Origin of the sequence: Rhodococcus sp. 077-4 (assembly GCF_047782425.1) — a bacterium.
Lineage (GTDB): Bacteria > Actinomycetota > Actinomycetes > Mycobacteriales > Mycobacteriaceae > Rhodococcoides.
On sequence record NZ_JAJPWC010000001.1, the window covers coordinates 1,805,445 to 1,914,443 of the forward strand.

Genomic DNA, 108,999 nt, shown 5'->3' on the forward strand with positions numbered 1-108,999 from the left:
TTCCTGGGCGATCGGCTGAGGAGTCTCGGCCACCGAGTTCGATTCCTGTGCCGCCGGAGTTGTCTTGGCGCTGACGAACGGGATGTATTCCGTGGCTCCCGCGCTGGTGGCGGCGGTGACGAGTCCTGCGGGGACGAGACCTGCCAGAGCAATCACCGAATTCCGTCGGACTCTGGAAGTCGATGCTTTTCTGTGACGACCCACGCGTGCTGTACCTCCTGCAATTCCCCGGAGAAGCCCGGGGCCCGACCTGATGACCGGGATCGAGGGTACCTGATTCGAGACTGTTCTGTTATCGGCCCGTTATCAGCACGGCTCGCTACTGCACATCGGGGTCGGGCGCAGCCGCTTCGTCCGGCACGCGTGCCGCCGCCTTCTTTCGCGCCTTCTTCGGCGACGTGACCGGCTGACCGGTCGCCTGCTCGAGAAGCGCCTTGATCTCGTCGAGTTCGCGGCGCAGGTAATCGCGGGTGGCGACCTCGCCGACAGCGATACGCAACGCCGCCAACTCCCGGGCGAGGAATTCGGTGTCGGCCTTGGTCTGTTGCGCGCGGGACCGGTCCTCTTCGAGGGAGACGCGGTCGCGGTCGTCCTGGCGATTCTGGGCGAGCAGGATCAACGGCGCGGCGTACGCGGCCTGGGTCGAGAAGGCGAGGTTGAGCAGAATGAAGGGGTAGGGGTCCCACTGCAGGTTGACCGCGGCGACGTTGAGAAAGATCCAGACGATCACGATGCCGGTCTGGATGGCCAGGTAGCGGCCGGTGCCGAGGAAGCGGGCGGCGCGCTCGCCGGACTTTCCGAGGTCCACGTCGAACGAGAAATTGAACAGCCGCGATCCGCGCGGAGTGTCCATCCTTTGGCGTGCTGTTTCTTTCACTGTCCGGCCACTTCCTGATCTCGCCAGTCCTCGGGCAGCAGGTGATCGAGGACGTCGTCCACGGTCACGGCCCCGACCAGGTGGTCCTCGTCGTCGACCACCGGGCCGCAGACGAGGTTGTACGTCGCGAAGTATCGCGTCACAGCGGTGAGGCTGTCGTCCGGCGACAATCGCGGGAGCGCACTGTCGACGAACCCGCCGACCAGACTCGCCGGAGGTTCTCGCAGAAGTTGCTGCAGATGCACGCAGCCCAGATAGGGGCCGGTGGGCGTTGCGGTCGGCGGCCGCACCACGAACACCAGGGAAGCCAGCGCAGGCGTCAGATCGGGGTTGCGCACCCGGGCCAGCGCCTCGGCCACCGTCGTCGACGCGGTGAGTACGACGGGCTCGGGGGTCATCAGACCACCGGCGGTGTCGGGGGAGTGCTCGAGCAGACGGCGGACTGGCGCGGAGTCCTCCGGATCCATCAGTCGCAGAAGCGATTCCGCTTCGGTTTCGGGCAGCTCGCCGAGGAGGTCGGCGGCGTCGTCGGGGTCCATGGCCTCGAGCAGGTCTGCTCCGCGGTCGACGCCGAGGTAGTGCATCAGCTCCACCTGGTCGTCGTCGGGGAGCTCCTGGACGACGTCGGCGAGCCGCTCGTCGTCCAGGGCCCTTGCCACTTCCATGCGGCGCTTGACGGGGAGTTCGCGCATCGCGTTCGCGACATCGGCGGCGCGCAGATCCTCGAACTGCATGAGCAGCTGTGCCACACCCTGATCGGGCATCGAGAGCTCGTTCTGGGTGAGCCCCTGTACGTGCTGCCAGTCGACGACGTGGATCGCGCCGCGGCGCGCGAGGCGTTGGCGTTGCTTGCGTACCGCTACGCGAGCGACAACCCAGTCCCTGGTTCGGGTGATCTCGATGCCGAGGTCGACCACGATGGATTCGGCGTCGTGCAGTTCGTCGAGTTCGGGGTCGTCGACGCGGACCTTGGAGTCGAGGATCTGCGCGAAGACGAGGATCTCGTTCGCGCGCTGGGTGAATCGACGCAGACTCACGTTGCCGGTCGTGAGCTGAACCGAGTTGGGCTCGATGCTGGTGACGCGCAGCATCGGCACGAAAATTCTTCGGCGAGTTGCCAATTCGACAACGAGACCGAGAACTCTCGGCTGCGCTCGGCCGACGCGCATCGAGATCACCACATCACGGACCCGCCCGATCGATTCGCCGTCGGGGCCCAGGACGCCCAGGCCGGCCAGCCTGGCCGCGAATACCTTGCTCAGTGCTGCCATGATGGCAAGGTTAGAGGCTCGGTAGTACAGAGGGTGAATCAGACAGGGGTTGTGCTTTCGTGAGTGCATCGGGCATGCGGCGGTCGGTGCTGGCCGTTCCGGGCAGTTCGGACAAGATGATCGCCAAGGCCAAGGGGCTTGCTGCCGACGCGGTCTTTCTCGATCTCGAGGACGCCGTTGCGCCCATCGCCAAAGTCGAAGCCCGAGAGCGCATAGTCGATGCTCTCAACTCCGACGGCTGGGGCGAGCAGCTCAAGGTCGTGCGCGTCAACGACTGGACGACGCAGTGGACGTACGGCGACGTCATCGACGTCGTGTCCGGTGCCGGCCGCCATCTCGACGCCATCCTGCTGCCGAAGGTGGAGTGCGCTGCGCACGTGCAGGCGTTGGATCTGCTGCTCACTCAGCTCGAAAAGGAACACGGTCTCGACGTCGGTGCCATCGGCATCGAGCCGCAGATCGAGAGTGCCCGCAGTCTGCGCAACATCGACGAGATCGCGACCGCGAGCCCGCGGGTACAGACACTAGTGTTCGGTCCCGCCGATCTTATGGCCAGCGTCAACATGCGCACTTTGGTCGTCGGCGAGCAGCCGGTCGGGTACGACACCGGCGACGCCTACCACCACATTCTGATGACCATTCTGCTCGCTGCCCGTACTCACGGTCTGCAGGCGATCGATGGGCCGTACCTTCAGATTCGCGATGTCGACGCCTTTCGTCGCGCGGCCGGCCGCACGGCGGCCCTGGGGTTCGACGGGAAATGGGTGCTGCATCCGACGCAGATCGAGGCAGCCAACGAGATCTTCGCGCCGCGTCAGGCCGATTACGACAAGGCCGAGATGATTCTCGACGCCTACGAGTTCCATACCTCCGCGGCGGGCGGTGGTCGCGGCGCGGTGATGCTGGGCGACGAGATGATCGACGAGGCGAGCCGCAAGATGGCACTCGTGGTCTCTGCCAAGGGGCGAGCGTCGGGAATGGCGCGCACGACGGCCTTCGTACCGCCCACCTCCTGACCGACGCCACCGTGCTGTGAACCGGCACAACGGGTGTGCCGGGTGTCCGTTTCGGGGCACAATGGAGTCATGACCAATCCCATGTCGCAGTCCGGCCGCCCAGGGCAGGGGCTGCCGACGCCGCCCTCCGGCTGGCCCATCGGTTCGTACCCCACCTACGCCGAGGCGCAGCGCGCCGTCGACTACCTCTCCGACGAGGAGTTCTCGGTGCAGGACGTCACGATCGTCGGCGTCGACCTCATGCAGGTAGAGCGTGTTCTCGGCCGGCTCACCTGGCCGAAAGTCATTGGTGGAGGCATTGTTTCGGGTGCGTGGCTCGGTGTGTTCCTCGGCCTGGTCCTCGGTATCTTCAGCGAGAACATCTTCGGAGCACTGCTCATCGGCGTCGGCGGCGGCATCATCTTCGGGTTGATCTCGGCGTCCATTCCGTACGCGGCCACCAAGGGGCAGCGAGATTTCGCGTCGAGCATGCAGTTGGTCGCCGGTCGGTACGACGTTCTGTGTGAGCCCCGAACTGCCGAGAAAGCGCGCGACCTGCTCGCGAAACTGTCGATTTGATCACATCGATTGGACGACCAGGCAACCGACAGGTAACGGAATAGCCCCAATCTCCCCTCAATGCCAGTGAGTTCGGTTACGTTTCTTTCGTGCACGGCAGTACCCATACGAGCGCTGCGCGAGTAACTGAACGTACGGAGGCGGAGAGTGCCGAGACATCGTGGTCGTAGGCCTGGAAAAGCAACGAGGATAGGGGTGTTGGCGGCAGCGGCTCTGGTGACGAGCCCGTTGCTCGCAGCGTGTGGTTCGTCCGACAGTTCGGTTCCGGTTCTGAGTTTCTACACTGCCGCAGACGGCGCAGAGCAGTACGCCGCTGCGGCACAGGTGTGTTCGGACGCGTCGAACGGCCGATACCGCGTGGAGCAGCGGACATTGCCCAAGAGCGCCAACGATCAGCGTCTCCAGCTCGCGCGGCGTCTCGCCGGTAACGACAAGACGCTGGACCTGATGACACTCGACGTGGTGTGGACGGCCGAATTCGCCGAAGCCGGATGGGCATTGCCCGTTCCCGAGGATCTGTCGGCGAAGCTGCGCGACGGCTCCACCCTCGAGGGTCCGCTCGCCACCGCGGAATGGCAGGACCAGCTGTATGCGGTTCCGCTCAACTCGAACACCCAGCTGCTCTGGTACCGGCCGGACGAGGTGCCCGGCGGCGTCCCGCCGCAGACGTGGGATCAGTTGATCGATGTGGCCGAGGCCAATGCGGCGGCGGGCAAGCCCGCGGAGATCGGCGTCCAGGCCAAGCAGTACGAGGGCTTCATGGTCTGGTTCAATTCGCTGCTCGAGAGCGCGGGTGGATCGGTCGTCGGCGAGGACGGAACGACGGTGACACTGAACGACACTCCCGAGCATCGCGCCGCAACCGAGAAAGCCCTCGAGATCATCAAGCGGGTCGCCACTGCCGAAGGGCACGATCCGTCGGTCTCGCAGAGCGACGAGGGAACCTCCCGGCTGGGCATGGAAGCGGGACGGATGGCCTTCCAGGTCAACTACCCGTTCGTGCTTCCCGGCCTGAAGGAGAACGCCGTCGCCGGTGCCGTCTCGTTCCTGGATCTGGCGAATGTGCCTGCCGATCAGCAGGACGCGAAGATCGCCGAGGTCTTCCGCAGCGCTCCGTATCCGGAGGTGAATCCGGGTGAGCCCGCGAAGGTCACCATCGGCGGGTTCAACATCGGTGTCGCGAAGACCACCCAGCACGAGGACCTCGCGTGGGAGGCCGTCGAATGCCTCACCAACCAGGAGAATCAGCGCAACAACGCCGTCAACGGTGGTGTGCCGCCGGTGCTGAAGTCCTTGTACTCCGATCCTGAGTTCCAAGCCGTCTATCCCGCTTGGGAAGGCGTTCTCGGTTCCATCGAATCGGCGGCGGTGCGACCCGTTTCGCCTGCCTACCAGAGCATCTCGATTCTGCTGACCGACGCGCTCAACCCGCCGCAGGACATCGATCCGGTGGCCGACGTGGACAAGCTCGCAGATCTGGTCACCAAGGCCGTCAATTCCGAAGGGTTGATTCCATGAGCGAAACTCCGGACAGGCAGGGAGCCCTGAAAAACGTCTCCGACGGCAAGAAGGCCGAGCGTCGTTTGGGGCTGCTGCTCATCGCACCTGCCGCCATCCTGATGATCGCGGTCACCGGGTATCCGATCATCTACGCGTTCTGGCTCAGCCTGCAGAAGTACAACCTCGCGTTTCCCGAGGATCGTGAATTCGTCGGCCTTGCCAACTACGTGACCGTGCTCTCCGACGGCTACTGGTGGACGGCGTTCAGCGTGACGGCGGGCATCACGATCATCTCGGTGATCATCGAGTTCATCCTCGGTCTCGCGGTGGCTCTGGTCATGCACCGCACCATCTTCGGTCGCGGACTGGTGCGCACCGTGGTGCTCATTCCGTACGGCATCGTGACCGTCGCCGCCGCGTACAGCTGGTACTACGCGTGGACCCCCGGCACTGGCTATCTCGCCAATCTGTTGCCCGACGGTAGTGCTCCACTGACCGAGCAGTTCCCGTCACTGGCGATCGTCGTGTTGGCGGAGGTGTGGAAGACGACGCCGTTCATGGCGCTGCTGTTGCTGGCAGGTCTGGCGTTGGTTCCCGATGATCTGCTCAAGGCCGCCGAGGTCGACGGAGCGGGTGGTTGGACGCGGTTGATGCGGATCACCATTCCGTTGATGAAGCCGGCGATCCTCGTCGCGGTGCTGTTCCGCACACTCGACGCGTTCCGCATCTTCGACAACATCTACGTCCTCACCCGAGGCAGCAACGAAACCGGATCGGTCTCGATCCTGGGTTACAACAACCTGTTCGGTGCATTCAACCTCGGACTCGGGTCGGCGATCAGCATCCTGATCTTCTTCTGCGTCGCGATCATCGCGTTCGTGTTCATCAAGTTGTTCGGTGCCTCGGCACCGGGATCCGACGACGGAGGCCGCAAGTAATGACCACTGTTACGCCTCGCAAGAAGGCCGGTTGGACGGTTGTCAACGTCCTCGTCCTTCTCTACGCACTCGTTCCGCTGCTGTGGATCATCAGCCTCTCGTTCAAGTCGACGGCAACCATCGCCGACGGGAAGTTCATCCCGCAGTCGTTCACGCTGGAGAACTACAAGGGCATCTTCTCCACCAATCAATTCACCTCGGCGCTGGTGAACTCCATCGGCATCGGACTGATCACCACGGTGATCGCCGTGGTGATCGGCACGATGGCCGCGTACGCCGTTGCCCGCCTGGACTTTCCGGGCAAGAAGCTCCTCGTCGGCGCGGCTCTGCTCATCGCGATGTTCCCCCAGATCTCGCTGGTGACACCGCTGTTCGACATCTCCCGCTCACTGGGATTGTTCGACACCTGGCCGGGGCTGATCATTCCGTACATCACCTTCGCGTTGCCGTTGGCGATCTACACCCTCTCGGCGTTCTTCCGCGAGATTCCATGGGAGCTCGAAAAGGCAGCGAAGATGGACGGCGCGACGCCCGCACAGGCTTTCCGGAAAGTCATCGCACCGTTGGCCGCTCCTGGCATCGTCACCGCCGCCATCCTGGTGTTCATCTTCGCCTGGAACGACCTGCTGCTCGCCATCTCGTTGACGGCGACGGAACGTTCGGTCACCGTCCCGGCGGCCATCTCGCAGTTCACCGGTAGCTCTCAGTTCGAGGAGCCCACAGGATCGATCGCAGCGGCAGCAGTCGTCATCACGATCCCGATCATCATTTTCGTGCTCTTCTTCCAACGACGTATCGTGGCGGGCTTGACGTCCGGCGCAGTGAAGGGATAACCGTCATGGCCGAAATCGTTCTCGACAAAGTCACCAAGCTCTACCCCGACGGCGCGGCTGCGGTCAGCGACGTCGACATCACCATCGCCGACGGCGAGTTCATCATCCTCGTCGGGCCGTCCGGTTGCGGAAAGTCCACGACGCTCAACATGATTGCCGGTCTGGAAGACATCTCGTCCGGCGAGCTGCGGATCGCGGGGGAGCGCGTCAACGAGAAGGCACCGAAGGATCGCGACATCGCGATGGTGTTCCAGTCCTACGCGCTGTACCCGCACATGACGGTGCGGCAGAACATCGCATTCCCACTGACGCTGGCCAAGCTCTCGAAGTCCGAGATCAACACCAAGGTCGAGGAGGCAGCGAAGATCCTCGACCTGAGCCAGCACCTCGACCGCAAGCCGGCGAACCTCTCCGGTGGTCAGCGTCAGCGAGTTGCCATGGGCCGCGCCATCGTTCGCACGCCCAAGGCGTTCCTGATGGACGAGCCGCTCTCCAACCTCGACGCGAAGCTGCGCGTGCAGACTCGCGCCGAGATCTCACGCCTGCAGAAGCGGCTCGGCACCACCACCGTGTACGTCACACACGATCAGACCGAGGCAATGACCCTCGGCGATCGCGTCGTGGTGCTCCGCGGCGGGCTGGTGCAGCAGATCGGCTCCCCGCAGGAGCTCTACGACAAGCCGCGAAACCTGTTCGTGGGCGGCTTCATCGGATCGCCCTCGATGAACTTCGTGCCCGGACAGCTCACCTCGAACGGCGTGTCCACCGCACTGGGTGAGATCGACATTCCGCTCGAGCGGATGGATGCGATCAAGGCCAAGAACCCGGGCCGTGAGGTGGTCGTCGGTATCCGCCCCGAGCACTTCGAGGACGCGGCGCTGATCGACGGCTATCAGAAGATGAGCGGAGCGACCTTCACCGCGACCGTGGACGTGCTCGAGTCGATGGGCAGCGACAAGTACGTCTACTTCACCCTGAAGGGGGCCAAGGTCGAGTCGAGCGAACTGCAGGAACTCGCGGCCGATGCCGGTATCGCCGATCTCGGTGGCGCACAAGTGGTTGCGCGTCTGGCCGCCGAGTCCAAGGCCACCGAGGGTGGTCAGGTGGAGCTGTGGTTCGACCCGGCGAAGATCTCGGTGTTCGACCAGGCCTCGGGTTCCAATCTGACGCTGTAAGTGCCTACGGCAGTGGTGTGGTTAGGTGCCTTCACGGGCACATAACCGCGCCACTGCGCAGCACTCAGAACGCCGAACCCGTGGTCGGCAGTGCGAAGCCCTGGAAGAAGTCGAACGGAACCACATTCGGTGCCGGGTTCTGCAGCTGCGGTGCCGGTGCCTGCGGGAAGAGTTCGGGCAGACGGAACTCGTCGGGCTGCTGGTGCTCTTGCGCCTGCTGATCGCCGTGTCCGCGATCGTTGCCGTCCGATCGCAGCGGATCGGCCGACGCAGTACCGGTTGCTGCCACCAGTGGAACCGCCACGAGGGCTCCGGTCACTGCGGCGCGGGTGAGAATCATCCTGGTGTTCATTCGGTGTGCCTCTCGTCGGTGTTCGTACCTTCACGACAGTAGGTATGCGTGAGGTCGCCGGAAAGGCAGATTCGTTGACTCCCAGTAGATTACGAGTTTTCTGTCAGGCGCCGTCACCAGCGATCGGGCGGTCTCCGGCCTGGTCGGAGGCGGGCTCCAGCTGTCAGCCTGCTGTGAACTGGCCGGCAGTGCCTCTGAGCGCGGTGGTCGGTTCGGACTCGGCAACCCGCACCGATTCCCGAGTGGCCGGGGTACTCCTGATGGCCAGGGCCGCGAGTACGACGACGAGGCAGGCGACCGCGCCTGCGACGAAGGCTGCGGTGTACACGCTTTCGCGGGCAACGGCTGTCCCGTCGATGGTGAACATGGCCAGGACGGTGGACAGCGTGGCGCTGGCTATCGAGGTACCGACGGTTCGCACGATCGAATTGACGCTGTTCGCTACACCGGTGTCCGCTGCACTGACCTCGGCCATGAGCAGGTTCGGCAGGGCCGCGAACGCGAGACTGACGAACATGTTGATGACGATGCCTGCGGTGATCAGCTGCCAGGTGTGATCGTGGGCCAGTGCGACGAAGACGAATCCGACCAGCCCGATCACGGCTCCGGCGATCAGCACTCGGCGCGGCCCGAAGGACCGGATGAGGCGGCCACTGATCACCGCGGCCACTACCCCGACTGCCGCGCCGGGCAGCAGATAGACGACGCTCGCCTCGAGCACATTCGCAGTGAAGCCGTAGCCGGCCACGGCTCGTGGTGTCTGCACGAAGTACGAGCAGGCGAGGAAATTGACGAACATTCCGATACCGACGAACAGGGTGGCGACGTTGGTGGCGAGCAACGGGCCGTGGGTGAGCATGCGGGGTGCGACGAGCGGCTCGTCGGCGCGCTTCTCGAAGGTCCACCAGATGGCCCCCGCCAGTACCCCGGCGAGCGCGCAGCCGATGGTGGCGATCGAACCCCACCCCCAGGTACGGCCCTGGGTCAGGGCGAGGAACAGCAGAAGCAGAGTCACCGCGAGCAGTGCAGCGCCCCACCAGTCGACGGTGCCGCCGCTGGTTCTCGCCCGCGCCGGTACGCCGAACCAGGCGATCGCGAGGGCGAGCACCACGAACGCAACAGTGAGCCAGAACACGCGGTGGTAGTCGGCACCGTTGGCCGTCAGCAGTCCGGTCAACACCAGTCCGAATCCACCGCCGACGCCGAGTGTGCCGGACAGTACGGACATCGAGCCCACGAGCTTACGAGGAGGCATCTCGTCGCGAAGGACGGCGAGCGCGATGGGGAACAATGCGTAGGACACGCCCTGCAGGACTCGGCCGACGATCAGCCACAGCAACGAGTGGGTCAGCGCCGCGAGCAGAGATCCGGCGAGGACGACGGTGAGCACACCGATCAGCACCGGACGCTTACCGTGCAGGTCGGCGAGCCTACCGATGACCGGGGTAGCGATCACTGCCGCGAGGAGATTGGCCGTCAGTACCCACCCGGCGGCGGTGGTGCTGACCCCGAGTTGGGTGCCGATGGTCAGCACGATGGGGACCACCATCGTTTGTAGAACGGCGAGGGTCATGACGATGAAACAGAGTCCGGGCAGCAGGATGCGGCGGGTGGACATGAAAGGAACTACCTCGTTACGTATTCGACTGTGCGGTGGAACCGAGAAAACAAAATGATGAACGCATCTAAGTAATTATCAGAGATCGGTGTACCAGGGAAATGAGCCGGGCCCGACGGCCGGGCCGCGACGCAGTCCTATTGCGGCCGGGTGGGTTTGCCCAGCGCTTTCTGCCGGAGTTCGCTGACGATCTCGTCGTTCCAGACGTGTTCGCGCACCAGGCGATAGCGCTCTCGGCTCATCCACAGGTAGGCCTCCGCGTCGGTTCGATCCTCGAGGATCTGCGCCGCGCGCACCATTCGCACCACCGGCAGGTACTCCTCACCGAACCAACGCCGCGCGACGGTACCGCGGTCGACGAATTCGCCGACCTCCTGCATCAGCCGAAAACCCCACGCCTCCACGGACTCGCTGAGTTGGGCGTAGTCGAAGGGGTCGGTGACCTCGACGGCCTCGCGGGCCCGGCCCACCAACGGTACCCGGCTCAAGAAGATACGACGGTGATCCTTGATCAGCAGGTCGCCGCGGCGGGTGATGCCCTCGGGGGAAATGCGCGTGATGATCTCGGTGACGACGGCGTCGATCGTGGTTCGGTGCATCGCGAATGCGATGGACACTCGATGATGACCGTCGACCACGAAGTGCATACCGCCGATGCGGTACACCTGGATCGGCGGCATCGCCTCACCGCGACGCTGAGCGGCCGCCAACCGCTGCCAGCGTTCGCGGATGCGCGCCGATGTGGGCCGGAAGAATCGGTCGAAATCACGAGTGCGGTCGACGCTTCCGACGATGGTCTCGACGCGAATGACCTGCAGACCGAGGTGACGCTCGCCCACCTTGCCCAGAGCCGCGACCACCTCGTCGAACGGCAGGATCGTGTTGACGTCGTCGGGCTGACGCCGTAGCCACCCGACCAGACGTGCCACGTCGGCGCGTCGGCGCTGGCGGGTGAAGTCGTTCTCCGCATCGGCGGCCGGAAATCCGGTGTCACGTGCCATGTCTGCGCCTCACGATCTTCGGTGCCTCGAATTCCGGTCTCGGGCCGCCGGGTTCGATCTCGAGAAGGGTGTATCCGACGGTGTTGATCACCGCCGCGCCGTGCAGGGTCAGATCGTCGGGAGTGTGGCCGTGTGGATGAATGTGGCCGTGCAGCAACAGTTGTGGGGACAATCGGCGCGTCACCTCGTCGAGGCAGTCGAAGCCGACGTGCGCGGGGTCGGTGTCGTCTCCGACTCCCAGTGGTGGACTGTGGGTGAGCAGAATATCGACGGGCCGAAGGTCCTTGCGCACGTTGCGATGCCAGGCGAACGTCCGGGTGAGGGTGCGTGATCGCCGTCGTTGTTGCCGCTGGGTCCACTGATTGGGCCCACCGTTGTAGCGGATGGACCCGCCGAGACCGGCGATGCGCAGGCCTGCCGCGGAGACGATTCGGCGATCGACGTTGACGGCACCGACCGGTCCGGGCCAGGTGGCGGGCAGCCCGGCGCGCATCCACCCCGCGCGCCCGGCCGAGTATCCGGTGAGATCCGCATCGTGATTGCCCGGCACGAACACACACGGAGCGTTCAACGCATCGGTGAGGTACTCGAGATAATCGAACGGGAGGTCGCCCGCGCCGAGAATCAGATCGACTCCGAGCGACCTGACCTGCGGACTCCACAGGGATTCGATCGTTTCGTCGGCGACTGCGAGAACGGAGACCACGGATACGACGGTACCCACCTACGGTGCGGTGGTACCTCCGAACGGACTTCTCCGGCATCGGTGGTGTTTGATTGGTCCGGTGAGCGACAGTGTTGGATGGGTCACGTGAGCGACAGTGTCATTGCAGCGGTACGCGCACATCTGGTGTCCGCGATCGGCGACGAGAATCCGTCGTCGGCGTCGGTGACGTTCCTCGGCCTCGAGTCCCTGGACGTCCTGAGATTCGGCGCGGACGCCGACGTGGTCCGGTACGTCAGTCTCGGCTGCTCTCGGCACCCCATGGCCGACCCGAACGAATTGGTCGCCGATCCCTCGCGCGGTCCCCGCGCCGAACTGGTGCTGACTCTGCGCGGTGGGGCAGGCGTGGCGTCGGGTGTGCACAAATCTCTGGCCGTGCTCGCTGCTTCTCCGGCAGTCGAGGGCGTCGTGCTCGTCGAGGATGCCTTGCTCGATCTGGGCGAACCGCTGTGGACCAACGCGCCGTTCACCGCAGTTCTGCTCGGAGCGAGCGACATCGGTGATCTGACACTGCCCGAGCCCTACGATCCGGTGCGGTTCCTCGCGGCCGTGCCGTTGACCGGGACCGAGGCCGCCTGGGTGCGGCTACGCGGTGCCGACGCCTTGCGTGAGGCCTGGACCGAAGCCGGAATCGACGTGCGCGATCCGAATCGGTCCGCTGCCAGCCTCTGAGCCACTCACAACCAGTTGTTCTTGTGGAACGTGCGCCACAACCCGATGCACACGCAGGCGACGACCCCGACCATCAGGTGGTAGCCGTACGTCCAGTGCAACTCGGGCATGTTGTCGAAGTTCATCCCGTAGATGCCCGCGACCATCGTCGGCACAGCGGCGATCGCAACCCACGACGAGATCTTGCGCATGTCCAGGTTCTGCTGCATCGTCACCCGCGCCAGCGCGGCGTCGACCAGTGAACTGAGCACCTCGTCGTACTCCGAGATGCGTTCGGCGACCGTCGTGTGATGGTCCTGCACGTCGCGCAGGTAGCGTCGCACGGCTTTGGGGACGCTCGGCTCCTGCACCAGACGCGCCAACGGCGTCGACAGGGGCGTCACCGACCGGCGCAGCTCGACGACCTCGCGCTTGAGCAGATAGATGTTCTCGATGGGCACGTGGTGGTGCGGTGAGAACACCTCTTCTTCCATGACGTCGACGTCTCGCTCGATCGAGTCGGTCACCCCGAGGTATTCGTCGACCACGTGGTCGGCCACTGCGTGCAGTACTGCCGATGGGCCGAGAGTGAGTTGTTCCGGGTTCGCCTCGAGGTTCTGCCGCACTCCGGCCAGACCCGAGTGCTCACCGTGCCGGACGGTGATGACGAAATCGCTGCCGACCATCACCATGATCTCGCCGCTCTCGACGATCTCGTTGGCGGTGGTCACCGACTCGTGCTCGACGTACTTCACCGTGCGCAACACCAGGAACGCGACGTCGTCGTAGCGCTCGAGTTTCGGCCGCTGATGAGCGCTGACGGTGTCCTCGACCATCAGCTCGTGCAGGCCGTAGCACTGCGCGACCGCATCCATCTGATGCTCGTCGGGGGCGTGCAGACCGATCCAGACGAACCCTTCGCCGCGGTTGCGAACTTCGGCGATGGCCGAGGAATGGGTGAATCTGCCGGGCAACCGGACGCCCTCGACGTACACCGCGCAGTCGACGATCGCGCGGGCCGTGGGCACCGGAATTCGCGGTGTCGGCTCGGGATCGGCTTTGGCGGATCGTCGATGCAGTGACGGCAGCGACGGGCGTGGAGGAAGGGACGGCACAGCGGGCAATCGTACGCCAGCAAAACGACGAGAGGTCGGGCCTGGAACACTGTGCTGGTGCTCATCGATCTCCACACCCACTCGACGGCGTCCGACGGCACCGACAGCCCGGCCGAGCTGGTCCGCGCGGCAGCCGAAGCAGGACTGTCCGTGGTGGCTCTGACCGACCACGACACCACCTCGGGGTGGGACGAGGCGGCCGCAGCTCTGCCGTCCGGTCTCACGCTCGTTCGCGGCATGGAACTCTCGTGCACCGGTCGAGGAGAGGACGGCAAACCCGTTCCGGTGCATCTGCTTGCCTACCTGTTCGATCCCGCCGACGAGGCGTTCGCTCAGGAACGTGCACGCTTGCGCGGCGAGCGGGTGACGCGATTGCGTGCCATAGCCGAGAACATGGCGGCGGACGGTCTGCCCATCGACCCCGACGCGGTGCTGGCCTCGGCCGGGGAGGCCGCCGGGCGACCTCATCTGGGCCGAGCGCTCATCGAGGCGGGATACGTTCCCGACATGAATGCCGCATTCGCCGGTCCGTTGGCGACGGGCGGGAAGTACTACGTGGAGAAGGTCGACACCCCGCTCGAGGTCGCGGTGGACATGATCGCAGCGGCCGGCGGTGTCAGTGTGCTCGCGCACGCGAGAGCCCGTACGCGCGGCCGCATCCTCGACCTGAATCACATTCGCGAACTCGCAGCTCTCGGCCTCGGCGGGGTGGAAGTACACCACATGGATCACTCGCCGCAGGACACCGAAGTCATGGCCGATCTCGCCGCCGAACTGGATCTGATCGTCACCGGGTCCTCGGATTACCACGGCACCAACAAGACGGTGAAACTGGGCGAATACACCACTGCGCCAGAGCAATACGACCGGATCGTTGCGGCGGCCCGCCCATGACGTTCGACGTGACGCTCTACCTGACGGTGCTGATCACCCTGTTCGTCATCATGGACCCACCGGGCGCGATACCGGTGTTCCTGTCCTTGGTCGGCCGCAAGAGCAAGGAAGCGCGCAACAAGGCCGCGTGGCAGGCTCCCGCGGTCTCGCTCACCGTCATCTCGGTGTTCGCGATCGGCGGCCAGGCGATCCTGAGCTATCTGCACATCGGCATCCCGGCACTTCAGGGTGCGGGCGGGCTGCTACTGCTGCTCATCGCCCTGTCTCTGCTCACCGGAAAGGGTGCAGGCGGAGACGCGGCCGCGGAGGACGTCAACGTGGCACTCGTGCCACTCGGCACTCCGCTGATGGCCGGTCCGGGTGCCATCGCCGCGGTGATCGTGTACGTCAGCCAGGCCGACGGTCACGTCGGCTCGTTACTGGCAATTGCGTTGGGCATCATCACCATTCACGTACTGTTCTTCCTGGTGCTGCGCTTCTCGACGGTACTCATCCGGCTTCTCGGTGAAGGTGGAATCTCGTTGCTGGCACGCATTGCCGGTCTGCTGCTCGCCGCCATCGCGGTGCAGTTGATTGCGGATTCGGTTCGCGGATTCGTGGCGGGCGGATGACCGGGGCAGGGGCGGGGCTCCGATTCCTGCGCGGACTCAGCGGAGTCGTCACCGCAGGACTGGTGGTGCTCGCGATCGGCGTCGCGGTCGCTCAATATCTGGGTCACTCTCGCGGCTTCCCCGGACCGGGCGGAATCTCCGTTGCCGCCCACATCGTCGCGGCCGTCGTTGCCGTCGTCGCACAGCGCGTCACCGATCACCGTCGCGGACTGTCCGCGTTCCTCGGCGCGATCGTGGTCATTTTCGCCACCGGCCTGGTCCTGTGGACGCAGTGGTGGCAGTAGCAGGCCGGTGGCGGTCGGATCGTCCTGACTCTGTGGTCAGGTGGGGCGGCGATGTGGCACACTGAGGAACCGACAGGGCTACAGCCCATCGCTGATCGTGCAGGCCACCCGCCTCACCCGCGAGACACGCTTTCGGCAGTTTGCAGCCAGCACTGGCGCACTCCGAGCGCCCTCATTCCCCAGCACCACCCACTTCGTTGACATGCGTCGCCTTGCTGGTCGAGGTCGACAGTGCGAGGAGCATTCACCGTGACGGCAGTCGAAGACACCGGAGAAACACACACCGCGCCGGCAGTGCAGGCCGCGATCACCGACGAGGAGATCTTCGCCGGGCACCTGGGCGGCAAGCTGTCGGTCGAGTTGGCCGCACCGCTCGACACCCAGCGCGATCTGTCGATCGCCTACACCCCCGGAGTGGCCCAGGTGAGCCGCGCCATCGCTGCCGATCCGACGCTGGCCAAGCGGTACACCTGGACCGACCGCCTCGTCGCCGTCATCTCCGACGGCTCCGCGGTGCTCGGCCTGGGCGATATCGGTCCTCGCGCGTCGTTGCCGGTGATGGAAGGCAAGGCCGCACTGTTCAAGAAGTTCGCAGGCCTCGATTCCATCCCGATCGTGCTCGACACCAACGACGTCGACGAGATCGTCGAGACGATCGTGCGGATGCGGCACAGTTTCGGTGCCGTCAACCTCGAAGACATTTCGGCACCACGCTGTTTCGAGATCGAACGCCGCGTCGTCGACGCGCTCGAATGCCCGGTGATGCACGACGACCAACACGGCACCGCCATCGTCGTCCTCGCCGCGCTCAACGGGGCCGCGAAGGTTCAGGGGCGCGACACGTCCGCACTGAAGGTCGTCATATCCGGAGCCGGTGCAGCAGGCGTCGCGTGTGCCAACATGCTTCTCCTGGCAGGCATTCCCGACGTGGTGGTACTGGACTCGAAGGGGATCGTCTCCTCCGACCGCCTGGACCTCACCAGCGTCAAGACCGATCTCGCTCGGCGCACCAACCCGCGTGCGCTCAGCGGAACAGCGGGCGACGCCTTGGCCGGAGCGGACGTGTTCCTCGGTCTGTCCGCGGGCAAGATCGACGAGAGCTACATCGCCTCGATGGCCCCCGAGTCCATCGTGTTCGCGTTGTCCAACCCGGATCCGGAGATCCACCCGGAGGTGGCGAGGAAGTACGCCGCCATCGTGGCGACCGGACGCAGCGACTTCCCGAACCAGATCAACAACGTTCTCGCCTTCCCCGGTGTGTTCAAGGGCGCGCTCGACGCGGGTGCCCGCCGCATCACCGAAGGCATGAAGCTCGCCGCTGCCGAGGCAATCCTCTCGGTTCTCGGCGACGAGTTGGCTGCGGACAAGATCGTGCCCAGCCCACTCGATCCTCGTGTCGCCCCGGCCGTTGCGGACGCAGTTGCGGCAGCAGCGCGAGCCGAGGGCGTCGCGTAGGAAAACGGAAGAAACACCGGCGAACCCGGCCCCCACCCGGGCCTGCGGTTCGCCGGTGTCTTTCGTCGGGGCGTCTTTCGCGCGGGTCCGGTCAGACCTTCGGCGTCACGGTCGGCATCCGCCGCAGGCGTCCGGTTCCCGGAACCGATGTCCACACCGCAAGGGCGAGAAGGCCGTCGACGATGAGGGTCAGCAGCGCCACGAGGATCGCACCGACGAGAACGCGGCCGTAGTCGTAGAGTGCGAGGCCGTCGAAGATGTAGCGGCCGAGCCCACCGAGATTGACGTAGGCCGCCACTGTCGCCGTGGCGATGATCTGCAGTGTGGTGTTGCGCAACCCGCCGAGTATCAAAGGCAGAGCGTTGGGGATCTCGACCCGAAACAGCACCTGTGTCTCGGTCATTCCCATTGCGCGGGCCGCGTCCACCACGTTCGCGTCGACGTTGGCGATGCCGGAGTACGTTCCGGCCAACAGCGGCGGGATGCCCAGCAGGACCAGCGCGATGATCGGTGGGATCAGCCCCAACCCGATCACCAGAACCAGGAACACCAGGATGCCGAGGGTGGGCAACGACCGCAGTGCGTTGACGAGCCCGACGATCACGGCCTCACCGCGACGCAGGTGGCCGATGAGCAGGCCGATGGGCACTGCGACAGCCGCGGAGAGCATCACCGCCAACAGGCTGTACCACATGTGCTCGATCAGTCGTGCGCCGATTCCCGTTGCACCGGACCAGTTTCCGCTGTCGAGAATGTACGAGAACGCCTCGGAGAAGAGATTCATGCGCGCGCCTTCTTCGTCGACGAGCCCGTACTCAGCCGCGTCCACGGGGTGAGCCGACGCCCCAGCACGTACAGGGCCGCGTCGAACACCAACGCCAGGAACACGATCGAGATGATGCCCGCGAATATCTGGTCCGGGTAGTCACGCTGGTAGCCCTGCGTGAACAGCTGACCGAGGCCGCCGATACCGATCACCGAGCCCACCGACACCAGGGAGATGTTCGTGACCGCAACGACTCTGATGTTGGCGATGAGTACCGGAAGTGCAAGCGGCAGTTCGACGGTCACTGCTCGGCGCAGGGTCGAGTACCCCATTGCCTCGGCGGAATCGACGACGGCGAACGGTACCGAGTCGAGAGCCTCGGGCACAGCGCGCACCAGCAGTGCCGTCGAGTACACGGCCAGAGCGATCACCACGTTCAAGGGATCGAGAACGGGGAGGCCGACCACTGCCGGGATGGTGACGAACAGCGCCAGCGACGGAAGGGTGAACGCAATACTGGCCACCGTCAACGTTATTCGACGAACCCAGCGGGTGTTGCGAATGACGGTGCCCAGTGGGATGGCGATGAGCAGGCCGACAAACAGCGGGACGAGCGAGAGGTACAGATGTGTCTTCGTGTAGCCCACGACGACCCCGAAGTTCTCGAACAGCCAGGTCACTGTTCGTTGTCCCCGGTCGCGAGGAAGTGGTGCCGGTTGCGCTCTTCGTCCTCGGATTTGCGTTGTGCAGCAAGGTTTTCGAGGATTTCGGCACCATCGACGCTGCCCACGGCCGCCCCGGATGCATCGACTGCGACACCGATGCCCGATGGCGAGGAGATCGCCGAGTCGAGTGCCTGACGCAGATCGCCGCCCTCGAGAAACAGAGAGCCACCGGCCGCTGTGCTCTCGTCGATGCTTCGGCCGTCGCGCACCTTCTCGACTCCGGTCGCGTCGATCCACCCGAGTGGACGGCGCTGCGAGTCGACGACCAGAACCCACTGTCCCTGGTCGAGTCGAAGGCCGTGGATCTCGTCCTGCATCGCCGTGTCGATCGGGTGCATGGTCACCGACTGTGCCGACCGGAACGACAGGCCTCGGTAGCCGCGATCGCGGCCGACGAAACCGGCTACGAACGGAGTAGCAGGTGCAGCGAGTACCGTCTCGGGCTTGTCGTACTGCTGTAGCCGGCCCTGTGGTCCGAAGACCGCGATGTGATCACCGAGCCGGACGGCCTCGTCGATGTCGTGGGTGACGAAGACGATCGTCTTCTTCAGATCGGCCTGTAGGCGCAGCATCTCGGTCTGCAGTTCCTCGCGAACCACCGGGTCCACGGCGCTGAACGGCTCGTCCATCAACAGGATCGGGGGGTCGGCGGCCAGGGCTCGGGCCACTCCCACTCGCTGCTGCTGCCCGCCGGACAGCTGCGCCGGATAGCGCAAGGCGAACGCCGGGTTCAGCCCGACTCGCTCGAGAACATCCAGCGCGGCCTTGCGCGCAGCGCGACGGGTTTCACCGTTGAGTACCGGCACGGTGGCGACGTTGTCGACGACGGTGCGGTGCGGCAGGAGCCCGGCACTCTGAATGACGTAGCCGATTCCGCGTCGCAGCTTCACGGCGTCGGTGTCCGCGATGTTGCGACCGTCGACCGTGATCACGCCCGAGGTGGGCGTGATCATGCGATTGATCATGCGCATCGACGTGGTCTTGCCGCAGCCGGACGGCCCCACGAACACGGTGAACGAGTGTGGCTCGATCACCAGGTCCAGGGAGTCGACCGCGGTGGTGCCGTCCGGATAGGTCTTGTTGATCTGCTCGAAGGTGATCATCAGCTGACCGGCTGGTCCAGACCCTTGTCCTTGACCCACGCCGCCGCTGCCGCCGCCGGCTCGACCTTCTCGTCACCGGAGACCGAGGTGTTCAGAGCAATCAGCTCCTCGGTGGTGATCTGCGCCGACACGGCGTCGAGCACCTGGGTGAGCTTGTCCGACTGCTTGGCCGTGCGCAGCACCGGGATGACGTTCTGCGCGGCGAAGTTGTTCTCCGGATCCTCGAGCACCACGAGGTCGTTCTGCGCGATGGCAGGCGAGGTGGTGAAGATGTCCGCTGCGACAACCTGTCCGGAGACGAGCGCCTCGACCGTGGCCGGGCCTCCGCCGTCGGAGATCGGGATGTAGTTGCCCGCCGAGATGTCCAGGTTGTACTTGGCCTTCAGGCCGGGGAGGCCGCCGACGCGTTCCTGGAACTCCGGAGTACCGGCAAAAGTCACCTCGGACGAGAACGGGGCGAGGTCGCCGATGGTGGTGAGGTTGCGCTCGGTGGCGGTCTGGCGAGTGACGACGACGGCGTCCTTGTCCTCGCCGGGTGCCTGCGCCGTCACGGTGAGGTCGTCGCCCAGCGCCGCGGGCAGTGCCGCGAGAACGTCCGCGGAGGACGAGGCGGTCGCAGATTCGTCCAAGTACTGCAGCAAGTTGCCGGTGTAGTCCGGGATCAGGTCGATCGACCCGTCCCGCACCGCGGGAATGTAGGCCTCACGGCTGCCGATGTTGAGCTTGGTGCTGACCTCGAAACCGTTGGCGCGCAGAGCCTCGGCGTAGATGTTTGCCACGGTCTCGGACTCGGGGAAGTTTGCCGATCCGATGATGATGGAGTTCGTGTCGCTGTTGCTCTCGCCGCCACCACTGGACAGTGGATCCGAATTTCCGCCACAGGCGGTCAGGGCAGTGACCGAGAGAGCGAGTGCGGCAACGGCCGCCACTGCCCTCGGTGCAGAGAACGCGCGCGTGATTCGGGAGGTGCTCATGGTGTCCTTCCATCGGTTCGGGCACAGTCGACGCCCATCTCCCTTCGACTCCACCCGCGCTGCGGGGGCATCGAAGGAGCCAGGACTCGGGCTGCTCGGGATGGTAGTCGAAGCCGGCCTGCACATAAGGTTGGTTCCGCTACCGTCTCGTTCGCACTAGTGCCCCGCGGCCCGGATCGGTAAACCACATGAGCAGTGAACAGGAGAAATTGACAATGCGTTCGTCGGTTCTGGCATCGATCCTGACGATATCGATCGCCGGTCTCCTCGGCGGTTGCAGCGCGGGCGCGTCGACCGACCCTGCTCCCACACCCGTTGTCGTCGGAGCAGGCAGCTCGGACATCTCCCGCGTGCTCTCACAGATCTACGCCGGGGGACTGCGATCGACCGGAGTCACCGTCGAGGTGAAGGACGGACTGGGAGATCGGCCCGATTACCTCGCAGCGCTCGACCGGGGAGAGGTGACGATGGTCCCTGATCTGACCGGAGACCTGCTGCGCACCTTCGACACTCTGTCATCGGCAACCGAGGCCGAGAACGTGTTCACCGAACTGAACCGATCACTGCCGGCCGGACTGTCGGTGGGGGACTACGCGACGGCCGAGGACCGGCTGGCAATCGCAGTTGCTCCTGATGCGTCGGCAGCCGACGGAGAGACGGTGACCGACTTTCTCCTCCGGGGCGAGAGCACAGTGGGCTTTGTCGACGGCCAAGTCGATCCGATGGACGTGATTACGGAAGGCACGAGGAGTCCCACGTTCACGGGGGCGTCGTTCACCGATTTCGCTCCGTACTTCGACGGGCAGGCGGCCGTCGACGGGTTGAACGCGGGAGAGGTGGCTGCTCTCGCGATTCGGACCGCGTCGTTCGGTCCACTCGCGAAAGATCTGACGACTCTGCCCGACGACGACAGTGTGTATCCGGCGCAGAACGTGGTCCCGCTGTATCGCAACGGTCTGCTGAGCGAGAGTGCGCTGAAGTCCTTCTCGGTGGTGGCGGGGGAGCTGACGACAGCGGACCTCGCCGACATGATCGGCGAGGTCCGCGGTGGTGCTGCGTCAGGCGAGGTCGCCGGTCGCTGGCTCGGTGAGCACAACCTCTGAGGTTGCATCCGTGCGAGTGGTTCTGACCTTGCGGCCGAGGTACGAGCCCATGTGGTGGACGGCCTGAGCCGCCTCCCGCAATATCGACGCCTGCAGGTGGGCCACGTGCCAGAGCTTCTTGTACTCCACGTGTTCGAGTTCGACTCCGGACAGGCGGAGCTTGTCGGCAAACGCGGTGATCTGCGCGTACAGCACCTCGTCGGTGCCCACGTGCATGACGATCGGGGGCAGTCCGTCCAGGTTCCCCAACAGTGGGGCGAAGCCCTGGTCCAGTGGATCGCCCGCGCCCAGATATGCGTCGGCCGAGCTGTACGACCACCCGGTGTTGACGACCAGATCGCGATCCTTGGCGGCGTCGCGCGCGCCGGGATCGACCCAGGGTGAGATCAGGCCGAGGGCAGCCGGGCTGGTGCCGTCGTCCACCAGACGCCGGGCAGTGGCAACCGTCAGCCCGCCGCCGGCCGAATCACCTGCGATGGCGATGCGATCCGGGGTGAATCCGTGCAGTCGAACCAACTCACGGAACGCCGCCACGGCGTCGTCCAGAGCGGCCGGGTACGGGTTCTCCGGTGCCAACCGGTAATCGAGAACGTAGACGGCGCTGGCCGATTCGCGAGCGAGATGCGCGGCCAGTGACCGGTGCGTGTTGATCGACCCGATCGTGTACGCACCGCCATGCAGGTACAGAATCGCGGTGTCGCGTTCGGTTGCTCCGACGGTGATGCGCTCGACGCGTCGGCCCGCAAGCGTCAGTTTCTGCGCGACGGTTCCATGCGGAAGCGTCTGCAGCGGAGCCCCGGCTTCGAGGATCAGCCGCTGCGTCCGAAACGACAGCTTCGCATTGAGCGCGACGCGGTAGAACGGCTTCAGTGCGGCCGCGACGATCGGCAGGGGAACGTAGAAGGACTTCACCGGGTACCCCTACTTCTTCGCGCGCGGCAGCGCGCGCTTGGACACCGCAGCGATCAGACCCTGGTACCGCGAACCGGTGATCCGCTGCAGCAGATCGAGGGCGATGGCGTCGGATCCGATGAGTACTCGGCCCTTGCCCTTCTCGACGCCCTTGAGGATGGTCTTGGCCGCGTCGATCGGGGTGGTCTTGGCGAGCTTCTTGTCGAAGAACTTGGCCACGTCCGCCTGGTCGAAGTTCTCGGCGACGGTGGCGTTGCGGGCAATGGCGGTCTTGATGCCACCGGGATGCACCACGGTCACCTTCACCGGTGCCTTCGAGATCAGCATCTCCATTCGCAGTGATTCGCTGAACCCGCGGACGGCGAACTTCGCTGCGTTGTACGCGGACTGAGACGGCATCGCCAGTAGACCGAAGAGGCTGGAGATGTTGATGATGTGGCCGTCGCCGGAGGCCTGGATGTGCGGCAGAAAAGCCTTGGTGCCGTTGACGACTCCCCAGAAATCGACGTCGACGATGCGCTCGATGTCCTTGAAGGAGGACTTGTCGACGTCACCGTGGTACGCAATGCCTGCGTTGTTGTAGATCTGGTTGACCTTGCCGAAATGCGCGACGACGGCTTCGGCGTAATCCAGCACGGTCTCACGCTGGGAAACATCGAGGAAATCCGACTTGACCTCGGCGCCCAATGCCTCGACCCGGCGGACGGTCTCGTCGAGTCCGTTGGTGTCGACGTCGGACAGTGCCAGCTTCGCTCCGCGTCCGGCCAGTTCGAGGGCCAGTGCGCGGCCGATTCCCGAGCCGGCACCGGTGACGACGGCTACCTTGCCTGTGAATGTGCTCATCGAGCAACCACCTTGTCTGTGTTGTTGCCGGCGTTCGCCGAGGTTCCGGAGGTGAGATCTGCACTGGCGACGCTACGGTACGCATCCAGATCGAACTGCTTGGTGATTCTGCGGAACTCGAATGTGAAGCCCGGCCAGAGGGTCGTGTTGTTGCCGTGCTTGTCGAGGTACCAGCTGGCACAACCGCCGTTCATCCACACACTCTTCGAGAGCTGATCCTGCAGCGTCACGTTGTACTCGTCCTGCACGTCCTTGCGCACCTCGATCACGCCGATGTCGTGCTTGTCGATCGTGTTCAGCGCGTCGACCAGGTAGTTGATCTGCGATTCGATCATGAACACCATCGAGGTGTGGCCCAGGCCGGTGTTGGGGCCCACCAGGAAGAACATGTTGGGGAAGTTCGCGACCGCCGCGCCCTTGTAGCCCTGCTGGCCGCCGTCCTCGAACGTTTGGGCCAGCGTGCGGCCGTCCTTGCCGGTGATGCCGTGGTAAGCGGGGGAGTCGGTGACGTGGAAGCCCGTTGCGACGACGAGTGCATCGATGGGGCGCTCGGTGCCGTCCTTGGAGACGATGGATCCTTCGCGGATCTCCTCGATGCCGTCGGTGACGAGATCGACGTTGCTCTGAGCGAGCGCGGGGTAGTACGCATTCGAGATCAGCATGCGCTTGCAGCCGATACGGAAGTTCGGGGTTACCTTGGCGCGCAACGCCTTGTCCTTGATCTGGGTGCGCAGGTGGTTTTCCGACGCCCACTGCAGCGGCTTCATGAATGCCGGAGCCTTGGCCAGTCCGACGACCTGCGTCTCACGCATCGCGTAGATGCCGGCGCGCGAGAGGCGCTGGAATCCGGGAACATGCTTGAAGGCGAACCGCTCGAGCTTGGTGTACGGGCGGTCGGCGCGGGGGAGGATCCATGGTGCGGTGCGCTGGTACACGTCGAGGTGCTCCACCTGGCCTGCGATGGCGGGCACGATCTGAATGGCCGACGCTCCGGTGCCGATCACGGCGACGCGCTTGCCTGCGAGCGAGACGTCGTGGTTCCACTGGGCCGAGTGGAAGACGTCGCCCTTGAAGTCGTGAATACCCTTGATGTCGGGCAGGTTCGGTTCACACAACGCGCCGACGGCCGAGACGACGATCTTCGCGGTGTAGTTGCCGGAGGTGGTCTCGACATCCCAGCGGCTGGTCTCTGCGTTCCATCGAGCGGAGGTCACATCCGTGCCGAAGACGTGCTTGTCCATCACGCCGTACTTGCGCGCCACCCCGGCGATGTACTTCTGGATCTCGGGCTGGGTGGAGAACGAGCGCGTCCAGTCGGGGTTCAGGGCGAACGAGTAGGAGTACAGGTGCGACGGCACGTCGCAGGCAGCACCGGGGTAGGTGTTGTCGCGCCAGGTGCCGCCGACGTCATGGCCGCGTTCGATGACGACGAAGTCCTTCTTGCCTGCCTTCGTCAGCTTGATCGCGGCACCGAGGCCGGCGAATCCGCTGCCGATGATCAGCGTATCGACGTGACGCGGCGTCGTTGCGCGGTCCGAAGTATCTGTTACGGGAAGACTCATGTAAGGCAGCGTAGAAGCTTATTGAGTGTGAGTCAATAGTTATTGACTAACATTCAGTAGAGTGGTTGCATGGCGTTCGTGAACAGCCCCGGCACATCGACCACGAAGAGGACCAGACTCAGTCCGCAGCAACGCCGAGCCCAACTGATCGAGCTCGGCACCGAGATGCTCGCCGACCGCCCCCTCGAACAGATCTCCGTCGAGGACATCGCAGACCAAGCCGGCGTCTCCCGAGGTCTACTGTTCCACTATTTCGCCTCCAAGCAGGAGTTTCACTTGGAAATAGTTCGCGAGGCCTCCCGGTCGATGATCGAACGCACCAGCCCCGATCCCGATCTCGACCCCCTCGAAGTATTGCGTGACTCCATCGCCAACTACGTCGACTACGTCAGCGAGAAGCGCGACACCTTCATCTCCCTGCTCCGAGGCACCGCGAGCGGAGATCCCCTCATGCGCGAGGTATTCGAGCAGACTCGCACCACCATGGCCGAGCGCACCCTCGTCCAACTCGCCGGACTGAACATGGATGTCACGCCCACCATCGACTTGGCCGTCCGGGGCTGGATCGCTTTCGTGGAGGAAGCCACCATCACCTGGCTCCGAGATCCCCACATCAGCCGCGACGAATTGATCGACCTCAATGTCAACGCGCTGCCCGCCGTCGCCCTGGCACCGGGAATGATCACCGCACTGCTCGGAGTCGACGCCGACACCTGAGCGCGCGCCCGCCCCCGCCCCTCCACCCTCGCCCGCCCCCTACCGCGTCAATGGACCCTTGCACCGCCCAGACGTATGCAAAGGTCCATTCACGCAGCTGCTGACTCTGCGTGAATGGACCCTTGCACCGGTCAGACGTATGCAGTGGTCCATTGACGCGGAACGGGGGAGCCCAGGAACGACGACAGCGGCCCACCCCCGGAAGGAGTGGGCCGCTGTCGCTACCGAACTACTTGACTAGCCTTCGCCGACTGCGTTGAAGGCCTCGTCGATGATTTCGAGTTGCTCGACGGCGTGTACCTTGCTCGATCCCGAGGACGGGGCGGACATGGCGCGACGGGAGATGCGCTTGATGCCGACCAGCTTCTCGGGGACGAGCTCGGGTAGTGCGAGACCGAAGAACGGCCAGGCACCCTGATTGGCAGGCTCTTCCTGAACCCAGCGGAATTCCGTTGCGTTCGGGTAGCTTTCGAGTGCTTCCCGAATGCGGCGGACCGGAACCGGGTAGAGCTGCTCGATGCGGACGATGGCGACGTCGTCGCGGTTGTCCTTCTGCTTGCGAGCGAGGAGCTCGTAGTAGAGCTTGCCGCTGACCATCAGTACGCGCTTGACCGCACTGCGGTCGCCGGTGCCGGTGTCGTAGGTGGGCTCGTCGAACACCGAGTGGAACTTGCCGTCGGTGAAGTCCTCGATGTTGCTCACCGCTGCCTTGTTGCGCAGCATCGACTTCGGGGTGAAGACGATGAGCGGGCGACGGATGCCGTCACGCGCATGCCTGCGCAGCAGGTGGAAGTAGTTCGCGGGGGTCGAGGGGAGTGCGACGGTCATCGAACCCTCGGCGCACAACGTCAGGAAGCGTTCGATGCGTCCGGACGTGTGGTCGGGGCCCTGACCCTCGTGGCCGTGCGGCAGCAGCAGCACGACGTCGGAGAGCTGACCCCACTTGGCTTCACCGGAGGAGATGAACTCGTCGATGATGGACTGCGCGCCGTTGACGAAGTCGCCGAACTGCGCTTCCCACATCACGAGTGCGTCCGGGTTACCCACCGAGTAGCCGTACTCGAAGCCGACGGCCGCGAATTCGCTCAGCGCGGAGTCGTAGACCATGAACTTGCCGGGGTTGTCGCTGCCGATGTTCTGCAGCGGCGTGTACTCGCCACCGGTCTTCCGGTCGATGATCACCGAGTGCCGCTGGGTGAAGGTGCCGCGTCGCGTGTCCTGGCCGGAGAAGCGAATATTGCGTCCCTCGTCCACGAGCGATCCGAGTGCGAGCAATTCGCCGAAGGCCCAGTCGACCTTGCCCTCGTACGACATCTCACGACGCTTCTCGAGCACCGGCTTGACGCGCGGGTGCACGTTGAAGCCGTCGGGGACGTTCAGGTGCGCGTCACCGATGCGATGCAGAACCGACTTGTCGACGGCCGTGGTGAGCTTGGCCGGCAACTGCTGGTCGAGTTCGACGGACTCGCTGGGCTCCGGGGTGTACTTCTCGAGTTCGCGCACCTCGTTGAAGACGCGTTCGAGTTGGCCCTGGTAGTCGCGGAGTGCGTCCTCGGCTTCCTTGAGCGAGATGTCGCCGCGGCCGATCAGCGATTCGGTGTAGCTCTTGCGGACGCTGCGCTTGGTGTCGATCACGTCGTACATCGCCGGCTGGGTCATCGAGGGGTCGTCGCCCTCGTTGTGACCACGACGGCGGTAGCAGATCATGTCGATGACGACGTCCTTGTGGAACTTCTGACGGAAGTCCACCGCGAGCTGAGCAACCCAGGCGCATGCCTCGGGGTCGTCGCCGTTGACGTGGAAGATCGGCGCGGCGATCATCTTCGCCACATCGGTGCAGTACTCGGACGAACGCGAGAACTCCGGTGAGGTGGTGAATCCGACCTGGTTGTTGACGACGATGTGCACGGTGCCGCCGGTGCGGTAGCCCCGCAGATCGGACAGGTTCAGTGTCTCGGCTACGACGCCCTGGCCTGCGAATGCGGCGTCTCCGTGCAGCATCAGCGGCAGGACGGAGTAGCCGCCCTGGCCGGTGCCCTTGTCCAGCAGGTCCTGCTTGGCGCGGACGAGGCCCTCGAGAACCGGGTCGACCGCTTCGAGGTGCGACGGGTTCGCGGTGAGCGAGACCTTGATGTCGTTGTCACCGAACATCTGGATGTAGGTGCCCTCGGCACCGAGGTGGTACTTCACGTCGCCGGAGCCGTGCGCGGCTGCCGGGTTCATGTTGCCCTCGAACTCGGTGAAGATCTTCGAGTAGGGCTTGCCGACGATGTTGGCGAGCACGTTCAGTCGGCCGCGGTGCGGCATACCGATGACGACCTCGTCGAGGGCGTATTCGGCGCTCTGGTCGATGACGGAGTCCATCATCGGGATGACGGACTCGGCACCTTCGAGCGAGAAGCGCTTCTGCCCGACGTACTTGGTCTGCAGGAACGTCTCGAACGCCTCGGCGGCATTGAGCTTGCTCAGAATGTACTTCTGTTGCGCCACAGTCGGTTTGACATGCTTGGCCTCGACGCGTTCCTGCAGCCACGAGACCTGCTCGGTCTCGAGGATGTGGGTGTACTCGACGCCCACGTGGCGGCAGTACGAGTCGCGCAGAACGCTCAGCACGTCCCGCAGCTTCATCTTGTCCTTGCCGTGGAATCCGCCGACCTTGAATTCACGGTCGAGGTCCCACAGCGTGAGGTCGTGGCTGATCACGTCGAGGTCCGGGTGCATCCGGAACTTGTCCTTGGTGAACTGCAACGGATCGGTGTCGGCCATCAGGTGTCCGCGGTTGCGGTACGCCGCGATGAGCTCGAGCACGCGAGTGTTCTTGTCGACCGTGCCCTCGGGCAGATCCTTGCGCCAGCGAATGGGCTCGTACGGGATCTTGAGCGAATGGAACAGCTCGTCGTAGAACTCGTCGCTGATCAGCAGATTGTGGATCGTCTTCAGGAAGTCGCCCGACTCCGCACCCTGAATGATGCGGTGGTCGTACGTCGAGGTCAGCGTCATGAGCTTGCCGACGCCGAACTCGGCGAGACGCTCGTCGCTGGCACCCTGGAATTCGGCTGGGTACTCCATCGCTCCGGCACCGATGATGGCGCCCTGCCCCTGCATCAGACGCGGCACCGAATGCACGGTTCCGATTCCGCCGGGGTTGGTCAGAGAGATGGTGACGCCCTGGAAGTCCTCACCGGTGAGCTTGCCGTCGCGGGCACGACGCACGATGTCCTCGTACGCGTTGTAGAACTGCGTGAACGTGAAGTCCTGCGTGTTCTTGATGGCAGCGACGACGAGGGAACGAGTGCCGTCCTTGCCGGGCAGGTCGATGGCGAGTCCGAGGTTGATCGCCGCCGGAGTGACGGCGTTTGGCTTGCCGTCGACCTCTGCGAAGTGGCGATTCATGTTCGGAAACGCCTTGACGGCCTGCACGATGGCGTAACCGAGCAGGTGCGTGAACGAGATCTTGCCGCCACGGGTACGAGCGAGATGGTTGTTGATGACGAGACGGTTGTCGACCATCAGCTTGGCTGGGATCGCACGCACGCTGGTCGCGGTCGGGATCTGCAACGAGGCGGACATGTTCCTCGCCACCGCCGCAGCAGCGCCGCGCAGGATCTTCGAGGACTCTTCACCGAACTCGGCTGCGGCGGGCTTCGCGGGAGCCGATTTGGCCGGAGCTGCCTTCTCGGCGGGCTTCGCTGCAGCGGCAGGCTTCGATGCCTCGGCCTTGGGGGCAGCGGCCTTGGGAGCGGCGGCTGCCGGAGCCGACTTGGGCGCTGCGGCCTTTGCGGCGGGCTTGGCAGCAGCAGACTTGGCTGGAGGAGCGGGCGCTGCGGGAGGAGCGGACTTGGTCGAGCTACCGTTCGTGGCTGCACCGTTGCCGGCAGCGCCGTTCGAGGCCGGGGTCTCGTCGGCCGCTGCGTCGGGATCGTAGTCGGTGAGGAACTCGTGCCAGCTCGCGTCGACGGAGGAAGGGTCCTGCTTGAATCGCTGGTACATCTCGTCGACCAGCCATTGATTCTGTCCGAATTGGGTAGTAGAGCTGCTGCTCACGGCAGTAGTTCGCCTCGTTTCTGTCTTCGTTCCCGTTCAGCGCGCGTACGTGTCCAGGCTAGACCTTTGGTCCAGCTCACGTGCGTCCGGGACGTAGCTGTGATATGTACTCACCGGTAACCATCGGCCTCGTTGCCGACGACACCGTGGACTATCGAAGTATTCCCCCGGTTCGTTTCCGCTGCAGCCCACAGCTGCGCGTAGAAGCCGCCTCGAGTGCGGAGCTCCGAATGTCGTCCGGTTTCCACGATACGGCCGTCGTCGACCACCACGATCAGATCTGCTCGCGCGGCGGTCGCCAATCGGTGAGCCACGACCACGGCGGTCCTGGTGCGCGCGACGGCATTGCCGGCCGCAAGTACCGTCCGCTCGGTCGCCGGATCGAGTGTGGCGGTGGCCTCGTCGAGCAGGAGCAGGTCGGGGTCGACCAGCTCGGCTCGCGCCAGCGCGATCAGCTGTCGTTGACCCGCGGACAACCCTTGCCCACGCTCGCCGACGGGTTGATGCATACCGCCGCGAAGTGCAGCGATGGTGCCCAGAGCCCCCACCGATCGAGCCGCGTTCTCGATGTCGGCGCGGCTGGCGTCGGGCCTGCCGTAGGCGATGTTCGACGCGACAGTTCCGGTGAACAGGTGCGCTTCCTGCGGTACTACGCCGAGTCGGTGCCGGTAGTCCGAGAGGCGATAGTCACGCAGATCGTGGCCGCCTACTCGCACCGATCCTGAGGTCGGATCGTAGAAGCGGGCCAGCAGTTTCACCACTGTGGATTTGCCTGCGCCGGTGCGTCCGACCAGCGCGACGGTGGTGCCGGCCGGGATGGTGAGATTTACCTCACGAAGGGCGTCGGACTGCGCTCCGGCGTATCGGAACCCGACGTCGACGAGGTCGATATCGGCGTGCAGGCGTCCGCCCGGAAGTGCGGTGCTGTCCGCGGCGGTCGTGGTTTCTATGGAACTGGTGGTGCGGAGAAGATCCCCGATACGGCCGACACCGACTCGTGCCTGTTGGTAGCCGTCGAACACCTGCGAGAGCTGCTGGATCGGTCCGAAGAGCAGCCCGAGGTAGAGCACGAACGCCACGAGGGTGCCCGCGGTGGTGGTGCCCGTGGCGATCTGATGGGCACCGACGAACACCACGACGGCCAGTGCGATGTCGGAGAGCAATGTGATGAGAGGGAAGAACACCGAGATCGCGGTCTGCGATCGCATCCGGCTCACCCGATAGCGGTCGGAACGTTCGGCGAACCGGGATGCGGCGTATTCCTCGCGGCGGTACGCCTGCGCGGCGCGCAAGCCCGTGACGTTCTCCTGAAAGTCGGCGTTGACGATCGAGATGCGCTCGCGGGATGTCGAGTACGCCGCCGAGGACACGCGCCGAAAGATCACGGTGGCCACGGCGAGAGGCGGCACGACCGCAAGTGCGACCAGTCCGAGCACCGGATCGGTGACGAGCAGTGCAGCCGCAATGCCGACGACCGTCAGCACACTCACCACGGCCGTCGATGCGCCGGTTTGGATGAACGACGACAGAGCGTCGACGTCGGTAGTCATCCGGGTCATGATGCGGCCCGACAGCTCGCGTTCGTAGTAGTCGAGGCCGAGCCGCTGTATGTGGGCGTAGCTGCGAACGCGCAGACCGAAGAGCACTCGTTCACCTGCCCGCGCGGTGATGACCGTCGTCCAGCAGACGACGAACCAACTCGCCGCCGCCAGCACCACGCCGATCGAGGTGGCTACCCACAAGGTGTTCGAGTCTCCGCGCGCCACTCCGCTGTCCACCGCGTATCGAACGAGTGAGGGGAAGGCGATGGAGGCCAGCGAATCCAGTGCCAGGAGTACCACCACGGCTGCCAGCAGCAGTCGCACCGGGCTGAGCAGCCTCGACAACCGGAACTCCGGGTCGGGCCGACGCAGCTCGGATCCCGATGCGCCCGGATCCTCGGTCGCCGGAGGCAGGGCCGCGACCGCTGCGGAGATGGCGGGGGTCGGTGCAAGCGAGCCGAACGCCCCTGCCATCGCAGCTCCGTGCCCACCTCCGCCTCCGGCCGATGGTGCTGCCGCTGCGCCGGGCTCGACTGTCGATTCCGGCGCGGTGTCGGGCCAGAGCGCATCGGAGGACGGGTTCGCGATGGGCTCGGGATCGGCGTCGTCGTCGTTCGGTTCGCCGTCCCCGCCGGCCAACAGGGCCCGGAACAACGGGCAACGCCGATCGAGTTCGTCGACCGTGCCGGTGTCGATGATGCGGCCGTTGTCCAGCACCGCGACGCGGTCTGCCAAGGTCAAGGTCGAGCGGCGATGAGCGAGAACGAGAGTCGCGCGCGTCCGGACGCCACGCAGTGCGTCGAAGATCGCGGCTTCGGTCTCGGCGTCCACCGCAGAGGTGGCGTCGTCCAGGATCAGAATCCGCGGTTCGACCAGGAGCGCTCGGGCCAATGCGATGCGTTGGCGCTGACCTCCGGACAAGGTGAGCCCACGTTCACCGACGAGGCTGTCGTAGCCCTCCGGCAGTGCGTCGATGAACGTCGACGCCTGCGCCAGCCGCGCTGCGTGCTCGATCTCGTCCGCCGTGGCATCGGGCTTGCCGAGAGCGATGTTGGCGGCGATGGTGTCCGAGAACAGGAACGGCTCGTCGAACACCAGCGAGACCGCCTCGCGCAGCGACGTGGAGTCCAGGTCGTCGATGTCGACGAGGGTGTCGTCGGAGGTCAACGCGATCTGACCTGCGGCGGGGCGGTAGAAGCGGGGGAGCAGTAGAGCGAGCGCCGTCTTTCCCGATCCGGCGTGCCCCACGACGGCGACCGTCTCCCCGGGCGAGATCGTCAGATTCAGACCGGTGAGGACGTCTCGCTCGGGCTCGAACCCGAACCTCACCTCGGAGAGACGGACTCCGAGTGGGCCGTCGGGCAATGCAACGGGCCGCGCTGGTTCCGGATCGGACGGCTCGGTGTCGACCACCTCGTAGACGCGCTCGACGGCAGCGCGGGAGAGCTGGGCCATGATCACCACGGACGAAACAGTGCGGGTGACTGCGGACAATGTTGCGACATAGGTGGCGAAGGCCAGGAACGTGCCGATGGTGATGTGGCCCTGCAAGGCGAGATAGCCGCCGAGGGCGATGACTCCGACGAGCCCGAGTTGGGGGATGGTGGCCATCGACGGGGCGAAGCGCGAGTTGATCTTTGCCGACCGCATGCGCTCGGCGAACAGCGTGCGGCCCAGTGCTTCGATGCGATCGACCGCGCGGGCTTCCTGTCCGAAGCCCTTGACGACTCGGACGCCGGTGACGGTTTCCTCGACGTGCTGAGCCAGATCGGCAGCGCGTTGCTGCGCGGACCAGGTGGCAGCGAAGAGGGTAGGCCGTATCCGATAGACGACGATGCTCACTGCCGGAACGATGAGCACCGCGACAACGGTGAGCAGCGGCGACAGATATGCCATCACCCCAAGGGCCAGCACGAACTGCAGGACGGCTCCGGCCGACAGCGGCACCATCGCCAGCAGTCCCTGCACCAGTTGCAGATCGGTGATCGATCTCGACACGACCTGGCCGGTGCGGATCTCGTCCTGCTTGCGCCCGTCGAGTCGCTGTAGCGAGGCGAGCAGATCGAGGCGCAGATCGTGTTGGACGTCGATCGAGAGCCGACCGGCGAGCATGCGTCGACCGAATTGGCAGGCGAAGCGCACCAGACCCAACAGCGCGATGGCGGCGGCCACTTTCGCGATCGTCTCGCCCTTACCTGCGGTGGCGTCGTCGATCGCCAACCTGGTGAGCAGCGGGAACGAGATGTCGATGACGGCGGCGATCATCGTCACGCCCAGCGCGCCGAGTGCCGTACGTCGATGCAGCATGCACTGCGCGACCAGACGCCTGATCCACCCACGCGGGGTGCCCGACGCAGGTTCTGCGCTGCCCCGCCCTGCCGAGTTCCGTTCGGGTGCCGCCGCGCGGTCTTTCACCGAATTACTGTGTGCCATCGGTTCACCACGGTAGACCCGACCACCGACAGGTTCGCCGTCGAACGCGTGAACGGCAAGTCATGGTCGTTCCGCAGGCTCCACTCCCGCCGCCGACCTCAGTCGATGTCACGGGTGCGGGCCAGGAACCAGCCGCCGCCGGTGAGGATCGCGGCCCACAGTGCGAGTCCGAGCGGTGCCCACGGCCAAGACGCCAGGTCTCCCGCGTCGTCGAGTTGAGTCGCCGCCATGGTCGGCAGAGTCAGGTTCGACGGCAGTGCCACTGCAACCGACCCGAGCCCGAGTCCGAACAGGATCAGGGAGAGCAGACCCTCTCCGAACGGCAGCCATGCGACCAGCACGATGGCGGCCCACGTCGGAGATTTGAGCAGCAGGCCAAGCCCTGCACCGATCATCGACCACAGCACGACGGCCAGCAGGCACGACGCGACCACACCGATGAACGGGCCGTCGAGCATCACGGTTCGGTCGTTGAAGATGAGCAGGCAGATCAGGCTGGCCAGCAGTACCACCAGGCCGTATCCGAGCCCGAACAGCGCGGTGACGATGAGCTTGGCCGCGATCACTCCGTCGCGGCCGCGGGCCGTCAAGAAGCTGGTGGTGATGGTCTTGTGACGGAATTCGGTCCCGGCGTTGACGGCTCCGAAGATGCCCGCGAACAGAATTGCGGCTCCGGCGGCGACGTACAGGCCGATCGAGGCAACCCCGCCCGAGATATCGAGGTCCTCCTCGAATTCGCCCAACTGGTTCGCGATCACCGAGGTGATGACGGATGCGAACACTCCGACGACGATCGGAGCGATCGCCAGTGCCCACCAGAACTTCAACGTCGTGACCTTGCGGATCTCCGACGTCAGCAGCGCGTTCATCGCGGACCCCCGTTCCAGTTCTGTGGCGGACCGTAATTGTGGGGCGGCGGACCGTACCCCTGCTGGTAGCCCTGTTGATAACCCGGCGGTGGCCCGTATCCCGGTGGCGGCCCGCCGTACGGGTTCTGTTGGACGGGTGGGGCGTTGTACTGCCCTGCCGTCATCGACAGGAACACCTGCTCGAGGTCGACGTGTTCGCTGGTGGTGCCGAACACCGTCACCGCGGCATCGGCCGCTGTGCGGGCGATGGTGGCCGCGTCGGTGCCTGCGACGCCGATGCGACCGTCGGGCAGCAACTGGGTGTCGTTGAAACCGTTCGACGCCAACGCGATGGCCAGCTTCGCCGGGTCCGAGGCAGCGACGAGCACGCGGCTCGGACGCGTAGATCGCAGTTGCGCAATGGAACCCTGGTAAATCAGCGACCCGGCGCTGACGATCACCAGATTGTCCACGGTCTGCTCGATCTCGCGCAGGATGTGACTCGACACCAGGACGGTTCGTCCCGAGGCGGCGAACGCCTTGAGGAAGTCGCGCAGCCAAGCGATCCCTTCGGGATCGAGACCGTTCGCGGGTTCGTCGAGAACGAGGATTTCCGGATCTCCCAGCAGTGCTGTCGCCAACGTCAGGCGCTGACGCATACCGAGGGAGAAGCCGCCTGCGGCGCGTTCGGCGGCATCACCGAGTCCGACGAGGTGGAGCACGTCGAGGGCGCGGCTGTCCGGCACTCCGATGGCGGCGGTGTAGATCTTCAGGTGGTGTGCGGCGCTGCGCTTGGGGTGCAGGCTCAGCGAGTCGAGAACAGCTCCGACGGTGCGGGCCGGATGGGTCGCCGACCGAAACGGAGCGCCGTTGACGAGGCCGACGCCCGAGGTGGGTTCCACGAGTCCGAGCAGCATGCGCAGCGTCGTCGATTTGCCTGATCCGTTGGGGCCGAGGAATCCGGTGACGGTTCCGCGGGGAACGGCGAAGCTCAGGTCCGAGACTGCGCGAACAGTGCCGAATTGCTTGGTCAGTGCGTGGGCTTCGAGCGCTGCTCCCGAGTAGCTGGTCATCTGTGCGCAATCCCCCTGGCCGTCGAACACGTCGTGTACCGGTTGCGCGCGGCAACCGGTACACGAGGCTACGGGGTGCGACCGACATCTGGCGCGACCACCGAGGTCGCGCCGAGCTGTCTCAGCGATGCAGTGCGGCTGCGATCTCTCGGTAGGTCTCGAGCGGATCGGCCGCGTCGGGTAGCGCGTGCAGCGTCACGTGCGACGCGCCCGCGGCGAGATGCTCGTTCAATCGGGCCGCGATCGCGTCGGCGGTACCGTGCGCCACCAGGGCGTCGATCAGTCGGTCGCTGCCGCCGTCGCCGATTTCCTCGTCGGAGTACCCGAGTCGGTTCAGATTGTTGGTGTAGTTACGCAGGTGCAGGTACGGGTTGTTGACCGGTGGCCGGCCGATCGAGCGCGCCTTCTCGGGATCCGATTCGAGCACCACTTTGTGCTCGGGTGCCAGAATTTTGTTCGGTCCCAATGCTTCTCGTGCTTCGCGGGTGTGTTCGGGGGTGGTCAGGTACGGATGCGCACCTGCGGTGCGGTCGGCCGCCAAGGCCAGCACCTTCGGGCCGAGAGCGGCGAGGACGCGTCGCTCCACCGGTACCCCGGCCTCGTCGAGATCGTCGAGATACGCCACCAAGGCGTCGTACGGTTTGGTGTACTCCTGCGTCGCCTCGGGGTGGCCCGCGCCGATTCCGAGGACGAATCGCCCCGGATGCTTCTTCTCCAACCGGTGATACGACGCGGCGACGTCGGCGGCTGCGTCCGACCAGATGTTGACGATGCCGGTGGCGACGACGACCGTGTCGGTGGCGTCGAGAATGTCCTCGGTGGTGGTCAGATCTGCAGGTGGCGAGCCGCCGAGCCAGATCGTGCCGTACCCGAAGGATTCGATAGCCCGCGAGAGTTCTGGAGTAAATGCCGAGTGCAGTCGCCAGACGCCGTACTTGCCGAGATCAGGTGTTGGGGTCATGTCGAGTGTCAACGCTGAGTACGCCCGATGATTCCGTGAAGCCGTCATTCGTCCGGTTCGATGATGCGATTCTCCGGGAACCGGGCAGGCGGCGGACCGAACGCCTCGCGGGCGTTCTTGATGACGCCCTTGCCGACGACGCGATTGCCCGCGCCACCGATCGCCGCGCCGATTCCGGCGGGGAGCATCTTGCCGACCAGCAGCGCGCTGCGCTTGGCGAGGTACTTGGTGATGAACTTCTTCACCAGCGACTTGTTCATGCTGGCCATCGAGCCGCCGGGAATGCGGGAGGTGATCAGCGGTCCCCAGTTCTTCGCTGTCTTGCCCACCGTCCGTTGGACGATCTGCATGCCCGACTCGCCGAGCGCGACCGACAGCACCAGGGCGCGTCGTTGCTGATGGTTTTCGACGGGAATGCCGTGCACGGACGCGACCGAGAGTGTCAGCAACGCCGAGGACTCGATGAAGAATGCCGTTTCGGCACCGACCGCGGCGAGCGAGACGACTGTCCCGATCCCAGGGACTGCCGCTGCGCCGCCCACGGCCGAACCGCTGCCCGTCACCGCCAGCAGGAATCGCTTCTCGAGGCGTTCGATGATTTGGGCCGGTGTGTCGTACGGGTGTGCTCGACGCACGTGCGCGACGTACTTGTCGACTGCAGGTCCCTGTAGGCGGCTGGCGTTGTCGAGGATGTTGACCAGTGCGCGTTCGAGCTTGCCTCCGTTCGAGACCTCGACCTGTGCGTTGTCCTTCTTGCCCGCCATGGGTCCTCTTTCCTGTCGAGAGTTCGTCGGTCAGTGCACCCAGTGAGCGGCTGGAACGAGCTCGTCGGGCCTCGGCGGCGGAGGAGCGGTGCCGTCGCCGAAGGGGGAGCCTCCCAGGGTTTCGCGGCCGTGGGGTTCGAGCCAGCCTGCCAGGTCCGGGCCCGTGGGCACGATGCCCGACGGGTTGATGTCGCGGTGCACCTCGTAGTAGTGCCGCTTGATGTGGTCGAAGTCGACGGTGTCGCCGAATCCGGGGGTCTGGAACAGATCGCGTGCGTAGTTCCAGAGCACCGGCATCTCGCTGAGCTTGCTTCGATTGCATTTGAAGTGGCCGTGATAAACGGGGTCGAACCGGACCAGGGTGGTGAACAGGCGAACGTCGGCCTCGGTGATGTGGTCTCCGACCAGGTAGCGCTGCGTGGACAGGCGTTCGACGAGCCAGTCGAGGCGGGCGAACAGTCGGTCGTAGGCCTTGTCGTACGCCTCCTGTGAACCGGCGAAGCCGCAGCGGTAGACGCCGTTGTTGACGTCCCGGAACACCAGGTCCGCCACCTCGTCTATCTCGCCGCGCAAGGCCTCGGGATACAGATCCGGGGCTCCGTCGCGGTGGTATTGCGTCCACTCGGTGGAGAAGTCGAGGGTCATCTGCGGGTAGTCGTTGGTGACCACCTGGCCGGTGGGGACGTCCACGATCGCGGGGACGGTGATTCCACGTTCGTAGTCGGGGAATCGCGCGAAGTAGGCGTCCTGCAGCCGAGGGATCTGCAGTACGGAGTCGACGCCGCCCGGCTCTTCCTGGAAGTTCCAACTGCGCGGGTCGTGGGTGGGTCCGGGAATGCCAAGGGACAGAACATCTTCGAGGCCGAGGAGCCGGCGAACGATGATGGACCGATGAGCCCACGGGCAGGCACGCGCGGCGATCAGTCGATACCGCCCCGGTTCCACCGGGTAGCCGTCTCGGCCGTCCTCGGTGATTCGTGTCGGAATGTAGTTCGTGTCGCGCGTGAATTCCTTGCCCGGTTCCACGTAGGCGGCATCGTCGGCCATGCTGTCACTCCTCGTTTCGATCTGTTCTCTCGACGCTACCCAGTCGGCGCCGTCCTCAACCTCGATCGGCGCGGAGCACAGCGGTGTGACACGCACCGATCTCCACATAACCCAACCGCGCGGCGAGGCGTCGAGCAACGGCGTTCTCCGGTCGAGATCGCCACTGTGGGATCAGGCCGTCGTCGATCGCGTCGTTGGTCGCCAGCCGGCCGACCACCTGGGCGTGGCCCCGTCGGCGATGGTCCGGGTCCGTCAGCACACGCATGTCGGCCAGGATCAATTGTTGTTCGGAGTAGCCCGCCGATGCGAGGGAGTGCGCCGAATCTGCGGGTCGGTCGTCGCCGAGCAGCGTGAACCAGTTGCGCGAGACCGGTTCGCCGAATGCCTCGGCAACGTCGGCGTCGCTGCAGTGCGCCGCGAGGTTGCGTGCGTGCACTGCATCGTGGGAGATCAGGGGGTCGTGTACGTCGATGGTGTGCCCGATCTCGGCCCCGTAGGCCAGCGTGTGAGTGCCGATCTCGTAGTGCTCCGCGCGTTCTCCCAGCAGCGACGAGATCCACGTTCGGTCGGCGCTCGCCTGGCCGGTGGTCGTACGCGAGGCGTCGATGGCCCAGGACGGGCCGACAACCAGGGTGGTCGCGGCAAGCCGCAGCACGGTGATGTCTTCGGTGGTGCCGAGATGTTCGACGCGTTCGGCGTCGGTGTCGAGGGCGCGATCGTCCATCTGCAACCGTCGACACCAGGCCAGGCGCACGATATCGAGTCGGTGGGGGTCGAACGAGCCGGCATCGATAAGGGGGAGATCCACGTCTGAAACCCTAGCTACAGAGACGCTGGGCGACTTCCTGGTTTCACCGTCCAGAAGCAATCTTTCGAACTTTTTCGCCCCCGGTGTTTCGCTCAGCGCCAATAGATGGCAGACTCGCATTTGAGATTAGAGCTTCGACGTGAAGATCTAGCTCGCTTACAGAAGGTTTACAGAATGACGCAGGGCAGTGTGAAGTGGTTCAACGGCGAAAAGGGCTTCGGCTTCATCGAGCAGGATGGTGGCGGACCGGACGTTTTCGTTCATTACTCGGAGATTCAGGGTAGCGGCTTCAAGTCGCTCGACGAGGGCCAGCGCGTGGAGTTCGAGGTGGGCCAGGGTCAGAAGGGCCCCCAGGCTACCGGCGTCCGCGCCATCTGATTCAAGCTTCGTAACCCGATTTCTCCTGGTGGAGTGACCTTCTCGAAGTAAATTCCACCAGAAACTCGGTGACAAGGCCGGATACACGGAAGAAATTCCGAGTATCCGGTCTTCGTCTGTTTTACCAGGGATATCGACCTGAGGTCGGTGTCCCTTCGGCGTTCGTGCAGAGAAGTCAACCTCGATCGAGGTCCATCTGCGGCATCGCTACTGCGATTTCTGTCCACTATTGGGTTCCGCGGGCGGTTTCCCGCCGCAGCGAACCAATTGTGGACACCCACGGCACCTGCCGACGATTGTTCGAGACGCTGTGCGCTGTTTGTCCGATTGATCCCCTGGTGAGAGCTATGTCCCGGTTGCTCTTCGCCTGACCGTGGGCATATATTCCAGCTGGAATAATTCGATCGGAATATGTGGGTTCGGGGTGAGCTTCGATGCGTTCTGGCACGGTCAACCCACTGGGGGTCTCGGTTCTGGCCCTGTTGTCGGAGGGGCCGATGCATCCCTACGAGATGTATCAACTCCTGCTGGCACGCAAGGAAGATCGCATCGTCAAGATTCGGCCCGGCTCGCTCTATCACGCTGTGGGCAGGCTCCACGAGCAAGAACTCGTCACCGAGGTGGGCACAGATCGCGGTGGCAACCGTCCGGAGCGCACGACGTACGACATCACTCCCGCCGGTCGACGGGTTCTCACCGATCGACTTGCCGAAATCCTCCGCACCCCGGTGCGTGAATATCCGCAGTTCACGCTCGGCCTGTCGGAGATGCACAACCTGGCAGCATCGCAGGCGATCGCATTGTTGCGCGCACGGATCGAGGATCTGACGCGGGAGATCGACGAGTTGGCCGGCTATCAGCAGCTGGCGGCCGATCGTGAAGTCTCCGAAATCTACTGGGCCGGAATCGACTACACCCATCACATGCTGTCGGCCGAAGTGAGTTGGCTGACGAGCTATCTGGAGCGGATCGACAGCGGGGAGCTCCCGTGGCCGCACCATATTTCCGCACACCACTAGACGCTGCAGAACGCAGCGGACCAACGCAACCCCGAGGTTTCGGGGAAGGAGAGTCAGACATGAGCGCCGTCGATACTGTTGCGCAGCAACGAGAGATCAGGCCGTGGCCCGCTTTGTGGGCGTTGTGCCTCGGCTTCTTCATGATTCTGGTGGACACCACCATCGTGGCCGTCGCTCAGCCGGCCATCCTTGCCGGCTTGAACACCGACATCAACAACGTCATTTGGGTCACCAGTGCATATTTGCTGGCCTACGCGGTGCCGCTGCTCGTGACCGGGCGTCTGGGTGACAAGTTCGGTCCCAGGAATCTGTACATCGCCGGGCTGGTGCTCTTCACTCTCGCGTCGGCATGGTGTGGGCTCTCCGGGTCCATCGAGATGCTGATCGCGGCACGCGCTGTGCAGGGCCTCGGCGCTGCGATGATCACCCCGCAGACCATGGCTGTGATCACCCGGGTGTTCCCCGCCGAGAAGCGCGGAACGGCCATGGGTGCATGGGGAGCCGTCGCGGGAGTGGCAACACTCGTCGGCCCCATTCTCGGTGGCGTTCTCGTCGACTCGCTCGGGTGGGAGTGGATCTTCTTCATCAACCTGCCGGTGGGTGTTCTCGCAATTGCGTTGGCGCTGAGGTTCGTTCCTGTTCTGCCCACACACGATCACAAGTTCGATCTGCTCGGTGTCGCGCTCAGCGCCATCGGATTGTTCTGCATCGTGTTCGGTATTCAGGAGGGGCAGAAGTACGACTGGGGGACGGGCATCTGGATTCTCATCGGCTCCGGAGTGCTCGTCTTCGCCGGGTTCGTCTACTGGCAGGCCGTGAACAAGAGCGAACCGCTGGTGCCGTTGGCTCTGTTCCGCGACCGTAACTTCTCGCTGTCCAACGTCGGTATCGCAGCAATGGGTTTCGCGATGTCCGGCATGATGCTGCCGATCATGTTCTACGCGCAGAGCGTCACCGGGCTCACTCCCACCCGTTCGGCGTTGCTGTTCGTGCCGATGGCCCTGCTGACCGGACTGCTCGCACCGAACATCGGCAAACTCGTCGACAAGACCCATCCGCGCTACATCGCCGGTTCGGGTCTGTTCATCCTGGCCGCCGCGTTGCTGTGGTTCGCCTACGAAATGACGCCCACCACCGCGATGTGGAAGCTGTTGCTCCCGGTCGCGGCAATGGGAGTGGCGAATGCGTTGATCTGGTCTCCGCTCGCGGCCACGGCGACGCGCAATCTGCCGATGAGCCAGGCAGGCGCAGGCTCGGGGATCTACAACACCACCCGCATGATCGGGTCGGTACTCGGTAGTGCGGGCATCGGCGCGCTCATCCAGTCTCGTCTGGCCGCCGAATTGCCTACCGGCGGATCGGCTTCGGGCGCAAACGAATTCGCCGGTCGAGTGCCCGAGATGCTACGTGACGGCTTCACCACGGCAATGGCGCAGTCGCTGATCCTACCCGCCGTCGTGCTGATCGTCGGAATGATCGCAGTCTGCTTCTACGCCAGGCCTGCGTTCGAATAAGTGCCTGCGGCAGTGGTGCGGCTCCGGACTTTGGTCGCTCCGCAGGCTCCGCTTCTGTGTGCCCTCCAGGGCACCTGAACACACCACTGCCGCAGGCACTCACAGTCCCAGATCGCGGCCGATGAGTTCCTTCATGATTTCGTTCGATCCGGCCCAGATCTTGGTCACCCGAGCGTCTTTCCAGGCCCGCGCGGCGCGGTATTCGTTCATGAATCCGTAGCCGCCGTGCAGCTGCACGCAGTGATCGAGGATTTCGTTCTGCACCTGCGAGCTCCACCACTTGGCCTTGGCGGCGTCGATGGCCGTCAATTCGCCGACGCCGTGCGCGGCGATGCAGTTGTCGATGTACGCCTGTGCCACATCGAGTTTGGTGACGAGCTCGGCGAGCAGGAACTTGTTCCACTGCAGCGAGCCGATCTGCTGGCCGAATGCCTTGCGGTCCTTGGCGTACTGCAGCGTCTCTTCGAGGATGGGGCGGACGTGTCCGAGGTTGGCCACCGAGCAGCTGATGCGCTCCTGGGGGAGTAGCTGCATCATGTGAATGAAGCCGCCGTCGAATTCGCCGATCATGTTGGAGCTCGGCACGCGCACGTTCTCGAAGAACAGCTCGGCGGTGTCGGATTCGGGCTGACCGACCTTGTCGAGCTTGCGTCCGCGGGAGAATCCTTCGGTGCCGTTCTCGACGGCGAAGAGCGTGATGCCCTTGGCCTTCTTCTCCGGCGTGGTGCGGGTGGCGACGATGACGAGATCGGCGGAGTTGCCGTTGGTGATGAACGTCTTGGAGCCGTTGATGATGAAGTCGTCGCCATCCTTGACGGCAGTGGTCTTCAGCGCGGCCAGGTCGGAGCCGCCGGACGGTTCGGTCATCGCGATGGCGGTGAGGATCTCGCCGCTGCAGAAGCCGGGCAGCCAGCGCTTCTTCTGTTCCTCAGTCGTGAGCTTGACCAAGTAGGGCGCGACGATGTCGACGTGGATACCGAAGCACGACGCCACCGCGGCACTCGAGCGGGAGAGTTCCTCCCCGAGGACGGCGTTGAATCGATAGTCCTCGGCTCCGCTGCCGCCGTACTCCTCCGGTACCTCGAGTCCGAGGAACCCGTTGCGTCCTGCTTCGAGCCAGATCTCGCGGTCGATGTACCGCTGTTCGACGAGCTTTTCCTCGACCGGTGCGATGGTTCGGGTGACGAACTCGCGAACCGATGCGCGGAAGTCTTCGTGATCGGACTCGAACAGGCTGCGCTTCACTTACTTGTTCCTCTCGGTAACGGCTAGTTGTCTGCAAACAATACTCGTTGGTAACAACCGTCCCGGACGGGTGTGGCACTATGCGAAGCATGGCTGACGCACCCACTTCGCTCGTTCGATCGACCACTGCGGCCGGCGCCGAGGTCGCTGTCCTGACGTTCGATCACGGCCCTCTCAATCTCTTCGATCAGGCCATGTTCGACGCGGTGGCCGCTGATGTTGCCGATCTCGTTGCGAACCCGCCGCGTGCGGTGCTGCTGCGCGCCGAGGGCAAGGTGAACTCGGCGGGGGTCGACGTGCACGTGTTCGAGGGACTGTCCGCTGCGCAGGGCGCCGATCTGTGGCGGGGATTGTTCGCAGACATCGCTCATCCACTCGAGGCGCTGCCCTGCCCGGTGATCTACGCCGCGCACGGTTTGACGCTCACCGCGGCATTCGAGATCTCATTGGCCTGCGACATCATTCTCGCCGGACCCAAGGCCAAGTTCGGTCTGGTCGAAACCGTCGTCGGGTTGACGCCCTCGATGGGCGGGCCGCAGCGCCTGGCCGAGCGGGCCGGCTCGGGTCGTGCTCGCGAGCTCGTGATGACCGGAGACCTCTACGACGCGCAGACGCTGAAGGAGTGGGGCGTTGTCAATCAGATCCACGACGATGTCGACGCCGCGGCGCTCGCGCTGACGCATCGACTGGCCGACGGCCCCACCGTCGCGCATGCAGCGACGAAAAAGATTGTGGCAGCGTGGCGTTCGGGTGGTGTGGCTCATGCGGACGAGATCACCTCGGAGGTCTCCGGAGCTCTGTTCGAGACCGAGGATCTGCGCGGAGCGGTACAGAGCTTCCTCGCGGTCGGTCCGGGGAAGGCGACGTACACGGGCAAGTAGCATCGGGTGAGTGAGTAACGATCAACTGGCCGAATTGCATCTGCACATCGAAGGGTCGCTGGAACCCCAGCTGATCTTCGATCTTGCCGAGCGCAACGCAATCGCCCTGCCGTACAACGACATCGACGAGCTGCGTGCGAAATACGAGTTCACCGACCTGCAGTCCTTCCTGGACCTGTACTACGCGAACATGGCCGTGCTGCAGACCGCCGAGGATTTCGTCGATCTCGCCCGGGCCTACTTCCGCCGCACGGCGCAGGCGGGGGTGACGCATGCGGAGATCTTCTTCGATCCGCAGGCGCACACCGAGCGCGGTGTACCGCTTCAGGCCGTCGTCGAGGGATTGGCCGACGCCTGCGCGTCCAGTGAGCGCGAATTCGGCGTCACCAGTGGTTTGATCGCGTCGATCCTGCGCGACAAGCCGGTGCTGCACGCCAATCAACTGCTCGACGACCTGTTGGCCATGAAGGCTCCGATCATCGGGCTGGGTCTCGATTCCGCCGAGGTGGGCTATCCACCGTCGCTGTTCGTCGACGTGTTCGCCAAGGCGCGTGCCGAGGGGCTGCACGTGGTCGCGCACGCCGGTGAGGAGGGCCCGCCCGACTACATCTGGCAGGCACTGGATTTGCTGAAGGTCGAGCGTATCGACCACGGGGTGCGGTGCCTGGAGGACGAGGCGCTGGTGAATCGGCTTGTCGAGGAACAGATTCCGCTCACCGTGTGTCCGCTGTCCAACGTCCGGCTCAAGGTGATCGACACCGTGGAACAGCTACCGCTGCGGCAGATGCTCGAGCGGGGACTTCTCGTGTCGATCAATTCCGACGACCCTGCCTACTTCGGCGGCTACGTCGACGACAATTTCACCGCGCTGGAAAAGGGTATGGGTCTGACTGCGGACGAGCGACAGCAGTTGGCGGAGAATTCGGTTCGCGCCAGCTTCGCGACTACCTGAATCAGTTCGCCGTCACCGAGATCTTCGGGTAGCCGGTGGCTCCGTCGGGGACGGTGTCGGCGGTCTTGTTGGTCTGCAGCTCGCCGGCGGAGTTGGTGGCGCGGGCTCGGATCGAGTGTTGACCGGCGGGCAGGTCGAGCTCGACGGTCCATTGCCGCCAGGTGTCCTCGGAGTACTCCTCGGACAGTGTGGCCTGCACCCAGTTGCCCTCGTCCACTTGCACTTCCACGGCGTCGATACCGGTGTGCTGGTCCCAGGCAACGCCCGCGATCACCGTCCGCCCGGCGGGCACGGAACTGCCCGAACGTGGCGTGTCGATTCTCGAAGCCGTCTTGATCGGACCGAGTGCGCCCCAGCCGCGGTCGGTCCAATAAGCGGTAACTCGGTCGAATCGGGTGATCTCGATGTCGGTGACCCATTTGGTCGCCGAGACGTACCCGTACAGGCCGGGGACGACGAGCCGCGCCGGGTAGCCGTGCTCGACGGGCAGCGGTGCGCCGTTCATGCCGACGGCCAGCAGGGCGTCGCGGCCGTCGAGCAGAACCTCGAGCGGGGTGCCTGCGGTGAACGCATCTTTGCTCGACGACAGCGCCATGTCGGCGTCGGGTGAGATGCCGGCTTCTTCGAGAATGTCTTTGAGCGGGTAGCCGATCCAGGTGGCGTTACCCACGAGGTCGCCGCCGACGATGTTGGATACGCATGTCAGAGTGACGGTTTTCTCCACGGCCTGACGCTGGGCCAGGTCGGCGAACGTCAACTCGATCTCGCGGTCCACCATGCCGTGAATCCGCAACGACCAGTCCTCCGAGGACACCCGCGGCACAACCAGTGCGGTGTCGATGCGGTAGAAGTCCTCGTTCGGCGTGATGTACGACGCGAGGCCGTCGATCTTCAGGTCCGCACCGTCCGGTATCGGGGGTTGCGGGGTCGGCGTGGGCAGCATGAAGCCGAGTCGATCCGCGGTGACTGCGCGGGCCGAGGTCAGCATCCGTCCTGCTGTTCCGGCAACGACGCCCAGTACCGCGGCACCGGCGGCGAGGGTGAGGAAGCTGCGTCGGTTCATGCCCTCGGTCGCAGGCGCGGCGGCGCCGATGAGTGCGTGCAGCACGACTATCCCGACGATGACGCCGCAGATGGTCGGGACTGCGTAGAAGGCCGTTGCGTCGGGTCGGGTGACTGCCGCGAGTACGCCGAGCACACCCAGGGCGGCGAACACCACCGCGCCGATCGGCTTGCGGGCGATTCCTGCTGCCGCGGCGATCGCTCCGATCACCACGGCCATGCCGACGAACAGGGCGAGCTTGTCGGAGGTGCCGAACGTGTCGATGGCCCACTCGCGGATCGGGGCCGGACTGTGGTCGACGGCCGAGGACCCGACGGCGGTCAGCGGTGAAGAGTTGGGTCCGATGGGGACGGCGATCAGTTCACCGACACCGAGGACCACTCCGGCGGCGATGATGCCGGACAGCGCGCGTTTTCCTGTGCTCACTCGCTCCAATGTAAGCGAGCGAAAGCACTTCGGTTGCGCGCGGCGCTACGTGACCACGCACGGACAAGTTCGTCGAGTCCGGGCGACGGTCACTCGGCACTCATTGTGGTGCATTCGAGCAGCATGAACAGCGGGCGGGTGAAGTTGGTTGCCCAGAATGTGTCGGATCGTCTCTGCTCGGCAGAGGGCCGGGGTTCCCGCAGGCTCGTGATCGCGAATCCCGCCGCGGTGATCATTCCGATGTGTTCTTCCAACGAGTAGAACTGCTGGAAAGACGCGGCGGGGGAAGTCAGACCCGCGACGTCGAAACGCTGTTGGACCGTTCTGACACCGAAGTAGTCGTCGATCGTGGACGCGAAGCCGATCCCCTCCCGGTCGCCGCGGGCGGCGTAGAAGCAGGGATGCATGGACAACACGATCAACCGCCCCGCAGGCCGGAGGACTCGCTGAAACTCTTCGAAACGTTTCGCCGGATCCGCGATGCCGTGGGGGAGTCGGTTCGCCACCACGACGTCGACACTTGCGTCACCCAAGGGCATGTCAGCCACATCGGCGTGATGATAGTCCGCGCGGTGGCCGCCGCTCTCGGGGTGCTCGCGGGCCGCGATGATCAACTCGGCGCAGGTGTCGACACCGGCCACGTGCGCGGCCCCGCGCGCGATGAGATCACGTGCGAAATAGCCCTCGCCACAACCCGCATCGAGCACACTCGCGCCGGTGCAGTCGCCGATCAGATCCAGCAAGGCCACGTCGGTGACCTCCGTCTGAAATTTATCGAGTCGTTGTCGAACGACGCGCTCCCAGTACGCCGCGTTCTGCTGATACCCGCGCGATACTTCGAGGTCACCCAGCATCTCGTCTCCCTGAATCAACTGTTCACGTGATGGCAGTGAGTAGCGCAGTGCACGCGGCACGCACCCCCGAATCTTCGAGACCGCCGTCGATTCTGTATTCGAGAGTATCGGCCAACCGTCGCTTTGCGGTCCCGAATCCGTTGTCGTGAGCCAGCACCGCCACGATTGCCGTTGTCACCAGATAGTGCACGTACGCCTCGTTCCTGTTCTCGAGGTCGTGCAGGATGAGGTCTGCGGTATCACTGAACGTCGTTGTCGAGGGAATCGAAAAGTCCATCGACTGCGCGAGGTCGGAACTGTAGGAGGCAAGGGACCATATTTCGTTGCGCTGCAACAGTGGCTTTGCCCTCAGGTTCTCCGTATAGCGCCTCGAGATGTCGACGTCGCCACCAGCCAGAATCGCGCCGACGGTCGCGCTTCGGTACAGGAATGCGGAGCTGCGCTGCGCTGCATCGAAGGTCGCAATCGGTGACGCCCCAAACACTTTGGTGAGTTTGTGTACCAATATTCCTGAACCGACCGTGCTGTAGAGAGAGTTGTCGGAAGTGGTGGTCGCGGCCTCCACCATTCGAGTTGCCTGTGAGAGGAAGTGGTCCTGGTCGGTCAGTAGCGCGCCCGGTCCGGTCGTGAACAGGGCATCGAGTGCGATGTCGGAAGCGGATCCCCACGCGCGCGTCAACCACGCATTTGCCGAGCGTCGATCTTGGCACGTTACGCTGGCCGCCGCGGTCAGCGCCGTCGCCACGTGCCGACCCGAATCTGATTGTCTCACAATGCTATCGAGCACATCTGCCGACACGTCCAAGCCCGCATCGGCGCACTGCCGGAGCGCCGATTCGATCAAGCGCGCTCCGCTGCGCCGGGTTACGTACCCGGCGAGGTCCGGAATGACGGCAAGCAAGTTCTGCAACGTCGCGCCCGCGACCTTGTCCAGCCAGAAGTCGTCGGGCCACAGCCTCGACACGGTACTGGTCGACAGGCCCGACAGGAGGACCACATCGGCCATGGTGAGTGATGTCTCGCCGGCAATCGAGTCGAGAGACCGCGGGCGTTGCAGTCCAGTACCTCGGGGCCGCGGTGCTCGAGGCCGAGACGCCGCTGACTCACCCTCCCAGTGCGGAACGCGTCTTACCAATTCGACACCCCCTTGTCAATGATCATCCCGTCCGCGTGACAACTGTAGCGGACAGTCGTTACTTTGCCTCATGATTCATGAGTGCACCCGATCGGCTCGATATCGCCCGGATGTACCGAAAGATCGGACGGCTCGCCGTGTGGTCAGTTTTCCTGCACGTCGAGCAACCGACGGTCGTCGGACTGTCGATACCTCTGAGAAAGGACAATACGTTGTCTCGCAACACTGTTCGTCGCTCGACCGTCATCGCTGCGATGGGTTTTGCCGCTCTCGCATTGTCGTCGGGAATGGCGCAGGCCCAGGACATTTCCAGTGCACCCACGCCGATCACCTCCCCGGCCGACCAGAGCGCCGGAACACTGACTCAGGTCTCGCAAGCCGAATTCGTGTTCCATCCCGGCGACGGCGTGTCTGTCGCGGTCACCGATACCGGTGTGTCGCTCACCGACGGCAACTCTTCCGAGACGCTGCCGACATCGGCGACGGACAGAACCGGCGCGCCGGTGAACCTTCGATACGTGCAGGGCTCGGACGGGCTTCACATCCAGGTGATCGACCCCGCCAAGTCATCCCCCGAGCCTGCTCCGGGAACCGAGACCCAGGAAGGCTTCTTCCAGTGCGCGCTGGGCACTGCCGGCGGCGCAGGCCTCGGTGGGCTCACCGGAGCGGGGGTCGGCTCCACCGTCCCAGTGCTCGGCACAGGCATCGGTGGCATCATCGGTGGCGTGTCGGGTGCTGCCACCGGCGCCGCTGCATCGTGCTTCTGACAAAGGAGGATTCGTGAGTTCTGTTCTCTGGGCACCACGTTTCGCTGCCGTGTACTTTCTTGCGGCTCTCGCGGCTTTCGTACTGTTCACTGCCATCGGTTCGAACATGGCGATAGTTGCACCGCTGATCCTGGCCTCGGCCGGGATGGGAGTTGCTGTGCTGATTCGTAACCGCACGGTTCGCCGATGACTCGGTGCTGAAATCGTTCTGACGAAACATCGAAAAGCCTGTCGGCACAACAATTCTGCGCCGGCAGGTTTTTCGTTTCTCAACACCGTCGCACGTCCGCCGAGGGAGACGAAAGATGAAGAAAACGATCCGACTGCGGTCGTCGACCACGGCGATCGCAACGCTGGCCCTGATGATCCCGGCACTGGCAGGCGTCGGCGGTGCGGCGGACGCTGCACCCACCACGGGACTGTCGATCGACCCGGTCGGCTACAGAGTCGTCGACGGCAACGCGGACCTGAGCAACCCCCTTCCTCACGACGGTCTGACCACAGACGTCGGATATTCGTCGACCGACTCGTCGAACGGGCCCGTTCTACCCAGCCCCCGTTCGGTTATCGGCCCCGACGATCGCGCTCAGGTCTACGACACACAGCTGACCCCCTACCGTCGCTCGGGTCAGATCACGTTCCTCGACAGCACCCGGACCAGGGCCGGCAGTTGCACCGGTTGGCTGATCTCACCGACCGCCGTCGTCACCGCGGGACACTGCCTCACCGACGGCACCGCCCCCACGGTCGACATGGAGTTCGCGCCCGCACGCAGCGGTGTCGGCAACGACCCCTACGGCACATTCCGGGCAACCGAAGTGTGGTTCGATGCCCAGTACGGTGCACCGGGTAGGGATTGGGGGTTGATCGAACTCGATGCCCCGGCCGGTGACAGTGTCGGCTGGTACGGCATCGAATCGGTCGACGACCTGGACTTGGTCGGCCGCCGGACGCGAATCATCGGATACCCCGGTGACAAACCCGCCGGAACCATGTGGCAGGCCGTCGATTCCATAGACAGTCGAACCGACCGCACGTTGTCGTACGCGACCGACACCTTCGGCGGTCAGAGCGGAGCAGCTGTGACTACCGACGACTACGACATCGCGGACGCTATCCACACCGATGGTGGCAGCATCAACAGTGGAACCGCTCTCACTGCCGAATTGTTCAACACCCTCGCTCGATTGCGGTAGACGGCATCGATTCCTGATGTGGATCGGACAGCAGACGCTCGAGGTACTCGCTGCCGAACAACTTTCCCGGGTCCATCGAATTCCGAACACGCAGGAAGTCGTCGAAGTGTTCGTAGGTATCGCGCAGCTCGTCGCTGCCGAGGGAATGCAGTTTGCCCCAGTGCGGTCGCCCGTCGACGCTGCGGCAGATGGTCTCGACGGCGTCGAAGTACTCACGGTGATCACGTCGGTGGTATTGATGCACTGCGATGTAGGCCGTCGGGCGTCCGTACGCGGTCGAGAGCCAGATGTCGTCGGCTGCAGCACATCGCACTTCCACTGGGAAGGCAATGGAGAGATCGGACCGCTCGAGCCAGCGGTCGACCTCGCGCAGAACCCAGCCGATCTCGGCGATCGGCACCGCGTATTCCATCTCGACGAAACGGACGGTGCGTGAGGACGCGAACACCCGGTACGAGCGGTCGGTGTACTCGCGCGCCGACAACGCCCTGGCCGAGACCGCGTTCACCCGGGGAATCAGGGCCGGGATGCGCGTCACCACGCGGTTGAGGCCTTCGAATGCGGTGTTGGACAACAGTTCGTCGTCGATGTACGAGCGCACCTTGCCCAGCGGCCGCAGCGCGGCGTCGCCGGGAAGGCGGGTGTTGCGTTTGGTCAGCACTCGGTCGGTGTGCGGAAACCAGTAGAACTCGAAGTGGTCGACGCCCGCGACGATCGATTCGAGTTCGGCGAGCGTTCCCCGCAGCGTCGACGGCTCCTCGACGGCGTGCAGGGCGAAGGCGGGAACACAGTCGAGAACGACTCGGGTGATGACGCCGAGCGCACCGAGACCGACGCGGGCCGCGTCGAACAGTTCCGAGTTCTCCTCGCGCGAGCATCGCACGAGCGCGCCGTCGGCGGTCATGAGTTCGAGCGCGTGCACCTGGGTGGCGATGCCGCCGAAGGATGCGCCGGTTCCGTGCGTACCCGTGGAGATGGCTCCCGCGACGGACTGCTCGTCGATGTCGCCGAGGTTCGCCATGGCCAGACCGAGATCCCACAACCGCGCGGTCAGCTCACGCAGCCGAGTGCCGGCGAGCACCGTGACCTCGGCGGAGCCGTCCGCGGCGCGGACGACGGATTCGATCCCGCGCAGCGAGTCCAGGCCGATCTGTACTCCGTCGGTGACGGCGATCGGTGTGAACGAGTGGCCGGCCCCGACGCACCGCACCGACAACGATCGTCCGACGGCATCCGCCAGCACGGCGCGCAGCTCGTCCACCGACGTTGGCTCGACGCGGCTCGCCGGACATGCGTGTTGATTACCTGCCCAGTTCGTCCACGGCCGCGCGCTCATCCGATCACTATCGCACTCCTGATACCGAAGGACCGTTCCGCAGGCTCCACTCCTCTATCCGAATGGGTCGTTCCGCAGGCTCCACTCCCCGCACCCTTCCGCTGGGTCAATTCGAGGCACAGACCCCGCCCGCGACCTAGTATCGGGTCATGCAATCGAGGCTGCCCGCAGATGTGCGACGCGCACAACTGGTGCGGTCGGCCATCGATGTCGCCGAGCGGGTGGGTATCGAGTCTTTGACGGTGCGGGCCCTCTCCGAGCACGCCGACGTCACCAAAGGCATCGTGCAGTATCACTTCGAGACCAAGCAGGATCTGGTGATCGCGATGGGGGAGCACCTCATCGTCGACGTCACCGAGATCTTGCACGCCGCCCTCGACAGTGCCGTGTGCACGCGCGAGTTGCCGGGTGTGCGGGGTCTGCGCGAGCTGGTGCACGGCGGGTTGAGCGCGGTGTGGTTGCTGATCGAGAAGTCCGCGGATCGGCAGTTGCTCGCGTACGAGATCAAGACCTATCTCCTGCGCCATCGTGCGCTCGGGTCGGCCACTGCCGCCGAGATCGCCAGCGGGCAGTATCGGATCCGAGATTCCGAGGCGCGGTTGTTCTTCGAGAAGTGCTCCGCCCACACCGGCACGCGATGGCTCGAGCCGGTCGCATCGATCGCGCGTTTCGGGATGGCGACGCTCGACGGTCTGGTGCTGCGGTGGTTGGTCGACGGTGACGATCTCGAGGTATTGGCCCAGATAGACGACCTGTCGGGGCTGATCGCGGGCAAGGCCCTCGACTGCTGAGAGCCCCGTGTGGCAGATACTCGCTGAGACTTCTCGGCTGCGGAGTGTTTGACTGTGCAGGCCTGGCAACGACGACGAAGGATACGCCGCATGAGTTCGATCGCCGGTGTCGCGACCACCGACACGACACCACTGTCCCGTATCGCCGCTGCCACCGAGGGGCTCGAATCTCCCTTGGCGGCAGTCGATCTGGCAGCTCTCGATGCAAACGCGGCGGCGCTGCGAGCGCGAGCAGACGGTGTGCCGATCAGGGTTGCGAGCAAGTCCGTCCGGTGTCGAGCCGTACTGGACCGCGTGCTGGCGGCCGACGGCGTGAGCGGAGTCATGGCGTACTCCCTGCGCGAGGCGGTGTGGTTGGCACGCCACGGCGTCGACGACATCCTGATGGGCTACCCCACGGTCGATCGCACCGCCCTTGCCGAGGTCGTCAACGATCGCGTTCTGTCGGGACGCATCACGCTGATGGTCGACGACGTCGCGCAGCTGGACATCGTGCGCGACGCCGCAGGCAGCGACCTTCTCAAGCCACGTATCTGTATCGATGTCGACGCCTCGTTGCGGATCGGGCCGCTGCACATCGGGGTCAGGCGCTCCCCGCTGCGTGAACCCGAGCAGGTCGCCGCCTTCGCTCGGAGGGCGCAGGCACGTGGGTTCCGGGTGGTCGGGCTGATGTTCTACGAGGCGCAGATCGCCGGTGTGCCCGATTCCAATGTCGCGGTGGAATTGATGAAGTCGCTCTCCTCTCGTGAGATCTCCACGCGTAGAACGGCAGTGGTCGACGCCGTGACCGCGGCGGTGGGTCGCATCGAGATCGTCAACAGCGGCGGCACCGGATCGATCGACTTCTCGGCGGCCGATCCGGTCGTCACGGAGGTCACCGCAGGATCGGGTCTGTTCGCGCCGACGCTGTTCGATCGGTATCGCGCGTTCTCGGCCGAGCCGTCCCTGTTCTTCGCACTTCCCGCGGTGCGCAAGCCGACTCCGCAGATCGCCACACTGTTCGGCGGTGGCTACATCGCGTCGGGTCCGGCGTCGACGTCGCGGTCCCCGCGGCCGGTCGCGTGGTCGAGGAAGGCCAGGGGAGTGGTGGCGTCGGGCCTGAAGTTGCTCCGTAACGAGGGCGCGGGCGAAGTGCAGACTCCGGTCAGCGGTGCAGGCGAGGTGCAGATCGGTGATCGCGTCTGGTTCCGGCATGCCAAGGCAGGCGAGCTGTGCGAGCGCTTCGACACCGTGCACCTGGTGCACGCCGACGGATCCGTCGAGGCGGTTCCCACCTACCGCGGCGAGGGTATGGCTTTCGGCTGAATGCCGTTCTCGCACAGGCTCATGAAGGTGCCGAGGGTGACCAGTCCGGCCGGGGTCGACGGCAGATACTGTGTCAGTGCTCGCGATCGGATCAGTATCGCGGCCCATTGACCACGCGAGACCGCGACGTTGAGTCTGTTGCGAGACAACAGGAATCCCATACCTCGCGGAACGTCCTCGATGGCCGAGGCAGCCATCGAGATCAGCACCACCGGTGCCTGTCGGCCCTGGAATTTGTCGACGGTGCCCACCGAGACTTCGTCGAGTCCGGCAGTCGACAGTCGCTCGACGATGACGGCGACCTGAGCGTTGTAGGCCGCGACCACCAGGAAGTCGCTCTGCTCCATCGGGCGTACGCCCTCGAACGACTGCGGGTTGCTCCAGGGGCGGCCGAGAAGATTCTGCACGCGGGTGACGATCTCGTCGGCTTCCTCCACCGAGTCCGTGGAGTTGCCGTGATGGTCGAGGTAGACGATGTGCAGGCCGGGCTCGAGCCCCGTGAGTGAACGAGCCTGTGTCACAGCGCTGTTGGATTGAAGCTTGCCCTCGTACGACAGCGTCGAGACCGGGGCGCAGAGATCGGGATGCATCCGCCACGTCGTTGCCAGGAAGTACCCGCGGTCGGCGGGCAGCGTCGGGTGACCGTTCGCGATCGCGCCCAATGCCGATTCGTCGACGGGTTCGGGGTGGGTGCCCTGGCTGACCTGCGGCAACTGTGCCGGGTCGCCGAGCAGCAGCAGGTTGCGTGCAGACACCGAGACGGCGATGGTGTTGGCCAGCGAGAACTGCCCGGCCTCGTCGACGACGAGCAGGTCGAGGGACCCGGGCGGAATTCGGCCGGGGTTCGAGAAGTCCCAGGCGGTGCCGCCGATGACGCAGCCGTCCTCGGCGTCGGTGACGAAGCGGGAGTACTCGGTGGGCTCGACGACGGTGTGGGCGGTGGGGGCCTTCTTGCCCACGCGTGCCGGGTCCACTCCGGCGGCCACGACGGTGTCGAGCAGGTTGTTGACCACGTGATGGGACTGGCCGACCACGCCGACGCGCCAGTGGTGGACATCGACCAACTCGGCGATCACCCGCGCGGCGGTATACGTCTTTCCGGTCCCGGGCGGACCCTGCACGGCAAGGTAGGAATCATCGAGATCGAGCAGCGCCGACGCAACGGCCTTCGCGTAGTCGCCGCCGCGAACGGCGGGAAGGCCGGTGCCGGAACGGGTTCGGGGAGCGGACAAGGTCAACAGGTCGGCGACCGCTGTGCGCGGCAGGCGCGGCAGGGCAGCGCTCACCTCGGTTGCGACCGTCACGATCGCTTCCTCGAGATATTTGGTCGCCGGAGGGGGCTCGGGGGCGGTCGCAACGGGAAAGTCGGTGTACTCGTCCACTCCCTTGCGCAGGTTCTCCTGCACCACGACCATGTCGAGGGTGCCCTCGTACCCACTCTGCACGATCTCGACCGAGGTGGTGGCGCGATGGGTCGGCTGCTGCTTCGGCAGCCCGTCCGGGGCCGGATCGTCGTAGAGCAGTTTGACCTTCGAACCCGACAGCACGCCGTTGCTCAGGTGTCCGAGCAGTTTGATCTGCCGTCGCAGAACCCGTTGTTTCGGTGCGGTTTTCATCCAGTCGTGCACCAGCTCGGCACGTTCGACCTTCAATACGTCGGCTGCGTCTGCCCACTCGTCCAACGGGTGGGTCAGGCGATCGAAGTGCGCCCACCAGAACGGCTTTCGTTCGCGCCGGTGGTAGCCGATCGAGCCCGAGAACAGCGCGACGGCCTGCTGCGTCGGAGTGCGGTCCCACGGCAGTCCGGCGTACTCGGCGAGTTCGAGTTCCAACGGGCTCGCAGTGTCGGCTGCACTCTCGTCGAGCTCGAGGTGCTGCATCACCCGCGGGTGCACACCGGCGTCCGACGCCCGGTCGAGTAGCCAATCGCGCAGTCGCAGAGTCGATTCGCAGTCGGTGCGGTTGTATTCGGCGATGTCGGCGAGGAGGGCAGCTGCCTCGGCGTCCTTGCCTCGATCTCGCAGATCGCACCAGTTCGCGTATTCGACGATCGACGCGGCCGCGTCGATCACGTCTCCGTCGCGGGCCGCGGGCATGTACAGGGGTTCGAGCTTCTTGATGCTGTAGGACCGAGCTCCGATGCGCACCGCGGATCGGACGACGGGATAGAGGTCGACCAGAACGTCGTCGCGCAACAGGTTGTCGACGGCATCCTCGCCCACTCCGTAGCGCCCGGCCAGGCGCAGCAGCGCGGTCTTCTCGTAGGGCGCGTAGTGGTAGACGTGCATGTTCGGGTGAGCGGCGCGGCGTGTGGAGACGTAGTCGAGGAAGTCCATCAGCGCGCGGCGTTCCTGCGCGCGATCGTGTGCCCAGAACGGCAGGAATTCGCCGTCGGCGGTGTAGACGCCGAACAGGTATTCCAGCCCCCATTCCGTGCTGCCTGCTTCGGCCCACAATGGGTCACCCTCGAAATCGAAGAAGATGTCGCCCGGATCGGGCTCGGGAATCACGCCGAGCGCCTCGGCATCGAAGATCTCGAATTCGGCTCCACCGCTGCGTTCCTGACGCACCTGCAGCGCCGCCTGAGCCTGCAGATTCCCCACGGTGCGAGACGACATACCGTCCACGCTCCCGGTCGATTCGGCGAGTTCGTCGATCGTCGAGATGCCTGCATCGAGTAGCTTGTCTCGCGTACTCGCGCGCATACCGGCAACGAGAACCAGGTCGCGATGCCGTTCGACCTCCACCGTGCAGGCCTCGCACTGCCCGCAGCCGGAGTACCGCGAGTCGAACCAGTCGACGACGGTGCCCTCGGCATGATGCTCGTCGAGAATGTGTTGCAGGTGTTCTCGGGACTGCCGGTAGACCGGAAGAATCTCGGCGAGCGAGTGCGCGGAGTCGCTGCCGTCGCCGAGCATCAGGTGCACCTCGTCGCTCGGAGTGATGCCCCCGGCGCGCATGGCATCGGCGTAGGCCGCCAATTGGAGTAGTGCCGGGACCTTCGCGTGTCGCGAGAGCTTGGTGTCGTACACGGCGTATCTCGAGCCCTCGGCCACCAAGAAGTCGCAGAAACCCAGGAATCGGCCGTCGAAGAAGGTCGCCTGATAGACAACCGGTGTGCGAGAGGTGAGAGCGGTGAAGGTCGCCCAGGCCGCGTCCGCCAGTTCCTGTTCGGTACGTGCCGGTCGATCCATCGTGGTGACCCCGCCGGGGAATCGCTGCCGAAACGTTTCCAGCTGACGGCGCTCGTGCTCGAATCCGAGGGCGGACGTGCGGTCGAGCATCGGATCGGGCACCACAGCGGCCCGCGGGATCAGACCGGTGAGGCCGTCGAGTCGGCGCAGCAGTCCGAATTCGCAGGACGCTGCCGCTGCGAGGTCACTGGCGCTGTAGATGATCCGATCGCCCAAGAGGAACACGCGCCAACCCTAGCGATGGTGTCGGACACCCGCGGGGAGGATGCGCGCGGATGGGGCCCTGACAGGGCAAGATGATTCAATGCCATTTTTCGACGGAGCCACCGGTGCTGTCCATTATCGAACCTGGACTGTTCCGGACGCTCGATTCGGTCTCGTTTTCCTGCACGGTCTGGGACAGAACAGTGCTCACTATCACCGGTTCGCGCGTCTGCTGAACGAGCGGGGCGTCGATGTCTGGGCAGTCGATCATGTGGGTCACGGTCTCACCGAGGGCGAGCTCACCGATGCCGCCCAGATTGCCGGTCTCGCGCAGAATGCGTTGCAGTTGATCGATATCGCAGAGGCCGAGCACCCCGAGTTGTCGTTCGCTCTGATGGGACATTCGCTGGGCGCGGCCACCGCTATCGCGGCTCTCGGCGCGCATCCGGAGGCGGTGCGGTGCGCCGTTCTGTGCGGCACGCCGAAGTCGGTGACCGGCTCGGCCAACGACCTCGCCGACAACGTGATTCCGCTTCTCGCCGTGCACGGGGTGGACGACCGCCTGGCTCCGATCGACGCGGTGCGCGAATGGATCGTCGGCGTGCCGGACGCGTCCCTGCGCGAGTTCGAGGACGGCGGCCACGACCTACTGCACGAGAAGATTCACCAGCAGGTGACGTCGGTGGTGGCGGAGTTCCTCGACGATCACATGTCCTGACACCGACAAAGGAAGGGCCCGGCGCGTCGATCGCGCCGGGCCCTTCCTTTGTGGTCGATCTACGAGTAGATGGCCTCGATGTCGCTGCCGCGCTCGGCGTGAATGATGTTGCGCTTGAGCTTCATCGTCGGGGTGAGCTCACCGGTCTCGACGGTGAAGTCGTTCTCGAGGATCGTGTACTTCTTGATCTGTTCCGGGCTCGAGACCTTCTTGTTGGCCTCGGCGACGGCCTTGTCGATCTCGGCGACCAGGTCGGCGTTCTTGGACAGTTCCGCGAACGGGATGTCCGCGGCGAGGTTGTGTCGCTCGAGCCAGCCCGGCAGAGCCTCGGGATCGAGGGTGATGAGCGCACCGATGAACGGCTTCGCGTCGCCGACGACGAGGCACTGGCTGATGATCGCGTTCGCGCGCAGGGCGTCCTCGAGCACTGCGGGGGCGACGTTCTTACCGCCGGCGGTGACGATGATTTCCTTCTTGCGGCCGGTGATCGAGACGTAACCTTCCTGGTCGATCGCGCCGAGGTCGCCGGTGTGGAACCAGCCGTCGACGATCGCCTCGGCCGTGGCCTTCTCGTTGTGCCAGTAGCCGCTGAACACGACGGGTCCCTTGAGCAGGAGCTCGCCGTCCTCGGCGACCTTCACCGAGTGGCCGTCGATGGGCTTGCCGACGGTGCCGACGCGCTGTTCCTTGGTGGTGTTGACGGTGATGGCCGCGCTGGTCTCGGTCAGTCCGTAGCCCTCGTAGACCGGGACGCCTGCGCCGCGGAAGAAGTGGCCGAGGCGGGCACCGAGCGGTCCGCCGCCGGATACCGCGCGGGTGCAGTTGCCGCCGAGTGCTGCGCGCAGCTTGGAGTAGACCAGCTTGTCGAAGACGGTGTGCTTGAGGTTCAGCACCAGTCCGGCTCCGCCCTTCTCCTGGGCCTCGCTCCACTCGATGGCCGTCGCGGCGGCCTTGTCGAAGATGCTGCCCTTGCCGCCGTCGTGCGCTTTCTGCTTGGCAGAGTTGTAGACCTTCTCGAACACGCGCGGCACCGAGAGGATGAAGTTCGGCTTGAAGACGGCGAATTGATCGACGAGCGTCGTCACGTCAGAGGTGTGGCCGACGGTGACCTTGGACTCGAACGAGCCGAAGGAGACGGCACGGGCGAACACGTGCGCCATCGGGAGGAACATCAATGTGCGATTGCCCTCCTTCATGGAGTCGTGCAGCGCGATCTGCGTGGCCTGAACCTCGGCGTAGAAGTTCGCGTGCGTGAGCTGCACACCCTTGGGGCGACCGGTGGTGCCCGAGGTGTAGATCAGGGTCGCGGGAGATGCTGCGCTGACCTGGTGGCGTCGCGTGTGCAGATCCTCGTCGCTGACCCCTGCGCCGCGGGTGGTCAGTTCGTCGATGGCTCCGGCGTCGATCTGCAGAACCTCGCGCAGATCCTTGGCACCTTCGGTGACCTCTTTCAGATTCGAGGCGTGGGCTGCGGTCTCGACGACGAGCAGTGTGGTGGCGGAGTCTTCGAGGATCCACTGCGCCTGATCGGCGGAGGAGGTCTCGTAGATCGCGACCGTGCACCCGCCTGCGGACCAGATGGCGTAGTCGAGCACGACCCACTCGTAGCGCGTCGCGCTGAGGATCGCGACGCGATCGCCGAGCTCGACACCGGAGGCCATCAACCCCTTGGCAACTGCCGCAACCTCTTTGGCGAACCGATCTGCCGTGACATCGGTCCACGTGCCGTTCACCAGACGTTGGAACGGTACGAAGTGCGGCGATTCCTTCTCGTACCTGTAGACGGTGTCGGCCATGGATGCATCGTCAGGAATGGTGAACGACGCCGGCACAGAATATTCGCGCACTGCTGGACCCCTTACGGAAAAATAGCGTGGTAGTTGTGCATTTCATCACATTCGAGGCCGTGGCGCACCATCCGGGGTGTCCGGTTTGTCGACTTTGCCGCGGGTCCGGGGGAGTTGAGTGTGACTCGGGGTACAACTTAACCGCCTGCAGCGGAGTCTCGCGGTCGGGTAGCCACTGTGAGGGCGCGCGCACGGGGCGCCGTCGAGGCCGTTCTCGTCACCTGATCAGCGCAGAAGGGTTCGCAGGGGCCGAGCAGGTACTAAACTCTCTCGACATATGAGCACTTCAGAAACTGATCAGGATGCCGCCGTGACGTCTGACGAGACGAGTACCACCCCTACGGACCCGTCGTCGACAAGCAGCGACGACATCACCTTCGCCGATCTCGGGATCGACGAGCGGGTCCTGAAGGCCCTGCACGACGTCGGATACGAGAGCCCGTCGCCCATCCAGGCGGCCACCATCCCGCCGTTGATGGCAGGTAACGACGTCGTCGGTCTGGCGCAGACCGGAACCGGTAAGACCGCCGCGTTCGCGGTGCCCATCCTGTCTCGACTCGACGTCTCGCGCCGGGTACCGCAGGCGCTGGTACTCGCACCGACGCGTGAGCTGGCACTGCAGGTCGCCGAGGCGTTCGGTAAGTACGCCACCCACATTCCGGGTCTGCACATTCTGCCGATCTACGGCGGCCAGGCGTACGGCATTCAGCTGTCGGGTCTGCGCAAGGGTGCGCAGATCATCGTCGGTACCCCCGGTCGCGTCATCGACCATCTCGAGAAGGGCACCCTCGATCTGTCCGGGCTCGAGTACCTCGTGCTCGACGAGGCCGACGAGATGCTCAAGATGGGTTTCCAGGAAGACGTCGAGCGCATCCTCTCCGACACCCCGGAGTACAAGCAGGTCGCGTTGTTCTCGGCCACGATGCCTGCCGCGATCCGCAAGATCTCCAAGCAGTACCTGCACGACCCGGTGGAGATCACCGTCAAGACCAAGACGTCGACGGCACCGAACATCACCCAGCGCTACGTTCAGGTGGCCCATCAGCGCAAGCTCGAGGCGCTCACTCGAATCTTCGAGGTCGAAGAGTTCGAGGCCATGATCATGTTCGTGCGCACCAAGCAGGCCACCGAAGAACTCGCCGAAAAGCTACGCGCACGGGGCTTTTCGGCCGCTGCGATCAACGGCGACATCGTCCAGGCCCAGCGTGAGCGCACCATCGGTCAGCTCAAGAACGGTCAGATCGATATCCTGGTGGCCACCGACGTCGCGGCCCGCGGTCTCGACGTCGACCGCATCTCGCACGTCATCAACTACGACATCCCGCACGACACCGAGTCCTACGTGCACCGCATCGGTCGTACTGGCCGCGCCGGTCGCGCCGGGCAGGCTCTGCTGTTCGTCGCGCCGCGCGAGCGCCACCTGCTCAAGGCCATCGAGCGCGCGACGCGTCAGCCGATCACCGAAATGCAGCTCCCCAGCGTGGACGACGTCAACGCGCAGCGTGTGACGAAGTTCGGTGACTCCATCACCGAGAGCCTCGGCAACGAGAACCTGGCACTCTTCCGTCGCCTCATCGAGGACTACGAACGCGAACACGACGTGCCGTTGGTCGACATCGCGGCAGCGCTGGCCATCCAGTCGCGCGACGGCGAGGCATTCTTGCTCAAGCCCGAGCCGCCCGCCCCGCCGCGGGCACCGCGCGAGCCACGCGAACCGCGACCGCCGCGCACGTTCGACGAGGATGCGGCCAGTTCGCATCACCGCAAGACGGGCCAGGAGATGGCGACGTACCGCATCAGCGTCGGCAAGCGGCATCACGTCGCGCCGGGAGCGATCGTCGGTGCCATCGCCAACGAGGGCGGTCTGCGTCGAAGCGACTTCGGCCACATCAGCATTCGACCCGATCACTCGTTGGTCGAACTGCCCGCCGACCTCGCCGACGAGACGGTCGAGGCATTGCGCCGCACCCGCATCAGCGGCGTGTTGATTCAACTGCAACCCGATTCCGGTCCTCCCGGACGCAGCGGCGGCGGAAAGTTCAAAGGCAGGCGCTAGCGCGCACGTGCACGGCGGAGCCTGCGGTCGTTCCGCAGGCTCCACTCCGGTCTCGTAGCCCACTACGAATTTCCGTGCACGACCCTGTGTCACCTCGAACCCCGCTGTACCTGGGCGTTTGCCGGCCGCCCGCACGGGTATGCAACTCGGCATGACCAACGTCACCCTTCGTGTCAACGGCACGGTCCACGAACTCGATTGCGATGTCCGAACCACCCTGCTCGACGCGTTGCGGGAGGACCTCGACCTGATCGGTGCCAAGAAGGGGTGCGACCACGGGCAGTGCGGAGCGTGCACGGTACTGGTCGACGGGCGGCGGATCAACAGCTGCCTGACGTTCGCGGTCGCGCAACAGGATTGCGACATCGCCACGGTCGAGGGCTTGGCCGACGGGGACACACTGCATCCCGTGCAACAGGCCTTCGTCGATCGCGACGCATTTCAGTGCGGGTACTGCACATCCGGGCAGATCTGTTCGGCGGTTGCAGTCATCGACGAGGCCAAGCAAGGTTGGCCCAGCGCGATCACCGAAGACCTCGACGCCACCGACGTCGAACTCGACGCCGCCGAGGTGCGAGAACGCATGAGCGGCAATCTCTGTCGGTGCGGTGCGTACGCCAACATCGTTCCGGCCGTCCAGGACGCATCGTGAAGACGTTCGAGTACGACGCGGCAACCACCGTCGACGACGCCGTGGCTCGCCTCGCCGAAAACGAGAACGCGATGCTCCTCGGGGGTGGTACCAACCTCGTCGACCTGATGAAGCTCGGCGTCGTGGGGCCGACAACTCTGATCGACGTGACGCGACTTCCGTTGCGCGACATCGACATATCCGACGACGGTTCGCTGCGCATCGGTGCAGGCGTGAGCAACAGTGATCTTGCGGTTCATCCAGTGGTACGACAGCGCTATCCGGTGCTCTCGCGGGCGCTGCTCTCCGGTGCCTCCGGACAACTGCGCAACATGGCCACCACCGGCGGAAACCTGTTCCAGCGCACCCGTTGCGTGTACTTCATGGATTCCTCGAAACCGTGCAACAAGCGCGAACCCGGCTCGGGCTGTCCGGCGCGGGCGGGTGAGCACCGCAATCTCGCAATTCTCGGTGCCTCGCAGGCCTGTGTGGCGACGCATCCCTCCGACATGGCGGTCGCGCTGTCAGCCCTCGATGCGCGCGTGGTCGTGCGCGGAGTCGACGCAGAGCGCACCCTCGCGATCGATGACTTCTATCGTCTTCCCGGTGATGCGCCCGAGCGCGACAACACAGTTGCCCGCGGGGAAATCGTCACCGCCATCGAGATCCCGTTGCCTGCGGAGGGCACCGTCTCCACGTACCGCAAGGTGCGGGACCGGCAGTCGTACGCATTTGCAGTAGCTTCGATCGCAGCCACACTCGATGTCGAGGACGGAATCGTGCGAGGGGTGTCGATCGCTCTGGGTGGGGTCGCGCACAAGCCGTGGCGAGCGCGCACCGCCGAGCACGCGCTGCTCGGTGCTGCCGCCGACGATGCGTCGTTCCGGCGGGCCATCGCGCTCGAGCTGGAGGCCGCAGAGCCGTTGCGTGACAACGCGTTCAAAGTTCCGCTGGTCACCAACCTCGTCACTCGTACCTTGCTCGAACTCACGAAATCGGGAGACCGGTCATGACCGCATCGATCGGCCGGTCGATTCAGCGCACCGAGTCGATCGCGAAGGTCACCGGCCGGGCCCGGTACGCCGCCGAGCAGCCGCCGGCCGTCGGGCAGTTGTATGCCTGGTACGTGCCCGCGACCGTTCCCGTCGGTACGGTCCAACAAATCGAATTGGACGCCGACCCTTCGGTGCATACCGTTCTGTGGCATGGAAACGCGGAAAAACTGGGCAGCGTCGAGGATGCCGAACTGCATGTGCTGCAGTCGAACACCGTCGCGTACCGCGGTCAGATCGTGGCCGTTGTCGTCGCCGATACCCTGCAGGACGCCCGCGCCGCCGCAGCGCGAGTGCACGTGCAGTACGCCGACGTTCGCTCACCCGACAACACTCTGACGGCCGAGCACAGCACGCTGTATGCGCCGGAGTCGGTCAACGCAGGATTTCCCACCGACGTCACGATCGGCGATCCCGATGCGGCGCTGGAGTCGGCCGAGCACCTCGTCGACCATTGGTACTCGACGGCGCCGATGCACAACAGTCCGATGGAGCCGCACGCCACCACGGCGCAGTGGTCCGACGGCGTTCTGACGGTATGGGATTCGACGCAGGCACCGTCGGGTGTCCAGGGTGATCTCGCCACGGCATTCGACCTGGACCCCGAGCACGTGCGCGTCATCGCCGAGAACGTCGGCGGCGGCTTCGGTGCGAAAGGAAGCACTCGGCCCAACGTGATCCTCGCCGCGATGGCCGCTCGTGCCACCGGCCGGACCGTCAAAATGGTGTTACCGAGGCAGGCACTTTTCGACGTCGTCGGCTACCGCACCCCGACGCTCAATCACGTTCGCCTGGGCGCTGATTCGATGGGGACGCTACAGGCGATCGCGCACGATTCGTTCCAGCAGACCAGCACGATCTTCGAGTTCTGTGAGCAGACCTCGGAATCCACCCGCCACATCTACGCCGCCCCGAATCGCCGTACTACCCACCGACTCGCACAACTGGACGTCGGAACGCCGCGGTGGATGCGGGCACCCGGCGAAGCGCCCGGCATGTTCGCCGTCGAGACAGCCATCGACGAACTGGCCGAGGCCACCGGTATCGATCCGATCGAACTGCGTATTCGCAACGAGCCGGACGTCGATCCCGCCAGCGGCAACGCATTCAGCTCACGCGGTGTGGTGCAGTGCCTGCGCGAGGGTGCCGAGAAGTTCGGGTGGGACCGACGCAATTCCGCGCCCGGTCAGCGTCGAGAAGGCAACACCCTGGTCGGCATGGGAGTCGCGACGGCCAGCTACCCGGTGCTGATCTCGCCGAGTACCGCGTCGGCGCGAGTAGAGGAAGACGGCACCATCACGGTGTCCGTCGCCGCGTCGGACATCGGAACGGGGGCGCGGACCATCTTGCGTCAGATCGCGGCCGATGCCCTCGAGGTCGATGCGGACACCGTCGTTCTGGCACTGGGAGACAGTGCGCTCCCCACCGCTCCCGGAGCCGGCGGGTCCTCGGGTACCTCGTCGTGGGGCTGGGCGGTCACCAAGGTCTGCCAGGCGCTGAAGAATCAGGGATCGTACGAGCCGGGCAACTCGGCCGAGGCCGACACCACCGACGACGTCGAGGGGCAGAAGGAGCTGGCGCGCATGGCGTTCGGTGCTCAGTTCGCCGAGGTCGCCGTCGACATCGATACCGGTGAAGTCCGGGTGCGGCGCATGCTCGGGGTGTTCGGCATCGGCGCGGTGATGAATCCGCGACTGGCCAGGTCTCAGCTCATCGGCGGCATGACGTTCGGGCTCGGCATGGCGCTCATGGAGAACGGCGTCACCGACCACGAGTTCGGCGGGTTCGCCAACCATGATCTCGCCGAGTACCACATCCCGGCGTGTGCGGACGTCACCGATCTCGAGGCCGTGTGGATCGACGAGGTGGATACCGAACTCTCGCCGATGGGCGGCAAGGGAATCGGTGAGATCGGCGCAGTCGGATCCTCGGCAGCCATCGGAAACGCGGTCTACAACGCCACCGGTGTTCGAGTCCGCGACCTGCCGATCACCTTGGACAAAGTGCTCGCGCAGTGGCGTGATTGAGTGCCCCAGGCGGCACTTGACCACGCCACTGGCCGCTAGGCCAGAATTCGCTGCAGGAACTGGCGTGTTCGAGGCTCGGTCGGGTCCACCAGAACCTGCTCCGGCGTGCCACGTTCGAGTACGACGCCGTTCTCGATGAACAGCACCTGATCGGCGACTTGCTGGGCGAAGCGAATCTCGTGGGTGACGATCACCATCGTCCAGCCCTCGGCGGCAAGGCCTTTGATGACGGCCAGAACTTCTCCGACCAGTTCGGGGTCGAGCGCAGAGGTGGGCTCGTCGAACAACATCAGTTTGGGGTGCAGGGCGAGGGCTCGGGCAATTCCGACGCGCTGCTGCTGTCCGCCCGAGAGTTGGAACGGGTACTGGTCGGACTTGGCGTCGAGGCCCACCTGGTCGAGCAGAGCATGGGCGTCGCGCACTGCGTCGTCCTTGGCTCGCTTCTGCACGATCACCGGTCCCTCGATGATGTTCTGCAGCACCGTCTTGTGTGGGAACAGGTTGTGGCTCTGAAACACCATGCCGCTCTGGGCGCGGAAGTGCCGTAGTTGCGCCGCGTCGACGGGTTCGGCGAAATCCACCGACACCTCGCCGATTCGGATGACGCCTGCATCGGCTTGATCCAGTGCGTTCAGCGAGCGCAACACCGTGGTCTTGCCGGATCCGGACGGCCCGATGATGACGGTGACGGTGCCCGCGGGGACGGTGAACGAGACGTCCTTCAGTACCTCGATCGGACCGAAGGACTTCTTCAGTGCGGTTACTTCCAGCAGGTCTGTCATTTCGCCACGTACCTGTCGAGTCGGACTTCGAGTTTGCCTTGGAAGAACGAGAGAATGATGCAGATAACCCAGTAGTACAGGGCGGCAACGGAATACAGGGTGAAGAAGTCGAACGTCGGGGCCGCTGCGAGCTGTGCGACTCGAAGCAGCTCGGTCACCAGAATGGTCGATGCGAGCGAGGTGTCCTTCACCAGTGAAATCAACGTGTTGGACAACGGGGGCACCGCAGTGCGTAGAGCCTGCGGAAGCACGATGCGTTGCAACGTGGTTCGGTACCCCATGCCGATTGTCTGCGCGGCCTCCCACTGGCCCTTGGGGACGCTGAGAATCGCCGCGCGAATGACCTCGGCCGCGTAGCCACCCACGTTGAGAGAGAACGCAACCACTGCGGCCGGGAACGGCGAGATCACGATCCCGAACTGCGGCAGACCGTAGAAGATGATGAACAGCTGCAGCAGCAGGGGAGTTCCGCGAATGATCGAGACGTAGAACCTGGCCACCGCGGCGAGAGGTTTCATCGAAGAGATGCGGGCGAGTGCCACGGCGAGGGCGATGACCAGTCCGACGACGAAGCTGATGGCGGTCAGCGGAATGGTCATCGTCACCGTTGCTTTCAGCATCGGCCACAGGTTGTCGAGCACCAGCTGGGTCTTCGACGGCGCCGTCGATGCTGCATCCTCGCTCACCGGTGCCGCGGTGTCGGCGGTCGGGGCGGCGACGTCGCTGCCGAAGTACTTCTTCGAGATCTCGGCGATGGTTCCGTTGTCACGGAGTGTGTCGATGGCGGCGTCGACCTCGTCCATCAAGCCGCTGTTCTTGCGGGCGACGAAGGACTGCAGCGTCGTGTCTCCGGTCTCGCCGGAGACCTTCACTCCCGTGTCGCCGGTCTGCTGCAGGTATTCGGCAATGGCAAGGGAGTCGTTGACGGTCGCGTCGACCCGGCCGTCCTTGACGAGAGTGACGGCTTGGACGAATCCTTCGACGGCCTCGACCCTGGCACCCGCGTCCGTGGCGACCTCGGCCCAGTTGCTGGTCGAGGATTGTGCGGTGGTCTTGCCTGCCAGATCGGCCGTCGAGGTGATCGTGGTGTTGTTCGCGGCGGTGAGGATCTGTCCTTCGGACACCGTGTACGGCTTGGACAGGTCGTAGGCCGACTGTCGGGCCGGGGTGATCGAGACCTGGTTGGCGATGAGGTCGAATCGTTGCGATTGCAGTCCGGCGAAGATCGAATCGAACGGGGTCTGCACGAAGTCGACGCGTACGCCCAGTTCGTCTCCGACCGCGTTGATGACGTCGATGTCGTATCCGGTGAGTTGTCCGTCCCCGCCCTGGTAGCTGAACGGACTGTAGGTGCCCTCGGTGCCGACGACGAGGACGCCGTCGTCGCGTACCCGGTCCAGTAGGGACTGTGAAGAAGAACTGCACCCGGACAATCCGAGTATTCCGATCAGAATTGCGACCAGAGCAAGAATGGATCTGCGCGCCATCTGCGCCCGCTTTCGCCGTATGTACGAGTGGAGCAAAACCTACCCGTCGATCTCCAGTTCCGCTGACACCACGACGGTGTTGTTCATCGGCAAGGCGGACGCCCCGAGTGCGGTCCGCGCGTGCGCACCGATCTCGGGTCCGAAGATGGCGAGCACCAGATCGGAGAATCCGTTGACGACGGTGGTGGTCTGGGTGAATCCGTGGTCGGCGTTGACCGAGCCGGTCACGGTCAGCCATGCGCTGATTCGATCGAGGTCGCCGATCGTGCGGGCGACGCTACCGAGAAGCGCCAGTGCGGTATCGCGCGCGGCATCGGTGGCGGCGTCGAGACTCACCTCGGACGGCACCGCGCCGAACGGGCCTGCCAGAGTTCCGTCCGGTGCCAGAGGCGAATGCCCCGAGGCGAACACCCCGTTGCCGCGCACGCGCACCCACTCGAACGAGAACTCGAAACCGGGTGGGGCGGTCGGTTCACCGGGCAGTGTGAAACCCAGTTCGGTGATGCGACGTTCGATCTCCATGAGAGAAAACTCTGTCAGACCGGGACTCCGTTGATGGTGCGAACGGTCCAGCGAGAACCGTCGTGTTCGAGGGTGGAGACGCCCGCGTTGAGGATTCGCGGGGAGTGGCGTCGCCGGATCGCGTCGAAGATCGCCCGGATGACACCGCCGTGTGCCACGGCGATCACCGCGGAGTCGGGGTAGCGCGCTGCGATGTCGTCGACGCCGCGCACACCCCGCACGATCAGATTCGAGCGCGGTTCCAAGCCCGGGTATCGGCCGTCCGGCCAATGCGAGTACGCGTCCCAGTCGGTGAATCCTTCGGCGTCTCCGAAGTGTCGTTCGGCCAGGTCCGGGAATTCGGCGGTACGGGTCAGGCCGAGATGTGCACCGATGATGTCTGCGGTTTCTGCCGCTCGGATCAACGGTGAACTGACGAGGTGATCCCAGGTGCGGAACTCGAGTTCGTACCCCGCTTCACGGGCCTGAGCGCGTCCGGTGTCGTTGAGCGGTATGTCCGAGGAGCCCTGGAGACGGCCGTGCAGATTCCAGTTCGTTTCACCGTGCCGAACCAGTGCCAAGAAAGTCATAGTGAGCGGAGAATATCTCAGAGCTACCAGGGAGTACGGTCGATACGAAGACAAGCGAAGGAAGTTGGAGGATTGTCGATGAATCTTGCCCTGACAGAAGAAGAGGCCGCGTTCCGCGAGGAGATGCGGACGTTCTTCACCACGAAGATCCCCGCCGAGATTCGTGAGAAGAGCGAGACGGGTCAGGAGTTGACCAAGGACGAGGTGGTTACGACCATGCGAATCCTCAACGAGCACGGCTTGGCGGTGCCGCATTGGCCTGTCGAGTTCGGTGGCCGCGACTGGACCGCAGTCCAGCGTCACATCTGGCTCGACGAAATGCAGTTGGCGTCGGTGCCGGAGCCGCTGGCCTTCAACGCCTCGATGGTCGGCCCGGTCATCGCGACGTTCGGTTCCCAGGAGCTCAAGGAAAAGTTCCTCCCCAAGACGGCGAACCTCGACATCTGGTGGTGTCAGGGCTTCTCCGAGCCCGAGGCCGGATCGGATCTCGCGTCGTTGCGCACCACCGCCATCCGCGACGGTGACGACTACATCGTCAACGGACAGAAGACGTGGACCACGCTCGGCCAGTACGCCGACTGGATCTTCGCGCTGGTGCGCACCAATCCCGATGCGCCGAAGAAGCAGGCCGGAATCTCCTTCCTGCTCATCGATCTGAACACTCCCGGCATCGAGATGCGCCCCATCAAGCTGATCGACGGCAGCGTCGAGGTCAACGAGGTCTTCTTCGAGAACGTTCGCGTTCCGGCGGAGAACCTCGTCGGCGAGGAGAACCAGGGCTGGAGCTACGCCAAGTTCCTGCTCGGTAACGAGCGCACCGGCGTCGCCCGCGCCGGACACACCAAAGTGCATCTCGGACAAGCGAAGAAGCACGCAGCGAAGACGAAGGTCGGCAGCGGCACGCTGCTCGAGGACCCACTGTTCGCGGCCAAGTTGGCCGAGGTCGAGAACGAACTGCTCGCCTTGGAGCTGACGCAGCTGCGCCTGGTGTCCAGCTCGGACGACGGCAAGCCCAACCCGGCGTCGTCCATTCTCAAGCTGCGGGGATCGGAATTGCAGCAGGCAACGACCGAATTGTTGATGGACGTCGCCGGACCGGACTCACTGCCGTACGAGGCGGGCGAGGACATCGAGAGCGAAGGCTGGGCACAACGGTCGGTACCGGGGTATCTCAACTACCGCAAGGTGTCGATCTACGGCGGCTCGAACGAGGTTCAGCGCACCATCATCGCCTCTGCGATTCTCGGACTGTAAGGGAGCATCTGAAGACATGGATTTCGAACTCAACGAAGAGCAGAAGCTGCTGCGCGACACCACTCGTGAGGTACTTTCGCGAGCGTACGACACCGAGAAGCGCAACAAGATCGTTGCCGGTGAGCTGGGGTGGAGCACCGACGTCTGGAAGCAGTTGGCCGAGGTCGGCCTGCTGGGGCTGACGTTCAGCGAGGAAGACGGCGGTATGGACGCCGGTCCCGTGGAGATCATGGCCGTGATGACCGAGGTCGGTCGACGGCTCGCTCCCGAGCCGATTCTCGACGCCGTGCTCGTTCCCGGCGGATTGATCTCCGAACTCGGCAGCGCCGATCAGCGCGCGCGGTTGCTGCCTCCGGTGGCCGAGGGATCGTCGATGTTGGCGTTCGCGCACAACGAGTCCGGCAGCCGCTGGCCCCACATCGAGGTCGCCACCACCGCCACCGAGGACGGCGGGTCGTGGTCGCTCAACGGCGTCAAGAACCCGGTTCCGCACGGTGGTAGCGCAGACGTGATCGTCGTCAGTGCCACGCTGCCTGCCGGTGGCACAGGGCTGTTCGTCGTCGATGCGGACGCCACAGGTCTCACGCGTAAGTCCTACGCCACCCACGACGGTCAGCGCGCTGCGCAGATCGAATTCGTCGATGTCGCAGCCGAACCGCTCGGCTCGGCCGAGAATGCGGCAGCGGCGATCACCGGTGCCGAGGTACGCGCTCAGGCCGCACTGTGCGCCGAGGCAATCGGTGCGATGGAAGAAGCGCTGCGACTGACCACCGATTACCTCAAGGCGCGCAAGCAGTTCGGGGTTCCGCTGGCCAAGTTCCAGGCGCTCACCTTCCGTGCGGCCGACATGTACGTGCTGCTCGAACTCGCCCGCAGCATGAGTCTCTACGCAACGATGTCGTTGGCCGACGGCAACGTCGACCCGACCATCGCCTCGCGTGCGAAGCTGCAGATCTCGCGGTCCGGTCGCAAGATCGGTCAGGAGGCCATTCAGCTGCACGGCGGAATCGGCGTCACGGCCGAATATCCGGTGGGCCACTACACCAGCCGGCTGGTGGCTATCGAGCACACCCTCGGCGGTGCCGACGAGCACCTGCGAATCCTGGCGTCGAAGGTCACCGATCACGATCTCATCGGGATCTGACGGAAGTACTACACAATGCTTCGGGCCCGGCCACCTTTCGAAAGGTGACCGGGCCCGAGGTGGTTGGTGAAGGCGTCAGCTACCCGAATCCGCTTGCACCACAAGGTCGGCCACAGCGGCGGGGTTCGAGACCAGGATCGCGTGCGAGCCCGGCACCTCGGTCACCCGAGCCCCGGCCCGCTGCGCCATGAACCGCTCGGAGGAGGTCGGGATGATCCGATCCTGCTGGGGGATCAGGGCCCACGACGGCGTATGCGCCCAGGACGGCGGACCGCTCGGTTCCAGCAGTGCACCGGCGGCGATGGTCTTCTGATGCGCTGCCATGCGAGCGGCCTGCTCCTCGGTCACATCGGGAGCGAAGAACGGACGGAACAGGGCGGGCGTGATGTACGAGTCGACGTTCTTGCCGAAGATGTTCGATCCACCGCTGTTCGACGCGTCGTCGATCACGCTCAGGCCGATCACCGGCGGTACCAGCGCGGTCACCGGAAATCGGATGGGGTCGAGTTCGAGGGCGACGGGTTCGCCTTCGACGGGCATGAACGCGGCGACGTAGACCAGCGCCTCCACGTTGTCGGCGTGCACGTTGCTGATCACCGTGCCGCCGTACGAATGGCCCACCAGTACTACCGGCCCGTCGATGCTCTCGACCACATCGGTCACCGAGGCCGCGTCGAATGCAGGCCCACGCAGCGAGTTCTCCGCCGTCACCACCGGGTAGCCGCGTCCGCGCAGGTTCGCGACGACGCCGTCCCAGCTGGTGCTGTCCGCGAATGCCCCGTGCACCAGTACCACCGTCGGGAGTTCCTGCGCGGCAGCGGGCCCGACGCCGATGCCGACCATCGATCCCAGTGTGAGCCCGACAGTCGTGAGAAGGGTGGTCAACTTCGGTTTCGTCATGTCCACAACCTGCCATACTCCGACGGGTGTGTCGTGTGCGCGGAATTCGCGCGGTGTTCACCACGGAGATTCGACCAGCTTTCTCTCAGTGAACACTCGTATGCTTGGCTTGCAGCAGTGGCGTTCGTCCGACCCGGGCGATCGCAAAACGGTAGGTGAAGATCGTGAGCGAGAGTTCGATGAAGTCTCGAATGGCCGAGTACCCACGCCCCCATCACTGTTTGTTGCATGTCAGCGACACGCATCTCGTCGACGGTGGGGGTCGGTTGTACGGCGGCGTGGACAGCGAATTGCGGCTCGCGCAGGTGATGACCGACGTACGCAATTCGGGGGTACGCCCCGACGCGTTGGTGTTCACGGGAGACCTGACCGACAAGGGCGAGCCCGGCGCGTACGAGAAGCTGCGGGCGTTGGTCGAGCCGGTGGCCGAGGAGCTGGGCGCACAGATCGTCTGGGCGATGGGCAATCACGACGATCGTGCGACGTTCCGCCAGAAGCTCTTCGATGCCGAACCGAGCGGGCAGTCCATCGATCGCGTATACGACGTCGACGGCCTCCGTGTCGTCACTCTCGACACGACGGTTCCCGGACACCATCACGGCGAGCTCGGCGACGAGCAATTGGCCTGGCTCGCAGACACACTCGCCACACCCGCCGAATTCGGCACGATCCTGGCGATGCACCATCCGCCGGTGCCGACCGTGCTCGATCTCGCAGTGTTGGTCGAGCTCATCGATCAGCCGCGCCTCGCGGATGTCCTCCGTGGCACCGATGTGCGATCCATTCTCGCTGGGCACCTGCACTATTCGACAACCGCCACGTTCGCAGGCATTCCCGTCTCGGTTGCCTCGGCCACGTGCTACACCCAGGACCTCAACGTGCCCGCAGGTGGACTGCGCGGTCGCGACGGTGCCCAGGGATACAACCTGGTGCACGTCTACGACGACACCGTCGTCCACTCGGTGGTGCCGACGGGTTCGTACGACACTGTGGGAGAGGCTGTTTCGGCGCAGGAGACCGCACGCAGGTTGAGCGACGCGGGGGTCACGATCGCAGACAGCGCGCGGCGAAAGACGTTCAGCGACGCCTAGCGCTGTACGCGTTCCCAGGGCGCGACGATGGGGAAGTACTTGTCCAGGAACTGCGTCACGCTCCGCGTGCGCAGGTCCAGGTCGACCTCGGGAAAGCTGCCGTCGTTGAGGCAGAAGAAGTCGACCGAGCGTTTGGGGAGCAGTTTCGCCATGGCGTCGAGGCCCGCCACCGTAGTGGTGTCGATGTACCGCACCTTGGCGTCCTTCTGCACCACGGCGCGTCCGCTCATCAGCGCGTAGTAGTGGTACAGTGAGTTCGTCACCGAAATGTTGGTGCTCGCGCGGAATGCGCTTGCCGCGGTGGACGCGAACTCGTCCGGAAACTCGTTCTCCATTTCCTGCATCACGCTGCGCCGCAACGGAGTTGCCGCGTGCTCGAGGTGTCGGGTGGTGGTCATCCCGAATCGCTTCTGCAGGATCCGACGGTTCACCCGCGCCGCGTTCTCGAAGCCGCTGCGGTCGGCGTCGCTGTAGCCCAAACCGATTCGAGTGGTGGCTTCGATGAACATGCTGATTCCGCCGGGGGAGAAGAACATCGACGGGCTGACCGGTCGGCCGAAGAACATGTCGTCGTTCGAGTACAGGAAATGCTCGGACAGTCCGGGGATGTGATGCAGCTGGCTTTCGACGGCCTGCGAATTGTGCGTCGGCAGAACGGACGTGTCGACGAAGAACGCCTCGCTCGGCACGAACGTCACCTTGGGATGGTCGGCCAGCCATGCCGGCCTCGGGGAGTCGGTGGCCACGAAGATGCGCCTGATCCACGGTGCGTACATGTGCACCGACCGCAGCGCGTACTTGAGTTCGTCGATCTGCCGGTAGCGGGCTGCCGAATCGTCACCCTCGCCGACGACGTAGTTCGCCATCCGACGTGCGCGTTGAGCCTGGAATTCCGCCGACGAACCGTCGACCCACGAGAAGACGATGTCAATGTCGAAATTGATGTCCGACGCGTGGTCGGCGAACATGTTCTCGATGGTCGGCCACGTTCTGCCGAAGCGCTCGACGGTGCCGCGTACGGCCTCGTCGGGACGGATGTTGCGTCGGGTCAGCGAGTTCTCGATCGGCAGGACGATCTCGGACGGGGAGAACGACCACAGTTCGATCTGAACGGCCGTCGACGCGCCGTAATACAGCCCGCTGAACGGCTCGATTCGCGGGCGGTACAGGCGCACGATCCGGGCGTTCGCGGACGGCGAGAGCGAACCGTCGGCCACCAGGACGGCTTTTCCGCGGGCGTCGACGGTCTTGGAGTAGAACGGCTCGGCTCGGCAGGCGTGCACCAGTGCGGTGGTCAGTGCTTCGCGTGCGGCCAGCTCGATGGCGATGACGGGGCGTTCGTCGTTGCCGCGGACGAGCAGGTACTTGATGCGGGCCGCGTCGAGCACGGCGCGGACGAAGAGCAGATCCTCGACCATCGCCTGGTGTGGGGTGGTGGAGGTGATGGTCAGTGCGTATCGGCCGTCGTGGCTGACGACGTCGGATCGTTCGCTCAGTCGCGCTGCGGATGCGGCGGATTCTCGGGTTACGGCATCGTCGGTCTCGTGCTCCGGTGGAACGAGGTAGATATCGTGCGGGGCAGAAGACGAGGTGATGACGTTCCTTCCGGAGGTTGCGCGCTGGCCGAGGAACCTCGGTGCACGGTCAGTCTAGTGCAGGTCCGAGGCGTTTCCGACGCGGTGCGGTAGAAGCCGGGTCGCTGCAACCAGGCCAACCGCAATACCGGCAGCGTCGGCGAGGGCGTCGGCGACCGATCCGGAACGGCCGAGAGGCAGGACCGCCTGCAGGTACTCCGAGACCGCCGCGAATCCCAGTACCCACAGCGCGGTCCGTTTCCAGTCGATGCCGGCCAGGCGCGAGGTGTACGCCAGGGCTGCAAACAGCACACCGTGGATGATCTTGTCGCTGTGCTCGAACCCCGAGGGCACCCCGGACGCGGGCGTGAACAGGACGATCAACGCGACGCCGAACGTGACGGCCAGGGGAATTCGATACGTCGACTGCGAGAACACCGTGAAGAGTTTACCGGCGCTGCAGCACCACGACCGTGTCGATTCGCTCGTCTCCGTCCGGCGTCGTACGGGTGCGGTGTTCGGCGTGGATCACCTCGAACCCGTCGCCCGCCGCAGCGACGACCGGTTCCGGCGCGAACAACCGATGCTTGGCCGGATGCTGCGATGCGTGGCTGTCGCTGGGACTGTGGCCGACGATCAGTAGACGTCCCCTCGGCGCGACCGCTGCGGCGAACCTGCGGGTGGTCAACTCGAGCTCGTCCGGTGGCACCTGCAGGAAGTGCACCGACACCAGATCGAACGCCGCTGCCGGGGGAGTCCAATCCAGGACGTCTTCCTGTCGCCAGTTCACCTCGAGTGCCTGCGGTTCCAGTGCCTGGTGTGCCGCGCGAGCGCGTCCGAGGGCGATCTCGGAGATGTCGACACCGGTGACGGTCCAGCCTTGGCCGGCCAGCCACAGTGAGTCGGCACCTTCCCCACAACCGATGTCCAGGGCGCGTCCCGGAGTCAGCTCGGACGCTTCCTGGACCAGTACGGCGTTGGGATTGCCGCTCCAGATGGTGGTGCGTTGGTTGTAGAGGTCGTCCCAGAATGCTTCGTCGAATGCGCCGTTCTCGAAGTCCGGCTCGGCGTGTGTCTGATGCGCGGGATGAGTATGTGCGTGCGTGTTGTCGGCCATGGTTCGAGACTGCCGGTTGGCTACAGTTTCACGCAAACATATTTGCTGTATCGGCAAAAACGAATCTGGGTAGAGTGGTGCGTCATGACAGAACCGGAACGTGAAGTACTGACGTGGGCGACGTTCGGAGATGCCTCGCGCGACCTGACCAAGAAGATCGTCGACGACGGCTTCGTCCCGGACATCGTTATCGCGATCGCTCGTGGCGGGCTCATCCCCGCGGGTGCAATTTCCTACGCGATGGGCGTCAAGGCTGCGGGCACCCTCAACGTCGAGTTCTACTCGGACGTCGAGGAGACCCTGCCCGATCCCGTTGTCCTCGAACCACTTCTGGACACCGACGCCATCGTCGGCAAGAAGCTGCTCGTGGTCGACGACGTGGCCGATTCCGGCCGTACCCTGGCTCTGGTGATCGACCTGTTGAAGGCGCATACGCCCGAGGTGCGCTCGGCCGTGATCTACACCAAGCCGAGAACCATTGTGCAGCCGGATTACTCGTGGCGAGAGACCGACAAGTGGATCAATTTTCCGTGGTCCACATTGCCGGTCATCACCTGAGTCATTCGCTCGATACGTCGATCAGCACCTTGCCGACGGTTCCGTTCTCCACGGCGTCGTGTGCTGCTGCGGTCTCGCTCAACGAGAAGCGGTGCAGCGGTAAGCCGGTGGCGTCGCCCACTTCGAGAATGCCTGCTGCAGCGGCCGCGCTGACGTCCGCCTCGGCGTTCTGCAGAGCCTCGTCGCCGACGGTGTAGAGCAGCACGAACTGGTAGCGCGTGTTCAGGATCATGTTCGGCCGGACGTCGAGGGTCACGGTATCGCCGCCGTTGTTGGCGTATACCGCGATCGAGGCGCGGTTGGCCGTCACTGCAGCATTGAGCGCTGCGTTCTGTGCGGGAGCGACCTCGACGACGAGATCGATTCCGGCGGGAACCAATTCGCGGATCTCGGCTGCGGCGTCTCCGGCCTTGTAGTTCACAACGTGATGTGCGCCCGCGGCGGTGGCCAGTGCGCCCTTCTCCGGCCCGCTGACCGTCGTCACTACCGTCGCGCCCGCCCATCGTGCCAATTGAATCGCCGCGTGACCGACAGCACCTGCGCCACCGGCCACGAGTACCGACTTGCCCTCCAACGCGCCGGGGTGCAGCCGTGTCGGCCCGTCCTCGGAGACAGTCAGTGCTCGGTGCGCCGTCATCGCGGGCACTCCGAGGCTTGCGCCCACGTCGAACCCGACACCGTCGGGCAGGGGAACCACCCGGGAGGCGGGCAGGATCGAGAACGTCTGCGCAGTACCGGTCGGGCGCTGATGCTGGGCCAGGTAGATCCAGACGCGATCTCCAACGGCAAGTCCGTCGACATCGGGGCCGACGGCGTCGACCACCCCGGCACCGTCCTGGTTCGGGACCACCTCGTCGAATGCCGTCTTCTCACCCGGTCCGGCACCGGTCCGGTTCTTCCAGTCCGTCGGATTGACGCCCGAGACAACGATGCGGACGCGCACTTCGCCTGCGGCGGGCTCGGTCACCTCGCGATCCTTCAGTTCGAGGACGGACGAATCGCCGGTGCGGGTGTACACAATTGCTGGAGCAGTCATATTCCGTCCAACGCGCTCGGCCCGCCCCGATGTTCCCTGCCGCCGCATCGGGGTATGCATGAGTGGTCAACAGTGCTTGTCAGAGAAGAGATGGATCTTTCATGAATCACAACGAAGTGCTCACCGACGCGTTCGACCGGATCAAGGAACTCGTTCACTCGGTGTTGGACGACATTCCCGCGGCCGCGTTGACATACCGACCGGACGCCGACGCCAACAGCATCGCGTGGTTGGTGTGGCACCTCACCCGGGTGCAGGACGATCACATCGCCGGTGTGGCCGGGAGCGAGCAGGTCTGGACGTCCGACTCGTGGTTCGAGCGCTTCGGCCTACCGTTCGACAAGTCCGACATCGGATACGGCCAGTCCTCCTCCGACGTCGCCGAGGTCGGCTCGAGTGCCGAGCTGCTACGCGAGTACTACGACGCTGTGCATTCGAAAACCATTGCGTACCTGGGCAGCGTCTCTACCGATGACCTGGACCGGATCGTCGACGAGAACTGGAACCCGCCGGTCACCCTCGGAACCAGACTGGTCTCGGTGATGTCCGACGACCTCCAGCACGCGGGGCAGGCGTCGTACGTGCTCGGGGTGTATTCCAGAAGCGCTCAGGCGTAGCGTTTCTGCAGGTTCTCCAGCGTCTTGCGGATGTTGCGACGTTGGAACCGAGGGAACGTCGTGCCGCTGGTGACGATCTTGTCGAACACGAGGGCCAGCGCGTCAGGCCATTTCGTGCGGTCGTCGGTCCAGGTTTCGGTGACTTTCGTGCCGCCAGCGACCGGCTCGAAATCGTATCGCCAGGTTGCGTTCGCGGCCTTGATCTTCGGCGCGCTCTTGCCGATGGCGTGGACGCGGAACTCGAAGGTCTTGCCAGGGTCGGCAGCGGTCACGGTGCAGCGAGTGATCCACTTCGCTCGACCGCGTTTGTTCGTTCCGTCGAATACCATTCCGACGTAAGCATTCTCGCGAGGCTCGTGGACCATTGCACCGGTGTTCTCCGGGCTCCATTCATGCGTCCGGGTGGGATCGCTGATCGCGGCGTAGAGAGTGTCGGCGTCGGCGTTCACCACGATGCTGTCGGCGACCACGAGTTCGCGTGTCACGACGAAGCACCCTTCCTCAGGCCGGGGTGGATACGAGTGAGCATGGGTACCAACAGTGTTCGCGGGGTGATCTGGGCGAATATCGAGCCAATGCGGTTGGCGGGTCCGGGAATCGACACCATTCGTCCCGTGGTCATGTCGTCGACGGCAGTCTTGGCGACCGTCTCCGCCGATACCCACATGATCGACGGAAGTGCTTTCTCTGCATCGTTTTCGGCGAAACCAGCGGCCTCGCCGAATCCGGTCTGCACCGGTCCGGGGCACAACGCGGTGGCAGTGACGCCGGTTCCGCGCAGCTCGCCGGTGAGAGATTGGGTGTAGGACAGGACGAACGCCTTGCATGCGCCGTAACCGGCTTGGCCCGGTAGGGGTTGGAACGCGGCGGTCGATGCAACGTTGAGCAGTACTCCGCGCTTACGCTCGATCATGCCTGGCAGGAATCGGGCGCAGAGGTCGGCCACCGCCACGACGTCGACCTCGATCATGTGCATCTCGGCCTCCGGGTCCGATTCTGCGACCGGTCCGAGGGTCGAAAGCCCGGCGTTGTTGATCAGGATGTCCGGGATCAAGCCGAGTTCGGTGATGCGGCCGAGTAGCTCGGCGCGAGCGCTGCGATCGGACAGGTCTGCTGCGAGGACTTCGGCTCGGACTCCCCGTGCTCGGATCTCCTGTGCCAACTCTTCGAGCTTGTCGGCCCGCCGAGCGACGAGGGTGACTCCGTGGCCACGGGAGGCGAGCTCGCGGGCGATGGCAGCTCCGATGCCCGAGGACGCTCCGGTCACGACGGCTGTCCGGTCAGGGGCGGGGCGAGGAAGGCTCATGGGTCCCACCGTAGCGAACGCCCGCTGTGCAGCGCATTTGAATCCGTCTAGAAGGTTAGCCTAGTCTTACTTTGCGAAACCCCCTTCTTCTGTCGAGAGGTAGCCCATGTTCTCCGCTCCAACGGCCGGTCGACGGACTATGCGCCGTGCGTCCCTGCTGTCCGCGCTCGCGGTGTCGGCTCTTGTGGTCGGTGCGTGCTCGTCCGCCGACACCGCCGAGCCCGAGCAGTCAGGCGGCGACTTCGCGGCCGTCACCATCGATTCGGCTCTGGGGCAGGCGGTCATCACCGACAAGCCCGAGCGCATCGTGACTCTCGGTCAAGGTTCGGCCGAGACGGCGATCGCGCTGGGTACCGTGCCGGTGGGCGTCGAGGAGTACTCCTGGGGAGCCGATGACACCGGTTACCTGCCGTGGGTCCACGACGCTGTCACCGAGCTGGGCGCCGAACTTCCTCAACAATTCACGGGTGGAACCGAATTGAACGTCGAAGCGGTCGCGGCACTGGAACCCGATCTGATTCTGGCTCCGTGGTCCGGCATCACGCAGGATCAGTTCGACAAGCTCAGTGCGTTCGCGCCGGTGGTCGCCTACGCGGAGCAGCCCTGGACCACCACCTGGAAAGATCAGATCACCGTTATCGGCAAGGCCATGGGCGAGGAGCAGAAGGCGGCGGAGGAGATCGAGAAGATCGAGAGTCGATTCGCCGATGCAGCCAGCGAGCACCCCGAGTATGCGGGAGTGAGCTTTTCGTACATCTACAACACCGGGCCAGGAACGCTGGGTGTATTCCTCGCCGACGAGCAGCGCGTCGCAATGGTTCGCGCGCTCGGCTTACAGGTCGATCCGGTGGTGAACACCCTCGACGAGACCGAGGGCACCGACTCGGCGGTCATCGGGTTGGAGAACGCAAATCTGTTGAACGACTCGGACCTGATCTTCACCTTCTACTCGGACCCACAGAACCGCACGGACACCGAGAATCAGCCTGCGTACAAACAGATTCCGGCGGTCTCGCGTGGCTCGGTTGTTGCGCCGACGGATCAGTCCTTCGTCACCGGCTCGTCCATCATCAATCCGCTGACGGTGCCGTGGGCACTGGAGCGATACGTGCCTATGATCGACGAGGCCGTCGCGAAGCTCGACGCGAGCAAGTTGTCGGGTAATTGAGCGGGGCGAACACTAGGTATCGACCTCACGCGACTCATGTCCGCCGCAGGAAGCCTGCGGTCGATCTGGCGATACACGTCCCGGTGAACTGGCGGGCCTAGTCGGAACATAGCGTCGGCGGGGCTAGAGGCAATCCCTCTCCTTCCACTCCCGTCGTTGACCGAGGCACGGGTCGTGCTCGAGGTGGTGGTGTATCGCTGCGGTCACAGCATTCCTGATCGACTCGAATCAGCTTGTCGACTTACCTCTTCCAGCCCCGCACCGGCGTTTCGGTGCGGGGCTGGTGTCGTCTGCGGCTGGTGTGGGCCGGTTCAGGCGATGTGGGGGCCTGCACGGGCGTGCGATTGTCGGGGTTGTCGGTACGGGTCGACGGATGCCGGTGGCACGAACCAGGGGTGGTTGTCGGCACCGATGAACACTTCCCAGTCACTGTGGTGGAGGAGCCGGTGATGAAATCCGCAGAGCAGGACGAGGTTGTTCATGTCGGTGGGGCCTCCGTCGGCCCAGTGCCGAATGTGGTGCGCTTCGGTCCAGGATGCGGGTTTTCCGCAGCCGGGGAAGGCGCAGGTGTGGTCTCTCGCGATGAGGGCTTTGCGTTGTTTGGCTGTGACGGTGCGTGCGGTGCGGGCGAGGTTGATCGGTGAGCCGTTCTCGTCCATGACGATGGCCGTGAGAACACAGTCGCAGGCGAGTTGGCGGGATGTGTTGCGGGAGAGTGGTCCCATCCAGGGGAGCCAGCCGACGGTGGTGCCGTCACCGAACAGGTCGCGATACGCGCGACGATCCGCTGCGGCACCGTCCTGGTCTTCGCTGTCGGTTCCCGGCTCCGAAGCAGCATCCGACTCGGCAGCAGTAGCGCTCGACTCGTAGGCCTCGTCGGGGTGGATCGGTTCACCGGTGTTGATGTCGACCGGATCGTGTGTGTCGGCGTCATCGTCGGATTCGGCTGCAGTGCGGGAGTTTTCGTCGTCTGCGATGTCGTCGTCGTCGGCACTGTCGGCATTGTCGCGGAGGTCGGTGAGGTCCCGCAGGGTGATGTGCAGGTTCACATGCGGTCTCTCGCCGCCTTCGATGGGTCGATCACTCGAGGCGAGGTACTGGTCGAGAATGTGCTCGAGGGCGTCGGCGCGGCGTTTGGCGGGGGATCGGTCGTCGGGGGTGCCGTCGGCGGCGGGCCTCGGTTCGGTCAGTGGTGAGAGGGCGGTGAGGAGTTTTTCTCCGGTGACGGCGTCGAAGTCACCTTTCATGACCAGTCGCCCGTTCAGGGTTTTCGAGGCGAAGAGTTCGTTGCGGTCGGTGTCTTCGGCGGGTGGCTTCTTGTTTCCGTAGGTGTCGTGCAGGCGGGTGATCGCCGCGCGGAGTCTGCTGGTGCGTGCTTCGGGTCCGGTAGCGGCGTCGATCATGGCTTTACGGGCGATGTCTTGTCCTGCTTGCGGGAGGTTTTTCGGGGGTGTTTCGGCGAAGGTGAGGATCAGGGCGGCGTGGTCGACGGACATGACGCCGGTGTTGATGGCGTCGGCGATGTCGGGGAAGTCTTTCAGTCCGCGGGCGAGGGCGACGATTTTGGTGGCTTTGCTGGGGCTGAGCAGGGTGGTGGAGGTGAGCCAGCCGGCGGGGCCGGGGAAGCCGAGTTTCTCTCGGCTGACGCGGGTGTCGATCTCTGCGACGAGGGCGATGCGTCGGGCTTCGAGGAGTTGGATCTGGTGGGAGACCGCGGCGGCGTCGGCGAGGAGTTCGCTTTCGCTCAGTTGCCAGATCGCTGCGGTCATGGGAGCAAGTGTATCGAACAGATGTTCGAATTGCAATCGTAGTTCAACCGAAAACTATTGCCATGCTTCACTATTCGACACGAAGAACCTGTCGGTGTGTCGTGGTAGTCGTCCGACGGGACCCGGAAATCGCATGAGACGGGCGTTCCGCGGCAAGAAGCCACGCCTGAACATCGGGCGCAGCACTTCTGAACCGTCGACCCTGAATATCGCCGGTGCGGGGTCAAGTGAGACGCCTAATTTTTCGATGCGTCAGTACACCTCGCGCTGCTGTTCCTGTTCCAACACCTGCTCGAGGTCGCTCAATCGGTTCATCGACGAAACTTGCCTCGCCGTACGGTGATTGAGTGCCAACATCTCGCGATGTCGGTGTACGAAAGCCCAGTATCCGGCGGTGAATGGACACGCGTCGTCGCCCAGTCGCTTCTTCGGATTGAATTCGCACGGCTTGCAGTAGTCGGTCATGCGGTTCAGGTAGGCCCCACCCGACGCGTAGGGCTTGGTAGCGATCACTCCGCCGTCCGCGTGCTGGCTCATGCCGATCACGTTGACCGGCATCACCCACGCGAATCCGTCGACGAAGGCCGTTGCGAACCAGTCCGTCAACGCTCGTGGATCCCAGGCATGTTGCAGCGCAAAGTTTCCCAGAATCATCAGTCGTGGGATGTGGTGTACCCAGCCGCGCTCACGCACGCCGTCCACCGTCGACGACAGGCACTTCGCAACCACGGCATCGCCGTCCAACTCGAGCAGCCAATCCGGCAGTGGCTCATGGGCATCGAGCTTGTTGCGTTCGAGATACTCCGGCCCCAGATGCCAGTACAGGTGCCACACGTATTCGCGCCAGCCGAGGATCTGCCGAATGAAACCCTCGACGCTCGCCAGCGGCGCTCCGTCTCGGTGGGCTTCCTCGGCGGCCTGCGCCACGTCCAGCGGTTGCAGCAGTCCGAGGTTCAGCGGCACCGACAGCAGCGAGTGCGACATGGTCCAGTCATCTGCCATCACCGCGTCCTCGTATTTGCCGAAGTCTTCCAACCGGTAGTTCACGAAGTGCGCCAACGCGTCCGACGCTTCAGAAGCCGTCACCGCGAACACACGAGGTCCGTCGACACCCACGGTGTCGAGGTCCCAGGAGTCGAGGTCGGCGCGCACCTGTTCGTCGATAGCGTCCTCGGTGGGCCACCACGGCGCGTCGACACCCAGGGTCAGGCGTCCCTTCGGCGGCGGTGACTGGTTCTCGGCGTCGAGGTTCCACTTTCCTGCGACCGGTTCGGAGCCGTCCATCAGCACCCCGAACTTCTTGCGCTGCTCGCGGTAGAATGTCTCCATTCGAAAGGTTCCACGTTCGGCCGCCCACTCGGCGAAATCGGCGCGCGGGAGCGCGAACATAGGCGTCGGCAGAATCTCCGAGACCAGGCCTTCCTCGTGCAAGGCGGCAACGAACTTCGCCGCCGCGTGCGAGGTGGGCTCGAACACCACCACGGGCTTGCCGTACTCGGCCAACCCTTCGCGATACGTCTCGGTCTGCAGATAGGTGACGCGATCGCCCAGCTCGTCGGCGAGGTGTCGCATCCCGGAGAGCACCAGGTGCAATTTCTGTCGGTGGTATCGCCGACGCCGGAACACGCGGCGGGACTCGATGATGAGCACGTCTCGTTCGGCATGCTCGTCGACCGAATGAAAGTGCGGACCGAGCTGATCACCGAACAACCACAGAGCGTCCATTCCCCCAGTGTTCTCCCGGACCCGTGCTCGCAAACCCGCCCACCCTCGTGCGCGTTTTGCGTAGCTCTGCCTACGCAAAACGCGCACGAGGGCGACCCCGACTTGACCACCGACCATCCATCGCATGGACTGACCCGATGCACGGTGATTCTGCGCTTTCCAGAAGAACGTTTCTTCGCTCGTCCTCGGTGGCCGTCGCAGTCGCCGGAGTGGCCACTACGTTGCCGGCGACCGCACAGGCGCAGAGCAGCGACCGCGGCTTCCTGCACGGGGTGGCATCGGGAGATCCGTTGCCGGATGCGGTGATCATCTGGACTCGTCTCACCCCCACGCCCGACGCCACCCCGGGCTCCGGCGTCGGCTCACAGGTATCGGTGACGTGGCGCATCGCCCGCAGTGCAGACATGGGTGACGTCGTCGCGTCGGGGACCGTCTCCACCGGGCCCGACCGAGATCACACCGTCAAGGTCGACGTCGACGGCCTCAGCGCGGACACCACGTACTTCTACGATTTCCGAACGAGCGACGCCGCCTCGGCCGTCGGGACGACGCATACCGCACCGGCCAACGACGCCGATATCGACGCGATGCGTTTCGGTGTCGTCTCGTGCTCCAACTGGGAGTCAGGATACTTCGGTGCGTATCGGCACCTGGCGGCGAGGACTGACCTGGACGCCATCGTCCACCTCGGTGACTACATCTACGAGTACGAGACGGGCGGTTTTCCAGGCCGCGACGGGGTGGTCCGCCAGCACTCGCCCACCCACGAGATCGTCACCCTCGCCGATTACCGTCAGCGTCACGGCCAGTACAAGTCCGATCCCGATCTGCAAGCCGCGCATCTCGGCGTGCCGTGGATCTGCACGTGGGACGACCACGAGTCCGCCAACGACGCCTACGACGGCGGAGCCGAGAACCACACACCGGGCACCGAAGGCGACTGGTACGCCCGAAAGGCCCATTCCGAGCAGGCGTACTACGAGTGGATGCCGGTGCGCGCGGCAGGCACCGCGACCAACCGTCACCTCTACCGCAGGCTGCGGTTCGGCAACCTTCTTGAGCTGTCGATGCTCGACCTACGCACGTACCGCTCGCAGCAGGTGTTGCCGTTCAACGGGCCCGAGGTCGATTCACCGAACCGGACCATCACCGGCGCCGCGCAGATGCAGTGGCTCACCGACGGCATCGTCTCGTCGCCGACGCAGTGGAAGATCGTCGGCAATCCGGTGATGATCACGCCCACTCTGATTCCGCCGCTCGATCGCGACGCAGCCAAGGCCGTCACCTCGCTTCTCGGTATTCCGGAGGGCGGTCTGCCGTACAACGCCGATCCGTGGGACGGCTACACCGCCGACCGCCGCAAGCTGCTCGGTGCGATCGTCGATGCAGGCGTCGACAACACGGTCTTCATCACCGGCGATATTCACTCGGCCTGGGCCTGCGAGGTGCCCCTCGACGCGGCGCATTACGCCACCACCGAACCCGCCGCGACCGAGTTGGTCGTCACCTCGGTCAGTTCGGCCAACATCGACGATTTGACGCATACTCCGCCGCACACGCTGGGCCGGGTCGCCGAGGAAGCGTTCAAGGCGCTCAACCACCACGTGAAGTTCGTGGACCTCGACAGCCACGGCTTCGGTGTCTTCGAGGTCACCAGGTCGGCGGCGCGCATGGACCATTGGTTCCTCACCGCCAAGGAAGATCCGCAGACCGGGGTGTACTGGGGAGCGGGCTTCACCGTCGACTCCGGCACCCAGCGTGTCCGGTCGGCGGCACCGCCTGCCGGGTAACGCGCCATACTGGTCGGTGTGGCTGTACCGAAAATCGTCCTGTTCTACGTCTTCACTCCGCTGCCGGATCCAGAGGCCATCCGGTTGTGGCAACAGACGCTGGCCGCGTCCAACAACCTGACCGGACGCATCCTGATTTCCGAACACGGCATCAACGCGACAGTCGGCGGTGACGTCGACGACGTCAAACGGTACGTCCGCGGCACCCGCAGCTATCCGGCGTTCAAATCGGCCGACATCAAGTGGTCCGACGGCCTCGGCAACGATTTCCCGCGCCTGAGCGTGCGGGTTCGGGATGAGATCGTCACGTTCGGTGCGCCCGGCGAGTTGAAGGTCGATGCAGACGGAGTGGTCGGCGGCGGCACCCATCTGAGTCCGCAGCAGGTGCACGAACTCGTCGATTCCCGCGGCGACGACGTCGTGTTCTTCGACGGCCGCAACGCCTTCGAGGCCCAGATTGGAAAATTCAAGAACGCGGTGGTGCCCAATGTCGAGACGACGAGGGACTTCGTCTCCCAACTCGATTCCGGTGCCTACGACCATCTGAAGAAGTCCCCGGTGGTCACGTACTGCACCGGGGGAGTGCGGTGCGAGGTGCTCTCGTCGTTGATGGTCGCTCGCGGGTTCGAGGAGGTCTATCAGCTCGACGGCGGAATCGTCCGGTACGCAGAGACTTTCGGCGACGACGCGCTCTGGGAGGGTTCGCTGTTCGTCTTCGACAAGCGGATGGCGCAGAATTTCTCCGACCACACCGCCGTGATCGGTCGGTGCAGTGCGTGCGGCAACCCGACGTCTCGGTACCAGGACTTCGACGGTGATGCCGGCCGCGGTCTGCGGTTGATCTGTCTCGACTGCGCGTAGAGAATGCTGCCCTTCCGAGACGGTCTCGCGCCACTGAGACTGCTGTTACCCCATGGCGATTCGGCAACCACCGTCGTGGAGTATCTCGAACGCGAGATGCCCGACGGCGACTGGCAACGGGCCATGCGCGACGCCGAAGTGGTCGACGAGAAGGGCAGGCCCATCTCCGACGCGACGAGGTACCGTGCCGGCAGTCAGGTGTACTTCTATCGCGTTCCGGCGCAGGAGGTTCCGGTTCCGTTCGAGATCGGCATCCTGCACGAGGACCACGATCTGCTGGTGGTCGACAAGCCACACTTCCTCGCCACCATCCCGCGTGGTCGACACGTCACCGAGACGGCGACAGTGCGGCTGCGCAGGCAGTTCGACTGCCCCGATCTGACGCCCGCGCACCGTCTCGATCGCGCCACCGCCGGGGTGTTGCTCCTCACCAAGACCAAGCATGCCCGACGGCCGTATCAGGAACTCTTCTCCTCCCGCAACGTCACCAAGGAATACGAGGCGGTGGCGGGATTCGATGCAGCGCTCAAGTTTCCGCGCGTCGTGCGAAGCCGAATCCTCAAAGAACACGGGGTCATGACGGCATACGAGGAGCATGGGGAGCCGAACAGCGAGACCGTGATCGATCTCGTCGACATGCTCGGCACGTCCGCCCGTTATCGACTGTTCCCCAGGACGGGCAAGACGCATCAGCTGCGAATCCATCTGTCCTCGTTGGGGATTCCGATTCTGAACGACCCGTACTATCCGGTGTTCACCTCTGTCCAGGCCGACGACTTCAGTCGTCCGTTACAGCTGTTGGCCCGAGCTCTGAATTTCACCGACCCACTGACCGGCGAAGCGCGCAAATTCGAGAGCCGCCGAACCCTCGAACTCTGACGGCCCGGCATCGTTCGTTCGGACGATTGTGACAATTGGGACGCGAGGTTAGCGTGTCGAGCGAAACATGTCCGACGGAATCGAAGAGGAGAACAGCGTGAAACGTCGTATTGCCGTTGTGTTGGGTGCCGCAGTCATCGCCATCGCGTCGCCGGCAGTCGCGGTGGCCGATACCGGAAGTGCGAGCACCGGTAGCGCGAGCGGAGCGTTGTCGGATCTATCCCGGTTGTGGGAGGCCTGCGCGCTGACCATCTTCACCGGGCAGTGCACCGGAATTGTAGCCACGATTCCTCAGTACAACCTCCCCTGAACCCGAGCTCTGAACCGACAAACGCGCGCGCGTTCGCCGGACGCTCACGGAACAGGTAACCATTCCGCGAGCGTCTGGCAAACGCGCGCGCGTTTGCGTTGAGCGAGCCAGGGCCCTACTTCGCCAGCGACCGCGCCATTCCGCGTTCGACTGCGGCAACGAGCTGCGGGCGCAGTTCGGCGGCGGGGACGATGTGGTGCACCGATCCGACGTTCTGTGCGCGCTGGATGTTGTGAATGGCCTCGAATTCGGCTGCCACTTCACCGAGTTTGGCGTTGCGGGCGTTCGCTCGCACGGTGGCGAGTTCGACGCGCAGGGCCGAGCGGGTGGCGTCGTCCTCGGCGTTGTTCAGTGCAGTCTCGAGTTCCTTGACGGTCGGATCCGCTGCGGTGCGGGCGTTGACATCGCGGGTGAACACCACTGCTGCTGCCGGGGCACCACCGAGCACGGAGGCGAAGGATCCCTCCACTGCGAGGACCTCCATGTTGTCGTTGAGCGCTCCGGAGAACACCACGAAAGCGCCTCCGTGGTAACGCGATACGACACAGAACACGACCGGTCCGTCGAAGTTGACGATGGCGCGGCCGATCTCGGCACCGTACTCGAGCTGGATGTTCCGCAGTGATTCCGGTGATCCGTCGAAGCCGGAGAGGTTGGCCAGCACCACGATCGGCCGGCTTCCGCTGGCGGCGTTGATGGCGCGTGCGGTCTTCTTCGACGAGTTCGGGAACAGGGTGCCCGAGGTCCACTGATCGGGGCCGTCGGAGGGGAACCAGCCCTTGCGGGGGATGGCCCGCGATTCGATACCGATGACGGACACCGGAATTCCGGCGAGGTGGGCGTCGAACACCACCGAGGTGTCGGCATCGGCCATGTCGGCCCACCGCTCGAGTACCGAATGGTCCTGGTCCACCACGGCGCGCATCACGGTGCGAATGTCGAAAGGCTTCTTGCGGTCCGGGTTGGTGACCGAGGAGAAGATGTCGCCGACGGTGGTGAAGTCGCTGGACGGGTGCACGTGCGGGTAGGTGCGCACGTCGCGCTCGGCCGGGTCGGTGGTGGCTGCGCGCCGCGGGAAGCGTTCTCCCGGAGCGGCATACGCGTGGTCGTAGTGCGCGAACAGGATGTCGCATGCGGCCCGCAGGTTCGGTGCCCAGTACTGCGCTTGGCCGTTGGGGCCCATGACGCGGTCGTAGCCGCCGATGCCGAAGTTGTCCTCGGCCGAGACGCCGCCGGAGTAGTCGAGGGACTGCTTTCCGGTCAGCACCATCGCACTGTCGGGGGTCATCACCAGGATGCCCTTGGTGTGGGTGAGCATGGTCGCTTCGGCGTTCCAGTACGGCTGCGCACCGACGTTGATGCCCGCGACGACGATGTTGATCTCACCGCCGGCCTGGGTGAAGGTGATGATGCGACGTAGGCCGCGGGAGACCCAGTCCATGTTCTCGGTGCCCGATTCCATGGAAATCGTTGCCCCGGAGGACAATGCGAACCATTCGACGGGTGCGCCGAGTTGCTCGGCGAGGTCGATGGCCGCGACGATGCGCGAGCACTCGGCCTCGGCGACGGTACCGAGGGCCTTGGTCGGGTCACCGAACAGTGCGACGCGGGTGATGCCCTCGGGGTACTTGGCGGTCGGTGTGGTGGCCACGCCGACGATGACGCCCGCGGAGTTGCGGCCGTAGGGGCGGTCGACCGGTGCCAGTACGCCGTCGGCGTCGAAGTCGTACTCGGTGAACGAGCCCCCGTTGCTGCTGAGCAGCGGAATCAGCTCGTACGGGTACACGGTGCCGCGGGCCTGGGATCGCTGCACCTTCTGGGTGTACTCGTCGAGGGGACGCATCGGCTCGGTCGGCGGCGGGGTCACCTTCGCCACGATGCCTGCACCGGATCGGTACGACAGGCGCAGTGCCACTTCGCGTGGACTTGCTCCCGGCTTCTCGGCCAGACGTGCGATGAGGGTGATCTCCTCGAGTCCGGCACCGATTGTCAGTGGCGCGATGTGCCGGGCGATGGTGGCGATGCGGTCGGCGGGAACGTTGAGCACCGGCCAGACGTAGAGCACGACGCGGTTGGCGTCGAGGCGCTTCTTGCCGCGTCCGGCCTGGGCACGGCGGATGCCGTCGAGGCAGGCGGCGACGGTGCGTTCGATCTCGGGTACTGCGACGATGTTTCCGGCCTCGTCCAACTGTGTTGTGATGCCACGGATCTCGGCGAGGGCGACGAGCCGTTCGTCGGAGGGGTTGGCCTTCGATGTCAGGTGGAACAGGTACGTTCCTGCGCTGGCGGGCAGACGAACGCCGTCGAAGTTCTTCAGGCGCCACAGGTCGAGTCGTTGACCGGTCAGCGGGTGCATGTCCCGGATGATCGTGTCCTCGGCGAGCGGCTCGGAGCCCTCGACCGTGGTGCGCCGGTAGGTCATCTTTCGAGCGGCCGAACCGAACGCCGTGACCGTGACGCGGCGCCAGCGGCCCGTGCCGGGGTGCGCGGCCAGGACGGCCTGCAACTGGGCCGAGAGCTCGTCGCCGTCGGTCGGAGCGTCCGGCCAGGACAGGTAGAGGTCCACGGCCAGGTTCTCCGGAGCGGGCCCGGCGATGTCGTCCACCGAATCGAGAGTTGCTGCGAGAGAGTCGAAATCGGTTGCGGTGGACACCAGGTGCAGCCGTTCGCCCGAGAGCTCGAAGTTGCCGGTGACGAAGTGCTTGCCGTCGCGGTCGAAGGCCTTGACGTCTTCGAGGGTACGGATCTCGTAGTACTGGCGGGTGATCACTTCGAGCAGTGCGCCCGGATCGGTGATTCGTTGTGCCAGAAGCTCTATGAGGGGCTCCGGGGTGGCGACGAGAGCTGCGATGCGGGCCGAGTAGTCGGCTGCGTCGGGGTTCTCGGCGAGGTACTGCAGGCTGCCGCGGACGCCGTCGTAGATCTTCTCGCGTGCACTGCGGATCTGGGGCTCGTCGAACAGTCGGAAGCGTAGGTTGCGGGCGACGTCGCCGATGACCGGGTAGCGGGCCTGGGTGGCACCGATGAGTCGTTCGAGTACCTCGGCCATGGCCGGGGTGGCCTCGGGTTGCGCCGAGCAGTCGGCGAGCCAGTGGCCGAGCAGGGCCGCGATGACCGGAACCTGGTTCTCCATGCGCTGCAGTGCCAGGAAGACGCGGTAGACGGCCTCTTCGAGCTCGGGAGTACGGCCCTCGTCGATGGCTGCGTCGTAGTGTGCGAGTGCGCGAGTGAGCTTGGCGCGGAACGATTCCGGGAGCCCCTGAACGTCCGCGTCGAGTGAGTGCAGGAACGAGTGGAAGTGCTCACGAGGAGAATGGACGCGCTCGTCGCTGCTCTCCTCGTCCATCGTCGGGCGGTTGCGGGAGAGCTCGCAGATGTCGGCGAAGGTATTGAGCAGCGACAGCTCGGCCGATACCAGCTCCGAATCGTTGCGCGGCACGTCGGCGCGCAGGGTTTCGTAGGTGGACAACAGGTTTCGAGCGCGGGCTCCGCTGACGTCGAAACCGGTGATGAGGGCGGCGAGTTCGTCGAGGCGGTCCAGGGCGCGGCGCTGCGGTGAGCGCTGAGCGGCGTCGTCGATGCCGCGGAACTGCACGCGCGGTGCCTGCTCGGAGACCTTCTGTTCACCGGCCTGATCGACGCGCAGCAGTGCCGCTCCCGCGTCGACCTGTCCGTTGACCGAGGCCAGAACCTCACGCACGGTGCCCGCGTACGGGGACCGGACGGCGGTTTCCATCTTCATCGACTCGAGGACGACGAGCGTCTGTCCCGCCTCGACCTCGTCGCCGACGGCCACGGGCACGGCGACGACGACGGCCGGTGCCGGGGCGCGGACCAGCCCGGCCTCGTCCTGGGAGATCTGGTGGCTGATGCCGTCGACCTCGACGAGGAAGTGGGCGGCTCCGGCGACGGTGACGACCTGGTAGCGACGGTCGCCGACGACCAGACGGCTTTCGTAGACGCCGAGGCGTTCGACGTCGACCTGCAGCTCGCCGATACCGTCGCCCCGCAGTCCGTCACTGTCGATGCTGTAGCGGTGGGTTCCGGTCTGGCCGACTTCGAGTTTGTAGGCCTGGCCCTGGTAGTTCAGTTCGACGGTGCGGCCGATGGCGTGTGATGCGCGGGGACGGCCGCCGCGTGCGGAGTTGAGGAACGCGGCGCGCTCGCGGGCTTCTTCGGCGTCGTAGGCGTCGATGGCTGCGGCGATGATCGCGATGTCGGCGACGGCCGTCGGCCCAACCTGGGAGCCGGCCTCGGTGCGGTCGAGCCAGCCGGTGTCGGCGGAGGCGGAGATGATTTCCTCGCGGTCGAGCAAGCTGAGCAGGAAGGATTTGGTGGTGGTGCCGCCGTCGATGACGACGGTGGTCTCACGCAAGGCGTTGCGCAGTCTCGCGAGCGCTTCGCTGCGGTCGCGGCCCCAGGCGATGACCTTGGCGACCATCGAGTCGTAGTCGGGCGGAATGACGTCGCCCTGGGCGATGCCGGTGTCGACGCGGATGCCGGTGCCGAGGGGGAACTTGAGCAGCTCGACGGTGCCGGGAGCCGGAGCGAAGCCGTTGTCGGCGTCCTCGGCGTTGAGGCGAGCCTCGACGGCGTGGCCGAATTCGGTGGGGCATTCACCGGGCAGCGCTTGGCCGTCGGCGACGAGGATCTGCAGCTTCACCAGGTCGATGCCGGTGGTGTATTCGGTGATGGGGTGCTCGACCTGCAGGCGGGTGTTGACCTCGAGGAACGTGAAGATCTTCTGGTCGGGCTGGTACAGGTACTCGACGGTGCCTGCGCCCTGGTAGCCGGCGGCCTTGACGAGCTCGGCGGAGGCGGTACGGAGCTGGTCGGCCTGCTCCTTGGTGAGCAGCGGCGAAGAGGATTCTTCGATGACCTTCTGGTTGCGGCGCTGGATGGAGCAGTCGCGCACGCCCGGGGCCCAGACGTTGCCGTGGCTGTCGGCGATGACCTGAACCTCGACGTGGCGGGCATCGGTGACGAGCCGTTCGAGGAAGACGACGGGGTCGCCGAACGAGCGCTCGGCCTCACCCTGGGTGCGTTCGAGGGAGAGTTCGAGTTCGTCTTCGCGCCAGACCTTGCGGATGCCGCGGCCACCGCCGCCGGAGCGGGCCTTGATGATCAGCGGGTAGCCGATGGCCGCGGCGTGACGGCGGGCGTCGGCGCGGGTCTCGACGGGGCCGCCGGACCACGGTGCGACGGGGACGCCGACCTTCTCGGCGAGGATCTTGGCTTCGACCTTGTCGCCGAGCAGACGCATCGCGTCGGCGGACGGGCCGATGAAGGTGATGTTGAGGCGGGCGACGAGATCGGCGAAGGTCGGGTCCTCGGCGACGAAGCCCCAGCCGACCCACACCGCGTCGGCTCCGGACTCGACGAGCGCGGCTTCGAGGACGCCGTAGTCGAGGTAGGCCGAGCCGGTCGCGGGCTTACGCAGCGTGACTGCTTCGTCGGCCTGGCGGACGAACATCGCGCGCTTCTCCGCCTCGGTGTGCAGCGCTACGGTGCGGATGCCGTAATCGTGTTCGGCGTTGAGCTCTCGGACGGCTCGGATCAGGCGTACTGCTGCCTCGCCTCGGTTGACTACTGCAATCCGCTTGAACAACGTATCTCTCTTCGCTCGGTGTGGGCGCACCGCGTCGGTGCACTCGATGGAACGTGGATTGGTGCCGGGCATGTCGGTTGTTCATCATGCGGCACTCCGATCGGCTCATTCTAACGGCAACGAGGCCCGGTGCCTCGCCAACGGCGTTCGGCGTGAGTGTGATTGATCACCAAATAGTGAATCATATTCTGTGGCAAGCATTTTCGTCGTGAAGCCACGACGCAGGCTTGTTCATCTCGCTAACGTACTCGCGAGTAGCGTTGGCGGGCGACGTAATTCGCGATTCGACTACCTTCGTTGCTACCGTCGAGTACGTTACCGGCGGGTACAACTGCGAGTCGATCGTCTCGTGTTGTTCTGCTCATCGTCGCGTGCTCTCTCACGCGCCCGCCCCCTCGCCCGCCTGCGGCAGTTGCAGCGCGTTGACCCACAGTCTCGTCGCCGTCGTGAGCAGGCCCTCGTAGTCGCCCGGTGCACGGTCGTCCCCGGCGTCGACGACGAAGTGGTTGAACGCCAGTCGGCTGATCATCGACGACAGGGCGCGGGAGGCGAGCAGGGGATCGAGTGCGGCGTCGGCCAGACCGCGGTTCTGCAGGGCTTCGATGCTGCGGGCATTACGCCGGACGAAGGCATCGGCGCGTTCGCGGCGGAGGCGTCGGAACTCGGGGTCGATGTTCGAGACCTGCTCGAGCAGCGCCATCAGCTTCGCGTTGCGCTCGTAGGCCTCGAAGTACGCGCGGTTGCTCGCGGCGATCACGGCAATCGGATCGTCGTGCGGGTCCACCCGGGCAGTGCCGGGATGCAGCATGTCCTCCCTGGCCTGCTCGAGCACTGCGGCCAGAATCTCTTCCTTGCTGGTGAAATACGTGTAGAAAGTGCCGGCGGAACATCGAGCGGCGCGGGTGATGTCGATCAGCCGGGAGTCCAGATAACCGCTGTCCTCGAAGACACGACGCGCGGCCGCCACGAGCGAGGATCGAGTGCGCAGCCCGCGCGGGGTGGTCGGCAGCTCCCGGTTCGGCAGCTCCCCGGTCGGCAGCTCGCGGTCGGATTCCGGCGCGGCAGGCATTCAGTCTTTATACGTCATTGCGTGCGTGGTTCTGTGCGGATGAAGCGGGTGAAGGTCACCCCGCTCTCGAACTGGCGTGATTCGAGGTGCTCGAACCGCTGCGCAGGGAACGGATCGGGTCCGATGCCGGACGAGAACAGGCCTATGCCCCGGCCGAGCACGACGGGATTGACCTTGAGGAAGAGCTCGTCTATCTCGGGCAGTAGTTGGCCGGCCAGGTTTCCACCGCCGCAGAGCCATACGTCGAATGCGGAATTCTCTGCTTTGAGGCTTCTGACCAGACCGATCGGGTCCTCGTTCACGATGGTCGGCGCGGGGTCGTTCGTCGGGGCGAGGGTGCGCGAAAGGACGTATTGGCGCAGGTGGGAGTAGGGGCTGGGGATGCCTGCGTCGAGCGCGGGTTGCAGGGTCTCGCGGCCCATGACGACCGTGTCGAACCGAGCGGGGGGAGCGTCCAGGCCGAACATCGCCCGTACGTGGACCGGCAACGTCTCGGGCAGCTCGGTTCGGATGGCCTCGAGGTGGTCGCCTTCGAGCAGAAAGCTGTCGTAGGTGCCATCCGGGGCAGCGATGAATCCGTCGAGGGTGACGGCGATGTAATAGACGAGCTTGCGCATTCGGCTCCTGTTGTTTGTCGACTGGTTCTCGAGGGGTACGGGGTTCCTGTCCGCTGTGGAGGACCCGACGTCCGAAGCCGGTCTTTGTGACCCCGCACTAGAACGTATTTTGTCTGCTCCTCGACGCCGTGAACAACTGCTTTTCAGCGGTTACTGTGGCTCGAGTGTGCAAACACCGTCCTTGTTTGGGGCGACCATTCGAGTTATTTGTGGGGAAACTGTGACGGCTACCGGTCGTGAACACGACGACGAGCTCAAAAGCAGGGTGCAACGCCTGCTTCGCTTCCTTCGGGAGATCGTCGAGGCGCGTTCCAACCCGGTGCTGCGGTTCGACGACCACGTGCAGGTCGAGTGGGTGCATTCGGGTGACGTACCCATGCAACTCGATCCACGTGCCAAGCAGGGAGGTGTGGTGCTTCGCGCGCCGCGCATCGCGGTCGACGATCCGCCCGAACCGCCGGCTCTGCTGTCGGGTTGGCTCGACCCGCAAATCGTCGCCGACAGCCGCTACCGCGAACTCGAGATGGCCGACGCATCGTCGTCGACGTCCCGCCGTCGAGCGCAGGCACAGGAATCCGATGCCGATTTCGACATCCGCAAGGCCTACGAGATCAAACAGGCCTTCGAGCAGTACTCGGAGTCGTGGAAGGAATGGGCACAAAGTGATCGGGAGCGGCGTCCACAGGCCGCGCTGTATCAGGCTCTGCAGCTGATGATGCAGGAGCTCGCGTCGCGACCCGAGTCGATCGAACTCGTGGTGGCGTCGGGGCTGCTGACGTCGAGCAACACCGACCCGCAACGCAGCGTCCGCACTCACCTGATCACGCAGTCGGCCAGCATCGAACGGGACGTGCGCACCGGGGACCTCCTGGTTCGCCTCGGGGCCAGCACCACCCCGAGGCTCGAGGACGGTCGACTGCTGACGGGTTCGGAAAATTTCGACACATCCGGTTCGGTTGCGCTGGCCCGAGAACTGCACGACACCGTCACCTCACCCGTCGCAGACGGCATCGAACAGTTCCTGAGGAACTGGGCTGCGCGGGTGCCACGGGATGACATCGAGGTACTGGATCGGCTCGGGCCGCCGGGAGCCCTGGCCTACATCGACGACGACCGGACGCTCACCGTCTCACCCGCCCTCGTGCTCCGTGTCCGCGACTCGTTTGCGCTGGTGGAGTACTACGAGCGGATGATCGCGGATCTGGAGTTCGCCGACTCTCCCGTGCCGCTGGGGCTTGCGCAACTCGTCGACGCCATCGAACCGGCGGACCGGTTGGCGTGGCTGGAGCGGACCGGGGCGGGGGAGTCTGCGGTCCTTGCCGAGGATCCACTCTTCCCGCTGCCGGCCAATGCCGAGCAGTCGCAGATCATCGAACGGCTCGGGCGCGACAGCGGCGTCGTGGTCGAGGGTCCCCCGGGAACGGGCAAGACGCACACCATTGCGAACTTGATGTCCGGGCTGTTGGCGCGCGGTCAACGAGTTTTGGTCACTAGTGAAAAGTCACAAGCTTTGCGCGTGTTGCGGGACAAGCTGCCGCCGGAGCTGCAGGAGCTCTGCGTGTCCATCACCGACCTCTCTCGCGGAGGATCGGACGAGCTCAACCGCAGCGTCGCGAAGATCGCCGAGCGCAAGACGTCCTTCGACGAGGCCAGCGAGGTGCAGAAGATCGAGGCGCTGACGACGCAGCGTCGCGCGGCTCTGGCTCGGCGGGCCGAGCTGCTCGATCGCGTCAGTGCGCTTCGTGAGTCCGAAACCGTTGTCCACGAGCATGTGTCGGACGGTTACGACGGCACGGTGTCGTCGATCGTCCGCAAGGTCAAAGCGGCCGAGGGCGCCCACGAATGGCTGCCCGGCCCATTGCTCGCCGATCGACCGCCACTCGATGGCGTGCAGGTCGACCAACTGCGCAAGCTCATCGCGGGCTCCGACGGCACTCGCGAACTCCGCTCGCGCCAGGTGCTTCCGCGTCCTGAGACGATGTTGCCGAACTCGGCCGAACTCACATCGCTCTTCCAGCGTGCCGGCGCGCGAAACGAGGCTCTCTCGCCTCGGACCGCAGACCTCCTCGCGTTGCTCGACGGCGTGGACCCCGCGGTGTCCTCGGAGATCAGGCAACTGTGCGTCGAGCTCGCCGCCCGAGTGCGAGAGGTCGTCGAACTCGACGGTTCCTACTCGCACCTGACCGATTCCGTGCTGTCCGGCGAAGCCGCCCATCTGTGGTCTCGGGTCAGCGGAATCGACGCGATGGTCGAGACGGCTGCTGCATCCGATCGCTACGTCGGTGCGCACGATGTGCAGTGCTCGTCCAGTTCGCCTGCGGCACTGGCGGCAATGGATGCGTTCGCCGGCGCGCTCGAGTCGGGTATCGAATGGAAGCCCCGGTTCCGTCGTAGCGAGGAGCAGAAAGCCGTCGAGGCTCTCGACATCGTCGCCACCGTCGACGGGCAACCTGCGACGACGGCGATGACCGCGCGGCTGGTGGCCGAACACATCCGTGCGCTCGAGACCGTGCAGACTGCGGCGGTGTTGCTGGCCGACCTCACCGTCGTCGTCCCGCTCGACGGCACGCGCTCGATTCGCGTCAACAATCTTGCGCGGATTGCCGACCGGCTGAAGACGGTGTCTGCGGTCGTGACGGCGCGCGACGCCCTCGTGCACCGGTTGTACACCATTTCTCCTGCGGCACCGTGGATTCGGAGCCTGGTGGAAGCTCAGGAGATCGCCGGGGCCGCCGACGCCATCGCCACGCGTATCGACATCGATGCCGCACGTGCCGAGCTCGACGCCCTGCAGTTCGCGGTTGCCACGCGCATCGATTCCGGGCCGTCGCCCGAGGGTTCGAATCTGGTGAGTGCTTTGAGTACTGCCGATCCGTCGGAATTGGCTGCCGCTGTTGCGGCGTACTCGCAGGCGTGTGCCGAGCAGGAGGATCAGCTTCTGCTCGAATCGATGTCGGCGTCACTGTCCGCGGTCGCACCCGCGCTGTTCGACCTGGTCGAGGAAACTGCCGCCGATGTCGAGTGGGACGAGCTGAGCTGGCAGATGTCGAAAGCCTGGGCGTGGCGTCGGGCTCGCGAGTGGGTCGGTGAGCAGCACCACGGTGGCCTGGAGCAGCAGCTGGAAGCGGAGCTGACCGCCGCCGACACCGACATCGCATATCTCACAACGCGTCTCGCCGCGGCCAGTGCCTGGCGCAACAGCCTCGAGCGGATGACCGCTGTCGAGGTGCGTGCGTTGCAGACGTACCGCGAGCACATCTCCAGCATCGGCTCGGGAGCCGGGAAGTACGCCGAAACCTATCGCAGCGCAGCACGATCGGCGATGCGTGAGGCGCAGAGCGCGGTGCCGGCCTGGGTCATGCCGCTCTCGCAGGTGCTGGCGTCGATCCCGCCGGTGCCGGGCAGCTTCGACGTCGTCATCGTCGACGAGGCGAGTCAGGCCGACATCACCAGCCTCTTCCTGCTGTATCTCGCACCCCGCGTCATCGTGGTGGGTGACGACCGGCAGTGTGCACCAGCCGATGTTCCGCAGACCGGCACACTCGAGGACGTGTTCGATCGGCTGGACGTCTACTTGCCCGATCTACCCGAACATGTGCGTGCGACGCTGACGCCGAGGTCGAGTCTGTTCTCGATGCTGCGCACCAGGTTCGGTCAGGTGGTTCGGTTGCGTGAGCACTTCCGTTCGATGCCCGAGATCATCAACTGGTCGAGCCAGCAGTTCTACGGAGATTCTCCGCTCGTGCCCGTGCGGCAGTTCGGTGCAGATCGACTGCCGCCTCTGCGGCACACGTACGTTCGCGGGGCGACGGTGACCGGAAAGAACACATCACTGGTCAACCGCGCCGAGGCCATCGCCATCGCCGAGCAGATCGCCGATTGCCTCGGCGATCCCGCGTACGACAACCTGACCTTCGGAGTGGTTGTGCTGCAGGGACAATCGCAGGTGGACGAGATTCGCAACGAACTCATCGAACGCATCGGCATCGAGCAGTGGGAACAGCGTCGCCTTCGCGTGGGCACACCGCCGGACTTCCAGGGAGACGAACGCAACGTCGTGTTCCTCTCGATGGTGGTGGCACCCGATCAGAACTTCGCCACCCTCACCGCCAATCAGTACAAGCGGCGTTTCAACGTCGCGGCCTCGCGAGCACAGGATCAGCTGTGGCTCTTCCATTCGGTCACGGTCGATCGGCTGAAGCGGGCCGATCTCCGTAATTCGTTGCTGAGCTACGTCACCTCCGTCTCGCCTGCTCCGGCCGATCCGATGCCGGTGAACGTCTCGCGCGAAATCCGCAAGGCCCCCTTCGAGACGTTGCTCGAGCAGCAGTTGTGGAACGATCTGGTCGAGCGCGGCTTTCACGTCAATCCCGCTGTGAAAGTGAACAATCGGCGTCTCGCGCTCGTCGTCACAGGAGAATCCTCGCGCCTCGCCGTCGAGTGCGATGGCGACACCTTTCTGTCCACGCCTGCCCAGCGGTTGGCGGACCTGCAGCGTGAGCAGGAACTCAAGCGTTGTGGCTGGACGTTCTGGCGGGTGCGTGAATCCGAGTACTGCCTCGACCGAGACGCGGCGCTGGAGAGTCTCTGGGCCACATTGGCGCGATTGGGAATCGAGCCCGGTACCGTTGTCGTGGAGGGGCCTTCGTCCTCGGAAAAGGCATGGACCCCGGTCCCGCTCGAGTCCTCGCAGTTCGACGATTCCGGTGTCTTCGAGACTGCTTCGGGCGCCGACTCGCCCGTGCGCCACGAGTCGGTGCTGTCACTGTGGACCATGCCGCGGATTGCCATAGATGTCGACGAGCCGACCGGACCGGACGCACCACGCGTCGATCGCGAGCCTACGGTTCCCCCTGCAACCAACGGATCGACAACCAACGGATCGGTGATCAACGGATCGACACCTGCCAGGGACGCCGGAGCCGATACGGACGACTCGGCCACCGAAGCGGGCGAAGACACGACCGGCAACGCAACGTCGGCCGAAGCCCCGGCAGATCGGGCCGGTGCTCAGGACGAGGCCGCGAGCACGGATCCGGTTGAGGCACAGGACAATGCGGCGGAGTCCGATACGACCGATGCCGAGACGACCAGCAGCCTCGAGGAGTCGGACGACGACGGAATTGCCGAACACGAGTTACCGCTCAACGGACTTCGCGGTTACACCACCCGGGGTCGGCCGTAGCGCTCGCTCGAGCCGAAGCCCCCCACGTCGACGTAGTCTTGGCGTCGGGTTTCGCGCACGTACGAGCAAAGAGGGTTCATCGCCGATGACAGATCGACAGACGCAGCATCCCGAACAGTCGGCCTCGGCGGGGCGGTCTGCGCGGCCGCGCACCCGGCGGGTAGTTGTCTCGACCGTTGTATTCGTGGTCTGCATCGTACTTTTCGCGTTGCCCGCGTGGACCGTCGTGTTCGCCGGCTCCCAGTGGCCACCGGCAGTGCGGGTCGTCGGCACCGTGGTTGCGTTCGTCGCATTCGTGGCACTGCCGGCGGCGATGTACCTGGGTCACCGGCCCGGTCCCGAAGGGGCTGCCAAGGACGCCTGGGCTCGCGTCGGAGACGTGCTGTTGGGTCTGGTCTGGATCGCGTTCGTGTGGTCGGCGCTCTCGCTGCTGCTGCGGCTCGGCCTGTGGTTCGCGGGGGTCGACGACCCGGTTCGGTCGCGAATCGTGTCGGTCGCGACGGCCGTCGTGGTCGTTGTCCTCGCTCTCTGGGGCCACTACGAGGCCATGCGAACGCCGCGAGTCCGGCATACGAGCGTGAGGGTCGACCGGCTCGGGGCCCGATTCGACGGTCTACGAGTGGTGTTGGTGACCGATACGCATTTCGGTCCGCTCGACCGGACGCGGTGGTCGCATCGGTTGGCCGACGCCGTCAATGCGCTCGAACCGGATGTGTTGGCTCATGTCGGAGATATCGCCGACGGTTCGGTTGTACGCCGTCGGCACCAGGCCGCCCCACTGGGGTCGATGCTGGCGAGTGCGGCGCGCGTGTACGTCACGGGCAACCACGAGTATTTCGGCGAGGCGCAGGAGTGGCTCGATCATATGGAGAGCATCGGATGGAATTCGTTGCACAATCGCCATGTGGTGCTGCATCGGGGTGACGACGCATTGATAATTGCCGGCGTCGACGACGCCACCGCGAAGGGCTCGGGCGCTCCGGGCCACGGTGCCGATCTCGGGCGTGCACTTGCCGGCACAGATCCATCGATACCCGTGCTGTTGTTGGCTCATCAACCCAAACAGATCGGCGACGCCGTCCGCGCGGGCGTCGATCTGCAGGTATCCGGCCATACGCACGGCGGCCAGATCTGGCCGTTCTCGGCATTGGTTCGACTCGACCAGCCGGTGGTGCACGGATTGAGTAGGCACGGCGGGCGAACGCAGCTGTACACCAGCCGAGGATCCGGATTCTGGGGTCCACCGTTCCGAGTGTTCGCACCCAGTGAGATTTCCGTCCTGACGTTGGTCGCGGGTTGAGTACGAGGTGCCTGGCAGTATCGGTGCGGTGAAGACAACCGAAGAGGTCGTCGTTGTCGCGACCGATCTGGACGGCACATTGCTGCGGTCGGACCGTACGATCTCGGCGCGAACGGCGGCGGCGATGGTTGCGGCCGAAGCGGCAGGAATCAGGGTGGTGTGGGCAACCGCGCGAGCACGGCACTCCATCGCCGAGCTCGCTGCCTCCTGCGGATTCCGCGGGACGGCGATCGGTGCCAACGGGGCTGTCGTGCTCGATCTGGCCGACGGCACCCCGGCAATTGTGAGCACCAGTTCGGTACCGGCCGAGACTGTCGCGTCGACCAAGTCGGCCGTGCGATCCCTGGTGCCCGGTGTGGCTTTCGCGACCGTCGGTGCCACCCGATTCGTGGCCGAGGCCCGCTACGCCGAGCTGTGTGTCTTCTCGGACCACCATCGCCGGCCGCACGAGATGGAGCTCTCCGAGCACGGTCTTTCGGTCGACGTCGAGCCGACTGTCAAAATCGTTGCCAGGCACCGTGATACGACGAGCGAGGAGTTGTACGCGCTCGTCGCTGCTGCAGGGGTGGAGGGAGTGGAGTTGACGCACTCCGGTGCTCCGTACATCGAGATGTCCGCTGCGGGCGTCTCGAAGGCCAGTGCGCTGCGGGATTTGTGCGAGCGGTGGGGGGTCTCGGCGGGTTCGGTTGCAGCAGTCGGAGATGCGCGTAACGATCTGCCGATGCTGGCGTGGGCGGGGACGGCGTTGTGCCCGTCGAACGCTGCCGATCCGGTGCGCGCGGTTGCCGATCGGGTCCTGGAATCCAACGACGAGGACGCGGTTGCCCGCTATCTGGAGGAACTCACCATGGCTGGGTCGGAACTGTAACGTCCGGTCTGCTCGTTTCGACGCTGTATGAGAGGCTGGCCTCATCATCGGCAGAAGGACACCAGTGAGCTACCCAGGTTCGGGCGACCCCTCGCAGCGTGCGTACGGACAGTACGGCGCGCAGCCGAATCCATCCGACCGAGTGATCCCGCCGCCGGGACACTCGGCCCAGCCCAGTAGCCATCGGTCCGGCAATTCGCAGCCCGGTCCTCCGGCTCCGCCCGGCCGAAGCAGTCAGCCGCCGACTACGGCACCGTCGGGTGGATTCGGCCCATATCCCCGCCCGCCGGTGTTCGCCACCGGCGGGATGCCGGGCCGCCCTCCTCAGCCGCCGAAGAAGCGCGGGGGAATGTGGATCGTCGTGGCTGTTCTGGTCGTGGTCGCGGTGATACTCGGAGGCGTGTTCGCCTGGTTGATCCTGCGTGACAACGGGAATCCTGCGGTGGCCTCGGCGGGTGCTGCACCGTCTTCGGCGATAGCAGTCGAGGGCGCGGCACCCGACCCCTCGTCGATGGGTTCACCGCAGACCGCAGCGACCTTGCCGGCGGGAGCGCAGACCTGCCCGGCGACCGTGGCGTCGAGCAGCGGTCTTCGAGGTTCAGCGGTGGGGTCCGCCGTAACGTCGTGCCCGTTCGCCGAAGAAGTTCGGTTGGCATACACCCGGAGCGGTTCGGATCGGAATTCGCGGACTGTGGTGGCCAGCAGCCCGGTCACCGGCAAACGGTACGAGATGAACTGCGTGTCGTCCACGCAATTGGTGACGTGTACCGGTGGCGAGAACGCCGTTGTCTACCTCTTCTAGCTCGGTGCGCCGCAGCAAAAGCTTTGGCGCGGTAGTCGTTTCGTTCGGTGTTCTCGCGTCCGGCTGCACCATCGCCACCGACGGCGATACCGCGTCCGAGACATCTGCCGTGTCCGATTTCTCGGCCGCTCCGGTGTCCGAGTCGGCCGCGCCGACGTCGGATCCAGGTTCGTGGACCACCGTGACTCCTGTGCAGAGCCTGACTGTCGTCGATTTGGCTGCCGAGTTGGGCGCACTCGAGTCGACGGCGGGTGGACCCATCGGGCTTGCTCTGGCTCCGGTGGGCGGCGGCGCGGCCACAGTGCTCGGGACTTGGACTTCCGGTGTCGCTTGGTCGACGGCGAAGGTTCCGCTGGCCGTTGCGGCACTACGCAACGGTGGCGACGCGGCGCTGGCGGACGCCACAGCTGCGATCCGAAACTCCGACAACCCGGCGGCCGAGGCGCTGTGGGGTTCGTTCGGTGATTCTGCTGCGGCGGGCGCTGCAGTCGAATCGGTTCTTCGGCAGGGAGGTGACGCTGCCACCGTGGTGCAGAGGGAGCGAGTCCGTCCGGAATTCAGCGCGTTCGGGCAAACCGTGTGGTCGACGCAGGACCAGGCCGCGTTCGCGGCCGGACTGTCGTGTATCCCGGACGCTGCACCTGTCGTAGAGATGATGAACACTGTTGTGCCCGAGCAGCAGTGGGGTCTCGGGCAGCTGTCCGATGCAGCCTTCAAAGGCGGCTGGGGCCCCACGGTCGACGGCGGCTACGAGGTACGGCAGGTCGGGATCGTGACCACTGTTGCGGGGCGTGTCGGTGTGGCGATTGCCGCGCAACCGAACTCGGGCTCGTTCACCGACGGAACAGCCATGCTCGACGCGGTCGGCGGCTGGTTGGAGTCGCACAGCGCGCAGTTGCCTGCCGGCCACTGCCTCTAGCGGCTACGGCCGATCGAGTCGGCGGAGGTAATCTCGGGCGTGCGCCGAACCGCCCACCACGAAAGGCCACGCTGTGAACCACGCCGTGCCGACCGAGCCCACCACGATCGCCGAGTATCTGAACGCGCATGCGTTGCAGGTGTCGCCGCTCGACGCCGCGGCCGCTGCCGAAATCGGTATCACCGTTCCGCTTCCCGCCGGGTGGCAGACACTCGATCCGGCGCAGTTCCCCGGAGCGACTCAGGTGATCGTGGAACCCAATCTCGTGGAGAACGGCTTTGCGCCCAACGCCGTGCTGCTGGTGGGTGCCCTCTCTCGGGCGATCGATCCGGACGCGTTGTTGGCGTTCGGTTTCGGTGACGGACGTGCGATGCCGGCTTGGGTGGAGCGGGAGGCCTCCGAGGCGTCGTGGCTCGGCTGGCCGTCGCGGTTCATTCGGGGTACCTACGCGGCGCAGCAACTGGAAGCCGCGGTGACCACTCGCTACGTGGTGGTGGGCGTCGACACCCAGTACCTCGTGCAGCTGACGGTGACGACGCTGACGTCCCAGCTCGATTCGTTGGCCTTCGATGTCGCTGCCATCAACGACGGCTTGACCGCCGGCAGCTAGCAATCGGTCCATTCGTTTTCTCGATGGTTTCGGAAGATGATTGCGATTGTCCGAAGGTGAACTTTTCGCTTGGCTGGTGAGGAACCATTCGAGCGAAAGGGTGACACATCATGCGGGTATTGGTTGTAGGCGGAGCGTCGGGAATCGGTAAGGCTCTCGCCGCCGAGATCATCGACAGGGGAGGCGAGGTGGTCCTCTCCGGGAGACGTCAGGAGGTTCTCGAACAGGCTGTGGGGACTCTCGGTGACAGGGCGAGTTGGGTGATCGTAGACCTCGCCGACGAGGCATCCATCGCCTCGGCTGCCGCCGAAGTCGGGTCCGTCGATCATGTGGTGAGTCTCGCGGCCGATCACGCCAACGGCGCTGTCGGTGACCTGCATGCCGTCGATATTCGAAAGGCGTTCGACGCCAAAGTGATCGGGCCCATTCTGCTCGCCAAGCACTTCGCGCCGAGTATCGCCGTCGGCGGGTCGCTGCTGTTCTTCTCGGGAGTGGCGGCGTGGAAGCCGGCACCCGGTCTCGCGGTGATGGCAACAACGAACGGTGCAGTTGCTTTTCTCGTGGAGGCACTCGCGTTGGAACTTGCTCCGATTCGGGTCAACGCGGTGTCGCCGGGCATCGTCGATTCCGGTGCGTGGGATTTCATGGGTGCAGGCAAGGAGTCGTTCTTCGCCGAGACTGCGCGCGCCAATCCTGCGGGCCGAGTGGGAACGCCGGCCGACGTGGCGGCCGCGGTGCTCTACGCGCTGAGCGACACCTTCGTCACTGGCACGACACTGCACGTCGACGGGGGAGGTCGGTTCGCGTGACACGGTCGACGGTTCGGCCGTGGCGGGCGATTCCGCTCCGAGCGGTGTTACAGGGGGCGGTTCCCCGGTATCCCGCGGCGGAGCAGGTCTGCGACGAATCGTTGCACCAGAGGGTCGCTGGGCGATCCGATCATCGCCACCACCGTTCGACGCAGCGGAGGTCGCATCGGCTTGACGACACCGTCGAACCGAGAAGGTAGCGCCGTCACCGGGACCAGCGCGATGCCCAATCCCGCACGAGCCAATTGTGCTGCGGTGGAGGCACTTCGAGTGCGCGTGGACGGCGTCAGGGCGACGTCGCGCGCGCTCGCCTCGGCATCGATCCATACTCGGAGCCCGTTCGACGGGTGATAGTGAACCATCGATCTCTCGCGTAGTTCGGTCCACGACACTGCCGTCTCGTCGGTGAGGTCGAGGCCCTCGGGGATGACCGCGACGATGTCCTCCGTGCCGAGTTCGGCGACCCGTCCGGTGAAGCGGTTCGACGGCGGCCCGACGGCAAGGTCGATGTCTCCATGTGCGACGCCATCGGCCATGGCGTCGGCGCTGCTGTGTTCGGTCAGTTCGATGTCGACGTCGCGGTATTTGCGGGCCCACGTGCGGAGTATCGGAGCGAGGACGGGGACGGTCATGGATTCGACGCAGGCCAACCGGACTCGGCCATGCGAACCGTCCGACAGTGCCCGCCCGGTACGGACGACGCGATCGGCGGACGCCAGTGCAGCTTCGGCGTCGGCCAGTATTGCCAGCCCGGTAGGGGTCGGACGAACGCCGCGGGGGAGTCGCTCGAGAAGCGGGGTGCCGATCTCGCTCTCCAACGCTGCCAACTGATGCGACAGCGCGGGTTGCGAGAGATGCAGGCGCACGGACGCAGCGGTGACCGAACCGCAGTCGACGACGGCGACGAAGCATTCGAGGGCGCGCAAGGTCGGCACCGATCGAGGGTAGGCGATATCGATGCGTTCCACCGCGTGGAGAAGTCCGTGCACTGTGAAGCACAACCCGTGTGTCGGACCCGTCGGTCCGACTAGGGTCTTCGCATGTCGATCAGAACTGGCCGCATCCGGCACTTGTCGGTGGTGCCGGACATGCCCGATCACGACGAGGAGGCCGACGGCGGTGCCACGGACGTTGCGCGGCGCAACTTGGTCAACTTTGTCCTTCGAGTGAGCATCGATCACACGCGGCCAGAAATCTGGCGACGGGTGCGAGTGCGTTCGGATCTGTTGCTGTCCGAATTGCACGCGGTGTTGCAGACCGCGCTGGGTTGGGAGAACCGCCATCTGCACGCTTTCAGCGTGAGGAGTGCCGGTGCCACGCGTCGGTTCGAGATGGAAGAGATGCTCGACGACGAACCGGACGTCCTGGCATCGAGCGAGGAGCGGGTGCGGATCGAGGACGTTCTCACTTCTCACGGCTCGGTGATGACCTACGAGTACGACTTCGGCGACGGTTGGACCCACACCATCGTTCTCGAGCAGATGGATTCCGACATCGACGATCTGCGATCGGTCTGCCTCGACGGGGCTCGTTCCTGTCCGCCCGAGGAATCGGGCGGACCGTCGCGGTATTCCCACGACCTCGAGGTCGCCGCGGACGCGTCCGATCCAGAATTCGTGCACATCCGTGCGCGTTGGGGTTCGACGTTCGACCCTGCTCTGTTCGACGCCGATGCTGTCAACCGAGTTCTGCACTCGTTCGACGTGGGTCGATCGGCGCTCGCCGAAGCTGTGGCGGCATCACCGGTCATCGGCCGACTCTTCGATCGGGTGCGTCCCACGGAGGTGCCGTCACTGATGGCGTTGCTTCCGCGGTGCGAGCTCACCATCGAGAGCTCGGTCGATCTGCCGGTTGCGGAGGTGGCGATGTCCAAGCTCACGTGGTTCCTGACCAGAATCGGTGAGGAGGGTGCCGCCTTGACCGGTGCCGGCTACCTCAAGCCTGCATTCGTAGCGGCGATTCGTGAGGAACTGGACTGGGGCCTGGGATGGGTAGGGGTGAGCAATCGGGAGATCGACCATCATCAGGTGACCGATCTGCGTGAGGCTGCTCGGCTGCTCGGGTTGACGCGGACGTCGAAGGGGCGATTGCTGCGCACGAAGCTCGGTGCATCCCTGGCATACGACCCCGTCGGCATGTGGAGGCATGCGGCCTCGCGACTCCCGCTGGGAAGGGAAACCTACGAGACCGACGCCGCGACCCTGTTCCTGATCTCTCTCGCCGCATCGGCGTCGGTGACCCACCGAAACGAGATGCTGATCGAGACGGTCGCCGAGTTGGGCTGGGCCAGCGAAGATTCCGATGTGTTCGATGCGCAGTTCGCCGCGCAGGCCACAGTCAGCTTCCTCGACCTCATCGGTGCCCACGGCCCACGGTTCTACTTCCGTCAAGGGGTATCGGACTCGCCGAGCTGGTCTCGGCGGTTCGCACGCGACGCCTTGCTCAGCTGACTCGCGGTCGGTCGGTCAGAGGGGCGAAATGTCGCCCGGATTGCGGTTCGGAGCCGCTGACCTGCTGATTTGCGTTGGTGTGGTTGGTGGCGTAACTTTTGTCGAGTCAGAGCGACGGACACCGACCTGGTCTTCACGGACTGGGATACGAGGTTGGACGTGTGGCTCGGCGAGGTTGTATCCCCCAAGAGTCGGGCCTTGTGTCCGAGACCAAGCTGGGATAGGCTGGAACAGTTGCCCTTGAGGCCGACGGACTGTGTGTTCGTGGGGTGAGAGTGTGTGCGTGTTCTTTGAGAACTCAACAGTGTGTCGATGAATGTCAGTGCCGAAATTATTTGTTTCGGTGAATGCATTCGATGTATCAGCCATCCGCTTGTGGTGGTTGTTGTCGGGTGTTGTTTTGAAATGCTAGTTGAGTTTTTCTGCTAGTGATTTGACTTGATGTCTTTGACTGATTCGCAGCTTTCGCCTTCTTTTCGGGGGTGGGGTTGTTGTTTCGCAGGTCTTTTACGGAGAGTTTGATCCTGGCTCAGGACGAACGCTGGCGGCGTGCTTAACACATGCAAGTCGAGCGGTAAGGCCTTTCGGGGTACACGAGCGGCGAACGGGTGAGTA

At 64.9% G+C, this 108,999-nt stretch carries 93 protein-coding genes and 1 rRNA gene (1 of these 94 cut by a window edge); 47 read left to right on the forward strand and 47 right to left on the reverse strand.

The genetic code is table 11. The annotated features are described in order from the left end of the window. The 3 genes from ACNEOT_RS08925 to ACNEOT_RS08935 form a co-directional block, all read right to left on the reverse strand. Positions 1 to 204, reverse strand: partial view of a lytic transglycosylase domain-containing protein gene (locus ACNEOT_RS08925; protein WP_415973511.1) — the 5' end (the start) only. It extends 669 nt beyond the left edge of the window; the window shows 204 of its 873 coding nt (coding positions 1-204); the start codon lies at positions 202 to 204; its stop codon lies beyond the left edge, outside the window. Positions 205 to 319: 115 nt separating this feature from the next. Further along, complete coding sequence (locus ACNEOT_RS08930; RefSeq protein ID WP_415973711.1) at positions 320 to 853, reverse strand: DUF1003 domain-containing protein; 534 nt, start codon at positions 851 to 853, stop codon at positions 320 to 322. 20 nt (positions 854 to 873) lie between these two features. After that, positions 874 to 2,148, reverse strand: coding sequence for a magnesium transporter MgtE N-terminal domain-containing protein (locus ACNEOT_RS08935; RefSeq protein WP_415973512.1), 1,275 nt, complete (start codon positions 2,146 to 2,148; stop codon positions 874 to 876). 74 nt (positions 2,149 to 2,222) lie between these two features. On the opposite strand from ACNEOT_RS08935, the gene ACNEOT_RS08940 reads away from it, so the two are divergent. The 6 genes from ACNEOT_RS08940 to ACNEOT_RS08965 all read left to right on the forward strand — a co-directional run bounded on the left by ACNEOT_RS08940 (position 2,223) and on the right by ACNEOT_RS08965 (position 8,168). Next, positions 2,223 to 3,164 carry an HpcH/HpaI aldolase/citrate lyase family protein gene (locus ACNEOT_RS08940; protein ID WP_415973712.1) on the forward strand — a complete coding sequence of 314 codons (942 nt, stop codon included), beginning with the start codon at positions 2,223 to 2,225 and terminating at the stop codon, positions 3,162 to 3,164. 69 nt (positions 3,165 to 3,233) lie between these two features. Beyond that, positions 3,234 to 3,722, forward strand: coding sequence for a general stress protein (locus ACNEOT_RS08945; RefSeq protein ID WP_415973513.1), 489 nt, complete (start codon positions 3,234 to 3,236; stop codon positions 3,720 to 3,722). A 195-nt stretch (positions 3,723 to 3,917) separates the two neighbouring features. Further along, complete coding sequence (locus tag ACNEOT_RS08950; RefSeq protein WP_415973514.1) at positions 3,918 to 5,240, forward strand: ABC transporter substrate-binding protein; 1,323 nt, start codon at positions 3,918 to 3,920, stop codon at positions 5,238 to 5,240. Further along, entirely contained in the window at positions 5,237 to 6,160 is a 924-nt protein-coding gene (locus ACNEOT_RS08955; protein ID WP_415973515.1) for a carbohydrate ABC transporter permease, read from the forward strand. Before ACNEOT_RS08950 ends, ACNEOT_RS08955 begins: the two co-directional genes overlap by 4 nt. Beyond that, entirely contained in the window at positions 6,160 to 6,993 is an 834-nt protein-coding gene (locus ACNEOT_RS08960; protein WP_415973516.1) for a carbohydrate ABC transporter permease, read from the forward strand. The genes ACNEOT_RS08955 and ACNEOT_RS08960 overlap by 1 nt, the downstream gene beginning before the upstream one ends. Before the next feature lie 5 nt (positions 6,994 to 6,998). Then, on the forward strand, positions 6,999 to 8,168 hold the full coding sequence (locus ACNEOT_RS08965) for an ABC transporter ATP-binding protein (RefSeq protein ID WP_415973517.1): 1,170 nt from the start codon (positions 6,999 to 7,001) through the stop codon (positions 8,166 to 8,168). A gap of 64 nt (positions 8,169 to 8,232) precedes the next feature. Here ACNEOT_RS08965 and ACNEOT_RS08970 read toward each other — a convergent pair whose 3' ends face one another. From ACNEOT_RS08970 to ACNEOT_RS08985, 4 genes are all read right to left on the reverse strand, one after another. Continuing rightward, positions 8,233 to 8,520, reverse strand: a complete 288-nt coding sequence (locus ACNEOT_RS08970) for a hypothetical protein (protein ID WP_415973518.1) — start codon at positions 8,518 to 8,520, stop codon at positions 8,233 to 8,235. A gap of 163 nt (positions 8,521 to 8,683) precedes the next feature. Next, positions 8,684 to 10,138: an MFS transporter gene (locus ACNEOT_RS08975; RefSeq protein ID WP_415973519.1), complete on the reverse strand. Its 1,455-nt coding sequence runs from the start codon at positions 10,136 to 10,138 to the stop codon at positions 8,684 to 8,686. A 137-nt stretch (positions 10,139 to 10,275) separates the two neighbouring features. Then, on the reverse strand, positions 10,276 to 11,139 hold the full coding sequence (locus ACNEOT_RS08980) for a chromosome partitioning protein ParB (protein WP_415973520.1): 864 nt from the start codon (positions 11,137 to 11,139) through the stop codon (positions 10,276 to 10,278). Then, complete coding sequence (locus tag ACNEOT_RS08985; RefSeq protein WP_415973521.1) at positions 11,129 to 11,845, reverse strand: metallophosphoesterase family protein; 717 nt, start codon at positions 11,843 to 11,845, stop codon at positions 11,129 to 11,131. The genes ACNEOT_RS08980 and ACNEOT_RS08985 overlap by 11 nt, the downstream gene beginning before the upstream one ends. A 96-nt stretch (positions 11,846 to 11,941) precedes the next feature. Between ACNEOT_RS08985 and ACNEOT_RS08990 the strand changes: the two genes are divergently transcribed. Then, positions 11,942 to 12,535 carry a suppressor of fused domain protein gene (locus tag ACNEOT_RS08990; RefSeq protein WP_415973522.1) on the forward strand — a complete coding sequence of 198 codons (594 nt, stop codon included), beginning with the start codon at positions 11,942 to 11,944 and terminating at the stop codon, positions 12,533 to 12,535. A 5-nt stretch (positions 12,536 to 12,540) separates the two neighbouring features. On the opposite strand, the gene ACNEOT_RS08995 is transcribed toward ACNEOT_RS08990, so the two are convergent. Next, positions 12,541 to 13,638 (reverse strand): magnesium and cobalt transport protein CorA, encoded by a 1,098-nt coding sequence (locus tag ACNEOT_RS08995; RefSeq protein WP_415973523.1) that lies wholly within the window; start codon positions 13,636 to 13,638, stop codon positions 12,541 to 12,543. Positions 13,639 to 13,686: 48 nt separating this feature from the next. Between ACNEOT_RS08995 and ACNEOT_RS09000 the strand changes: the two genes are divergently transcribed. From ACNEOT_RS09000 to ACNEOT_RS09015, 4 genes are all read left to right on the forward strand, one after another. Next, positions 13,687 to 14,523, forward strand: a complete 837-nt coding sequence (locus ACNEOT_RS09000; RefSeq protein ID WP_415973524.1) for a PHP domain-containing protein — start codon at positions 13,687 to 13,689, stop codon at positions 14,521 to 14,523. Continuing rightward, positions 14,520 to 15,134, forward strand: a complete 615-nt coding sequence (locus ACNEOT_RS09005; RefSeq protein WP_415973525.1) for a MarC family protein — start codon at positions 14,520 to 14,522, stop codon at positions 15,132 to 15,134. Before ACNEOT_RS09000 ends, ACNEOT_RS09005 begins: the two co-directional genes overlap by 4 nt. Further along, positions 15,131 to 15,418: a hypothetical protein gene (locus ACNEOT_RS09010; RefSeq protein ID WP_415973526.1), complete on the forward strand. Its 288-nt coding sequence runs from the start codon at positions 15,131 to 15,133 to the stop codon at positions 15,416 to 15,418. The genes ACNEOT_RS09005 and ACNEOT_RS09010 overlap by 4 nt, the downstream gene beginning before the upstream one ends. Positions 15,419 to 15,667: 249 nt before the next feature. After that, a complete protein-coding gene (locus ACNEOT_RS09015; RefSeq protein ID WP_415973527.1) occupies positions 15,668 to 16,873 on the forward strand; it encodes an NAD(P)-dependent malic enzyme in 1,206 nt (401 codons plus the stop codon). A gap of 91 nt (positions 16,874 to 16,964) precedes the next feature. Here ACNEOT_RS09015 and ACNEOT_RS09020 read toward each other — a convergent pair whose 3' ends face one another. The 4 genes from ACNEOT_RS09020 to ACNEOT_RS09035 are packed head-to-tail and all read right to left on the reverse strand — an operon-like array spanning position 16,965 to position 20,441. Further along, positions 16,965 to 17,657, reverse strand: a complete 693-nt coding sequence (locus ACNEOT_RS09020; RefSeq protein ID WP_415973528.1) for an ABC transporter permease — start codon at positions 17,655 to 17,657, stop codon at positions 16,965 to 16,967. Then, entirely contained in the window at positions 17,654 to 18,319 is a 666-nt protein-coding gene (locus ACNEOT_RS09025; RefSeq protein WP_415973529.1) for an ABC transporter permease, read from the reverse strand. The genes ACNEOT_RS09020 and ACNEOT_RS09025 overlap by 4 nt, the downstream gene beginning before the upstream one ends. Next, positions 18,316 to 19,467, reverse strand: coding sequence for an ABC transporter ATP-binding protein (locus ACNEOT_RS09030; RefSeq protein WP_415973530.1), 1,152 nt, complete (start codon positions 19,465 to 19,467; stop codon positions 18,316 to 18,318). Before ACNEOT_RS09030 ends, ACNEOT_RS09025 begins: the two co-directional genes overlap by 4 nt. Beyond that, a complete protein-coding gene (locus ACNEOT_RS09035; RefSeq protein ID WP_415973531.1) occupies positions 19,467 to 20,441 on the reverse strand; it encodes an ABC transporter substrate-binding protein in 975 nt (324 codons plus the stop codon). Before ACNEOT_RS09035 ends, ACNEOT_RS09030 begins: the two co-directional genes overlap by 1 nt. A gap of 215 nt (positions 20,442 to 20,656) precedes the next feature. Between ACNEOT_RS09035 and ACNEOT_RS09040 the strand changes: the two genes are divergently transcribed. Then, the gene (locus ACNEOT_RS09040) at positions 20,657 to 21,544 is read left to right on the forward strand and encodes a glycine betaine ABC transporter substrate-binding protein (RefSeq protein WP_415973532.1); all 888 of its coding nucleotides are present in this window, start codon (positions 20,657 to 20,659) and stop codon (positions 21,542 to 21,544) included. On the opposite strand, the gene ACNEOT_RS09045 is transcribed toward ACNEOT_RS09040, so the two are convergent. Genes ACNEOT_RS09045 through ACNEOT_RS09055 form a run of 3 tightly spaced genes read right to left on the reverse strand, consistent with a single transcriptional unit; the run spans position 21,500 to position 24,861 of the window. Next, entirely contained in the window at positions 21,500 to 22,456 is a 957-nt protein-coding gene (locus ACNEOT_RS09045; protein ID WP_415973533.1) for an alpha/beta hydrolase, read from the reverse strand. The genes ACNEOT_RS09040 and ACNEOT_RS09045 overlap by 45 nt on opposite strands. 9 nt (positions 22,457 to 22,465) lie before the next feature. Beyond that, a complete protein-coding gene (locus ACNEOT_RS09050) occupies positions 22,466 to 23,299 on the reverse strand; it encodes an SDR family NAD(P)-dependent oxidoreductase (RefSeq protein WP_415973534.1) in 834 nt (277 codons plus the stop codon). Next, complete coding sequence (locus ACNEOT_RS09055; RefSeq protein ID WP_415973535.1) at positions 23,296 to 24,861, reverse strand: flavin-containing monooxygenase; 1,566 nt, start codon at positions 24,859 to 24,861, stop codon at positions 23,296 to 23,298. Before ACNEOT_RS09055 ends, ACNEOT_RS09050 begins: the two co-directional genes overlap by 4 nt. Positions 24,862 to 24,930: 69 nt before the next feature. Between ACNEOT_RS09055 and ACNEOT_RS09060 the strand changes: the two genes are divergently transcribed. Beyond that, a complete protein-coding gene (locus tag ACNEOT_RS09060) occupies positions 24,931 to 25,578 on the forward strand; it encodes a TetR/AcrR family transcriptional regulator (RefSeq protein ID WP_415973536.1) in 648 nt (215 codons plus the stop codon). A gap of 237 nt (positions 25,579 to 25,815) precedes the next feature. On the opposite strand, the gene ACNEOT_RS09065 is transcribed toward ACNEOT_RS09060, so the two are convergent. The 8 genes from ACNEOT_RS09065 to ACNEOT_RS09100 all read right to left on the reverse strand — a co-directional run bounded on the left by ACNEOT_RS09065 (position 25,816) and on the right by ACNEOT_RS09100 (position 39,097). Further along, positions 25,816 to 29,622, reverse strand: a complete 3,807-nt coding sequence (locus ACNEOT_RS09065; protein ID WP_415973537.1) for a multifunctional oxoglutarate decarboxylase/oxoglutarate dehydrogenase thiamine pyrophosphate-binding subunit/dihydrolipoyllysine-residue succinyltransferase subunit — start codon at positions 29,620 to 29,622, stop codon at positions 25,816 to 25,818. A gap of 110 nt (positions 29,623 to 29,732) precedes the next feature. Continuing rightward, entirely contained in the window at positions 29,733 to 33,470 is a 3,738-nt protein-coding gene (locus tag ACNEOT_RS09070; RefSeq protein WP_415973713.1) for an ABC transporter ATP-binding protein, read from the reverse strand. A gap of 224 nt (positions 33,471 to 33,694) precedes the next feature. Further along, positions 33,695 to 34,465: an ABC transporter permease gene (locus ACNEOT_RS09075; protein ID WP_415973538.1), complete on the reverse strand. Its 771-nt coding sequence runs from the start codon at positions 34,463 to 34,465 to the stop codon at positions 33,695 to 33,697. Beyond that, positions 34,462 to 35,517, reverse strand: coding sequence for an ABC transporter ATP-binding protein (locus tag ACNEOT_RS09080; protein WP_415973539.1), 1,056 nt, complete (start codon positions 35,515 to 35,517; stop codon positions 34,462 to 34,464). Before ACNEOT_RS09080 ends, ACNEOT_RS09075 begins: the two co-directional genes overlap by 4 nt. Positions 35,518 to 35,638: 121 nt before the next feature. Then, a complete protein-coding gene (locus ACNEOT_RS09085; RefSeq protein ID WP_415973540.1) occupies positions 35,639 to 36,478 on the reverse strand; it encodes an LLM class F420-dependent oxidoreductase in 840 nt (279 codons plus the stop codon). A 44-nt stretch (positions 36,479 to 36,522) separates the two neighbouring features. Continuing rightward, positions 36,523 to 37,242, reverse strand: a complete 720-nt coding sequence (locus ACNEOT_RS09090; protein WP_415973541.1) for a hypothetical protein — start codon at positions 37,240 to 37,242, stop codon at positions 36,523 to 36,525. Between the two features lie 30 nt (positions 37,243 to 37,272). Further along, the gene (locus ACNEOT_RS09095; RefSeq protein ID WP_415973542.1) at positions 37,273 to 38,289 is read right to left on the reverse strand and encodes a glutathione S-transferase family protein; all 1,017 of its coding nucleotides are present in this window, start codon (positions 38,287 to 38,289) and stop codon (positions 37,273 to 37,275) included. 55 nt (positions 38,290 to 38,344) lie between these two features. Further along, positions 38,345 to 39,097, reverse strand: coding sequence for a GNAT family N-acetyltransferase (locus ACNEOT_RS09100; protein ID WP_415973543.1), 753 nt, complete (start codon positions 39,095 to 39,097; stop codon positions 38,345 to 38,347). A 174-nt stretch (positions 39,098 to 39,271) separates the two neighbouring features. Between ACNEOT_RS09100 and ACNEOT_RS09105 the strand changes: the two genes are divergently transcribed. From ACNEOT_RS09105 to ACNEOT_RS09115, 3 genes are all read left to right on the forward strand, one after another. Further along, on the forward strand, positions 39,272 to 39,475 hold the full coding sequence (locus ACNEOT_RS09105) for a cold-shock protein (protein WP_008714360.1): 204 nt from the start codon (positions 39,272 to 39,274) through the stop codon (positions 39,473 to 39,475). 434 nt (positions 39,476 to 39,909) lie between these two features. Then, on the forward strand, positions 39,910 to 40,494 hold the full coding sequence (locus ACNEOT_RS09110) for a PadR family transcriptional regulator (protein WP_415973544.1): 585 nt from the start codon (positions 39,910 to 39,912) through the stop codon (positions 40,492 to 40,494). A 59-nt stretch (positions 40,495 to 40,553) separates the two neighbouring features. Further along, a complete protein-coding gene (locus ACNEOT_RS09115; RefSeq protein WP_415973545.1) occupies positions 40,554 to 42,008 on the forward strand; it encodes a DHA2 family efflux MFS transporter permease subunit in 1,455 nt (484 codons plus the stop codon). Between the two features lie 99 nt (positions 42,009 to 42,107). Here ACNEOT_RS09115 and ACNEOT_RS09120 read toward each other — a convergent pair whose 3' ends face one another. Continuing rightward, on the reverse strand, positions 42,108 to 43,253 hold the full coding sequence (locus ACNEOT_RS09120; RefSeq protein ID WP_415973546.1) for an acyl-CoA dehydrogenase family protein: 1,146 nt from the start codon (positions 43,251 to 43,253) through the stop codon (positions 42,108 to 42,110). An 89-nt stretch (positions 43,254 to 43,342) separates the two neighbouring features. Between ACNEOT_RS09120 and ACNEOT_RS09125 the strand changes: the two genes are divergently transcribed. Beyond that, the gene (locus ACNEOT_RS09125; RefSeq protein ID WP_415973547.1) at positions 43,343 to 44,134 is read left to right on the forward strand and encodes an enoyl-CoA hydratase/isomerase family protein; all 792 of its coding nucleotides are present in this window, start codon (positions 43,343 to 43,345) and stop codon (positions 44,132 to 44,134) included. 10 nt (positions 44,135 to 44,144) lie between these two features. Beyond that, positions 44,145 to 45,086, forward strand: a complete 942-nt coding sequence (locus ACNEOT_RS09130) for an adenosine deaminase (RefSeq protein ID WP_415973548.1) — start codon at positions 44,145 to 44,147, stop codon at positions 45,084 to 45,086. A gap of 1 nt (position 45,087) precedes the next feature. Here the strand turns inward: ACNEOT_RS09130 and ACNEOT_RS09135 are convergent, their stop codons facing one another. The 3 genes from ACNEOT_RS09135 to ACNEOT_RS09145 all read right to left on the reverse strand — a co-directional run bounded on the left by ACNEOT_RS09135 (position 45,088) and on the right by ACNEOT_RS09145 (position 48,435). After that, positions 45,088 to 46,575: a molybdopterin-dependent oxidoreductase gene (locus ACNEOT_RS09135; RefSeq protein ID WP_415973549.1), complete on the reverse strand. Its 1,488-nt coding sequence runs from the start codon at positions 46,573 to 46,575 to the stop codon at positions 45,088 to 45,090. A gap of 89 nt (positions 46,576 to 46,664) precedes the next feature. Then, entirely contained in the window at positions 46,665 to 47,429 is a 765-nt protein-coding gene (locus tag ACNEOT_RS09140; protein WP_415973550.1) for a class I SAM-dependent methyltransferase, read from the reverse strand. 22 nt (positions 47,430 to 47,451) lie between these two features. Further along, complete coding sequence (locus tag ACNEOT_RS09145) at positions 47,452 to 48,435, reverse strand: hypothetical protein (RefSeq protein ID WP_415973551.1); 984 nt, start codon at positions 48,433 to 48,435, stop codon at positions 47,452 to 47,454. A 206-nt stretch (positions 48,436 to 48,641) separates the two neighbouring features. On the opposite strand from ACNEOT_RS09145, the gene ACNEOT_RS09150 reads away from it, so the two are divergent. The 3 genes from ACNEOT_RS09150 to ACNEOT_RS09160 all read left to right on the forward strand — a co-directional run bounded on the left by ACNEOT_RS09150 (position 48,642) and on the right by ACNEOT_RS09160 (position 50,527). Continuing rightward, positions 48,642 to 49,331, forward strand: coding sequence for a hypothetical protein (locus ACNEOT_RS09150; RefSeq protein WP_415973552.1), 690 nt, complete (start codon positions 48,642 to 48,644; stop codon positions 49,329 to 49,331). Between the two features lie 13 nt (positions 49,332 to 49,344). Beyond that, positions 49,345 to 49,521 carry a hypothetical protein gene (locus tag ACNEOT_RS09155; RefSeq protein ID WP_415973553.1) on the forward strand — a complete coding sequence of 59 codons (177 nt, stop codon included), beginning with the start codon at positions 49,345 to 49,347 and terminating at the stop codon, positions 49,519 to 49,521. A 115-nt stretch (positions 49,522 to 49,636) separates the two neighbouring features. Beyond that, positions 49,637 to 50,527, forward strand: coding sequence for a trypsin-like serine peptidase (locus ACNEOT_RS09160; RefSeq protein WP_415973554.1), 891 nt, complete (start codon positions 49,637 to 49,639; stop codon positions 50,525 to 50,527). Here the strand turns inward: ACNEOT_RS09160 and ACNEOT_RS09165 are convergent. Next, entirely contained in the window at positions 50,502 to 51,863 is a 1,362-nt protein-coding gene (locus ACNEOT_RS09165) for a D-arabinono-1,4-lactone oxidase (protein WP_415973555.1), read from the reverse strand. The genes ACNEOT_RS09160 and ACNEOT_RS09165 overlap by 26 nt on opposite strands. 149 nt (positions 51,864 to 52,012) lie before the next feature. On the opposite strand from ACNEOT_RS09165, the gene ACNEOT_RS09170 reads away from it, so the two are divergent. Both ACNEOT_RS09170 and ACNEOT_RS09175 read left to right on the forward strand, forming a co-directional pair. Next, on the forward strand, positions 52,013 to 52,654 hold the full coding sequence (locus ACNEOT_RS09170) for a TetR/AcrR family transcriptional regulator (protein WP_415973556.1): 642 nt from the start codon (positions 52,013 to 52,015) through the stop codon (positions 52,652 to 52,654). Positions 52,655 to 52,744: 90 nt separating this feature from the next. Next, entirely contained in the window at positions 52,745 to 53,959 is a 1,215-nt protein-coding gene (locus tag ACNEOT_RS09175; protein WP_415973557.1) for an alanine racemase, read from the forward strand. Here ACNEOT_RS09175 and ACNEOT_RS09180 read toward each other — a convergent pair. Then, the gene (locus tag ACNEOT_RS09180) at positions 53,929 to 57,378 is read right to left on the reverse strand and encodes a TM0106 family RecB-like putative nuclease (RefSeq protein ID WP_415973558.1); all 3,450 of its coding nucleotides are present in this window, start codon (positions 57,376 to 57,378) and stop codon (positions 53,929 to 53,931) included. The two genes, ACNEOT_RS09175 and ACNEOT_RS09180, sit on opposite strands and share 31 nt — an antisense overlap. A 79-nt stretch (positions 57,379 to 57,457) precedes the next feature. Between ACNEOT_RS09180 and ACNEOT_RS09185 the strand changes: the two genes are divergently transcribed. Continuing rightward, on the forward strand, positions 57,458 to 58,075 hold the full coding sequence (locus ACNEOT_RS09185; RefSeq protein ID WP_415973559.1) for an alpha/beta hydrolase: 618 nt from the start codon (positions 57,458 to 57,460) through the stop codon (positions 58,073 to 58,075). Between the two features lie 59 nt (positions 58,076 to 58,134). Here the strand turns inward: ACNEOT_RS09185 and ACNEOT_RS09190 are convergent, their stop codons facing one another. Further along, the gene (locus ACNEOT_RS09190) at positions 58,135 to 59,922 is read right to left on the reverse strand and encodes an AMP-dependent synthetase/ligase (RefSeq protein ID WP_415973560.1); all 1,788 of its coding nucleotides are present in this window, start codon (positions 59,920 to 59,922) and stop codon (positions 58,135 to 58,137) included. A 277-nt stretch (positions 59,923 to 60,199) separates the two neighbouring features. On the opposite strand from ACNEOT_RS09190, the gene ACNEOT_RS09195 reads away from it, so the two are divergent. The 4 genes from ACNEOT_RS09195 to ACNEOT_RS09210 all read left to right on the forward strand — a co-directional run bounded on the left by ACNEOT_RS09195 (position 60,200) and on the right by ACNEOT_RS09210 (position 65,688). Further along, on the forward strand, positions 60,200 to 61,978 hold the full coding sequence (locus ACNEOT_RS09195; RefSeq protein ID WP_415973561.1) for a DEAD/DEAH box helicase: 1,779 nt from the start codon (positions 60,200 to 60,202) through the stop codon (positions 61,976 to 61,978). A gap of 151 nt (positions 61,979 to 62,129) precedes the next feature. Continuing rightward, on the forward strand, positions 62,130 to 62,630 hold the full coding sequence (locus ACNEOT_RS09200) for a 2Fe-2S iron-sulfur cluster-binding protein (protein ID WP_415973562.1): 501 nt from the start codon (positions 62,130 to 62,132) through the stop codon (positions 62,628 to 62,630). Continuing rightward, entirely contained in the window at positions 62,627 to 63,622 is a 996-nt protein-coding gene (locus ACNEOT_RS09205; protein WP_415973563.1) for an FAD binding domain-containing protein, read from the forward strand. The genes ACNEOT_RS09200 and ACNEOT_RS09205 overlap by 4 nt, the downstream gene beginning before the upstream one ends. Then, the gene (locus ACNEOT_RS09210) at positions 63,619 to 65,688 is read left to right on the forward strand and encodes a xanthine dehydrogenase family protein molybdopterin-binding subunit (RefSeq protein ID WP_415973564.1); all 2,070 of its coding nucleotides are present in this window, start codon (positions 63,619 to 63,621) and stop codon (positions 65,686 to 65,688) included. The genes ACNEOT_RS09205 and ACNEOT_RS09210 overlap by 4 nt, the downstream gene beginning before the upstream one ends. Positions 65,689 to 65,723: 35 nt before the next feature. Here the strand turns inward: ACNEOT_RS09210 and ACNEOT_RS09215 are convergent, their stop codons facing one another. Genes ACNEOT_RS09215 through ACNEOT_RS09230 form a run of 4 tightly spaced genes read right to left on the reverse strand, consistent with a single transcriptional unit; the run spans position 65,724 to position 69,048 of the window. Next, complete coding sequence (locus ACNEOT_RS09215) at positions 65,724 to 66,470, reverse strand: amino acid ABC transporter ATP-binding protein (RefSeq protein ID WP_415973565.1); 747 nt, start codon at positions 66,468 to 66,470, stop codon at positions 65,724 to 65,726. Beyond that, positions 66,467 to 67,957, reverse strand: a complete 1,491-nt coding sequence (locus ACNEOT_RS09220; protein ID WP_415973566.1) for an ABC transporter permease subunit — start codon at positions 67,955 to 67,957, stop codon at positions 66,467 to 66,469. Before ACNEOT_RS09220 ends, ACNEOT_RS09215 begins: the two co-directional genes overlap by 4 nt. Before the next feature lie 39 nt (positions 67,958 to 67,996). Further along, positions 67,997 to 68,479 (reverse strand): RidA family protein, encoded by a 483-nt coding sequence (locus tag ACNEOT_RS09225; RefSeq protein WP_415973567.1) that lies wholly within the window; start codon positions 68,477 to 68,479, stop codon positions 67,997 to 67,999. Positions 68,480 to 68,493: 14 nt separating this feature from the next. Further along, a complete protein-coding gene (locus ACNEOT_RS09230; RefSeq protein ID WP_415973568.1) occupies positions 68,494 to 69,048 on the reverse strand; it encodes a histidine phosphatase family protein in 555 nt (184 codons plus the stop codon). Between the two features lie 78 nt (positions 69,049 to 69,126). On the opposite strand from ACNEOT_RS09230, the gene ACNEOT_RS09235 reads away from it, so the two are divergent. Beyond that, positions 69,127 to 70,302, forward strand: a complete 1,176-nt coding sequence (locus tag ACNEOT_RS09235; protein WP_415973569.1) for an acyl-CoA dehydrogenase family protein — start codon at positions 69,127 to 69,129, stop codon at positions 70,300 to 70,302. Between the two features lie 16 nt (positions 70,303 to 70,318). Next, a complete protein-coding gene (locus ACNEOT_RS09240) occupies positions 70,319 to 71,446 on the forward strand; it encodes an acyl-CoA dehydrogenase family protein (protein ID WP_415973570.1) in 1,128 nt (375 codons plus the stop codon). A 75-nt stretch (positions 71,447 to 71,521) separates the two neighbouring features. On the opposite strand, the gene ACNEOT_RS09245 is transcribed toward ACNEOT_RS09240, so the two are convergent. Next, a complete protein-coding gene (locus ACNEOT_RS09245; protein ID WP_415973571.1) occupies positions 71,522 to 72,346 on the reverse strand; it encodes an alpha/beta hydrolase in 825 nt (274 codons plus the stop codon). 179 nt (positions 72,347 to 72,525) lie between these two features. On the opposite strand from ACNEOT_RS09245, the gene ACNEOT_RS09250 reads away from it, so the two are divergent. Continuing rightward, positions 72,526 to 73,437: a phosphodiesterase gene (locus ACNEOT_RS09250; RefSeq protein WP_415973714.1), complete on the forward strand. Its 912-nt coding sequence runs from the start codon at positions 72,526 to 72,528 to the stop codon at positions 73,435 to 73,437. On the opposite strand, the gene ACNEOT_RS09255 is transcribed toward ACNEOT_RS09250, so the two are convergent. From ACNEOT_RS09255 to ACNEOT_RS09265, 3 genes are all read right to left on the reverse strand, one after another. Continuing rightward, a complete protein-coding gene (locus ACNEOT_RS09255; protein ID WP_415973572.1) occupies positions 73,434 to 74,855 on the reverse strand; it encodes a stealth family protein in 1,422 nt (473 codons plus the stop codon). The two genes, ACNEOT_RS09250 and ACNEOT_RS09255, sit on opposite strands and share 4 nt — an antisense overlap. A 231-nt stretch (positions 74,856 to 75,086) precedes the next feature. Next, the gene (locus ACNEOT_RS09260; RefSeq protein WP_415973573.1) at positions 75,087 to 75,449 is read right to left on the reverse strand and encodes a VanZ family protein; all 363 of its coding nucleotides are present in this window, start codon (positions 75,447 to 75,449) and stop codon (positions 75,087 to 75,089) included. Positions 75,450 to 75,459: 10 nt separating this feature from the next. Further along, positions 75,460 to 76,128 (reverse strand): class I SAM-dependent methyltransferase, encoded by a 669-nt coding sequence (locus ACNEOT_RS09265; protein ID WP_415973574.1) that lies wholly within the window; start codon positions 76,126 to 76,128, stop codon positions 75,460 to 75,462. Between the two features lie 84 nt (positions 76,129 to 76,212). On the opposite strand from ACNEOT_RS09265, the gene ACNEOT_RS09270 reads away from it, so the two are divergent. Then, positions 76,213 to 76,686 carry a phosphoribosyltransferase gene (locus tag ACNEOT_RS09270; RefSeq protein ID WP_415973575.1) on the forward strand — a complete coding sequence of 158 codons (474 nt, stop codon included), beginning with the start codon at positions 76,213 to 76,215 and terminating at the stop codon, positions 76,684 to 76,686. A gap of 1 nt (position 76,687) precedes the next feature. Here the strand turns inward: ACNEOT_RS09270 and ACNEOT_RS09275 are convergent, their stop codons facing one another. Next, the gene (locus ACNEOT_RS09275) at positions 76,688 to 77,722 is read right to left on the reverse strand and encodes an NADPH:quinone reductase (protein WP_415973576.1); all 1,035 of its coding nucleotides are present in this window, start codon (positions 77,720 to 77,722) and stop codon (positions 76,688 to 76,690) included. 101 nt (positions 77,723 to 77,823) lie between these two features. On the opposite strand from ACNEOT_RS09275, the gene ACNEOT_RS09280 reads away from it, so the two are divergent. Further along, the gene (locus ACNEOT_RS09280) at positions 77,824 to 78,339 is read left to right on the forward strand and encodes a mycothiol transferase (protein WP_415973577.1); all 516 of its coding nucleotides are present in this window, start codon (positions 77,824 to 77,826) and stop codon (positions 78,337 to 78,339) included. On the opposite strand, the gene ACNEOT_RS09285 is transcribed toward ACNEOT_RS09280, so the two are convergent. Beyond that, on the reverse strand, positions 78,330 to 78,824 hold the full coding sequence (locus tag ACNEOT_RS09285; RefSeq protein WP_415973578.1) for an SRPBCC family protein: 495 nt from the start codon (positions 78,822 to 78,824) through the stop codon (positions 78,330 to 78,332). The genes ACNEOT_RS09280 and ACNEOT_RS09285 overlap by 10 nt on opposite strands. Further along, positions 78,821 to 79,645, reverse strand: a complete 825-nt coding sequence (locus ACNEOT_RS09290; protein ID WP_415973579.1) for an SDR family NAD(P)-dependent oxidoreductase — start codon at positions 79,643 to 79,645, stop codon at positions 78,821 to 78,823. The genes ACNEOT_RS09285 and ACNEOT_RS09290 overlap by 4 nt, the downstream gene beginning before the upstream one ends. A gap of 139 nt (positions 79,646 to 79,784) precedes the next feature. On the opposite strand from ACNEOT_RS09290, the gene ACNEOT_RS09295 reads away from it, so the two are divergent. Continuing rightward, complete coding sequence (locus ACNEOT_RS09295; RefSeq protein WP_415973580.1) at positions 79,785 to 80,813, forward strand: iron-siderophore ABC transporter substrate-binding protein; 1,029 nt, start codon at positions 79,785 to 79,787, stop codon at positions 80,811 to 80,813. A gap of 311 nt (positions 80,814 to 81,124) precedes the next feature. Here ACNEOT_RS09295 and ACNEOT_RS09300 read toward each other — a convergent pair whose 3' ends face one another. Together ACNEOT_RS09300 and ACNEOT_RS09305 are read right to left on the reverse strand one after the other, a co-directional pair. Continuing rightward, complete coding sequence (locus ACNEOT_RS09300; protein WP_415973581.1) at positions 81,125 to 82,582, reverse strand: DUF222 domain-containing protein; 1,458 nt, start codon at positions 82,580 to 82,582, stop codon at positions 81,125 to 81,127. A 252-nt stretch (positions 82,583 to 82,834) separates the two neighbouring features. Beyond that, on the reverse strand, positions 82,835 to 84,307 hold the full coding sequence (locus tag ACNEOT_RS09305) for a cryptochrome/photolyase family protein (protein ID WP_415973582.1): 1,473 nt from the start codon (positions 84,305 to 84,307) through the stop codon (positions 82,835 to 82,837). A 137-nt stretch (positions 84,308 to 84,444) separates the two neighbouring features. Between ACNEOT_RS09305 and ACNEOT_RS09310 the strand changes: the two genes are divergently transcribed. The 4 genes from ACNEOT_RS09310 (at position 84,445) to ACNEOT_RS09325 (ending at position 88,147) form a co-directional block, all read left to right on the forward strand. Next, positions 84,445 to 86,097 carry an alkaline phosphatase D family protein gene (locus tag ACNEOT_RS09310; RefSeq protein ID WP_415973583.1) on the forward strand — a complete coding sequence of 551 codons (1,653 nt, stop codon included), beginning with the start codon at positions 84,445 to 84,447 and terminating at the stop codon, positions 86,095 to 86,097. Positions 86,098 to 86,115: 18 nt separating this feature from the next. After that, positions 86,116 to 86,958, forward strand: a complete 843-nt coding sequence (locus ACNEOT_RS09315; RefSeq protein WP_415973584.1) for a rhodanese-related sulfurtransferase — start codon at positions 86,116 to 86,118, stop codon at positions 86,956 to 86,958. Between the two features lie 3 nt (positions 86,959 to 86,961). After that, positions 86,962 to 87,837, forward strand: a complete 876-nt coding sequence (locus ACNEOT_RS09320) for a pseudouridine synthase (RefSeq protein WP_415973585.1) — start codon at positions 86,962 to 86,964, stop codon at positions 87,835 to 87,837. Between the two features lie 97 nt (positions 87,838 to 87,934). Next, the gene (locus ACNEOT_RS09325; protein WP_415973586.1) at positions 87,935 to 88,147 is read left to right on the forward strand and encodes a hypothetical protein; all 213 of its coding nucleotides are present in this window, start codon (positions 87,935 to 87,937) and stop codon (positions 88,145 to 88,147) included. Positions 88,148 to 88,262: 115 nt separating this feature from the next. Here ACNEOT_RS09325 and ACNEOT_RS09330 read toward each other — a convergent pair whose 3' ends face one another. The 3 genes from ACNEOT_RS09330 to ACNEOT_RS09340 form a co-directional block, all read right to left on the reverse strand. Continuing rightward, positions 88,263 to 93,755, reverse strand: a complete 5,493-nt coding sequence (locus ACNEOT_RS09330; protein WP_415973716.1) for a carboxyl transferase domain-containing protein — start codon at positions 93,753 to 93,755, stop codon at positions 88,263 to 88,265. A gap of 379 nt (positions 93,756 to 94,134) precedes the next feature. Beyond that, positions 94,135 to 94,824 (reverse strand): TetR/AcrR family transcriptional regulator, encoded by a 690-nt coding sequence (locus ACNEOT_RS09335; protein WP_415973587.1) that lies wholly within the window; start codon positions 94,822 to 94,824, stop codon positions 94,135 to 94,137. Positions 94,825 to 94,838: 14 nt separating this feature from the next. Then, positions 94,839 to 95,441, reverse strand: a complete 603-nt coding sequence (locus ACNEOT_RS09340; RefSeq protein WP_415973588.1) for a dihydrofolate reductase family protein — start codon at positions 95,439 to 95,441, stop codon at positions 94,839 to 94,841. A gap of 220 nt (positions 95,442 to 95,661) precedes the next feature. Here ACNEOT_RS09340 and ACNEOT_RS09345 point away from each other — a divergent pair, with 220 nt between their 5' ends. The 7 genes from ACNEOT_RS09345 to ACNEOT_RS09375 all read left to right on the forward strand — a co-directional run bounded on the left by ACNEOT_RS09345 (position 95,662) and on the right by ACNEOT_RS09375 (position 105,934). Beyond that, positions 95,662 to 100,626, forward strand: coding sequence for an AAA domain-containing protein (locus tag ACNEOT_RS09345; RefSeq protein WP_415973589.1), 4,965 nt, complete (start codon positions 95,662 to 95,664; stop codon positions 100,624 to 100,626). Positions 100,627 to 100,711: 85 nt separating this feature from the next. Then, positions 100,712 to 101,926, forward strand: coding sequence for a metallophosphoesterase (locus tag ACNEOT_RS09350; protein ID WP_415973590.1), 1,215 nt, complete (start codon positions 100,712 to 100,714; stop codon positions 101,924 to 101,926). Between the two features lie 28 nt (positions 101,927 to 101,954). After that, complete coding sequence (locus tag ACNEOT_RS09355) at positions 101,955 to 102,794, forward strand: HAD family hydrolase (RefSeq protein WP_415973591.1); 840 nt, start codon at positions 101,955 to 101,957, stop codon at positions 102,792 to 102,794. Positions 102,795 to 102,858: 64 nt separating this feature from the next. Then, the gene (locus tag ACNEOT_RS09360; RefSeq protein WP_415973592.1) at positions 102,859 to 103,596 is read left to right on the forward strand and encodes a hypothetical protein; all 738 of its coding nucleotides are present in this window, start codon (positions 102,859 to 102,861) and stop codon (positions 103,594 to 103,596) included. 4 nt (positions 103,597 to 103,600) lie between these two features. Next, positions 103,601 to 104,515, forward strand: coding sequence for a hypothetical protein (locus ACNEOT_RS09365; protein ID WP_415973593.1), 915 nt, complete (start codon positions 103,601 to 103,603; stop codon positions 104,513 to 104,515). 73 nt (positions 104,516 to 104,588) lie between these two features. Then, complete coding sequence (locus tag ACNEOT_RS09370) at positions 104,589 to 105,125, forward strand: LpqN/LpqT family lipoprotein (RefSeq protein ID WP_415973594.1); 537 nt, start codon at positions 104,589 to 104,591, stop codon at positions 105,123 to 105,125. Between the two features lie 110 nt (positions 105,126 to 105,235). Then, on the forward strand, positions 105,236 to 105,934 hold the full coding sequence (locus ACNEOT_RS09375; RefSeq protein ID WP_415973595.1) for an SDR family oxidoreductase: 699 nt from the start codon (positions 105,236 to 105,238) through the stop codon (positions 105,932 to 105,934). Positions 105,935 to 105,981: 47 nt separating this feature from the next. Here the strand turns inward: ACNEOT_RS09375 and ACNEOT_RS09380 are convergent, their stop codons facing one another. Further along, entirely contained in the window at positions 105,982 to 106,869 is an 888-nt protein-coding gene (locus ACNEOT_RS09380; RefSeq protein WP_415973596.1) for a LysR family transcriptional regulator, read from the reverse strand. A gap of 105 nt (positions 106,870 to 106,974) precedes the next feature. Here ACNEOT_RS09380 and ACNEOT_RS09385 point away from each other — a divergent pair, with 105 nt between their 5' ends. Next, a complete protein-coding gene (locus ACNEOT_RS09385; RefSeq protein ID WP_415973597.1) occupies positions 106,975 to 108,384 on the forward strand; it encodes a plasmid pRiA4b ORF-3 family protein in 1,410 nt (469 codons plus the stop codon). 506 nt (positions 108,385 to 108,890) lie between these two features. Further along, positions 108,891 to 108,999: ribosomal RNA gene (locus ACNEOT_RS09390) — 16S ribosomal RNA — on the forward strand; the annotation flags it as partial.

What these genes read in the sequence shown, in the direction of transcription:
- ACNEOT_RS08930 (WP_415973711.1), bottom strand. Translation starts at nt 853, where the DNA reads ATGGACACTCCGCGCGGATCGCGGCTGTTCAATTTCTCGTTCGACGTG.
- ACNEOT_RS08935 (WP_415973512.1), bottom strand. Translation starts at nt 2,148, where the DNA reads ATGGCAGCACTGAGCAAGGTATTCGCGGCCAGGCTGGCCGGCCTGGGC.
- ACNEOT_RS08940 (WP_415973712.1), top strand. Translation starts at nt 2,223, where the DNA reads ATGCGGCGGTCGGTGCTGGCCGTTCCGGGCAGTTCGGACAAGATGATC.
- ACNEOT_RS08945 (WP_415973513.1), top strand. Translation starts at nt 3,234, where the DNA reads ATGACCAATCCCATGTCGCAGTCCGGCCGCCCAGGGCAGGGGCTGCCG.
- ACNEOT_RS08955 (WP_415973515.1), top strand. Translation starts at nt 5,237, where the DNA reads ATGAGCGAAACTCCGGACAGGCAGGGAGCCCTGAAAAACGTCTCCGAC.
- ACNEOT_RS08960 (WP_415973516.1), top strand. Translation starts at nt 6,160, where the DNA reads ATGACCACTGTTACGCCTCGCAAGAAGGCCGGTTGGACGGTTGTCAAC.
- ACNEOT_RS08965 (WP_415973517.1), top strand. Translation starts at nt 6,999, where the DNA reads ATGGCCGAAATCGTTCTCGACAAAGTCACCAAGCTCTACCCCGACGGC.
- ACNEOT_RS08970 (WP_415973518.1), bottom strand. Translation starts at nt 8,520, where the DNA reads ATGAACACCAGGATGATTCTCACCCGCGCCGCAGTGACCGGAGCCCTC.
- ACNEOT_RS08975 (WP_415973519.1), bottom strand. Translation starts at nt 10,138, where the DNA reads ATGTCCACCCGCCGCATCCTGCTGCCCGGACTCTGTTTCATCGTCATG.
- ACNEOT_RS08980 (WP_415973520.1), bottom strand. Translation starts at nt 11,139, where the DNA reads ATGGCACGTGACACCGGATTTCCGGCCGCCGATGCGGAGAACGACTTC.
- ACNEOT_RS08990 (WP_415973522.1), top strand. Translation starts at nt 11,942, where the DNA reads ATGGGTCACGTGAGCGACAGTGTCATTGCAGCGGTACGCGCACATCTG.
- ACNEOT_RS09005 (WP_415973525.1), top strand. Translation starts at nt 14,520, where the DNA reads ATGACGTTCGACGTGACGCTCTACCTGACGGTGCTGATCACCCTGTTC.
- ACNEOT_RS09010 (WP_415973526.1), top strand. Translation starts at nt 15,131, where the DNA reads ATGACCGGGGCAGGGGCGGGGCTCCGATTCCTGCGCGGACTCAGCGGA.
- ACNEOT_RS09020 (WP_415973528.1), bottom strand. Translation starts at nt 17,657, where the DNA reads ATGAATCTCTTCTCCGAGGCGTTCTCGTACATTCTCGACAGCGGAAAC.
- ACNEOT_RS09030 (WP_415973530.1), bottom strand. Translation starts at nt 19,467, where the DNA reads ATGATCACCTTCGAGCAGATCAACAAGACCTATCCGGACGGCACCACC.
- ACNEOT_RS09035 (WP_415973531.1), bottom strand. Translation starts at nt 20,441, where the DNA reads ATGAGCACCTCCCGAATCACGCGCGCGTTCTCTGCACCGAGGGCAGTG.
- ACNEOT_RS09040 (WP_415973532.1), top strand. Translation starts at nt 20,657, where the DNA reads ATGCGTTCGTCGGTTCTGGCATCGATCCTGACGATATCGATCGCCGGT.
- ACNEOT_RS09050 (WP_415973534.1), bottom strand. Translation starts at nt 23,299, where the DNA reads ATGAGCACATTCACAGGCAAGGTAGCCGTCGTCACCGGTGCCGGCTCG.
- ACNEOT_RS09055 (WP_415973535.1), bottom strand. Translation starts at nt 24,861, where the DNA reads ATGAGTCTTCCCGTAACAGATACTTCGGACCGCGCAACGACGCCGCGT.
- ACNEOT_RS09060 (WP_415973536.1), top strand. Translation starts at nt 24,931, where the DNA reads ATGGCGTTCGTGAACAGCCCCGGCACATCGACCACGAAGAGGACCAGA.
- ACNEOT_RS09070 (WP_415973713.1), bottom strand. Translation starts at nt 33,470, where the DNA reads ATGCTGCATCGACGTACGGCACTCGGCGCGCTGGGCGTGACGATGATC.
- ACNEOT_RS09075 (WP_415973538.1), bottom strand. Translation starts at nt 34,465, where the DNA reads ATGAACGCGCTGCTGACGTCGGAGATCCGCAAGGTCACGACGTTGAAG.
- ACNEOT_RS09080 (WP_415973539.1), bottom strand. Translation starts at nt 35,517, where the DNA reads ATGACCAGCTACTCGGGAGCAGCGCTCGAAGCCCACGCACTGACCAAG.
- ACNEOT_RS09085 (WP_415973540.1), bottom strand. Translation starts at nt 36,478, where the DNA reads ATGACCCCAACACCTGATCTCGGCAAGTACGGCGTCTGGCGACTGCAC.
- ACNEOT_RS09090 (WP_415973541.1), bottom strand. Translation starts at nt 37,242, where the DNA reads ATGGCGGGCAAGAAGGACAACGCACAGGTCGAGGTCTCGAACGGAGGC.
- ACNEOT_RS09095 (WP_415973542.1), bottom strand. Translation starts at nt 38,289, where the DNA reads ATGGCCGACGATGCCGCCTACGTGGAACCGGGCAAGGAATTCACGCGC.
- ACNEOT_RS09105 (WP_008714360.1), top strand. Translation starts at nt 39,272, where the DNA reads ATGACGCAGGGCAGTGTGAAGTGGTTCAACGGCGAAAAGGGCTTCGGC.
- ACNEOT_RS09110 (WP_415973544.1), top strand. Translation starts at nt 39,910, where the DNA reads ATGCGTTCTGGCACGGTCAACCCACTGGGGGTCTCGGTTCTGGCCCTG.
- ACNEOT_RS09115 (WP_415973545.1), top strand. Translation starts at nt 40,554, where the DNA reads ATGAGCGCCGTCGATACTGTTGCGCAGCAACGAGAGATCAGGCCGTGG.
- ACNEOT_RS09125 (WP_415973547.1), top strand. Translation starts at nt 43,343, where the DNA reads ATGGCTGACGCACCCACTTCGCTCGTTCGATCGACCACTGCGGCCGGC.
- ACNEOT_RS09140 (WP_415973550.1), bottom strand. Translation starts at nt 47,429, where the DNA reads ATGCTGGGTGACCTCGAAGTATCGCGCGGGTATCAGCAGAACGCGGCG.
- ACNEOT_RS09145 (WP_415973551.1), bottom strand. Translation starts at nt 48,435, where the DNA reads ATGGCCGATGTGGTCCTCCTGTCGGGCCTGTCGACCAGTACCGTGTCG.
- ACNEOT_RS09150 (WP_415973552.1), top strand. Translation starts at nt 48,642, where the DNA reads ATGAGTGCACCCGATCGGCTCGATATCGCCCGGATGTACCGAAAGATC.
- ACNEOT_RS09160 (WP_415973554.1), top strand. Translation starts at nt 49,637, where the DNA reads ATGAAGAAAACGATCCGACTGCGGTCGTCGACCACGGCGATCGCAACG.
- ACNEOT_RS09165 (WP_415973555.1), bottom strand. Translation starts at nt 51,863, where the DNA reads ATGAGCGCGCGGCCGTGGACGAACTGGGCAGGTAATCAACACGCATGT.
- ACNEOT_RS09170 (WP_415973556.1), top strand. Translation starts at nt 52,013, where the DNA reads ATGCAATCGAGGCTGCCCGCAGATGTGCGACGCGCACAACTGGTGCGG.
- ACNEOT_RS09175 (WP_415973557.1), top strand. Translation starts at nt 52,745, where the DNA reads ATGAGTTCGATCGCCGGTGTCGCGACCACCGACACGACACCACTGTCC.
- ACNEOT_RS09185 (WP_415973559.1), top strand. Translation starts at nt 57,458, where the DNA reads ATGCCATTTTTCGACGGAGCCACCGGTGCTGTCCATTATCGAACCTGG.
- ACNEOT_RS09195 (WP_415973561.1), top strand. Translation starts at nt 60,200, where the DNA reads ATGAGCACTTCAGAAACTGATCAGGATGCCGCCGTGACGTCTGACGAG.
- ACNEOT_RS09200 (WP_415973562.1), top strand. Translation starts at nt 62,130, where the DNA reads ATGACCAACGTCACCCTTCGTGTCAACGGCACGGTCCACGAACTCGAT.
- ACNEOT_RS09210 (WP_415973564.1), top strand. Translation starts at nt 63,619, where the DNA reads ATGACCGCATCGATCGGCCGGTCGATTCAGCGCACCGAGTCGATCGCG.
- ACNEOT_RS09215 (WP_415973565.1), bottom strand. Translation starts at nt 66,470, where the DNA reads ATGACAGACCTGCTGGAAGTAACCGCACTGAAGAAGTCCTTCGGTCCG.
- ACNEOT_RS09220 (WP_415973566.1), bottom strand. Translation starts at nt 67,957, where the DNA reads ATGGCGCGCAGATCCATTCTTGCTCTGGTCGCAATTCTGATCGGAATA.
- ACNEOT_RS09225 (WP_415973567.1), bottom strand. Translation starts at nt 68,479, where the DNA reads ATGGAGATCGAACGTCGCATCACCGAACTGGGTTTCACACTGCCCGGT.
- ACNEOT_RS09230 (WP_415973568.1), bottom strand. Translation starts at nt 69,048, where the DNA reads ATGACTTTCTTGGCACTGGTTCGGCACGGTGAAACGAACTGGAATCTG.
- ACNEOT_RS09235 (WP_415973569.1), top strand. Translation starts at nt 69,127, where the DNA reads ATGAATCTTGCCCTGACAGAAGAAGAGGCCGCGTTCCGCGAGGAGATG.
- ACNEOT_RS09240 (WP_415973570.1), top strand. Translation starts at nt 70,319, where the DNA reads ATGGATTTCGAACTCAACGAAGAGCAGAAGCTGCTGCGCGACACCACT.
- ACNEOT_RS09245 (WP_415973571.1), bottom strand. Translation starts at nt 72,346, where the DNA reads ATGACGAAACCGAAGTTGACCACCCTTCTCACGACTGTCGGGCTCACA.
- ACNEOT_RS09250 (WP_415973714.1), top strand. Translation starts at nt 72,526, where the DNA reads ATGAAGTCTCGAATGGCCGAGTACCCACGCCCCCATCACTGTTTGTTG.
- ACNEOT_RS09255 (WP_415973572.1), bottom strand. Translation starts at nt 74,855, where the DNA reads ATGGTCGAGGATCTGCTCTTCGTCCGCGCCGTGCTCGACGCGGCCCGC.
- ACNEOT_RS09265 (WP_415973574.1), bottom strand. Translation starts at nt 76,128, where the DNA reads ATGGCCGACAACACGCACGCACATACTCATCCCGCGCATCAGACACAC.
- ACNEOT_RS09270 (WP_415973575.1), top strand. Translation starts at nt 76,213, where the DNA reads ATGACAGAACCGGAACGTGAAGTACTGACGTGGGCGACGTTCGGAGAT.
- ACNEOT_RS09275 (WP_415973576.1), bottom strand. Translation starts at nt 77,722, where the DNA reads ATGACTGCTCCAGCAATTGTGTACACCCGCACCGGCGATTCGTCCGTC.
- ACNEOT_RS09280 (WP_415973577.1), top strand. Translation starts at nt 77,824, where the DNA reads ATGAATCACAACGAAGTGCTCACCGACGCGTTCGACCGGATCAAGGAA.
- ACNEOT_RS09290 (WP_415973579.1), bottom strand. Translation starts at nt 79,645, where the DNA reads ATGAGCCTTCCTCGCCCCGCCCCTGACCGGACAGCCGTCGTGACCGGA.
- ACNEOT_RS09295 (WP_415973580.1), top strand. Translation starts at nt 79,785, where the DNA reads ATGCGCCGTGCGTCCCTGCTGTCCGCGCTCGCGGTGTCGGCTCTTGTG.
- ACNEOT_RS09300 (WP_415973581.1), bottom strand. Translation starts at nt 82,582, where the DNA reads ATGACCGCAGCGATCTGGCAACTGAGCGAAAGCGAACTCCTCGCCGAC.
- ACNEOT_RS09305 (WP_415973582.1), bottom strand. Translation starts at nt 84,307, where the DNA reads ATGGACGCTCTGTGGTTGTTCGGTGATCAGCTCGGTCCGCACTTTCAT.
- ACNEOT_RS09310 (WP_415973583.1), top strand. Translation starts at nt 84,445, where the DNA reads ATGCACGGTGATTCTGCGCTTTCCAGAAGAACGTTTCTTCGCTCGTCC.
- ACNEOT_RS09320 (WP_415973585.1), top strand. Translation starts at nt 86,962, where the DNA reads ATGCTGCCCTTCCGAGACGGTCTCGCGCCACTGAGACTGCTGTTACCC.
- ACNEOT_RS09335 (WP_415973587.1), bottom strand. Translation starts at nt 94,824, where the DNA reads ATGCCTGCCGCGCCGGAATCCGACCGCGAGCTGCCGACCGGGGAGCTG.
- ACNEOT_RS09340 (WP_415973588.1), bottom strand. Translation starts at nt 95,441, where the DNA reads ATGCGCAAGCTCGTCTATTACATCGCCGTCACCCTCGACGGATTCATC.
- ACNEOT_RS09350 (WP_415973590.1), top strand. Translation starts at nt 100,712, where the DNA reads ATGACAGATCGACAGACGCAGCATCCCGAACAGTCGGCCTCGGCGGGG.
- ACNEOT_RS09375 (WP_415973595.1), top strand. Translation starts at nt 105,236, where the DNA reads ATGCGGGTATTGGTTGTAGGCGGAGCGTCGGGAATCGGTAAGGCTCTC.
- ACNEOT_RS09385 (WP_415973597.1), top strand. Translation starts at nt 106,975, where the DNA reads ATGTCGATCAGAACTGGCCGCATCCGGCACTTGTCGGTGGTGCCGGAC.